The following is a 115,343-nucleotide window of genomic DNA, read 5'->3' as shown; positions in this document are numbered from 1 at the left end:
AGGTGCAACTTTACCTTTTGTAATAATTAAGCCATTTGCCAGCCCCATAACTGCACCTGCAAGCAGGCCAACGATAACGGCAAGAACCGGATCCATGCCGCTTGCCAGCATACCGGCAGTTAAAGCTGATGCTAAGGCCAGTATTGATCCCACAGAAAGGTCAATTCCTCCAGTTAAAATGACAAAGGTCATCCCAAATGCGATTAAAGCATTAATTGATACCTGCCTAAGGACATTAAATATATTATCGGCAGTCAAAAAATTGGGACTCATGATCGTTAAAATGATCGTTATTAAGATTAGGCCAAGTACGGGGCCAAGCTTTTGCAGAGACCCCAGGCTTTTTGTCAGTTGACTCATGATTTCACCCCTCCAGTTGCAGCTTCCATAATTTTTTCCTGGTTAGCATCTTTCTTATCGATAATGGCAGTGAGTTTCCCCTCATGAATCACCATTACCCTGTCAGACATCCCAAGGATTTCGGGTAGTTCTGATGAAACCATAATGATGGAAAACCCCTTTTCAGTCAGCTCGTTCATGATTGAATATATTTCTTTTTTTGCCCCTACATCTACGCCCCTGGTCGGTTCATCAAGAATTAGAAGTTTGGGTTCAGTACCAAGCCATTTGCCGAAGACCACTTTTTGCTGGTTTCCCCCGCTTAGAGATTTAACCTCTTGTTCAGGTCCTGACGTCTTAATACGCAGTTTCTGAATCATTTCTTCAGTCCACTGTTTTTCTTTTTGCTTTAGCATAACAGTTGATTTTGATAATTTTTTCAAATTCGGTATTGCCAGGTTTTCACGGACGGTTAAGCTAAGAACCAGCCCTTCATCTTTCCGGTCTTCAGTAATAAATCCGATTCCTGACTCTATGGCATGATGTGGTTTTCGGATATTTAATTCTTTGCCGTCCATATAAATCCGGCCGCTTGTCTTTTTCCGTGCTCCAAAGATCGTTTCCATGATTTCAGTTCTGCCTGCTCCCATTAAGCCGGCAACACCAAGGATTTCGCCTTTTCTAACATTGAATGAGATATTATTGAAATAGCCCTCAAGACTCAAATCTTTAACAACGAAACGATCTTCGCCTATTTCAGCAGTTCGCTCCGGAAACCGCTCCCCCAACTCCCGGCCAACCATCATTTTTACAATTTCCTCGAAATCAGTTTGAGATGTTACCTTCGTTCCGATTGACTGGCCATCTCTTAAAACAGTAATTCGATCGCACATTCTAAAAATCTCTTCCATACGGTGAGAGATATAGATGATGGCTACACCATCTTTTCTTAACTGGTTCATAACTGTGAATAAGGTTTCGATTTCCCGATCGGTCAGCGCAGCGGTTGGTTCATCCATAATGAGCACTTCCGTATCTGCAGCGATAGCCCTTGCAATCTCAATCATCTGCTGCTGCCCTACTGATAAATCTCCCGCTTCCTTCTGAGAGTCAATGTCTATCCCAAGACGGTTTAGGTACTCTCTCGTTTTCTCATTCATTTCTTTCGTTTTTAAAATTCCGAAGGGCTGCCTTCTCAGTTCCTTTCCAAGGAACATGTTCTCTGCAACAGTTAAGTAAGGAATTATATTGAGTTCCTGGTGAATAACAGCGATCCCGGCTTTTTCTGCTTCTTTAGGAGAATTGTATTCTACTAGTTTTCCTTTGTAATGAATTTCCCCAGAATTGCTTTTATGGATTCCGGTTAATATTTTCATTAAGGTTGATTTGCCGGCCCCGTTTTCACCCATCAAAGCATGAATCTCACCTGGAACCAAATCGAAATCAACACCCTTTAAAACTTGGACATTGAAAAAAGATTTATGGATACCGTTCATTTCAACAATTGGAGTTTTGTTCATTAGAAAATCACTCCTGAATGCAGGATTATATTCGCATAGGGAGTTGCCTCTCCTGTACGAATAACCGCTTTCGCTTTGCGGGTCAATTTCTTAAATCCTTCATGGGACACATATTCTTTTTCTGTGAACTTATTTTTAAGAACATCTTCCAATTCAGAATTAAAATCCTGTATTTCTTCTGCCAAGGTGACCTTCTCAATTTCCATATCTGCCTCTAAAGCTTCGAGAACCTCGAGAAATGATGGTGAACCTTGTTTTAAAGCCAGGTCAATCCGTTTTACATCTTCGGGGATTGGAAGGCCGCAATCTGCAATAACAATGGTATCTGTATGTCCCATTTCACTTAGTACCTTGGAGATTTCACTGTTCAATATTCCGTTCTTTTTCATTTTTGCTGCACCTCCATTCTATTATTTTAGAATCTATTAACTTCTTCCCGGCTAGGCATTCCTGATTGAGCTCCCAGCTTTGTGACAGATAATGCAGATGATTTCACTGCAAACTCACATGCACTCTTGAGGTCATTTCCTTCTGAAAGAGCGACAGCGAGTGCACCATTAAATGTATCGCCAGCGCCGGTTGTATCAACCGCTTCCACCTTTAATGCAGGGATTGAAACTTCCCTTTCTCTATCATATAGCAGAACCCCCTGGGCACCTTTGGTTATAACAAGCTTTTCTTTAAGAGAAATAAGCAAGTCAGAATCATCTTTATACAATGTAAATAACTGCTCTGCTTCGTATTGATTTGGAGTTAAGTACGTTATCATTTCAAACCAATGTTTTGGTATGTGTTCGAACGGAGCAGGATTCAAAATGACCTGGACTCCGCCTTTATGTGCGATTTCAAGAGCCTTTTCAACACTCTCTAACGGAATTTCAAATTGAAGCAAAAGCCAGTCGCTTTTTAAAATTTCATCTTTGTACTCCTCTACTACATCGGGAGTCACTTGAAGATTTGCTCCTGGAACCACGATAATTTTATTGTCGCCTTCATACACTGTAATGCTGGCAATACCTGTTTTCTGGTGTGTAACCGGTTTCACATTTTCCGTGCTGATCCCCAAGTTACGTAAATGGATTAAGTATTCTTTTCCAAACAGATCATCACCTACCCGCCCAATCATCTGGACATCAGCGCCAAGCTTGGCGGCTGCTACTGCTTGATTGGCTCCCTTGCCCCCAGGGATGGTAGAAAATTGTTTTCCTAACACAGTTTCTCCCAGTGAAGGATCTTTGCTGGTTACAGTGACAAGGTCCATATTAATACTTCCTAATACGGTAATCATTCTTATATCACCCTCTTTATAAAATGCTTATCTTAGTTTGGTCGATTCCCTAATAACCAACTCTGCATCATAAACGACGTGGACGTCATCAAGCCTCTTCCCATCAATAAGCTCCAGCAGCATGGTAGCTGCTCTTTTTCCCATTTCATAAATGGGCTGAGCCATTGTAGTGATTTCAGGTGATACTGTTTCAGTCCATTCAATTCCATCAAACCCTATGACAGAAAGATCCTCTGGCACCTTTAAATTAAGTCTTCTAGCAGCTTTAAGCGCCCCAACTGCCATTACATCATTGCCGGCAAAAACTCCATCAATATCCGGATTTTGTTTAAGCAGCTCCAAGAAGGCTCTCTCGGAATCTTTTAAATGGTATTCTCCCTCGCACATAATCAACGGCAAATTCTGCTCTTTCATTTCTTCTTCATAGGCTTTCTGCCTCAAAATGGAGTTCTTAATATATTTCGGCCCTTTAATATGGGCAATTCTTTTACAGCCATTTTCAAGCAAATAACGGACTGCCTTGCGTGCTTCGTTATAATTGTCGACTGTTACCGATGGAATGCTGTTATGGAAAAAACGGTCCAGTGCAATGATTGGCAAATTTAGCTGTTCAACATGCTCAAGCTCTAGCGTATTGGAAACAATGATGGCTCCATCAATATGATTTTCCTGCATTTTTTCAAGATACATTAATTCTTTTTTTAGATCCTCATCGCTATTGCAGAGAAAAGTAGTATATTCCGCTTTATTTGTTACGTCCTCCACCGCTCTTACCAGCTGCGGAAAATACGGGTTCGTAATATCCGGAACAATGAATCCGATCATTTTGGATTTCTTTTTAAACAGGCTTCTCGCTACGTTATTCGGGCGATATTGCAGTGTTTTAACCGCTTTCTCAACCTTCGCTCTTGTGTCCTCATGGACGTACCCCTGGTTGTTAATCACTCTTGAAACAGTAGCAACGGATACTTGCGCCTCTTTTGCTACATCTTTAATAGTTACCATATAGGTTCTCTCCAGTCTCACAGTCAAGTAACCATTGTTCTGAGTGTAACCGGTTACATATCTTGATAAAAACAAAACCAATTACTCATGTAACCGGTTACACATTGTTTTTAATTTAAAACCAGCTACGGTGTAACCGGTTACATATATATTAATATGAATATTTATATCTGTCAACTAGGCCTTCTATAAATTTATAAATGAATTAACGCTCATATATTGGTTATCCAAAAGAAAAAAGACCCCTATCTGGAGTCTCTCCCTTTAAAAATCAATCTTAATATTTTTGGCGTCTTCAATCTTTTTCCTTTCAGTATTGAAGACGTCACTCGTAGTAATTTCAATATTGTTCAAGTCAGATTTTTCTATGATAAAGCCAATGTTGCCGGCTTTGGTTTCGTTAGGTTGAATTTCTTCATTTAGTCCATCAAGGTAAATGTCATTTTCCCAGGTGATTTGCTCTCCTTCGCTTGTTTCCAGGATAGCAACTGGGGCAAAGTTTACTTCTTCATCTGATGTGTTTTTGATTTCTGCAAAGACTTTGACAAAATCGAATTCTTCGTCATGGGTCAGGGTATGAAAATAGTCCACTAAGCTGTAATCTGGTTTTAAATGCATCACTTTGGCTTCTGCAATTTTCATTTCAATTGGACCAATGTTATAGGTTCCATTTACATTTTTAACTTTTTTTAAAGTGATTTCGCCTTTTTCATCGGTATGGGATTGTCCAGTCTTCTCCAGTGGCCGGTCATCGGGAACCTGAGGGTTTGGTGCATAGTTTTTCATTGCTTCATTTTCTGCCGCAGCTTCAGCGCTGACATCTGCAGGCTGTTCCGGTGCGCTTGAGCAGCCCAATAGAACGATTGATATAAGAGCAATCATTGTTATTAGTTTTTTCATGATGATCCCCCTTCATAAGTTGTAAAATTCCCGCTGCTCTACGAAAGCAGCGGGAGAATAAAAATTATTTATCTTCGACCTTTACATCGGTCTTCAATAATTCAAAGATTAATTTGGCCTGGTCAGTATTTTCGATTTGTCCTGCAAAGCGGTCGCTAGAAGGGCCAAATGCGTAAACAGGTACGTCTTCACCAGTATGGCCGCCTGTTGTCCAGCCAGTATGGGAGCGCTTGTTAAAGATTTCTTCAATGGCATTATCAATATCCGTTGCTTTTTTCGTTTCGGCTGCTTTTTTAACAGATTGGATCTCTTCAGATGTTAATTCAAGATCGATATATTGCTTCAATGTATCCTCAACACTTGCACCATTTACAATTTCTTGTGCCATAAAGTCAGGTGTACGCTTAGCCGCTTTAATCGGCTCACCGAACCAATTGTAGATGCCGTCAGAACCGATGGAGTAGCCGCCGGTTGAGTGGTCAGCAGTTGCGACAACAAGGGTATGCTTGTCCTTTTTCGCAAAGTCGATTGCTGCTTTGAATGCTTTTTCAAAGTCTTCCATTTCGCTCATTGCTCCAACGATGTCATTATCGTGCCCAGCCCAGTCTACCTGGCTGCCTTCTACCATTAGGAAGAAACCGTCTTGATCCTTATTCAAACGCTTGATTGCAGATGCAGTCATTTCTTCAAGTGAAGGAATGTCTTCTGTGCGGTCAATCATTTTTGGCAGGCCGCGCTCCGCAAATAAACCAAGAACCTGTTCATTGTTATCCGCTAATAACTGCTCGCGGTCTGTTACATAGCTGAATCCATCTTTTTTAAACTCTTCTGTAAGGTTTCTGTCATTGCGGACAAATAAATCGGTTCCACCGCCAAGAAGAACGTCTACCTTATGGTCGCCATTGATTAGTTCATCATAGTAATCATCAGCAATGGCATTCATATTCTTGCGGCTTTCGTCATGTGCGCCGAATGAAGCTGGAGTCGCATGTGTAATTTCAGAAGTGGCAACAAGGCCTGTCGCTTTTCCTTGTTCTTTCGCCGCTTCCAAAACGGTTATCACTTCAGAGCCATCATTGTCTACTGCAATCGCATTGTTATAAGTTTTAATCCCTGCAGACATCGCTGTTGCCGCGGATGCTGAGTCAGTTACATTTTGTTCCGGGTCCTCCGGGTAAGTCATTTGCTGGCCGACCAGATACTTATCCAGCTCTGTACGCTCCACAAATTTGGTACTAGGGTCGTCTTTCAAATAACGGTATGCAGACGTATAAGATACGCCCATTCCATCACCGATAAGGAAAATAACATTCTTGATCTCTCTATGATCTGCCTTCCCTTGTGCTTCTGTTTGCTGAACTGTTCCGATCAGCCCGCCAAATGCTACGGCAGAAGCAGCCAGGACAGGAAGTGCTTTTTTTGTTAATTTCTTAAATGTCATTCTATTAACCTCCTGTTTTTAACTTACAAATTAGAGTATAGGGAGGGAGTGTTAATGGAATATTAATAGAATGTAAAAATCATATAACCCCTTTGTAAAGATCCGGATCTTTTTTTTTGCTTTCTTAAAACATATTGTGTAAAATCCATAAACAAACTTTAGTTTTAAGGAGAGAATTCTAAATGAAAGTATTGGCTCTGCTCGGCAGTACACGTGAAAACGGCAACTCGGAATATTTAGCAAAAAAGATTACAGAAAATACAGATCATACGCTTGTAAAACTGTCAGACATGCATATCGAACCCATCGTAGATAAGAGGCATGCCAAGGAAGGCTTTTCACCAGTTGAGGATGATTATGAGGAGTTAATACGGCACATGTTGACACATGATGTTTTTGTGTTTGCCACACCTTTATATTGGTATGGCATGAGCGGCCCGATGAAGGACTTCTTTGATCGCTGGTCCCAGTATTTAAGGGATGAGCGCTTTAATCTGAAAGAAGAGCTGGCAAAGAAGAAAGCATATGTCGTGATCACTGGAGGAAGCAGCGCCAAAGTGAAAGGATTGCCGCTTATTCAGCAATTTCAATACATATTCGAGTTTGTGGGGATGGAATTTGCGGACTATATCATAGGAAGCGGAGTAAAGCCGGGAGAGGTAAAGGAAGACACTCTCGCTTTAGCAAAAGCAGAACAATGGAATAAGTTATTTTTAACCTAAATCTAATCTCTTCCCTCCCTTCCCACTGATAGCAAAGCGGATTATCGGGCATCTTAATGTGGTAAAGGACTCAGTACAACGGACAAGGGAGGAGATAAAATGAAAGCCATTATTATTGAACAATATGGAACTGCAGAGGAGTTAAAAGAGCGTGAAGTACCATTGCCTGAAATGAAGGATCATCAGGTGCTGGTTGAAATGCATGCCACTTCAATCAACCCGATTGATTGGAAGCTTCGGGCTGGATATTTAAAAGACATGCTTCCATTCGAGTTCCCGATTATTTTGGGATGGGATGCCGCAGGGGTAATAGCCAAGGTCGGGGATAAGGTGACCTCTTTTAAAAAGGGTGACCGTGTTTTTGCCCGCCCTGATACGACAGCACATGGTACATACGCCGAATATGTTGCTGTGGATGAAAAACTTCTGGCGAAGATGCCTGAGAATGCAAGCTTTGAAGAAGCGGCTTCCATTCCCCTTGCTGGCCTGACAGCATGGCAATGCCTTGTTGATTTTTCCGAGATCCAATCGGGAGATAAAGTGCTTATCCATGCAGGTGCAGGAGGGGTTGGCAGCCTTGCCATTCAAATAGCCAAAAGCTTTGGCGCTCATGTTGCTTCAACTGCCAGCGGAAAAAATGAAGAATTCCTGAATTCGCTTGGCGTTGACCATTTTATTAATTATCGTGAGGAAGATTTTGAACTGGCACTGGATCATTATGATATTGTCGTTGATACAATGGGCGGAGAGATTCAAAAGAAAAGTATGAATGTGTTGAAAAAAGGCGGAAAGCTTGTTTCCATTGTCTCTCCTCCTGATGAAAATCTGGCTAAGGAAAAGGAGGTCAAAGCAGGCTTCCTCTGGCTTGAGCCAAACGGCAAACAGCTTTCCCAGCTGGGCGAAATGATCGAGCAGGGGAAATTAAAGCCGCTTGTCGGCCATACCTTTCCTTTTACCGAACAAGGATTAAAGGAAGCACATGAGCTAAGTGAATCGCATCATGCGAAAGGGAAAATCGCTATAAAAATTAAATAATGCCAAGGACCGTCTAGCCTGACGGTCCCTTTTTTATGAAAAACAACGTCAAAATCCAGCCATATAACAGATGCCCGATCAGCCAGAAGGAAAGGGCCGAAACAGAAGTTAATTCAGGGGTGCGATCTGACAAGGCTGTTGTTGGGAAAAGCAGGACGCCTATTAAGAAGGAGATCAATATCGTCCGGAACACCATTTGCTTTTGTGCCCATTGATATTTTTATGATAGAAAAAAGGGCGGCTGCTACGATGACAGAGATGATTAAATGGAGTAAAAACTCCACAAATTCCGGGAAGCTGTAGTTTTTTAGGATAGGGATATAATCCACGTTGAGGAGTAGTGTATATACTTTTACTCCCGACATAACTTCAATAACCTTTAAGAATAAACCGAGGAATATTCCCGAAACAAAGCCTGAAAGAATTCCTTTGGTGAAGAATTGAACCATATTGATCTCCTTACCTTTTTTATTAAAATAATAACTGAACAACATCCGTATAAATAATATTTTAATTTTAATTAAGATAAAGATTGAGAGTTTATTGAGGATAGATTAAAATTGACTAGAACATATGTTCCAATATTAGGAGTGAGAAAATGAATGACTGGGAGGCATCCTATATAGCAGGAATAATAGATGGTGAAGGAACGATTACTTTAAGCAGACTACATGCCAGTGAGCATCGCCGTCCATGTATAACAATAGCATCCACTGACATAGAACTTTTAATCTATATTCAATCGCTCACCGGCGGAACGCTCATTAATAAAAAGAACTACAAGCCAGGCTTGCACAAAAACTCCTTCTCCTTAAATATTAAGTAAAAAGAAAGTGTTTTTTCCTTACTAAATCGAATTTCCCCTTATTTAAGAGCTGATAAAAAAAGAAATCGAGCGTTGTGGATAATTGAAAACTACGAAAAAGTGACACCCAGAAACGGAAAGTATAATGCGGAGATGTTAAAACAAAAGCTTTTATTCGAGGAAACCTTTTTCAAACTATAAAAAAGACAAATAAAAAACCACCAAATATGTATTTGGTGGAGACGGTGGGACGTGCACTTCCATCCTTTCGCGATGGCACTGACTATATCTTGAACCTGCAGTCAAGCAGGCCCTTCGGCGTATTATGCGAAATATATATTTACCTGGGTTTCAGGCAGGATTCCGCATCCTAGTACTACCACTTTTCTGGCAGCCTATAAGTCGATACACGGCTGTTGGATTGCTCCACATACCGCTCGGCATTGCCTTATCGCTAGTTAGGCGACTTAGGTTTCACCGATAAAGCCGAATTTTCACTTATGTGTTGCCACACAAGGCGACTAATAATTAATCGAACCCACGTCCAGAAATATCGGCACTTAAGCTTCTACGAGTGTAGTCGATATATTCGCGTTTCGCTGGTCCTTATGCCTATCGACGGGCGTCCGGCCAGCTAGTCTGGTTGTTCTCTTCCTTCATCCTCAGACGGTGGAATCCGGCGTAGCCCACTAAGAGTGAGTCCGCTACCCTACCACATGGGCGATGGAGGGGCGAACCGCTAAAGGCCTATTAGGCAGCTAAAGCGAAGTTGTTTTGTTGTTTGCCAGTTATAGGCTTTGACGTTTTAACGAGGCCGATCCCCTCGACTCGCAACCTAAGCTCGAACTATCCCTGTCGAATCCGTAGCGTCCCCATATAATAGGTCTGCGCCGAATCTCATTCAGCACGCTGACGTTCGGAAAAGCTCGAAATAGATGAGCTAAAGATTGTGTCACTCGCTGTGACAATTACTATTATAACACATTGAGCTTGTTTTTCAATTGTAAGGTTCTGGATTTACATTTTCTGCCTTTCACGGAAAGCACGTTCCACTTCCCGCTTGGCTTCTTTCTTCTTCAGATCCTCACGTTTGTCATATTTCTTTTTACCCTTTGCAAGGCCTAATAAAACTTTTGCATAGCCGTTTTTCAGATACATTTTTAATGGTACAAGCGAATAGCCAATTTCTTTTGAATCCCCGATAAGCTTATTGATTTCTTTTCTGTGAAGAAGCAGCTTTCTTGTCCTGAGAGGATCATGGTTATAGCGATTCCCCTGCTCATATGGGCTGACATGCATGCCGAATAGATAGATTTCATTATTTTGAATCCTTGCATATGAATCCTTTAGGTTAACCTTGCCGGCGCGGATCGATTTAATCTCTGTTCCCTGAAGAACAATGCCCGCTTCGTAAGTTTCTTCTATTGAATAGTCATGATATGCTTTTTTATTTTGCGCAACCATTTTGCCAGTACCTTTTGGCATGATGAATCCCCCTTTGCTCCTCTTTCCTGTCTGAAAAAGTTATCTTTATATTAGGCTCTGTTTAAACTTGGGTGTTGATTTCCACTACAGGCATTCGCTTTCCGTTCCAATCAACACAGTGCTAAATCAATCATTAACACAGCCTTATATTAAAATTGACGGCAGGAAAAGTGCAGCATCCGCTCATTAACGGTCCTTCTATTATAGCAAATTTCACGGATCCTCTCAATGAAGAACCCTGCCGGGAAGGGAAAGGAGAGCCCTTTAAAAAGGCCCTCCATTTTCGCTTTACCGCTTCTTTTTCTTCCGCTTTGCTTTTGGTGCATTTTCGTAATGCTTTTTCTCTTTTTTCTTTCTAGGTGCGCCTGAACTGTTTCCTCTGCCTTGATCAGACTTTCCTTTGCGCGGCTTTTTCTCGGTGCTGCCTGTTTTGAAAACCTTCGGCGCATCTCTTGGTTCCCTTCTGCGGGTTCCCTTCATGCCGACGATTTCAAAATCAATGGAGCGTTCGTCTTTGTTAACATTGACCACACGGACGGTGATTTCGTCTCCAATCCGGAATACATTGCCTGTGCGCTCGCCAATCATGGCCATCTGCCGCTCGTCATAGCGGTAATAGTCATCTGTCATGTAGCTGACATGAATCAGGCCTTCAATTGTATTTGGAAGCTCGACAAACATTCCAAAGTTCGTTACGGAGCTGATAATGCCGTCGTATTCCTGGCCAATTTTATCAGCCATATACTCTGCTTTCTTCAGCTCATCCGTTTCACGCTCAGCTTCAACCGCACGCCGCTCCATATTGGATGAATGCTCAGCAATATCCGGAAGCGAAACGTTCCATTTCTCCCTGGTCGCCTGATCCAGCTTTCCTTCAATTAAATACGTGCGGATTAAACGATGGACAATTAAATCCGGATAACGGCGAATTGGCGATGTGAAGTGTGTGTAAAACTCTGTTGATAACCCGAAGTGTCCCAGGCTCTCTTCATAATATTTCGCCTGCTGCATGGAACGCAGCATAACCGTTGATATAACCATTTCTTCCGGCTTGCCCTGGACTTCTTCAATGATTTCCTGCAGGGCGCGCGGGTGAACAGAATTGGCTGTTCCCTTTACGATATAGCCGAAGTTTGTGATAAACTCGAAAAATCTTCTTAGCTTATCTTCTTTCGGATCTTCATGGATACGGTAAATGAACGGCACGTCCATCCAGTGAAAATGCTCAGCAACCGTTTCATTCGCCGCCAGCATGAACTCTTCAATCAGGCGTTCTGCGATCGAACGTTCCCGGGTGGCAACATCTGTCGGATTGCCTTCTTCATCTACAATCACTTTTGCTTCTTTGAAGTCAAAATCAATGGCTCCGCGATGCATTCTCTTTTTACGTAAAATAAGAGAAAGCTCCTTCATCAGCTGGAACATTGGTACAAGAGATTGGTACTTGTTAATAAGTTCTTCATCTTGGTCTTCCAGGATCTTATTCACATCTGAATAAGTCATTCGCTCAGTTGTTTTAATCACACTCTGGAAAATCTCATGATTCACAGCCTCCCCATCCGGTGTAATTTCCATCTCACAGGAGAGAGTGAGGCGGTCCACTTTCGGGTTCAGGGAGCAAATGCCGTTTGACAGGCGGTGCGGAATCATCGGGATAACCCGGTCTACTAAATACACACTTGTTGCCCGGTCTTCGGCTTCCCGGTCAATCGGCGAATCTTCACGGACATAATACGTAACATCGGCAATATGGACGCCTAGCTTGTAATTTCCGTTATCAAGCTTTTTAACCATAACGGCATCGTCAAGGTCCTTCGCATCGGCACCGTCAATGGTTACAATGACTTCATTTCTTAAGTCACGGCGGTTTTCAAGCTCACTTGGATCAATCGTATCCGGCGTCTCTTCAGCCTGCTTAAGTACTTCTTCCGGAAACTCCAGCGGCAGGCCATGTTTGTGGATAACAGACAGAATATCCACACCCGGATCATTTTTATGCCCAAGGATGTCGATAACTTCTCCTTCAGCACTTTTGCGACCTTCCGGATAAGTCGTCAATTTTACAACCACTTTATGCCCTTCCACAGCACCTTTTGATGCCGCTTTCGGGATAAAAATGTCGCTGGCAAACTTTTTATCATCCGGAATGACGAAGCCAAAATGTTTGCTTTCCGTATACGTTCCGACAATTTGTGTAACACCGCGCTCCAGGATGCGGACAATTGTACCTTCCCTCCGCTGCCCTGAGCTTTCTGATGTAACCCGAGCAAGGACTGTATCGCCGTTCAGGGCATTATTTGTTTCATTCGGCGGGATAAAAATATCGTCCATCCCCGGCTCTTCCGGGATCACAAAGGCGAATCCCTTTGCATGTCCAGAAAGTCTGCCGCGGATGAGATTCATTTTTTCCGGCAAGCCGTAGCGGTTGCTTCGGGTTCTGACCACAAGCCCTTTCTCTTCCATTACAACAAGCGCTTTGACGAAATCCTTGAATCCGGTTGAATCCTCGATTCCGAATGCAGCTTCAAGCTCCTGCACCGTCAAAGGCTTATAAGCCTCATCCTTCATATAATGAAGCAGCTTATCGATCAGCTGTTGAATATTATTTTCCATTTCATCATCCCTCCTTAAGGAGATTTTGTCTTTTCTTTTATTCTTCCCAATCCAGCTTTTCTAGAAACTGATAAACATCTTCTTCAAGCTGATTACGTTCTTTATCAAGCGTAATGACATGGCCGGACTCCTCATACCACTTCAGCTGTTTTAAATCATTTTCGACTTCATTAAAAATGATATTGGCGCTGTCCGTGTTGATCATATGGTCATGACGCGCCTGAACGACAAACGTCGGCGAATAGATCATATCCACATGACTGCGTACATCCGCGATCAGTTCCTGGAGGGCTTTTAACGTTTTCATTGGCGTTTTTTGGAACTCGGCCATTTCCTGCTCGATTTGATCTTCTAACTTTCCTTCCATTCTCTTATATTCTCTTGCATAGCTCAGAATCCCTTCATACATGACCTCTTCGCTCTTTATGTACATGGGTGCGCACATCGGAATGATACCCTTTATAGGTACAGTGTAACCCAATTTAAGGGAAAATACGCCACCAAGGGAAAGACCTGCAACGGCAATCTCTCTATGACCTCTGTTTTTTAAAAACTCATAGCCTTCCAAGACATCTTTCCACCAGTCTTCCGGTCCTGTGTGCACAAGCTCCTCCGGCGGAACGCCATGACCTTTATATAGCGGCGCATGGCAGGTGTAGCCCTTTGTTTCAAGGAACCTTCCCATCATTCTTACGTCAGCAGTATTACCTGTAAAACCGTGCAGCAGCAGGACTGCCCTTTTTCCATTTCCAAACGTAAACGGCTTTGGCGCTACAATCTTCATATAATAAAACTCCTTTTACCTATATAATTCCTATAATTTTCATAATCAAACGTTTGATTGAAACTGCATTCCTTATTTTTAGCAAACAAAGAAGCAACATGCCAATAAAAAGCTTTGTATGTAAAATAAAACTGGTTTTGCAAAGATAGCCGCGATAAGAGGGCATATAACAGCCTTGGTCTGAGCCAAAAAATAAAAAGCCTGACCTAATGACAGGCCAGGCGCTGTGTTCATCTATACTGCGAAAAAAGATACTAAAACCGTAAGGATAAAGAACAAAACAGATAGAATAATTGTAGCACGGTGTAGAATCAAATCAAGGCCGCGTGCTTTTTGTTTTCCAAAAAGCTGTTCAGCTCCCCCGGAAATTGCACCGGAAAGACCTGCACTTTTACCAGACTGAAGGAGTACAACTACGATAAGTGCAATCGATACAATCACTAAAAGAGTAATAAATAATGTATGCATGAAGCCACCTCCTGAAAACGTACAATCACATTATTCTTAATTTAACACATTTTGGTGGTATAAACAATAAGATTTTGGCGGGCCTGTTTTAATAGAAGGACTTTTATAGTAATGAAGAGAAATTAGAAAAGAATACACGAAAGGATTGATGCATTTGTTAGTAAAAAGGCGTAAATCTACTGATTTTATCCAAAGTATAGATGCACTGCTGAGAAGGCTGCCAGGCAACCATCCAAAAAGGGCATTAATTGAGAATGATTTGGCGAAACGAAAGGCTGGCTACCGTGGAGAAAAAGCGGTAGATTATTTTATAAACAGTTTAACTGAGTTCACTGTTATTCATGATATTCGGCTTTACAATGGAACGGAATTCTTTCAAATTGATACGCTTCTCCTCTCTCCCAGCTTCATCCTCATTCTCGAAATTAAAAATATTTCGGGCACCATCTTTTTTGATCCTACCTTTAATCAGCTTATCCAAACCAAGCAGGATATGGAAAAAGGATTCCTTGATCCACTTATGCAAGCCAGAAGGCAGCAAAAGGAACTTACTAAATGGCTCTTTGATATGAAGGTGAAAATACCAATTGAGTACCTGATCGTCATCAGTAATCCTTCTACCGTAATTAAAGCTTCTTCTTATCATAAAAATGCACTGGCTAGAGTACTGCATGCCAATCAATTACTAGAAAGGATAGATAAACTGAAAGTAAAATATCCCGAAGAGAAATTAACAGTTAAAGAAATTAGGAAAGTAAGCAAGATGATTATAAAAAAACATAGCCCGCCGAATTACAATATTTTAAAATACTATAATCTACAAGAGAAAGACATTATTACGGGCATTCAGTGTCACTCATGCAGCAAATTTTCTGTGGAAAGGGTACGCGGCACCTGGAAATGTTTCGCATGCAATATTGTTGATAAAGAAGCTCATATAAAAGCCCTCCAAGATTACTTCTATTTGATTGATTCTTCTATTACCAATCACCAATTCCGGAGTTTTACCTACTTATCTTCCTCCAATATTGCAAAAAAGCTGCTGACAGGGCTGAAACTTCCCCATTCAGGAGAGAAAAAGAGCAGAATGTATCATATCCCTTTGAACTTTTTTGAAAAGTACAGGTCTAAATAATTTTATCGGCCAAATTAATAATTTATCGGCCAAATTGGGATGTTTATCGGCCAAAATTACACTTTTAACGGCCAAGCTGACCCATTTAACGGCCAAGGACAGAATTGAAGCAGTCGCCTCCTACTCACCGATCAGGAATTTGAACATCTACCGGCCAAACTTACAAAAAAGCAGCCGCCCCATCCGGGACGGCTGCTCCAAGCAAGATTACTTGCTCAAGTTATAGAAAGATTTTAATCCATCGTATACAGCTAAATCGCCAAGCTCGTCTTCGATGCGAAGAAGCTGGTTGTATTTAGCGATACGGTCTGTACGGGACATGGAACCAGTTTTGATTTGGCCAGCATTTGTTGCAACTGCAATGTCAGCGATTGTAGCATCTTCAGTTTCACCAGAACGGTGAGATACAACAGCTGTGTAGCCAGCGCGCTTCGCCATTTCGATTGCTTCAAAGGTTTCAGTTAATGTACCGATTTGGTTTACTTTGATTAGAATTGAGTTGCCTACGCCCTGCTCGATTCCTTGAGCAAGCTTCTTCGTGTTTGTAACGAATAGGTCGTCACCAACTAGCTGAACTTTGCCGCCGATGCGCTCAGTTAATAGCTTGTGGCCTTCCCAGTCGTTTTCGTCAAGACCATCTTCAATTGAGATGATTGGGAACTCGTTAACAAGCTCTTCGTAGAAGTTAACCATATCTTCAGAAGTTAAGCCTGTACGGCCTTCACCTGCAAGATCGTACTTACCGGTTTCTTTGTTGTAGAACTCAGAAGAAGCAACGTCCATTGCAAGGTAGATGTCTTTACCAGCTTCGTAGCCAGCGTTTGAGATTGCTTCGATAATTACTTCTAGTGCTTCACGGTTTGAACCAAGGTTTGGAGCGAATCCGCCTTCGTCACCTACAGCTGTGTTCAAGCCTTTGCCAGATAAAACTTTTTTCAATGAATGGAATACTTCAGCACCCATGCGGATTGCTTCTTTGAAAGTAGGAGCTCCAACAGGCATGATCATGAATTCCTGGAAGTCTACGTTGTTGTCAGCATGAGATCCGCCGTTAATGATGTTCATCATTGGTGTTGGAAGCTGCTTCGCGTTGAAGCCTCCAAGGTAACGGTATAAAGGAAGTCCTACAGATTCAGCAGCTGCATGTGCACAAGCCATAGATACGCCAAGGATTGCGTTCGCACCTAGCTTTCCTTTGTTTTCAGTTCCGTCTAATTCGATCATCGTGCGGTCGATGCCAACCTGGTCTGTTACATCCAAGCCGATTACAGCATCAGCAATTAGGTTATTAACATTGTCTACTGCTTTTTGAACACCTTTTCCAAGGTAACGGGACTTGTCGCCGTCACGAAGTTCTACCGCTTCATATTCACCAGTAGATGCACCAGATGGAACCATTGCGCGGCCGAAAAAGCCTGATTCTGTTAAAACTTCAACCTCAACTGTTGGGTTACCGCGGGAATCTAATACTTCACGAGCATAAACATGTTGAATAAATGGCATATCAATTCTCTCCTTTTATATAAAAAAATGGTTTTCGACAAAATTCGGGTGGTACCTGGTACCGATTATTTTTTCAATAGAGTTGTTCCAGTCATTTCAACCGGCTTTTCTAGTCCAAGCAGGTCGAGCACGGTTGGGGCGAGGTCTCCTAAAATTCCGTCTGTGCGGAGTTCTGCGCCGTCTTGTGTGACGATGACCGGTACTGGGTTTGTAGTATGGGCGGTCATAGGGCTGCCTTCCAAAGTAACAACTTCATCGGCATTTCCGTGGTCGGCTGTAATAATAGCCTTTCCGCCTTTTTCAATAAGCAAGTCGACAATTTTGCCTAAGCACTCGTCAACTGTTTCTATCGCTTTGATAGTTGGCTCAAGCATACCTGAATGGCCGACCATGTCCGGGTTGGCAAAGTTAAGGATGATCGCATCGAATTTATCCGCTTCTATTTCCTTCAGCAACGCGTCCGTTACTTCATAAGCACTCATTTCAGGCTTAAGATCATAGGTAGCTACCTTCGGTGAATCGATCAGAATTCGCTCTTCGCCAGGGAATTTCTCTTCACGTCCGCCGCTCATAAAGAACGTAACATGAGGATACTTTTCTGTTTCCGCAATGCGGAGCTGAGTTTTATTATTTTGCGCTAAAATCTCACCTAAAGTGTTATCCAGGTTTGTCGGTTTAAACGCAACATATCCATCTACCGTTTCACTGAAGTGAGTCAAGCAAACGAAGAACAAGCTGTCAGGATGCCCTGGCCCTCTATCAAATGAACGGAAGTCTTTATTCGTAAAAGTGTTCGAAATCTGAATGGCCCGGTCCGGACGGAAGTTATAGAAAATAACTGCGTCATTGTTTTTGATCGTTGCAACCGGTGCGCCATCTTCTTTTGTAATAACAGATGGGATAACGAACTCATCGAAGATTCCATTTTTATAGTTATCTTCAACTAGATCCAAGGGATCGCTATATGCAGGTCCATCACCATATACCATGGAACGGTATGACTTCTCAACACGCTCCCAGCGCTTATCGCGGTCCATGGAATAATAGCGTCCGGAGATGGTCGCAAATTCGCCGACTCCGTATTCCTTCATTTTTTCCTGTGCTTCCTTTATGAAGCCTTCAGCCGTTTTCGGGCCAACATCACGTCCATCCAAAAAGCCATGGACATAGACATTCTTTACACCTTCTTCAGCTGCCATGCGAAGCAAAGCATATAAGTGATGAATATGGCTATGAACACCCCCATCTGATAGAAGTCCCATCAAATGAAGATCTGTACCATTCTTTTTCACATGGTCAATTGCGGAAAGGAAGGTTTCATTTTTCTCGAACTGCCCTTCGCGGATGGCCACGTTCACTCTTGTTAAGCTTTGATAAACGATCCGGCCTGCGCCGATGTTTAGGTGGCCTACTTCAGAGTTTCCCATTTGCCCTTCAGGAAGCCCTACCGCTTCGCCGCTCGCTGTTAAGGTTGCATTCGGGTAGGTGTTCCAATAACGTTCGAAGTTCGGCTTCTTTGCCTGGGCAACGGCATTACCCATCCGTTCGCCCCGCAATGCGAAACCGTCTAAGATGATTAATGCAACTGGAGATTTACTCATTCTTGCCTGCCTCCAATAATTGAAGGAAGTCTTTAGGCTCAAGGCTTGCTCCGCCTACAAGAGCGCCATCAATATCAGGCTGGCCCATATATTCTTTGATGTTTGCAGGCTTTACGCTGCCGCCGTACTGAATGCGGACTGCATCTGCAGCATCCTGTGAAAATTGTTTCGCAACAACAGAGCGGATATGAGAGCAGACTTCGTTCGCATCTTCAGATGTAGAAGATTTGCCTGTTCCGATCGCCCAAATTGGCTCATAAGCAATAACAGTTTGCTTCACCTGCTCTTCAGTTAAGCCGTTAAGTGCTTTTTCAACCTGAGAGCCAACAAGCTCCTTTGTTTCGCCATTTTCACGCTGTTCAAGCGATTCGCCGACACATACGATTGGAGTTAAGTTATATTTGAAAGCAGCCAAAGTCTTTTTGTTTACTGCCTCATCTGTTTCATTGAACATTTCGCGGCGCTCCGAATGGCCGAGAATAACATATTTAACACCAAGATCTTCAAGTGCAGCCGGGCTAATTTCACCTGTAAAAGCACCGCTTTCCTCGAAGTGCATGTTCTGCGCGCCAATTTCAACATTATAATTCTTCGCGCTTTCAACCAGGCGCTCTAAGAATAGTGCAGGCGCACATACGACAGTATCAACCTGCTCTTTCCCCGGTACTAAGCCATTGATTTCTTCAAGAAAGACTTTCGCTTCCGGAAGTGTTTTATGCATTTTCCAGTTTCCTGCGATAATTGGTTTACGCATGTTGCACATCCTTTCCTGCTCTTATTATTGTGAATTGCCAGGGCTGAAGACAACGCATCTTCGCCCCCAGCAATAAAAATTATTTATCATTTAAAGCTACAACACCAGGAAGAGCTTTCCCTTCCATAAACTCAAGGGAAGCGCCGCCGCCTGTAGAGATATGGCTCATCCGGTCAGCAAGGTGGAATTTTTCAACTGCTGCTGCAGAGTCGCCGCCGCCGATGACTGAATATGTATCGTTTGCTTCTGCTAAAGCTTCAGCCACAGCTCTTGTTCCGTTCGCGAATTTCTTCAATTCGAATACACCCATTGGCCCGTTCCAGATAACCAGCTTGGAATTCTGGATGACATCGCTGTAAATTTCAGCTGTTTTAGGTCCGATATCAAGTGCTTCCCAATCAGCCGGAATCTCTTCAATCGCAACTGTCTTAATATTGGCTTCCTCAGAAAAATCGTCTGCAACAATCGCATCTACAGGCATGTAGAAGTTCACGCCTTTTTCTTCTGCTTTTTGCATAAATGTTTTGGCTAAGTCGATTTTATCTTCTTCCAATAGTGATTTTCCTATTTCATGGCCTTTTGCTTTTACAAATGTATAAGCCAGTCCGCCGCCAATGATCAGGTTGTCGACCTTTTCAAGAAGGTTTTCGATTACGCCGATCTTATCTTTAACCTTTGCACCGCCGATAATGGCTGTAAATGGACGCTCCGGATTTGAAAGAGCTTTGCCAAGTACATCAAGTTCTTTTTCCATTAATAGTCCTGATACAGCAGGCAGATGGTGTGCAATTCCTTCAGTGGAAGCATGGGCACGGTGTGCAGCTCCGAATGCATCGTTCACATAAACGTCTGCCAATTCGGCAAAAGCCTTGGCTAGTTCAGAATCATTCTTCTCTTCACCAGGATAGAAACGTACGTTTTCAAGAAGAAGGACATCTCCTTCACCAAGCGTTTCTATCATTGCTTTTACAGAATCGCCGTAAGCTTCATCCGCTTTTTTCACTTCTTTGCCAAGAAGCTCGGACAAACGCTTGGCCACAGGTGTTAAACGCAGCTCTTCAACAACTGAACCTTTTGGACGTCCCAAATGGCTCGCTAAAATAACTTTAGCGCCTTGGTTAGTCAAATACTCAATCGTTGGAATAGCAGCTCGGATACGAGTTTCGTCTGTTACCTCGCCATCCTTCATCGGTACGTTGAAATCAACGCGGCAAAAAACTCGCTTACCTTTTAACTCCACATCTTTTACGCTTTTTTTGTTCATAGCAAAAGGACCTCCTTATCAGAAAAGCGCAGAGCGCCCGCTTATCGGCGACAAGCTTAAGACAAGCGCTGGCGAAGGCGTTCTTTGCCTTCAGAAGCGATTGGCTTAAGACCTCGAGCCGATGGCGCTCGGAGCTAGACATCTATCTAAGCAGAAATACATCACTTAATAGAACGCAGCGCCTTGACCATTGCGGAATCGCAAAGCAGTTTTCTAACTAATATTTTTACTTTTTGCTTTAAAACAAAAGGGAGAGGGAATGTTTCCCTGCTCCCCTTTTACCCTTATCCATTATAGACGTTCGCGATTTTAATATCCAACAAGATGAGCATTTTTATTGAGAAAAATTTATCTTGTGAACTCTTCGCAAAAAGAATCTTTTTGGTAAAGAAATTTTATTAATTAAAGTCCTTTTTGAGCGATATAGTCAACGAGGTCAACTACACGGTTTGAGTAACCAGTTTCGTTGTCATACCAAGAGATAACTTTTACCATGTTGCCTTCCATAACCATTGTAGAAAGAGCATCGATTGTTGAAGATGCAGGATTTCCGTTGTAGTCGCCAGAAACTAGTGGCTCTTCACTGTATGCAAGGATGCCTTTTAGGTCGCCTTCAGCAGCTGCTCTAAGAGCGCTGTTTACTTCTTCAGCAGTTACGTCTTTATCAAGCTCAGCAACAAGGTCAACAAGAGAAACGTTTGGAGTTGGGACACGCATAGCTCCACCGTTCAATTTGCCTTTTAGTTCAGGCAATACTAGAGATACTGCTTTTGCAGCTCCAGTAGTTGTTGGGATAATGTTTTCTGCTGCTGCACGTGCACGGCGGTAGTCTTTGTGCGGCAAGTCAAGGATTTGCTGATCATTTGTATATGAGTGAACAGTTGTCATCATACCGCGCTTGATTCCAAAGTTGTCGTTCAATACTTTGGCAAATGGAGCCAAACAGTTTGTCGTACAAGAAGCGTTAGAAATTACATGGTGGTTTGCAGCATCATATTTCTCATGGTTAACACCCATAACAACTGTGATATCTTCGTCAGATGCAGGAGCTGAGATGATAACTTTTTTCGCACCAGCTTCAAGGTGTTTCGCAGCGTCAGCACGCTTTGTGAAACGGCCAGTAGATTCTACTACTACTTCTACGCCAAGATCTCCCCAGCCTAATTGAGCAGGATCGCGCTCAGCAAGAACTTTTACTTTATGGCCGCCAACTACCAGGTAGTCGCCGTCTACTGTCACTTCTTCATTTAATGTTCCGTGTACGGAATCATATTTTAAAAGGTGTGCAAGCATGTTTGCATCTGTAAGGTCGTTTACTGCTACAACCTCTACATTAGGGTTTTTAAGAGCTGCACGGAAAACAACACGCCCGATTCTTCCAAATCCGTTAATACCAACTTTAACTGCCATTATTATTTCCTCCTTAAAAAGGTAGATTTTATATTTGAAAAGGGATTACCCTTTTAACAACTGTTTTGCTGCACCCTCGTCTGTAATTAATATTGTTGAAGATGGTGCACGGTTCATATAAGCTGCGATAGCTTTAGCCTTGGAGGCACCGCCCGCCACAGCAATAACATGCTCGATGTGGGATAGATCATCCAGCTGAAGGCCGATAGTTTGAACCTTATGTACAACCTCGCCGCCTTCATTAAAGTAATAGCCAAATGCTTCGCCTACCGCTTCGGCCTGTTTAATTTTTTCAAAGTCTTTATCACTGGTTTTACGGCGTTCCGCCATTGTTATAGCGTCTCCAATCCCATGTAAAACCATGCTTGCAGACTTGATTTGAGTTATTACTTCTTTAATATCCGGTTCTTTAACAATGCTTTCGTACATTTCCTTGCTTACTTGATCAGGCACATAAAGGACTCGGTGTCTGGAATCAGTATGATCTGCCATTTTTGCACAAATCGTGTTGGCCTGATTTTTGACATCCTCGCCAATTCCGCCTCTTGCCGGGACAAACAGCCAATCCCGATCAGCCATGTCTGGAGTAAGCATTTCCGCTACGGCAGCCATTGTGGATCCGCCAGTAACCGCGATGATATTTTTTCCTTCGAGGCTGGATTTCATACATGAAGCAGTCGCTCTTCCCAGCTCTTGCTTCACCCAAGGTGATTCATCGCTGTTGCCGGATACAATAATTGCTTGGCGAATGCCCAGTTTAGCTGATAATTTTTGTTCCATTAAGGCTATACCCGATATATCCCGCATTATTCCTTCGAGGCCTTCAAGTAAATCTTTGCCATCGGAAGTAAGGCTCATGCCTGTACTGGAGATGCGGATCAGATCCTGGTCTTTTAAAAACTCAACCTCGCTTCTCAGCACTCTTTCCGTCAAGCCAAGGCTTACAGCAAGGCTTCTTCTGCCGACAGGCTCCATCAGCCCTATGTAATGCAGGATTCCGTAACGCTTTTGCATAACCGCAAGCAGATCAGGCAATAATCTTTTTTGAATATCAATTAGTGAGTACATCGGATGGCTCCTTCATCATATGTGGTCATTTTTTGTCCCGCATAGACATATTATGTCCCACTTACCGTAAAAAAAATCACCCTTGCTTCAAAATCAATAATAGCAGGAGTGATTGGTGAATTCAACTGATAAAACTCAGTTTTTTTCTGTAAGCGCTTCACTTATGGTAATTGTGTCAATATGCCCAAATTGCACTTCTTCCCCATTCATTTCAACAACCGGAATCATCAAGCCGTACTTTTCTGTCAGTTCATCGCTCTCATCGATATCGCGTTCAATCAAAGTAAAATGGTATTCTTTCTTTAGTTCTACTAGTACATCCTTTGCTTTATCGCATAGCGGGCATCTGCTTCGCGTATATAGCACGATCTCTGGCTGGTTCACAGTGATAATCTCCTTTATCAATCATACCTTTTCCGTTTTGATGAAGATGGAATGCCAAGCTGGTCACGATATTTCGCGATCGTCCTTCTGCTGACAACCATTCCTTCCTTTTCTTTCAGCAGCTTTACCAGCTCCTGGTCGGATAAAGGCTTTTGCTTATTTTCCCCTTCAATCATTTTACTAATAATCGTCTTCACTTGCTGTGATGATGTATTTTCATCGGAAGTCGTTTTAATTGTGCTTGAGAAGAATGATCTGAGCTCATACGTTCCGTACGGTGTTTGCGCATATTTTTCCCGGACTGCACGGCTTACGGTCGATTCATGGATATCAAGCTCATCCGAAATCTCCTTCATCGTCATCGGTTTCAAATATGCCGGCCCTTTTATAAAAAAGTCCTGCTGTTTTTCAACGATTTTCAGGGTAACATTGGAGAGCGTCTCTTTTCTTTGTTCTATGCTCCTCACGATCCAATGATAATCCTGCTGCTTCTCTTGGAGGAAGCGGCTCACATTTCGATCTCCAGCAGCAGAAAAACGTTTGTAGTAATCGTTATTAAAACTGATCTTCGGAAGGACTTCATCAAAAACGCTGACTGAAAAAGATTTACCATCCCACTTTATAATTACATCAGGCGTTATATAAGCGGATTTTTCGCTTTGAAAGGATGATGCCGGCCTTGGGTTCAATGTCTGGACAAGATCGAAAACCTCCTGTATATCCTTCAGCTCCACACCGAGCTGCTTCGCGATTTCCTTCCACTTCTTTTCTGCAAAAAGGGTGAAATATTCATTCATAATAGCTTCTGCCAGCTCGTTTCTTTCAGGCATTCTTTTCAGCTGCAATGAGAGACATTCCTGCAGGTTTCTGGCCCCTACACCGGCAGGCTCCAGTTCCTGTATTATTTCGAGCATACGTTCCGCATCCTCTGCCGATATTCTGAACGATGAAGCAATGGCGTTAAGTTCCGCCCGGAAGTAACCGTTTTCATCGAGGCTCTCAATAAGGCGTTCGATTACCTTTTTTTCGATAGCGTTCAAATTGAAATGAAGCTGCGATTTCAAGTATTCGTCCAGAAGCATCGTTTTTCCGCTGCCAATTTGTTCAATCCAGTTTATTTTATCTTTTTCAACCTTTTTTCTCGTCGGCTTCACACGGTCATAACGGGGATCCATTGTCTGGACATGACCTGATTCTACTTTTAAAAGGGGATTTTCAAGTGCTTTATTTTCGAGGAAAGATGAGAGCTCCTGTGTGCTGTATTGCAAAAGGGCAATCGCCTGCGTTAGCTCCTGTGTCATTGCTAATTTCATTGTCTGCTGCTGCCATAACCCAGCTTTCAAATTCATCGTACATTCCCCCTGTCCCCATTTTACAATATTCGCGGTAAATATTGTATGGAAATATCTTTCCACTAAGGCAAAAAACGTGCTGGCACATGCTCCACTCAATCATTCTGAATACTTCACCATATGCATGCCGGAGGGAAAAATATTCTTTTTTTCGGATAAAATGCAGATTTTTAGCGGATTTTTTTATTTTCTTTATTGAAGATGGCTAATTTGCAAAGTTGACTGATGGATTTTCTTATCTTTTGGATGGAAAAAGGTCAAATCATTTTTTTGTGCGATCGTTTAAATGAGGTTGGAGCCGGTTTTTATGCGGAAAGCTTTTTTCGAGTGGGATGGTTCCAATTTATATACTGATAGAGTCAAATTTCAGGTAACGACATTTTCCGTAAAATAAAAACCCCCTGTCCATATCAGACAAGGAGTTTTGGCAGCGCCCTCGGCAGGAATCGAACCCACATCTCAAGAACCGGAATCTTACGTGCTATCCGTTGCACCACGAGGGCAGATATTTTAATAGCGGGCTGACCAAGCGCTCAGCCGCTACGATAATTAATTATATGATATGTTCCTTAACTTTGCAAGCATACTTTTTGTTACTATGTTAAGGATTGTGGCTATATTTACTGTTGATTGAAGCGGAAGGCGTGAGACTCCTCGAAAATGCTTCCGCATTTCCTTCGTGCGGTGTTTATTCAAGGTTGATTATTCAAAGTCCTGCGGGAAAAGCGAGTCAAAGGGAGACCCCACCGGCGCAAAGCGACGAGGAGGCTCCCTGACCGCCCGCGGAAAGCGAGTGCCTGGAGCGGAAATCAACAGGTAAGCTAAACTTGTTTTTTTGTTTAAAAACTGGAGCAATGGGTATCATGGAATGGGATAGGGCAACAAAGAAAATGATGTCGAACGAATAAGCCTGGCATTCTATGCGATTTGTTTGACCTTAATTGACCATCAGTGTATCATGATAGTACATACAGAAATGAAATGCGGAAGCGCCTTGAAAAAATGAACTTCAACTAAAGGCCGCCACGTCCTGTGGCGAACGTTGAAGCCAGCACATCCTGTGCAAGTCGACAAGCATAAGACGAATCACGCAGGAAATCCTGATTTCTGGAGTGATTTGGCTTATGACTCGAGGAGCTAGGCGCTGAAGCTAGACAGCTTAAAATTTTTCTTTACTTGGAAGAACATGCTTGTTCACATTGTATGTTGAACCCTTATTTTAAAGGAGGAATTGGAAAATGAACTTAATCCCTACAGTTATTGAACAAACAAACCGCGGGGAGCGCGCGTATGATATTTACTCCCGCCTTTTAAAAGACCGCATTATTATGCTGGGAAGCGCGATCGATGACAATGTGGCAAACTCCATCGTTGCCCAGTTGTTATTCCTTGAAGCTGAAAATCCAGAGAAAGACATTTCCATTTACATTAATAGCCCTGGCGGAAGCATCACAGCTGGTATGGCTATTTATGATACTATGCAATTCATCAAGCCAAAAGTACAGACAATCTGTATCGGTATGGCTGCATCTATGGGTGCTTTCTTGCTTGCAGCTGGTGAAAAAGGCAAGCGTTTCGCCCTTCCGAACAGTGAAGTCATGATTCACCAGCCACTTGGCGGGGCACAGGGTCAGGCGACAGAAATCGAAATCGCTGCAAAGCGTATTCTTTTCCTTCGCGAAAAGCTGAACACCATCCTTTCTGAGCGTACAGGACAGCCGCTTGAAGTCATCGCAAGAGACACTGACCGAGACAACTTCATGACAGCTGAAAGAGCGCTGGAATACGGTCTGGTTGACCAGATTATTACCCGCAACTCTTTAGAAGATAAAAAAGATAAGTAACAAGAAAAGCGGAGGCGCCCTTGCCCATCGACGGAGCGTGGTGGACTGAGGCCCACAGGATGTGGGTCACTCAGACGTTGCCACAGGACGTGGCGCTTTTAGTCTGAGGTCCTTTTTTGAGATAAAGGAAACACGAAGAGCGATAGCGATTCGATGTTGACTTATCGTAGACGAGGTGAGGGAAGCACGTCGAGTCGATAGGGTGCCGGAGCTAGACAGTTATCAAAGTTCAAAGTTATATTTTTTTATCTTTTAAAAAAACAACTCGCATCTTCCCGATGCGAGTTGTTTTAGTTTTCCTTCTGAATGTATTTTGCCAGCTCTTCGATCGCTTCGGTTTCGTCATTTCCTTCTGCTCTTAAAGTAACCACAGACCCGGAGCTGACAGCGAGGCTCATAAGCCCCATGATGCTTTTCGCATTTACCTTTTTGCCGTCCTTTTCAAGGAAGATATCGGATGAGAACCGATTTGCCTCCTGAACGAATAATGCTGCCGGACGTGCCTGCAATCCTGTTTTAAGCTTAACTTCAACCTGTTTTTCCGCCATGTTTATCTCCTCCCTGCTGACTCCTTGTTAATGATGTGAAATGGTTTCTCCTGCTCGGAGTTTATCAGCTATTTCATCTATTTTTCTTAATCGGTGATTGATGCCCGATTTGCTAATATTGCCGCCTGAGACCATTTCCCCAAGCTCTTTCAATGTGACATCCTGATACGCCACCCGCAATTCGGCGATCTCCCTTAGCTTGTCAGGCAGAATCTGCAGGCCGACTGTTTGGTCGATGAATCGGATGTTTTCAACCTGGCGCAGCGCTGCACCGATGGTTTTGTTTAAGTTCGCTGTTTCACAATTTACCAGACGGTTAACCGAATTTCGCATATCCCGGACAATCCGGATATCCTCAAAGCGAAGCAGTGCAGAGTGGGCACCGGCAATGTTCAGGAATTCAGTTATTTTTTCAGCTTCCTTCAGGTACGTGATAAATCCTTTTTTCCGCTCGAGCGTTTTGCTATTCAGCCCGAACGTATTCATTAATTCACAGAGAGCGTCATTATGCTCCTTATAAAGTGAAGCAATTTCAAGGTGATAGGATGAGGTCTCTGGATTGTTAACAGATCCCCCGGCAAGGAATGCGCCGCGCAGATAAGAACGCTTACAACATTTCTTTTTAATAAGCTCATTGGAAATATCGTGTGTAAAAACGAATCCCTCGCTTAAAATTTTCAGGTCATCAAGAATCATGCTTGCCTCTTCATTCAATCTGACAATATAAACATTGTTCTTTTTCAATCTCATTTTCTTACGGACAAGCAGTTCAACCTGAACTTGATAGTTCTTTTTAATCAGTGTGTAAATTCTTCTTGCAATTGCCGCATTTTCCGTCTGAATATCCACGATCAATTTCCTATTGGAAAAAGAGAGTGATCCATTCATCCTGATGAGCGCGGATAATTCCGCTTTTCCACAGCAATCTTTTATTTCCAGGTTCGTCAATTCCTTTTTCGTTTCCGAAGCGAAAGACATCCCTTCACCCCCTACCTGCAAAAACTAAAGCCAGGATAAAAAATGTTCTTTAGAAATAGTATTCTATCCTGGGCAAACGTATGCACAGTTTATATATCACTGGCATTAGCCTTTACACATATATATTACGCGTTAAAACGCTGATTGGTTTCATCCAAAAGCAAATTATAAAGCATTTGGGCAACTTCTTTTGTATCATGCCTGATGATTCCATTTTCATGGCTGACAATCTCGCCGTGCATAATTTCAAGACCCAATTCAGTAAGTGCAGCCGTGTCATAAACAACAGGCTTAGACATTTCTTCGCTGTACCGTTCCTGAATATCCGGTGGAATCTCCTCATTATTCACGAGAATCGTATTGATAAAAGCGCAGCTCATGTGGTCATATAACGCTTTAACATGGTCACTGGCTGTATAGTCAAGAGTTTCCCCTGCCTGTGTCATTAAATTACATATATATACCTTTTTCGCTTTCGAATGGCAAACCTCGGTGCCGAGCTTGGGCACAAGCAGGTTTGGAAGAATGCTTGTGTATAAGCTGCCAGGCCCGATAATAATCATATCAGCCTGTCTGATCGCCTGCAGCGTTTCAGGCAAGGCTTTAATATTTTTCGGGGTTAAAAACACCCGTTTAATTTTTTTGCCGTAGTATGGGATTTTCGATTCACCTGAAACGATTGTCCCGTCTTCCATTTCTGCATGCAGCACAACACTTTGATTGGCAGCCGGCAAAACCTTTCCCCGTACATTTAAAACCTTGCTCATTTCCTGAATGGCATGGACAAAGTTGCCTGTAATTGAAGTCATTGCTGCAAGGATCAGGTTACCGAGCGAATGACCGGATAATTCATTGGATGTCGCAAAGCGATGCTGAAACATTTCCTCGATCAGCGGCTCCACATCCGAAAGAGCCGCCAGCACATTGCGGATATCCCCTGGCGGCGGGATACAAAGGTCATTTCTTAATCTTCCTGAGCTGCCGCCATCATCGGCTACTGTTACAATCGCAGTAATATCAACAGGATGTTTTTTCAATCCCCGCAATAGAACGGGCAATCCTGTTCCGCCCCCGATGATGACAATTCTTGGCTGTCTGTTCATTTGGTGTTTTCCTTTCTCCTCTCGATGTCACGATGAGTGATTGCCGTATGGTAGTCCTTTTTGAAATAATTAGCAATGTATTCTGCAAGTGCGACCGAACGATGCTGGCCCCCGGTACAGCCAATAGCCACCACAAGCTGGGCCTTTCCTTCTCTTTTATAATGAGGGAGCATAAAGCTCAGCAGCTCCGTAACCTTCTCGAGGAATTTACTTGTTTCCGTCCATTTCAGCACATAGCTGGAAACCTCTTCGTCCAAACCGGTCTTCGGTCTCATATGGTCGATATAATGAGGGTTTGGCAAGAAACGCACATCGAATACAAGATCTGCGTCAATCGGTATTCCATGCTTAAATCCAAAGGACATCACATTGACAGTGAAGATCGTTTTTCTATTTAATGAAAATTCCGTAAGAATTTTTTCACGCAATTCTCTCGGCTTCATTTGGGAAGTATTATAAATAAGCTGGGCCCTTCCTTTTAGTTCCTCCAGCAGCTCCCGCTCAAGCTTAATGCCTTCAAGGGGCAATCCGGATGGAGCAAGGGGATGTGATCGTCTTGTTTCTTTATATCTTCTTACCAATGTTGAATCATCCGCGTCCAGGAAAAGAATTTGCGGCGTAACCCATGAGGTCTCCGATAACTCATCCAAAGCCTTAAACAAATGATCGAAAAATTCGCGCCCGCGCAAATCCATTACCAAGGCTACCTTATTCATCTTATTCCCTGATTCCTTCATCAGTTCAAGAAACTTCGGCAGCAGTGTCGGCGGCAAATTATCGACACAGAAAAAGCCAAGATCTTCGAAGCTTTGAATGGCTACCGTCTTGCCGGCCCCTGACATTCCCGTAATAATGACCATTTGAGTATCATTCACAGCACCCGTACTCATTCTATTTCCCCCTGTTTATGTCAAAATTCAGCTAGGATCCAGCCTGTAACTGATCAATTCAAAGTCTGGCGTATACGTAAACGTTCCATAAATCATGCCTTGGCCGTGAATCATATATTCCAATATATGAGAATCACCTGCAGCCATCGGCAGATTTTTCATCTCCGAAAACGAATGCCAGCGAAGCTTGCCTTCCTCAGATTCATCCACATTTAAACCATCGGAGGCTGTAGCCAGGAACGTAAACATCATCCACTCCTGTACGACCTTATCTCCATCCTTCATAATAAAGGTAAATATCCCTTTAATATTGGGATTACGCAGATAGATGCCCGTTTCTTCCCTGAACTCACGGATGCACGAGTCCCTTACTGATTCGCCTGGCTCCATTTTTCCGCCCGGCGCTACCCACCAGCCTCGTCTGGGCTTTTGCAAAAGCAATACTTGATCATCTTTTAATAACACACAGTTCGTGACTCGCTGCAACACTATTCACCTCTATTTAATCCGAATCGTTCCGTTAACTGCTTTTGCACGGAATCGCTTTATGTAAAAGCTGGCTAACGCTTTTCTTTATTCCTCTCATTATACTATTTTTGTCTTACAGCCACAATGAATACAGATTTCCAAAAAAAATTAGCCGCATAATTTTATAAAACGCTTTAAGCAGGACTTTAAAATAGGCTGTGTTAAAGCTCAATAGTGTTTTTATCACCCCGTTGATTGGAGCGGAAGCCGCATGCTCCCGGACCGCCCGCGTTCGCTGAGTGCCTGAAACAAAAATCAACAGGCCTAACTGAGCCTTTGAATAAAAAAAAGAGCACAGACCAAGTGCCTGTGCTTTACAAAGGATTATATCTTTAAAGGGGGTCAATTTCTATTCCTATATTACCCGATATTTATTTCACACAGGTTACAGGATAATTAAAACAACATGACTTTTTGTTAATCTTTGCCGACAGTGGCTATTTTTTCTAATAAAAAAAGCTGCACAGAGCCTTTGTGGCTATATGCAGCTTTTTATAGATTAACTTTTCGCTTTAAGGCTTTCTTTTAGTTCCTCAATGTAATGCTGGGCACTTTGCGCAGCGATACTTCCATCGCCAGTAGCCGTTACGATTTGGCGCAGGGATTTTTCACGAATGTCGCCGGCAGCAAAAATACCATCCACTTTCGTTTCCATACGCTCATTTGTTTCAATATAGCCATCGCCGTTTGTAATGCCAAGGCTTGCAAACGGCTTGGATAAAGGAACCATTCCGATATAAATGAAGATACCGTCTGCCTTGAATTCCCTTTCTTCGCCCGTTTCAGTAGACACTAGTGTTACGCTGCCCACTTTGCCATCCTTGTCGTTGACTTCTTTAACGGTTGTATTCCAGATGAAGTCAATTTTTTCATTATCAAACGCACGCTGCTGCAGGATAGCCTGTGCACGAAGCTCGTCACGTCTGTGAACGATTGTCACCTTTGATGCGAAACGCGTTAAGTATACGCCTTCCTCAACAGCAGAGTCCCCGCCGCCGACTACGACAAGCTCTTTGCCTTTAAAGAAAGCTCCATCACAGACCGCGCAATAAGACACACCGCGTCCGCCTAGCTCTTTTTCACCAGGAATGCCAAGCTTTTTGTACTCGGCACCAGTTGAAATAATCACCGAACGGGCTTTGTATTGCTTGGATCCGGCAACAACTGTTTTATACTCTTCGCCGTCAATCACTTCTTTAATATCGCCATAAGCGTATTCAGCGCCAAACTTTTTTGCATGGTCAAACATTTTTGTAGATAAATCCGGCCCTAAAATATGGTCAAAGCCAGGATAGTTTTCAACTTCTTCTGTGTTCGCCATTTGTCCGCCTGGAACACCGCGCTCAAGCATTAATGTAGAAAGATTTGCACGGGATGTATAGACAGCAGCTGTCATTCCGGCAGGGCCTGCCCCAGCGATAATGACATCATAAATTTTTTCTTCACTCACAACGGTTCACTCCTTCAGTAATCAGCTCTCCTGTAATATCCGCAAAGGTTTTTTTATAAAAAGTCTTTTATTACGCATATTATAGTATGACCTTCTTACTGCTATCCTATAAAATCCAAGAGCGTTTCGTCCAAAAATCTGCTCACTGAAGGCGGTCGTTCACAGATTTCACATATTTGCCCATCGTGGAAGCGGAAATACCATATCTGCCAGCAATTTTGGACTGTGAAACCTTTTCGTTTCGCAATTTATGCCAAACATATTCAATCGCTGCAGCCCATGCTTTTTTGTTCTTTATACTCTGCTGGCTGTTTGTCATTTCCGCAAAGATGGTAAACCACATTAAATATAAGCCAGCTTCCACTGTACCAATTGGATGATAGTTTTCGTATAGAAGCTCGGCTGTTTCATGTGCAGCCTGCACCCCGTTCGGTGTTTCCTGCTTTGCTTTAACAAATAAGAGATAATCCTTTTCCATTTGTGTAAACTTGTTATTTTGGACAATTGCGCCTGAGGCCAAAACGTCATTTTTTCTGCTGGAAACTGAAGTTAGGAAAAGTCCGAATAACCGCTCCTCGATATAATCGCTTTCCAGCTTTTTTAGAATGGAAGAATAGTGATCTTCAAAACCGCTATTCGTCACTTTTTCATCATTCCAAGGTTCAAAGCCAACCTTCTCCGGATTGATTTCGATTGCTTTCTTCCATGCAGTTTTCGCCAGTTCTTCCCTGCCGGTAAAATAAGCAGAGTAAGACAGCCAGTAATAGAATGGGCCGTCCCCTTCAAAGCCTTTCTTCTGAAGCTTGCGCAGCCATGAAAAAGCAGCTTCGTACTCGCCTGTTAAAGCAAAAGTCGCACCAAGCTTAAACTGATGTTCAATCGAAAGCGGCTTTATTTTTTTCAGTGCCTCTTTTAACAAACGCACCTGCCTGAAATCACGCTCGTAAAAGGCGAAAACAAGTTTATTGCAAAGGGCATGAAGATTCCCCGGGTTTTCCTCGAGAACCTTCTCGAGAATATCGGAGGCCTTTTGAACTTCTCCCAGGTAAAAATACGCCAATGCCAGATTGTTATATGCGGACCAATACTCAGGATATTCATTAATAACCAAATTGAGGATTTCAACCGCCTTTGGAAAATGCCCGGACTCAAGCAATTCCCGTGCGTGCTCCTGCTTCGTAATTAAATCATCCTGCTCGTACAAGTCCTCATCCAAATCCTCCGCCTCAAGCGTCAGCAAATCCAATAGATCCTCTGTATCTTCCGTAAACTCTCCGTCCCGATCCAAATCAAGATACGTATTCGCGTGCTGATAAGCATCCTTAAAAAGACCCAGATGAGCATAATTGTTTGCAAGGAAATAATGGCACTCCACCATATCCTCATCAAGCTCCTCCAGAATCATATGCAGCAAACGATTGGATTCCTGATGCTCACCCATCTCGGAATGGACAATCGCAAGCTGGCAAACAATCATCGGTTCACCCGGCTCAAGCTGCATTGCCCGCATTAAGTATTTCTTCGCTTTATGAAAATCCCTGCGATGGTACGCCTTAATTCCTTTGGAAAAATAGTACTCACCTGTCGGGATAAATGACAGTAACTTTCCTTTTTGGTGTCTAGCTTTAGAGTCTTTGCTCATGAAATCCTCCATTAATGTTAGTAACTAAAGTAGTATATCATATGAACGAGCCTGCAGAGAAGGGATGAAATTACAATAGTATTTCCAGCTGGACTTTTTTATTGGAAATCTTAGCGCTGTTATATTTGGGTTATAGCAGCAGTTTAATACAGCTGGATATCCAAATCGGCAATGTCCTGATAATTGGGCGGAGGAAGGTAGCGGCGGCCTTTGCCTGTACCGGTTTGTGGGAGGTTGAGGGATACTAATATTCTCCTGGATATGTGAGGAGACGAAAGATGAAGAAACTCGCGAAATTGTTTGTTGGAAATAGGAACACCGTTATTTAATAAAAAAAGGTCCGCAACAGTTTTAAAATGTGCATTAGAACTTAATAGTCTGCATGCTTTACATAGCCAGTTGCCATCCCGTCTTTCCATAGGCTTTGCAATACAAACCGGACATAGCACGCCTGTTAAAATTTCATCCATTGAAATTTTATAAAATTTTAAAATATCAAGTGATTCAGGGGTGTGTTCTTTTAAAATAATTTTGGAAACCTTCTTTAGCGCCTTGATATCAAGCTGTTTTTCTTTGTAGGACATACTTACTTTATCAATTTTGCTTATTAGATATTGGGAATGAATAATTTTTTGGTTAATTTGAGAATTTCTTGGAGGGGTTCGAAGGATAGTAGATGGTTTGCTTATAACAATGAAGAATTCAACCGGGAGATTAATTCCTCGTTTTGATAGCCACTTTTTAAGCTCTTCCGCTTGTAGATTAGCCTGCTCAATGGGATGAGGGTAACCTCTTTCTTCGCCATTTAATGTGGTTTGAATCATTTGATTAAACTGAGGATCAAAAAATAATGTACCTGAAAAGTTTTTCACTTCTAAAATAATGGCGAATTTCGCAGAAAGTATTAAAGTGTCAATTTGAAAGAAATACTTCCCGTTCGTGAGGCGAATCCCATGAAAAATCATATATTCATTTTCCGGGAGTTTGCTTAAATGAAAATCCAAAGCTGCTTCCCCTCGATAACCAGCCCACCGTCTTGCTAGATCTTCCTCAATTTTAGCTCGCACCTTATGATTTTTAGGCATCCTTCTTAAAAGTGCGCCATTCTTGAGAATCCTAATTGGAATTGTACGTTTTTTAATTATCAAAAGCACCACTCCCTAGTCATTTTAAGAAAATATTCGATTAAATCACACTATCCTCCTGCTTTTAATAAAGAGAATTTTACTTGCCTGGCACGTTTTGAGTTTTTCCTAGCATGTTTTTAATTTTATCTAATACCTTTAAAGATTTATCTAGCATGTTTCAGATTTTATCTAACATCTCACACAATTCAAGGCAACTCGACCATTGTATAAAAAAACCGTCCTCCCTTATTCGGAGGCCGGTTCGGATTTCTTATCGTGCCGCTTATTTAATACTCTCAAAACTTCATTAAAAGGCAGGTCCTGTTCGCGCAGGAGTACCATTAAGTGATAGATCAAGTCGGCTGATTCCCATTTTAGTTCTTCCTTATCGCGGTTTTTTGCTGCGATGATGACTTCCGCTGATTCTTCGCCGACTTTTTTCAGGATTTTATCGACGCCTTTTTCAAAGAGGTAAGTCGTATAAGCTCCTTCAGGGCGGGTCTTTTCGCGTTCTTGGATGACTTTTTCAAGTGTATAAAGGATTTCGTAAGCGGCCAAGTCTGCAGCAGATCTGCCGGCTTCTTCCCCGTATACTCTCTCCTCAAAGCAGCTTTCTGTTCCTTTATGGCAGGCAGGCCCTGCGGGTTCCACCAGGACCACAATGGCGTCCTGGTCGCAATCAAGCTTCATTTCAACGATTCTCTGCGTGTTTCCGCTTGTTGCCCCTTTGTGCCAAAGCTCATTGCGGGAACGGCTGAAGAACCAGGTTTCGCCTGTTTCCACTGATTTCAAAAGAGATTCCCGATTCATATAAGCCAATGTTAAAACTTCTTTTGTTTGCGCATTTTGCACCACAGCAGGGATTAGCCCCTTTTCATCAAACTTCACATTTTCGATATTCATCGGACAACCACCCCTTTATCCTTTATGTACGCTTTCACTTCTTCAACAGATGTTTCTTTATAGTGAAAAATCGATGCTGCCAGCGCGGCATCTGCTTTTCCGTCGATAAATGCTTCCGCAAAATGGTCGGCATTGCCTGCACCGCCGGATGCGATAACCGGAATCGAAACAGCTTCACTGACTGCTTTTGTCAGCTTAATATCGAAGCCTTTTTTCTCGCCGTCTGAATCCATGCTTGTCAGCAGTATTTCACCGGCTCCGCGTTCTGCAGCTTCCCGTGCCCAGGCAATGACTTCAAGTTCTGTTGGTGTCCGTCCGCCATGTGTGTAAACGCGCCACGAACCTAGCTCTTCATCATATTTCGCGTCAATGGCAACGACGATGCACTGGGATCCGAAGAAGTTCGCACCTTCCGTGATCAAATCGGGGTTGTTGACAGCTGCTGTATTTAACGAGACCTTGTCAGCCCCTGCACGCAAGATCCGCTTCATATCTTCAAGCGCATTGATCCCTCCCCCTACTGTGAAAGGAATCGCAAGTTCAGAAGCAACCGCCTTGACAACCTCAACCATTGTTTTCCGTCCTTCATGAGACGCAGAAATATCAAGGAATACAAGCTCGTCGGCACCCTGCTCATCGTAAAAACGGGCAAGTTCAACCGGATCGCCGGCATCGCGTAGCTGGACAAACTGAATTCCTTTTACAACACGGCCATCTTTAACATCCAGACAAGGAACAATTCTTTTTGTCAGCACTATTCCTTCACCTCTTTCAGGGCTTCCGTAACTGTAAAGCGGCCTTCGTAAATGGCCTTTCCAACAATTGCCCCCGCAACACCTTCAGAAGCGAACTGTCTTAATTGATTTAGATCGGCAAGCTGGCTGACACCGCCGGAAGCGATGACATTTTTGCCTGTTTCTTTTGCGAGGAGGCGAACCGCTTCAACGTTTGGTCCGGATAGCATCCCATCTGTTGCAATATCGGTAAAAATAAAAGTTTCAGCACCTGAATCGGCAAATTTTTTCCCCAGATCAACTGCCTTTACTTCAGAGGTTTCAAGCCAGCCATGTGTCGCAACATAGCCATTTTTTGCATCAAGCCCGACAGCAATGGCCCTTCCGTACTTCCTGATCATTTCGATTGCAAACTCGGGGCTGGAAACAGCGATGCTTCCGATAATCACACGGGTTACACCATTTTCAAGATAGTGCAGGATGTCCTGTTCCGTACGGATTCCGCCGCCGATTTGGACAGAAACGCCAAGCTCGCGAGCTGCCTGGATAACATACTCATCATTTACCCGTTTGCCGTCCTTTGCGCCGTCAAGGTCTACCATGTGAATCCAGTCCGCTCCTTCATCGGCAAACTTTTTTGCCATATCAAAAGGAGAGTCGCCGTAAACCGTTTCCTTGTCATAGTCCCCTTGCAGCAGCCGGACGCATTTGCCGCCTCTCATATCGATTGCAGGATAAATGGCAAAACTCATTTCACAGACATCCTTTCTTCAACCAGCTCGGTAAAATTGCGCAGCAGTGACATGCCGAGCGAACTGCTTTTTTCAGGGTGGAATTGCATTCCGAATACATTTCCTCTTCCTACAACCGCGGGCACTTCTACATCATACAAGCTTCTGCTGATGACAACTTCTTTATCATCTGTATTCACAAAATAGGAGTGAACGAAATATACATAATCTTCTTCAAGCCCTTTTAAAATTGGAGAGCTATGTAGGAATTTAAGGTGATTCCAGCCCATATGCGGAACCTTATACGTTTCGCCTTCTGCTGTAACTCCAGGAAATTTTCTTACATGTCCAGGCAAGAGCTGCAAACCTTCTGTCAGCCCATTTTCTTCGCTGCCCTCAAACAAAAGCTGCATCCCGAGGCAAATACCCAGGAGCGGCTTTCCTGTTTCTGCATACTCTTTTACCAGATCAGCAAGGCCTGTAGAATTTAAGATGGACATTGCATCTTTAAAGGAGCCGACTCCCGGCAAAATCAATCCATCTGCCTTCATCAGCTCATCTTTATTTTCAGTTAAAAAATAAGGCACTTCCAAGCGTTCGAGCGCTTTGCTGACGCTAAAAAGATTCCCCATTCCGTAATCAATGATGCCGATCATTTACAACATCCCTTTCGTTGATGGAACTCCCTTAATCCGCGGATCAATGGTTGTTGCTTCATCAAGAGCACGAGCAAGCGCTTTAAAAATCGCTTCAATAATATGGTGTGTATTTTGTCCGTAGTGGACGATCACATGCAGGTTCATTCTTGCTTCAAGTGCAAGCTTCCAGAGGAATTCATGCACAAGCTCCGTATCAAACGTGCCTACTTTTTGGCTTGGAAACTCGGCGCGCATTTCCAAATGAGGCCGGTTGCTGAGGTCAACCACCACTTGAGCCAATGCTTCGTCCATTGGAACAAAAGCGTTGCCATAGCGCTTGATGCCTTTCTTATCACCTAAAGCATCCTTCAGCACTTGTCCAAGACAGATGCCGATATCCTCTGTCGTATGGTGGTCATCAACGTCCGTATCGCCATTTGCAACGATGTTCAAGTCGAATTGTCCGTGCTTGGCGAACAGGTCAAGCATGTGGGTCATAAAAGGCACGCCTGTCTCCAGGTCACTTTTGCCCTCCCCATCTATGTTCAAGGACAGTGAGATATTTGTTTCATTTGTTTTACGGGAAATTTCTGCAGTTCTGGCCATAATTATTCCTCCAGCTTATTTTCTTAATCTAGTTTCAATGGACCGGGCATGGGCTTCAAGTCCTTCTAGACGCGCAAATGCCGCAATTTTTTCGCCATTGCTTCTTAAAGCTTTTTCACTATATAAAAGAATACTTGATTTCTTTTGAAAATCCTCCACGTTTAGCGGACTTGAAAAACGGGCGGTTCCGTTGGTTGGCAGGACGTGATTCGGGCCTGCAAAATAATCGCCGACCGGTTCAGGGCTGAATCTTCCGAGGAAAATCGCACCTGCGTGTCGGATCTGTCCAAGAAGCACCATGGGATTCTCTGTCAAAATTTCAAGGTGTTCCGGAGCGAGATTGTTAACCGTTTCAACTGCCTCATCCATGCTTTCAGTCACATAAATGGCGCCATAATTCTCAATCGACTGAGCAGCAATTTCCTGGCGCGGGAGCACAGCAAGCTGGCTTTCAACTTCTGCTGAAACCGCTTCTGCCAAAGCTGCCGATGGTGTAACGAGCACAGCGCTCGCCATCGGGTCATGCTCGGCCTGTGATAAAAGATCGGCCGCCACCTCATTTGGCTGTGCCGTTTCATCTGCAAGAATTGCAATTTCGCTTGGACCTGCGATCATATCAATATCCACATCGCCAAAAACTTCACGCTTGGCGAGGGCTACAAAAATGTTTCCCGGACCAGTGATTTTATCGACAGGAAGGATCGTTTCTGTTCCATATGCAAGAGCCGCAATGGCCTGTGCGCCGCCAACTTTATAAATTTCTTCCGCTCCTGCGATGTGCGCTGCTGCCAGAACCGCCGGAGGGAGCTTGCCGGTCTTTTTATCAGGAGGTGAAGTAATCACAATCCGTTTGACGCCCGCCACCTTTGCCGGAATTACATTCATAAGTACGGATGACGGATATGCCGCAGTTCCGCCTGGTACATACAACCCTACCGAATCAAGCGGTGTAATCTTTTGCCCTAAGACAGTGCCATTTTCCTCAGTTGTCATCCAGGACGGGCGAAGCTGCTTTTCATGGAATGACTTAATGTTATCGGATGCTTCCCTAATTATTTCAAGGATTTCTTCATCCACCTGGCTATAGGCTTCTTCAATCTCAGCCTGTGTCACCGCGAAATCATCAAGGGAGATGCCATCAAATTTTTCCGTATATCCTTTTAACGCCTGGTCTCCATTTTTGCGAACAGTTTCAATGATATCTTTTACAATCGCCCGCTGTTCTTCCGTTCCACTATCAACCGAACGCTTAATTGAAATCTGGTCGTTTACTTTCAAAATTTTCATAGGGCTCTACATCCTTTAAGAACGAATTTCTTCTCCTGAAATAACTTCTGACAGACGGCCGACAAGCTCGCTGATTCGTTCATCCTTCATGCGGTAGCTGACAGGATTGACAATCAGCCTTGAAGTGATGCCGACAATTGTTTCATATTCTATGAGTCCATTTTCTTTTAGCGTACGGCCAGTTGAAACAATATCCACGATCCGGTCTGCAAGCCCGATCATCGGCGCCAGCTCAATGGAGCCGTTCAGCTTGATGATTTCAACCTGCTCTCCCTGCTCGCGGAAATAGGCTGCTGCAATATGCGGATATTTCGTCGCGATTTTAGGAGCAACATCATTAAGCTTTGTGTTTGGCAAACCGGCAACCGCAAGATAGCAGGCACTGATTTTTAAATCAAGCAGTTCATAAACATCACGTTCTTCTTCAAGCATTACGTCCTTCCCGGCGATTCCGAGGTCGGCAACGCCGTGCTCCACATAAGTTGGAACATCCATCGGTTTTGCAAGTATGAACCTGAATTTTTCTTCCGGTACATCTATAATCAGCTTGCGCGAATCATCAAATTCAGGAGGCAATTGAAAGCCCGCCTGCCGCAGCAATTCCGCAGCTTCTTCAAAAATACGGCCCTTCGGCATCGCAATTGTTAAAACATCACTCATTTTACGCTCTCCTTTCCAGCTTTTCCGACTAAAAAGGTAATATCCTCATACTGGTTCGTGCAGGCATCCAAATCCTTTACACCGCTGATATCCTGGAGGACGACATTCTTTCCGGAGGAGCGCTGTTCCTTCGCAAGCTGGAACGCTTCTTTGCGACGCTCCGGGCTATATAAAATGCAATACACAGGTTCAGCTGCTTTATTGTCTTCAAGCGCTTCAAGAAGACGGTCCAGCCTGATCGCAAATCCGGTAGCTCCTGTGTCTTTCCCGAATTTTTGCAGCAGAAGATCATATCGTCCGCCGTTTCCAATTGGGAAACCGACGTTTCCGGCATAGACTTCAAAAAGAATTCCCGTGTAATAGCTCATATGGCTGACAAGCGTTAAATCAAATTTGACTGTATCCTCCTGGCCGTAATCAAGCATGATTCCCCATAGCTGCTGCAGCTCGGCAAGCGCCTTTTTGCCTGTACCGTTTTCGAGGAGGCCGTAAGCCAGCTCAATAACTTCTTCTCCGCCTCTTAATTTGAGGAAGTCAAGAAGCCTTTGTTTATCAATTGATGAAAGGGCCAGGCTCTTTACATGTTCCCTATACCCTACATAATTCTTTTCATATAAAAATCTAGTTAAGTTTTCGACTCTTTCTTCTGTTCCTAGAATCTGCTGGAAGAATTCGCGCACAAAACCGATATGGCCGGCAGACAGCTGGAAGTTCTGGAGCCCTGCTTCTTTTAAGGAAGAAATCATCAGTGCCATTCCTTCTCCATCTGCACTAATTGTACCGTCGCCAATACATTCAACGCCGATCTGCTCAAACTCGGCCGGGCGGCCTCCCTCCCGCTGCTGGGCGCGGTAAACATTCGCTGAATAAGCCAGCCTGATTGGCAGCTCATCTTTTAACAAACGTGAAGCCGCAACCCGTGCGATTGGTGCCGTCATGTCCGGGCGGAGGACAAGTGTGTGGCCCTGCTGGTCAAGGAGCTTGAACAGCTGCTGATCAAGAATTGCAGACGCCGCTCCCACCGTTTCGTAATATTCAAGCGCAGGCGTTTCAATGAACTGGTAGCCCCAGCGCTTCATTTCTTCCTGAATGGATGACCTGACTGCAGCTTTTCTTTCATACAAATCAGGTAATGTATCTCTCATGCCCAATGGCTTTTCAAACATAAATAATCGGCTCAAAATGATTCACCTCTATGATAAAAAATTCCGAATCCTTTAGTTCGCTAATATGGTAGCAAATTGAAGTTATATGTAGTGTAACGCGCTTCGGGTTTGCCGTCAACTGATAGATTACAGAAAAATAGGGTCCGGCATAAAAAAAGGCTCCTTTTTGATTTGAAAAAGGAGCTTTCTTTTAGTTTGTACTTTTATATGGGAGGTTATTTGAGCCGATTGAGTTTTTTTGCGCTTAGAATATACAGCTTGATGCTGGGATCGTATCTGCTGATTGGTCCTTCTAGTTTATTAAGTATGTTTGGCGGCATATCCAGCAAGTTTTCGGGTTTTACCAAACTTTATCTAATTTAGCTGGCAATTTGAGGCTTCTGAAGACCGATAAAATATATGAAGCACTTTCCGTGTTTTTGCGTCACTTTTTGAATTTATGCGCCACTCCTTCATCTGATGCGGTTGTGGTCCTATCCACCAGCCTCCTGATCACAGCTTTCCCGCATAAAAAAAACCCCGCCAGTTTATGCCAGCGGAGCCTTCTTCTCATTAACGCCATAAATCGGATCGTCGGCCCAGCGTCCGGCGAGTTCTTCTTTTGTGTAGATAATCCGCATCGGGTTACCGCCAACGAAAGCTCCGGCGGGCACATCCTTGTGGACGAGCGTTCCCGCGGATATGATGGCTCCGTCACCGATCGTGACACCCGGCAAAATCGTCGAATTGGCGCCGATCATGACTTCGCTGCCAATTTCGACTCGGCCGAGACGATACTCTTTGATCAGGTACTCATGTGCCAGAATCGTTGTGTTATAGCCGATAACCGTGTTGCGGCCGACGCTGATTTTTTCCGGAAACATGACATCCAGCATGACCATGAGCGCGAATGATGTTTGATCCCCGACCTTCATACGCAGAAACGTCCGGTAAAGCCAATTCTTCAAGCCCAGGAATGGCGTATAGCGTGCCAACTGGATTACGACAAAGTTTTTGACGACCTTCCAGAACGGAACGGTTTTATACACATGCCAGAGAGAATTGCCGCCCTCGACGGGGTAACGTTCCGTTTTTCTCATTGCTTTTCTGCCTCAAGGATATCAAGCAGGTCAGCCATGTTGTCGAGCATATAGTCCGGTTCAAAGCGGGCCAGAAACTCGTGGCCCTTGGCTGTCCAAGCGACGCCTGCCGTTTTCGTGCCAGCGTTTTTTCCGCCTTCAATGTCATGGGAGTTATCCCCGACCATGATTGCTTCTTCCGGCTTTGCATCCAATAAATTCAATGCTTTTAAAATAGGCTCCGGATCCGGCTTCGGCTTTTCAACATGATCAAGCGTCACAACCACATCAAAAAATTGATCAAGATTTGTCAGCTTTAAGCCCTTTTCAACTACATTGGAAACCTTGGTAGTTACGATGCCCAGTTTGTAGCCGGATTCTTTTAAAGTCCGTACTGTTTCGAATACGCCTTCAAACTCCTTCACAAGGATATCGTGATTTTTAATATTGTACTCCCGGTAAACTGCGATCATTTCCTCGACTTTCTCCGGGTTGATCGATTCAAATGTCTCATGAAGCGTGGGCCCCATAAACGGGAGGACATCCTCACGCTGATAGCGGTCCGGGTAATACTGCCCCAGCGTATGCAAAAATGAAGAAATAATTAATTCATTTGTATCGATTAATGTTCCGTCTAAATCAAATAAAATAGTGTTAATATTCATATGTTGCTTCCTTTCTTTTTGCCAGATCAGCACGGTTCCAAATCATTGCGACCACCAGTGTCAGCACAATTGCCACACCCAATCGGATGAGCAGGAGCGGCAGGATTGGAATGCCAAGAGGAATAAAAATCAGCGTATCCTCCACAACAGCGTGGCAGGCTACGAGGAACACAAATGCGATCGTTACATCTTTTTTGCTGACACCATCCTCCTGAACAGCCTGTATCATAACACCCGCCCCGTAGGCGAGACCAATCAGCAATCCAGCCGCCAAAGTGGTTGACGTATTTTCTTTCATACCCAGCGCCCTTGTGACAGGCGCCATCCATTTTGAAAAAACAGCGAGCCATTGTTTGTCTTTTAAAATTTGAATAGTCACCATAAGCGGTATAACAATTATGGCAAGCTGGAAAATCCCAAGCAGTGCTGTTTGCAGTGCATCCATCATGATGGGAATGAATCCGGATACCTGTTCTTCTTTTGCAGGGATAAATCCGTACTTAGCCGTTTCCGAACCGCCCTGCCATACAAGATTGATGACAATAGCACTTAGGAACGCAAGGCCAAATCTTACGGCGAGAATAACCCACAGCTTTACGCCGACTTTAAGGGCCACACCTGACTCAATCAGCATATTATGCGAAAAAGACAGCATTACTGCGATAATAAAAACTTCTTTTACCGTGAGATCAAGCGTTAAAATCGCCCCGATCCCGGCATACAAATTCAAAAAGTTTCCCAAAACAAGCGGTATGGCTGCATCTCCTGACAGCCCAATCAGATTCATTAGAGGCGTGATCAGCTTTATAACCCAAGGAAGCACTGGCGTATGCTGCAGCATCGCCACGATCAGCGTAACCGGGAAAATGACTTTTCCAAGCGTCCATGTTGTCTTTAAGCCGACCATCAGCCCCCGTTTCGATGATTCAACCAGCATCTCTTTTCTCCTTGTTCGTTAAATTTTCTATGCTTTATCTAAATAGCGGGCGTCTGCCAAACCTGTTTTTCTTCTATAGAAAATGAGGGCAAGCGCTCCAATAATAAGAGCAATTGAAATCGTCTGCGCGATTCTTAATGTGTCGGTTAGCATCAAGCTGTCTGTTCTCAATCCTTCTACGAAGAAACGGCCGATAGAATACCAGATCACATACGTTAAGAAAAGCTCCCCGCGGCGCAAATTGGCTCTTCTTAATAATATAAGGATGATAAAACCAATTATATTCCAAATCGATTCATATAAAAACGTCGGATGGTAATAAGCACCGTTAATGTACATTTGGTTAATAATGAATTCAGGCAGGTACATATTTTCCAAAAAGGCACGGCTGACTTCCCCGCCGTGTGCTTCCTGATTCATAAAATTGCCCCAGCGTCCGATTGCCTGCCCTAAAATAATGCTTGGTGCCGCAACATCAGCAAGCTGCCAGAAGGAAATCTTCTTTTTCCTGGCAAAAATATACGCGGTGATGACCGCTCCAATCAAGGCGCCGTGTATAGCAATTCCGCCATTCCATAATTTTATAATTTCACCAGGGTTCTGTGAGTAAAAGTCCCATTGAAATATAACATAATAAATCCGTGCTGAAATAATGGCAATCGGAATGGCCCAAAGCATTAAATCCGCAAAAATATCCTTGGGAAGTCCCCTTCTCTCCCCTTCCCTCATTGCAATAATGAGAGCCAACGCAATGCCGACACCGATAATAAGGCCATACCAATGGACTTGGATCGGTCCAAGGGAAATGGCGATCGGGTCAAGCGGCTGTATATTGTTTTCCATGATCACTTCTCCTTCTCATTGAAAAGCGCAAGCGCCTTGGTCACCCCCGACACCTCGAGGGGGTAGGCGCTGGAGCTAGACAGTTATCTAAGTTTTGGTTCCTCTATTTATAAAGCCGAAGCCCCTGTCAGAATGCCGTTTATCAGACTCCAATCAAACGTTTGATTGAAATAAAAGCAAACTTAACGATCCTCATGGTCACCGTCTTCAATGACATCAGATAAGCGGCTGGTAAACTGTTCGGCTGCATTCATGCCCATTCGTTTTAAACGGAAGTTCATGGCGGCAACCTCAATGATAACAGCAAGGTTACGCCCTGGCCGGACCGGAATCGTCAGCTTCGTGATTTCCGTATCTATGATTTTCATTTTTTCCTCATCAAGCCCAAGACGGTCGTACTGTTTTTTCGGATCCCATAGCTCCAGATTCATAACGATGGAGATTTTCTTATAACTGCGGACTGCACCTGCTCCAAATAACGTCATGACATTGATGATGCCAAGCCCGCGGATTTCAAGCAAATGCTCAATTAGTTCAGGCGAGTTTCCGACAAGATAATCTTCATCCTCCTGCCTGATTTCCACGCAGTCATCCGCAACCAGACGATGTCCCCGCTTCACGAGTTCAAGCGCGGTTTCACTTTTACCAACTCCGCTTTTACCGGTAATCAGCACACCTACTCCATATATATCCACAAGAACGCCATGGACTGCAGTCGTTGGCGCAAGCTTGCTTTCAAGAAAATTGGTCAGCAAACTGGAAAAACGGGTTGTTTTTTGCTTGGAGCGAAGAAGAGGGACAGATTCGCGCTCAGCCGCTTCAATTAATTCTTCTGGAATATCAAGGCCCCTTGTAATAATAATGCCCGGCGTAATATCGGTACATAAACGTTCCAGGCGGCTTTCCCGGTCTGTATCGTTTAATTTTTCCGCAAAGGTTAGCTCCGTTTTCCCCAGCAGCTGAACCCTTTCTCCCGGATAGTAATCAAAATAGCCCGCCATCTCAAGGCCCGGCCGTGAAATATCACTCGTCGTAATCGGCCGGTTAATGCCTTCCTCCCCGGCAATCAGCTCAAGACCAAATTTTTCTATAATATCTTTTGTGCGTACTTTTACCAATATAAGCTCCTCCTTTATGCTGGCAATTCTGGGATGATTTCTTTATATGTGAAAATATTCCTGTAACAAATTCCCGCAGATTAACGGACAGTAAAATTCTCTTTTTTTAATAGCGGAGAAAATAACATATTCTATTCCGTGAAATTAACTGTCCGTAAAGGCCCGAAATAGAACTCAGGCTAAAACCGCGACGTCCTGTCGCAACGCCTGAGTGACCAGCATCATGCGGGCCTCAACTAACCGCCAGCCAAAAAACAGGCTGACGGAAGTTTCACTTTATCGCAGATTAACGGACAGTAAAATTCTCTTTTTTAAATAGCAGAGAAAATAACATATTCTATTCCGTGAAATTAACTGTCCGTAAAGGCCCGATTGGTTCAACTAACCGTCAGCCAAAAACAGGCTGACGGAAGTTTCACTTTATTTTAGCACTTTTTAAGTCAGAACCAAATTTCTGAAAACGATTTTTACAAAAGTTTAAGTATTTTTATAGGACCTTTTGCGCAATCCACATGGCAATGGACAATTTTTCAGTAAATAAAGCGTATAGTTATGATAAGACAGGCACGAAATCTGTAACAATATAAAAATATGAATAAATGGTATAGACAACTATACTGTCAGTTGGTAATATAAGTATGTAAGCGGATTCATTGGCTTTTTATCTGTTTCTTGCACTTGTATTCTATTTTTTTAGAGGGGGAAAAGCTCATGCGTAAAGAAGAACGCTTGGCGAAAGAGATTACGGATCAGTTGGGCGGCACCGGCAATATCGCGGAACTGGCTTCCTGCATGACACGCCTTCGTGTAAAACCGGTTGATGCAAGCAAGGTCAGCCTCGAAGGCATCAAGGATATTGACGGAGTTATGGGCGTTGTTGAAGCAGAAACACTGCAAATCATTCTTGGTCCAGGAATTGTCACTAAGGTAGCTGACGAGGTTTCAAAAATGACAGGGATGAATGTTGCTTCTGTGGATGATGACGAAGAAATTGACACTTCACTGGAAGGACTGGCTGCACGTACAAAAGCTGGACTCAATGAGAAAAATGCCACTCCATTCAAATTATTTTTAAGAAAAATTGCAAGTATCTTCATTCCGCTGATTCCTGCGATTGTTGCATCCGGTTTGGTCGCGGGGATTACAAACGTAGTAATCCGCTCCGGCGCTGATCCGGAATCAACTCTAGTTCAGATGCTTAGCTTAATTGGCTGGGGATTATTCAGTTACCTGGGTGTGTTTGTTGGTATTAACACAGCGAAGGAATTTGGCGGATCGCCTGCTCTTGGTGGTGCGGCCGGTATCCTGTTAATCAACCCGGGTCTTGCTAATATTACTCTTTTCGGTGAAGCACTTGTTCCTGGGCGAGGCGGATTAATTGGCGTCATGCTGGCAGCTGCTCTAATCGCCTTTTTAGAAAAACGAATTCGAAAAGTGGTTCCATCAGCTGTCGATATTATTGTAACACCTACTCTTGCTTTGTTAGCCACAGGCTTTGCAACATTCTTTATCCTGCAGCCTGTTGGCGGATTCCTGTCTGATATCATTACAAAAGGATTGCTTGGCATTCTTGATATTGGCGGCGTCCTTGCCGGATTAGTACTTGCCGGAACATTCCTTCCGCTTGTTGTAACCGGCTTGCACCAGGGTTTAACACCGGTTCATATGGAATTAATCAATACAATCGGCGACGACCCGCTTCTCCCTATCCTTGCAATGGGCGGCGCAGGCCAGGTCGGTGCAGCATTTGCCATCTATTTCAAAACAAAGAATGCCCGTCTGAAAAAAGTCATTAAAGGCGGCCTTCCAGTTGGTATCCTCGGCATCGGCGAACCGCTGATCTTCGGGGTTACCCTTCCATTGGGACGCCCGTTCTTAACAGCATGCCTAGGAGCTGCTGTTGGCGGAGCCTTCCAGGCGTTCTTTAAAATTGCTACGATTGCAATCGGGGTTTCCGGCATACCGCTTGCCTTCCTCGTTCACACACATCAAATAGTACTGTACCTAATCGGTTTATTAATTGCCTATGCATTTGGCTTCCTCTTCACATGGATGTTCGGATTCAAAGAAGAAATGGCTAAGAATATCTAAGAAAAGCGGAGGCGCCCTTCGGAACAAGCAAAAAGCGGCTTGTTCCTGCGTAGCTTATTCGAAGTAGCTTTCCTTAGTGCCCATCGACGGAGCGTGGTGGACTGAGGCCCACAGGATGTGGGTCACTCAGACTTTGCCACAGGACGTGGCGCTTTTAGTCTGAGTTCCTTTTTGAGATAAAGGAAACACGAAGAGCGATAGCGATTCGATGTTGACTTATAACGCTCGGAAACGCGCACGTCCTGCGCGTCGTCGTAGATGAGGTGAGGGAAGCACGTCTAGTCGATAAGGGGCCTAAGCTAGACAGTTATCTATTTCAAAGGTACTTAAACTAAAGAAGGAGGAGCGATTCCTCCTTCTTTACTTATGAGGGCGTATTTTTTAAAAATTCAGACCTAAATTGAGGTGAGCATAATGCTTGGAATATCAGTCTATTTATCAGAAGAACGGCAGGAACAAAATGCGGAATGGATTGGGAAAGCAGCTTCTTTTGGGTTAAAATCCATCTTTACCTCCCTCCATATTCCTGAAGACGACCCCAGTACATATAAGGATTTGCTGCAGGAGCTCGGTGCTCTGGCCAAAAAGCACGATATGGAACTGCTGGCGGATGTCTCTCCGCAATCATTGGGCCACTTGGGTTTGAAGTGGGAATTGATCGATACCCTTCTTGACTGGGGCCTTGCTGGCATTCGGGCTGATTACGGCTTTTCTTCTGCTCAAATTATTGAACTCTCGAAAAAAATGAAACTCGGAATAAATGCGAGCACTATTTCGGCAGAGGAGCTGCAAGAGTGGCTAGACCTCGGCTTAAACGCCAGCAATGTAGAGGCTTGGCATAACTTTTACCCGCGCCCTGAAACGGGTTTGGATAAAGACTTTTTAATCAAAAGAAACCAATTCCTAAAAGGAATGGGTATTACGACGATGGCATTTGTTCCCGGTGATGGCGAACTCCGCGGACCTATTTTCTCAGGATTACCGACTTTGGAAAAACATCGGGGCTTCTCCCCGGCTGCTGCAGCTGCTGAATTAATGAACAGCTGTTATACGGATAAAGTATTAATCGGTGACCATTCGGTAAATGATGAGACATTGATGCAATTAACCAAAATTGCCGGGGGTGTGATTCCGCTTCGCATCGAGACTCTTGGCGGACAGCACCATGAGGACCTTTTTAAACAAATCCATACAAACCGCATGGATCCTGCCCGGGATGTGGTCCGATCAGTAGAATCAAGATCATATGCCCAGCAGGGACAAAATAAATTGGAACCTTCTAACCAGGTGGGACGTAATAAAGGCATGGTGACGGTTGATAATGTGTTATACGGACGCTATGCAGGCGAAATGCAAATCACTCTGGCAAACCTTCCGCAGGATGCGCGCGTCAATGTGATTGCCAGAGTCAAAGAGGAAGACCTTCCTCTTTTGGATGAAATCAAAGCGGGAACAAAATTTCAATTAATGGTGAGGGATCAATGATGAATATTACGAAGCTGAACACTGAGCAGCGAAATCCAAAAACAATGGAAATCGATTTAATGACAACTGAAGAAATTATTACGATCATTAACCAGGAGGATACAATTGTTCCCAACGCAATCGCCAGGGAAATTCCCCATATTGTAAAAGTAGTGGATGAGATTGTGGACAGCTTTAAAAAAGGCGGCCGCCTCATTTATGTGGGTGCCGGCACTTCCGGAAGGCTTGGCATTATTGATGCTTCCGAATGTCCCCCAACCTATGGAACCGATCCTGAAATGGTTCTCGGCATTATCGCCGGCGGAAAAGAAGCGATGACCGAAGCGATTGAAGGGGCTGAAGATGACAGCTCGCAAGGCCGCCACGATGTCATGAATATCAATCTGACGGAAAATGATGTACTTGTCGGAATCGCAGCAAGCGGACGTACTCCATACACAATCGGAGCGCTTCAATACGGAAACGAAGTCGGGGCTGTTACTGTTTCGGTTGCCTGCACAAAAGATTCCGAGATGGAGAAAATCTCAAGATATACGATTGCGCCAATCACGGGTCCGGAAGTGGTTACAGGCTCAACAAGAATGAAAGCTGGAACTGCGCAAAAGCTGGTATTGAACATGCTTACGACAGCATCTATGGTCAAGCTCGGAAAAGTGTACGGCAATCTGATGGTAGACGTGCAAATGACCAATGAAAAGCTGTTCAAACGTGCGGAAAATATCGTCAAAATGGCAACAGGTGCATCCGATGAGGAAGCCAAAGCCGCTCTTCTGGAGCAAAAGCATAATACGAAGGCTGCCATCCTGCAAATTTTAACCGGGTTAAAAGGCGAAGCAGCCGCGGAGCTTTTGGAAAAACATAACGGCTATTTGCGTGAAGCGATTACGGAATTTCATTCGAAATAGGAGAGAATCATGATTTTTAGCTGTGTCTCCGCAGAAAAGGATAGCTATGGCAGGGCCAATTGGAATCGATATTTTCGAGTTTTCCGCAAAAATCATGATTTATCCGCGAAACAAATAAAAAGGCTAGAAAGCCACATTAATATGGTGCTCTCTAGCCTTTTTTGTTTTAGTTGTATAGACCAAACCCAAACAAGTGCACATATATATCAACTGGTATAGACATCTATATGCAAACCTTTTATAATAAAGGTATACTGATAACCCTATACTAAGACTTGAACGGAGATGAAGCAAAATGAGCCGTCTTCTTATAAAAAATGCAAAAATTATTCTAGAAAACGACCTTCTAAATAACGGTTTTATTTTAATAGAAAATGAAAAGATCATAAAAGTGGGAAGCTTGGATGAACTCCCTGCTATTAATCAGGATACAAAAATCATGGAACTTCCTGCGGAACATACTATCAGCCCGGGATTTATTGATGTCCATATTCACGGGGCAGGCGGATCGGATACGATGGACGCAACACAGGAAGCTCTCACGACAATGGCCAGCGTACTTCCGGCAGAAGGAACAACCAGCTTTCTGGCTACCACTATCACCCAGGAAAAAGAAAAGATAGAGGCAGCGCTGTCCAATGCAGCCCTCTATCAAAAAGAGCAAAATACGCCAGGCAAAGCGGAAATCATCGGTATCCATCTTGAAGGCCCGTTTATTAATGAAAAAAGAGGCGGAGCCCAGCCGAGGAACCATATTCTCGAACCTGATATCGAGCTTTTCAAACGCTGGCAGGAAGCTGCAAACCATACAATCAAACTTATAACGCTGGCGCCTGAAAAAGCGAACGGCTACGAGTTTATCCGCTATTTAAGTGAAAATGGCGTCGTTGCCTCAATCGGCCATAGCGATGCTATTTTTACCGAAATGGAGGAAGCCGTTAAAGCAGGCGCCACGCATGTGACACACCTTTTTAACGGCATGAGAGGCATGCATCACCGGGAGCCAGGCGTTGCAGGGGCTGCCCTTTTATTCAAAGAGCTGATCGTAGAAATGATCGCAGACGGCATTCACGTCCGACCGGAAATGATCAAGCTCGCTCTCAACGCCAAAGGTCACGATGGGATGATCTTAATTACTGATTCGATGAGAGCCAAATGCCTGAAAAATGGCCATTATGATCTTGGCGGACAGGATGTCACCGTTGAAAATGGCCAGGCCTTGCTCGCAGACGGCACACTGGCTGGCAGCATTTTAAAAATGAAAGATTCTATTAAGAATATGATTGAGTTTACGGATATCACCTTATTGGAAGCTGTCCGCCTTGCCAGCAGAAATCCGGCCAAACAGTTAAACATCTACGACCGGAAAGGCAGCATCTCGGAAGGAAAGGATGCTGACCTGGTAATCCTCGACGAAAATCTCGAGGTGGCTATGACCTTTTGCAGAGGAATAAAGGCTTTTGAACGTGGGGTGAAGTCTTCTTGAAGATTATTCGAGCAGCCCATTATGAGGATTTGAGCCATAAAGCGGCACAGCTGATGATCGAAAAAATACGTTCCAATCCAGAAATGACTTTAGGACTGGCAACCGGCAGTACGCCAAAAGGAGTTTACGCTGAGCTGATTAAAGATCACATTGAAAACGGCACCTCTTATGAAAAAATCACAACAATTAATTTGGATGAATATATCGGCCTGCCTTCTTCCGACCCTAACAGCTACCGATATTTTATGAACAGCGAGCTTTTTAATCATCTTAATATTCCGCTTGAAAACACGAACCTGCCCAATGGAACGGCGGATGATATTAACCAGGAATGCCTGCGTTATGAACAGCTGATTAAAGATCTTGTAGATATTGATCTGCAGCTGCTGGGCATCGGCCAAAACGGGCATATCGGTTTCAACGAGCCAGGCACTTCTTTTAAAAGCCGAACGCACGTTGTTAAGCTTGCGGAAAGTACACGAAAAGCAAACGCACGATTTTTCGAATCGATCGATGAGGTTCCTGCCCATGCGATTACAATGGGAATCGCCTCCATCCTTGATAGCAGAGAAATCGTTTTGCTCGCATCAGGCTCAGCTAAGGCAGAAGCGATCAGACGCTTAGTAAATGGAGAACCGGATGAGCAGTTTCCCGCCTCTGCTCTGAAGCTTCATCCTAATGTGACAATCATTGCCGATGAAGAAGCGCTCAGACTGGTACAGGATTCTTAAGAACTAGTGATAGGAGAATTTCCCATGATCGATAAACAATCACCCATTCCGATTTATCATCAATTAGAGGAGTATATTAAACACTTAATTGAGAACGGAATTTTAAAGCCTGATGAAGCGATTCCGTCTGAACGGGAGTATGCCGAGCAGTACCAAATCAGCCGCATGACTGTCAGGCAGGCCTTGAACAATCTGGTGAACGATGGTTTTTTGTACAGGCAAAAAGGCCGAGGAACCTTCGTCAATAAGCAGAAGGTTGAACAGAAGCTGCAGGGTTTAACCAGTTTTACAGAGGATATGAAGGAACGGGGCATGGTGCCAAGCAGCCGCCTGATCTCCTTTGAAATTATCCCGGCTGAACCGCAGCTTGCACGTAAGCTTGGCATTAAAGAAAATACGCCTGTTTATGAAATTAAGCGGGTGCGCCTGGCTGATAACCTGCCAATGGCTTTCGAAACCACCTACCTCCCTGCCAATCTGGTAAAAGGGCTGACTGAAGAAATCATCAACAAGTCATTGTATCAATATATTGAGGAAAAATTGGCGCTGACAATCAGTGAAGCGACCCAGCAAATTGAAGCTTCCATTGCAAAAGAAACAGAGGTTAAGCATCTGCAAGTCGACACAGGCTCCCCTGTTCTTCTAATTGTCAGAACTTCATTTTTACAGGATGGTACGCCTTTTGAGCTTGTAAAATCAGCATACCGTGCCGATCGGTATAAATTTGTCCATACGATGCAGCGCGCATCTAAATAGGAGAAGGCCCATGGGGGTTTTCTCCTTTTTTTATTTAGCCATGTCCTTTCAGAGGGTTTGTCCATATTATATAAGTGAAGACATTTATAAAAAAATTGGTTTAGAAAGGAGCGGTAAAAATGAAAATTATGCTGGACGCCGGGCATGGATACTGCACTCCCGAAAAAAGAAGCCCCGATGGCATGCGTGAATATGAGTTTAACCGATCTGCAGCAAGCCTTGCTAAGGAGCTGCTGGAAAACTATCAAAATGTGACTGTTTATCTTGCCCATTCGGATGAGCGGGATGTGCCTTTGACCGAAAGGACCGATCTAGCAAACCGGCTAAATGTAGACTGCTATGTGTCTATCCATGCCAATGCCTATGGAACCGGCGCCTGGAACAGTGCCGGTGGTATCGAGACTTACATTCACCCTTCCAGACCGCAGGAAGCTCTGAAATTGGCACAAAAAATACAACGGAATTTAATTCACTTAACCGGTTTGCGCGACCGCGGAATAAAAACGGCAGACTTTCATGTCCTCCGGGAAACGAAAATGACCGCCGTCCTTGTGGAATGCGGGTTTATGACAAACAAAGAAGAAGCTGCGCTTCTTCGTACACCTGTCTATCGAAAACGATGCGCCCAAGCCATTGCAAAAGCAATTGCTGAACAATATGGCTTAAAAAGAAAATCGGACGGGCCCAAACAATATAAAGTGCAGGTTACTTTTGAGGAAAGGCAAGAAGCTGAAAAACTCGAAGGGAATTTGCGGAATGATGGATATAAGGCGGTTATCATTGAATAAGGAGAAAGCCAGCACGCGAAGGTGTGCTGGCTTTTTTTAGGATGGGAACATCTTGTTCCGGTAATGCTTCGGTTTTTATCTGGAATGTTTTGCAATTAGCTAACATACTTTTGGTTTTATCTAACATGTTTCGATATTTAAATAGCAGGTATTATATTTTATCTAACATGTTCCGAAATTAATCTAACATCTTACACAATTCACCCGCTTTTCAGCGGTTTACAGATGTATTTTCAAGTCATTTTTAAATGATATACGGCACTTCACTGATTTTTGCGTGCAGCTTTTGAAATTCATGAACCACATTTTCAGTTTTGCGTGCAGCTTTTTAATTTTATGTGCAACTTCCCATTCTGAGGGAGTTTTTATTTTTCCTTCGCTGGTTCTAATACTGCTTTTTGGATAACCAGGTTGACGATCGACATTATGACTGATACCAGGATTGCAGTTCCAAACCCGGCAATTTCAAAGGAATCGCCCATGAAACCATCTGTGATCATTAATGTGACGGCATTGATGACGAACAGAAACAGGCCGAGCGTCAATACTGTGACTGGCAATGTTAATATGATCAGGATTGGCTTCACAAGGATATTCAAAATTGAAAGCATGAAGCTGGCCCCGATGGCAGCGCCCAACCCGGACAAGTAAAATGAATCCTCAAAAAAGCCCGCAATGGCAACAAAGAGGATGGCGTTAATTAAAATGCCTATAATCCATCTCATCGCTTACACCTCTTCGTTCGGCAGCACAAATACCAATAGTGCATAAATCAAAGCCATAGGAAATACTCCTGTCGTAAATAGCAGGACAATGAATATGACCCTCGTTATGGTGGGGTCTATGCCGATCGATTTAGAGAGACCGCCTAATACACCAGCCACTTTTCTGTTGTTTCGTGAACGTACAAGCTTATTCATAAAGCTTCCCTCCTATCCTTAAAGCGCAAGCATTCAGACGGCTGAAAAATTACCAGGATGATGATCTTTTTAACGTAATCGCCCCTGTTTTCGAATCAGCCAATAGCTTAAGTCCGCTATCCGTTTCTTTTACAGACTTAAAGCGCATCATTTTTTGAATCACTTCGCTCTTTTCTTCTATTACTTCAATACCCTCAATATCTACATGAAAACTGCCCAGATTGGTTCTCAGCTCTCCGCTGACAGCCGCAAAATCGGGTAAAAACAGATCAATGCTGCCGGTTGCCGCTTTTACTTCAATCCGTTCGCATCGTTCATTTTCAGCCTTACAGGTCACATTGCCATTAAAAGATTGCAGCTCAGCCTTTTGAAAGTCCCCCTCCGCTAAAATCGCACCATTTAGCGTTTCTGCTTCAAGACGATCGATCCGGCTTCTTTGAATGGAAATCTGCCCGTTTGCTGTTTCTGCTTCAACGTATTTACTGTTCAAATCACCGACGGTAATTTTTCCGTTTGCGGTTTTAGCTTTAAAGTTCTCCACTGATAAGTTTTGACCTTCAATCGGTCCATTAAACATGCGAATTTTCACATTTTCATATTCTGCTTTCGGAATATAAATCACAGCATTTAGTTTCATCCACTTTTGCTGGGTGGAGAAACGGAGCTTTTGCCCTTCAATGGCAAAAATAACATCCTTCAGGAAGTTTTTGCGTGCTTCGTCCTGGGTGTCTACCCGATATACCTTCGCATGGCATTCTACACGGACATCGCTTTGCTCCCACGGAATAACCTTTACCGTTCCGTTCGCGACATCAATATCCAGATCCTTCAAGTATGTGTCTGCATGCTGAAAAATATGCGAGATCTCAACGCTTTTGCCAAAATTGAAATCAAGGTCAAGATCCTTCACTTTCTTTAAGGCAGAATCTACGAAATCCATAATCTTTTCTTTGGCACTTTGCTGCTTCGCACTATACGGATCTTCTTTCTTTGCTTCTTCAAACTTCACATCTGCCGAAAGCTCCTTAATAAGATCTTCCTGCTTCTGTTCCATCGTCTGGTGTGATTTTTCAAGCTGCTCCAAAAGTGTCAAAGCCTCGTCAACTGTCAGCTTGCCTTCCTCTACCATTTTCAGTATGCGTTTCCGTTCCTCTTTCATTTCGGCTCCTCCTCATTTATATTTGCTACTCTTCTATAAGGGCTTTTACCCCTTTAATAATATTCCAGATTAGTACAATTAAACTTAAAATGATTGTAATTGCGACAGCCGCCATAAAAAATACCGGGATATCCTGGCCATTAACTGTAAACTGGGTCACTGCCGCAAAAATAATAAACGGAACAGGAACCAGCGGAATCAGATGTGATAAGAAAGCACTCTTCGCATGCCGCTTTACTTCCGGATCTCCTGTTGCAAAAAACACAATTAGCGGAAATATAAATCCGGCGAACATAATACTGAAATAGCTTAACGCTGATAGGACCTTTCTCGTTTCCATTGTCTTCAGCTCCTTTTTACTCTAATACGAATGTGGAGCAGGTAAAGTTTCGTTTTTATGAACCCAAATGGAGTTTCCTCTTCTCACTTTCATTATAGGAAACCACAGAAATATTTACCTCTGTTTTTGAAAAAATACATCTGCAGGCTTAGGCTTCTATGGCCAAAAGGCGCAGAGTTTTTTGTCAACGACAAAAACCGCCTTTCTGCAAAGACGGTTTCATCCATTGAAGCTTATTTGTAGGCTGCCGCCAGGTCGGTTCTCGGCGCTTCCTTTCGTTTTACTTCATCAATCTTGTTCACAAACATTTGGAACACTTTTCTTTTTTCATCCAAATCACGTATGTACTCTTTCAGTTCATTATACTTTTCTTCGAAAGGCTTATGATACATTTCACGGATATTATCAATAATCTCTTCGTTTACTGTTGATTGAATAACCTGCTTCGTAATTCCGTATTTATAGGAATAAACCTTCAGCTCTTTTTTTACATCTTCATACTCATTATTGATCTGATCCAAGACCTCTGAAATATCTTCTTTCCACTCATCTAATGATTTCGCTAAATAGTCCTCCATAATGACCTCCCCGTTCTATTCCCGGCTTTATCTAAAAATTCCCTTAGTTACAATTATAACGCAGCTTGTTTACATGCTTTTTGCTGGAACATTACATTGTCTTATCAAAAGAGAGAATGAGAAGGCCTTTTTTGAAGGAGGTCACTTAAATGAGTATTCGTTCAGGATCTTGTCAGCGATTAATTCACAGCCTTTTCCGTTCGGATGGAGAGAATCAGAGAAATACTGCTTCTTGTTTTTTCCTTTGAATAACTCATTGGTAGAAATATAGGTGATGCTTTCATCTTGCTCTGCTGTTTTCTGAATTGACTCGTTCCAATGATCAATGTATTTTTCTATTTTATCGCCATCCGGATATGGATTGTAAAGCCCCAGCAAAATAATAGGCGCGTCATTATTGGCCGTTTCCAGCGTTTCAAGAATTCCATTAAGTTTATCCTCGTACACATCCTTGGCTTCAACGAGCTTTTCATGGTGGAGTGGATACAAATCTCCGCCATTGCTCTTCAGCAGATCATTCGTTCCGATATAAACGATGAACATATCCGCTTCTTTAAGATCCTGCGCCACTTTTGGCTTGAGCACCTGCTTTAATACATCCGATGATTTATAGCCGTATACACCATAATTCTTTATTTCGTAAGTCTTATCTGGATAAGCCCTGCTTAGCTTACTTTGAAGCCTGCCGATATAGCCCTCTTTCGTTTCATCTCCAAAACCGTAGGTAAGAGAATCGCCAAAAGCCACAATCATCTTGCCGCTATCCGCTTTTTTCTCCTCCCCGAAAAAGGTAACTGAAAGATAGACGGCTAACCCCAGTATGAGAACTCCTGCTAATAGATAGATTGCTTTTCTCATATATGTGTATTCCTTTCTTGGTTGTGTCTTGCTGAAGTAAGTGTTGGTATTCTATGATATTCGTTTACCCGTCTGTTTTCCTTATTTTCATATTGGAATTATTGAAATATTGAAAGGACCCGAAGTGACCGATATATTGAAATTCTGACCGATATATTGTGTAAAGTGACCGATAAAACTGGATTCTGACCGATAAATTGAAAATGTGACCGGTTCTAATTTAAAATTGACCGATAAACTACGAAACAGTAACCTTGTATCCGGTTTTTACATAGTAGAATGGCTCCCGATAAACATTTCTCCTTCAGCAGAACTTTTTCTATTTATAAATCTAACTTATTCGCTAATTCCATAAATTTGTTCGTGAGTTTTCTGGATTTGTTTGCTAAATCCACAGCTTAATTCCCATGTTTTGATCGTTTCTTCCCTAAAAATCATGATTTATTTGCTAAGTTCACAATTCAAGACTAATGATTGCTGCAGACTTGGTTTTGCTCATTTTCTTTACCCCTGTTTTTGTAAAAGTAATCTTTCCTCCATAAAAAAGAAGCAGCACCCTATCGGTACTGCTTCCCCCATATTAGGCGTTTGTCACGCCTTCTTTTTCTTCAATTTGCTGTTTCATTCTGAGGCGGTCTCTCTCCAATATTGGTTTGAGGTATTTGCCTGTATAGGATTCCGGAACTTCAGCAATTTTTTCAGGGGTTCCGGCTGCTAAAATGGTTCCGCCTTTGTCTCCGCCTTCAGGTCCAAGGTCGACAATATAGTCGGCAGCCTTGATGACATCCAAATTATGTTCGATGACCAGCACGGTGTCTCCATTTTCTACGAGACGCTGCAGGACGACAAGCAACCTTGAGATATCATCCACATGGAGGCCGGTTGTCGGCTCATCGAGGATATAAAGTGAACGGCCGGTTGAGCGGCGATGCAGCTCAGATGCAAGCTTAACACGCTGCGCTTCCCCTCCGGACAAGGTTGTTGCCGGCTGCCCCAATGTGATATAGCCAAGGCCGACATCAAAAATGGTTTGCAGCTTGCGGCGGATTTTAGGGATATTCTCGAAGAATTCCAATGCATCCTCGACAGTCATTGCAAGAATATCCGATATGTTTTTCCCTTTGTATTTCACTTCAAGAGTCTCCCTGTTATAACGCTTGCCATGGCAGACTTCACATGGCACATACACGTCAGGCAGGAAGTGCATTTCAATTTTGATGATACCGTCTCCGCGGCAGGCTTCACAGCGTCCGCCTTTTACGTTAAAGCTGAAACGGCCTTTCTTATAACCGCGAACCTTTGCTTCGTTCGTTGATGCGAAAACATCTCTGATATCGTCAAATACTCCCGTGTAAGTGGCCGGATTGGAACGCGGTGTCCGCCCGATCGGCGACTGATCTATATCTATTACCTTTTCGAGATGCTCGACACCTTTAATTTCTTTATGCTCACCAGGCTTCGTTTTTGCTTTATGAAGCTTTTGTGCAAGGCTCTTGTGAAGAATTTCATTGATTAATGTACTCTTCCCGGAACCTGACACGCCTGTTACAGAAATAAAAGAACCTAGAGGAAACTTGACGTTCACATTCTTTAGGTTGTTCTCTTTGGCTCCTTTAATTTCGATAAAGCGGCCGTCGTTCTTCCGGCGCTCAATTGGCAGCGGAATGAATTTTTTCCCGGACAGATATTGACCTGTCAGGGAGTTAGGGTCATCCATTACCTCCTGAGGCGTTCCCGCTGAGACGATTTCGCCTCCATGAACGCCGGCCCCAGGGCCAACATCGATCAAATAATCTGCAGCAATCATGGTATCTTCATCATGTTCAACAACAATCAGGGTATTGCCGATGTCCCGCATATTTTTCAGCGTATCAATCAAACGGTCATTATCACGCTGGTGCAAGCCAATAGATGGCTCGTCCAGTATATAAAGAACACCAGTCAACCGTGAGCCAATCTGAGTGGCCAAGCGGATCCGCTGTGCCTCTCCCCCGGATAAAGTTCCGGCTGCACGGCTTAATGTCAGGTAATCAAGGCCGACATTAATAAGGAAGCCAAGACGTTCTTTAATCTCACGAAAAATAAGATTGGCAATCTTCATTTCTTTTTCAGAAAGAGCCAGGTCTTCGAAAAAGCTGAATGCTTCTTCAATTGAAAAAGCCGTTACATGGCCGATATGCTTTCCGGACACCAGCACTGCAAGGCTTTCCGTCTTTAAGCGGTAACCTTTACATGAAGGGCACGGATGCTGCGCCATATATTTTTCCATTTGCTCCCGGATATAGTCCGAGCTCGTTTCCTTATAGCGGCGCTCTACATTGCGGATTACGCCTTCAAAGCGGATATAGTTTTCCCTCACCTGGCCAAAATCGTTTTCATAACGGAAATAGATATTGTCCTTGCCAGATCCGTATAAAACCTTCTCAAGTAAGTGTTCAGGGATATCCTTAACAGGAATATCCATATCAATTCCATAGTGATTGCAGACAGCCTCCAATAGCTGAGGATAGTATTGGGAGCTTGTCGGTTCCCAAGGTGCAATCGCATTTTGCTTCAAAGATAGCTCCTTATTTGGGATAACAAGGTCTACATCGACTTCAAGCTTTGAACCGAGCCCATCACATTCTGGACATGCGCCGAACGGGCTGTTAAATGAGAACATTCTTGGCTCCAGTTCCCCGATTGAAAAGCCGCAATGCGGGCAGGCATGGTTTGCGCTGAATAATAGCTCTTCCTCGCCGATCACATCGACAAGCACCTTGCCATTGCCAAGGTTTAGGGCTGTTTCCATTGAATCAGCGAGACGCGGAGCTACACCTTCTTTTACCACAATTCGGTCTATTACTACTTCAATAGAGTGTTTTTTATTTTTCTCCAGCTCTATCTCGTCACCGAGATCCATCATTTCTCCATCAACACGGACACGGACAAAGCCCTGCTTTTTAATATCCTCAAGCACCTTCACATGGGTGCCTTTTCTGCCGGATACCAGCGGAGCCATAACCTGAAGCTTTGTTCTTTCCGGGTATTCCATAATTCTGTCCACCATTTGTTCAATGGTCTGCGAGGAGATTTCGATATCATGGATCGGGCATGTCGGACGCCCTACCCGTGCGAATAATAATCGCAGATAATCATAGATTTCCGTCACCGTTCCCACTGTGGAACGCGGATTTCGGCTTGTTGTTTTTTGGTCAATTGAAATCGCAGGAGACAGCCCCTCAATGGCATCAACGTCAGGCTTATCCATTTGCCCCAGGAATTGGCGTGCATATGCTGATAATGATTCAACATAGCGGCGCTGCCCTTCTGCATAAATCGTGTCAAAAGCCAGTGAAGACTTCCCGGAACCGGAAAGTCCTGTCAGTACTACAAGCTTATCTCTCGGAATGGTGACATCGATATTTTTTAAATTATGGGCTCTGGCACCCTTTACAATCAGCTTATCCATCGCCATTTCTACGTCATCCTTCCGCTTTTAACTCTAATAGTAAGTCACGAAGCTCGGCAGCCCTTTCGAAATTGAGGGCTTTTGCCGCTTCCTTCATTTCCTTTTCCATATCGCCGATCAATTTTTCGCGCTCTTTCTTGTTCAGTTTGCCGAGCTTGGCTGACGGCTGGTATTCTTCCTGCTCTTCCGCCGCATGGGTTGCACGGATTGAGTCGCGGATATCCTTTTGTATAGTCATTGGCGTTATGCCGTGCTTTTCATTGTATTCTTCCTGAATGGAACGCCGGCGCTTTGTTTCACTGATAGCTTTTTCCATGCTATCAGTGATCCGGTCGGCATACATAATGACATGGCCATTTGAATTACGCGCAGCCCGCCCAATCGTCTGAATGAGAGACCGTTCGGAACGAAGGAAACCTTCTTTATCAGCATCCAAAATGGTAACAAGCGATACTTCCGGGATATCCAGCCCTTCTCTTAAAAGGTTGATTCCGACTAGGACATCGTATTTTCCAAGCCGCAGCTCACGAATAATCTCAATCCGCTCAAGCGTTTTAACTTCTGAATGCAGATATTGGACCTTAATGCCGATTTCCTTCAAATAATCAGTTAAGTCCTCTGACATCTTCTTCGTCAAGGTTGTAACCAGTACGCGTTCATTTTTCTGGATGCGCTCCTGGATTTCGCCAATAAGATCATCGATTTGCCCTTCAATCGGGCGGACATCAATGGTTGGATCAAGCAGTCCGGTTGGGCGGATAATCTGCTCGATCATTTCCGGGGTGTGCTCAAGCTCATACGGACCTGGTGTCGCAGAAACAAAGACAGCCTGGCTTACATGCTTTTCAAACTCGGTGAAAGTTAGCGGGCGGTTATCCATGGCAGACGGCAAACGGAAGCCATGGTCCACCAGCACAGACTTTCTTGCCTGGTCACCATTATACATGCCTCGGATTTGCGGAAGTGTTACGTGTGACTCATCAATCACAATCAGGAAATCTTCCGGAAAATAATCCAGCAGCGTATATGGAGTTGAACCAGGCGGCCTTAACGTCAGGTGCCTCGAGTAATTTTCAATGCCGGAACAAAAGCCCATTTCCCTCATCATTTCAAGGTCATAGCGGGTCCGCTGCTCCAGACGCTTTGCTTCAAGCAGCTTATCATTCTCTCTTAATTCAACAAGGCGTTCTTCCAATTCCTTTTCAATGTTTTGAATCGCAATCCGCATTTTTTCTTCACGTGTTACGAAGTGGGAGGCAGGGAAAATGGCGACATGATCGCGTTCTCCGATTATCTCGCCTGTCAGGGCATCCACTTCACGGATCCGATCAATTTCATCTCCGAAAAACTCTACACGAATACAGTGCTCATCCCGTGATGCAGGGAATATTTCAACTACATCCCCTCGCACCCGGAAGGTTCCGCGCTGGAAATCAATATCGTTGCGCTCATATTGGATATCTACAAGCCTGTGAAGAAGGTGATTCCTCTCGATCTCCATGCCCGTTCTGAGAGATAGTACCATCTCACGGTATTCCTCAGGTGAACCCAAGCCATAAATACAGGAAACACTGGCAATGATGATGACATCGTTCCTCTCAAATAAGGAAGAAGTAGCCGAGTGGCGAAGCTTATCAATTTCATCATTTATACTCGCGTCTTTTTCTATAAAGGTATCGGTTTGCGGCACATACGCCTCCGGCTGATAATAGTCATAGTAGCTGACAAAATATTCTACAGCATTGTTTGGGAAAAAGTCTTTAAACTCGCTGTACAGCTGGCCAGCCAGCGTCTTGTTGTGTGCAATCACAAGCGTTGGCTTGTTTACTTCTTTGATCACATTTGAAATCGTGAAGGTTTTCCCTGTACCTGTTGCTCCCAGAAGTGTCTGGTGCTTCTTGCCGGAATTTATTCCTTCAACGATTTTTTTAATGGCCCCCGGCTGGTCACCCTGCGGGGAATACTTCGAGACTAATTCGAATTGATCCTTCACCTAAAAGCCTCCCGTTCAAAAAATATCTATATCTATTTATAAACACAAATCAGCAATAAAATGAATGAAGGCCGGGATGCACTGCTGATTTGTCAGTTTTTTACTCAAAACTCATATCATCATTCTACCACAAAGAGCCTAAAACAAACCAATAATATGCGAACGGATATTCGTTTTTTTCATTTTTATTAAGCTCTGTTAACCCGGCCTGCTGATTTCCGCTCCAGAAGCTCGATTTCCGCGGGCGTCCCGGGAGCTTCCTCAAGCATTAAGCCTGCAGAGTATCTCCATTTGATCCGCGCTCCCGCAGGACATTTGAAGAGCATACTCCCAATTAAACCGCCCGAAGGAAATGCGAATGCAAATCGAGGGTCTCGCCCTTTACGTCCAATTAACAAAGTGCAATAAAAATTAAAACAAGCCTTTAATAAAGAAGTATTGCTCGGGAAATATGGCGAAAAAGGCTGGGGAGTGTCGAAGAATAGTTAATCAAACGTTTGATTAAAAGCGGGTACTTCAATCAAACGTTTGATTGAACTGGTTTGGAGGCTGAGATAAAAAGGCCAGGAAAACTGCCTAAGTCAAACCAAATAAAAAACCTGTCGACTGAATCGGCCGACAGGTTTCTCATTATTATTGTGCACTTGGCTTGATTTTTGGTCCCATTTTTTGGGCGTACCAGAAGCCGGCAGTCAGTGAAAACGCATCTGCCACAATAAGTCCCAGTGTATCTGTATATCCTTTATAAACGGAAGCTGCAATGAGTCCCACTGTCAACACAAGGCCTACTACACGATTGTAGCTCACTCTTGTAAAAAGCAATACAAGCAGACCAGGAAGCAACAGGGCTAACAGGTATTTTAATGCCAATTGATTACACCTTCTTTTCAGATTTGTTCACAAAACGTTCAAGGTCATTGTCTTAACAATAGAATAGCTTTTCAAAACGTTATGTACAAGTTTTTTCTTATTTAATATGCGTTTTCATCTAAGGGGTAAATCCGTCAAATCCGCACATAATAAGGAAAAAGAAATATCCAGAAGGAGGAATGCACCATGGCAAGAAGAAAGCGCCGGCCCCTTGTGCCGGAATCCAGGGCAGCACTGGACCAGCTGAAAAATCAAGTAATGGAAAACCAGGGATACCAGGTTGACCGGGAAAATCCCGATGGTGTGAAATATGAAGTAGCAGAGGAAGTTGGCGTGCCTTTGCAGCATGGATATAATGGCCGTTTGACTTCCAAAGAGGCTGGAACTGTTGGCGGAAAAATTGGCGGTAACATGGTGAAGGAGCTTGTACGTATGGCACAGGAGCGGATGAAGGAAAAATAAGACTTAATCCTCCAGCCAAAAACTCCTGAGAGCAGAAAGCTATCCTGTTCCAAACAGGATAGCTTTTAACAATTACTTCTTCTCTTCCGCTGCTTTCCGCTCACGAAATTCTTCCTTTATGGAATCAAGCAGAGTGGAATTGGTCACCAGCTGCAAGGCGGTTAAAGCAAGGCCCTTGGCACCTGTAATTAAAGCTTCATCGCCTTTAGCAGAAGCTGCCGCTTCCCGGAAAGGAACCGTGTGGGCGACAAGATCATCGGCACCTATTTTAATATATGGATGGATGGTCGGTACTACCTGACTGATATTCCCCGCATCAGTTGAACCGATCCCATCTCTGTCTCCAGCCACGACAGCCTCACCCAGCTCTTCTATGACTTCTTTAAATACATGATCATATCGCTTATTTAATAGAAGGTTGTCGACTTCATTCTGAAAAGCGATAACATTCAGTTTGGCGCCGGTTGCCAGAGCAGCACCTTCAGCAACTGCTTTAACCTTTTTTGTTACCTCATTCAACCCAGTTCTAGTTGAAGCCCGGATAAAAAATCTCGCTTTTGCATATTCAGGGATAATGTTTGGCGCATCCCCGCCATGTGTGATGATTCCGTGAATGCGAACATCATCCTTCAGCTGCTGGCGAAGAGCGTTAATTCCATTGAAAAGCTGAATAACGGCATCCAGGGCATTAATCCCTTCTTCCGGGGAAGCAGCCGCATGGGCTGGCTTGCCGATAAACTCAAAATCAAGCGGATCGACAGCCAGGGAAGAACTGGTCAGCCTCGTATGATTGGATGGATGTACCATCAGAGCAGCATCAATACCTTCGAGGAAACCTTGTTTGACAAAGCTTCCCTTCGCACTTCCATTTGGTCCCCCTTCTTCAGCAGGTGTTCCCAGAACAACCGCTTCTCCCCCGGTTTCATCTATTACCTTGCTTAAAGCAATGGCGGCTGCCACACTTGTGGTTCCAATAATATTATGACCGCATCCGTGCCCAAGGCCTGGAAGGGCATCGTACTCTGCAAGGAAAGCGATGGACGGACCAGGCTTGTCTGATTTTTTCCGGGCAAGAAATGCTGTTTCATGTCCAGCCACTGAACGCTCAACTTCAAAACCTTCTTTTTCAAGGATGCCGGAAAGCAATCCTGAGGCAAAAAACTCCTCATTCCCTATTTCGGGATTTTCATGAATTTGGCGGCTTGCTGAAAGATACCGTTCTTTATTAGACTCTACATTTTGTTTGATTGCTTCCTTTAACTTTGATAATGCTTTTACAGGTGCCGTCATCGTAATTCCTCCTTCAGATTTTTTAAATAGAAAGCTGATAATGGTTTACCAGCCGATATCACTTAAAGGAATAAAGGTAGGAATCATGCTTCCTTTATATTCTTCATTGATAAAATCAGCTACATCATCTTCCTGGTAAAGTTCTGCAATTCTCTTAAGCGTTTCATTATCTTTGTCTTCTGTTCTTACTGCAATAATATTTACATAAGGAGTAGCGGTTTCACTTTCAAGGTAAATGGAATCTTTAGTTGGATTAAAGCCTGCATCTACGGCAATTCCGTTATTGATGATAGAAGCTGCTACATCCGGAAGGGCACGCGGAGTCTGTGCTGATACCATTTCTACAAGTTCAATGTTCTTCGGATTTTCAATGATTTTATTCAAATCCAGATTTCCATCATAGTCTTCTGATAGCTTGATAAGTCCTGCTTCCTCCAATAAAAGAAGAGCTCTTCCGCCGTTTGAAGCGTCATTTGGAATGGCGATTTTGCCTCCTTCAGGAATTTCATCCGGTGATGTAACTTTTTCTGAATAAAGGCCCATTGGCGCTAATACAGTTGTCGCGATTGGTGAAAGGTCCATATTGTGTTCTTCGATGAATGTGTCAAAATAAGCGACTGTCTGAAATGCATTTGCATCAAGATCTCCTTCTGCAAGAGCTACGTTTGGCTGAACATAGTCAGAGAACGTAACTACTTCAATTTCAATACCTTCTTTTTCAGCCTTTTCTGCAATATAATCCCAGATTCGTGTATCGGATCCGCTGACACCGAGCTTAATTTTCTTTGTTTCTTCCTCTCCGCCAGATGCGCTTGAGCATGCAGCAGTGAATACCGCCAGTGTTAAAATAATGAGTGATAGTAATAGTTTTTTCATGATTTGTTTCCTCCCAGGTTATCTTCTTCTGATTTTTTTGGATAAAATATTTCCGAATGACTGCAATCCCTGAACCATTACAACTAAAATGGCAACTGTAATTAGCATGACTGTTGTATCAAACCGCTGATAGCCGTATGTAATGGCGAGGTCACCAAGACCCCCGCCTCCGACTGCTCCAGCCATAGCTGATGCTCCAACAAGCCCGATTGTCGCAATCGTAAAACCTAATATAAGCGAACTGAGTGCTTCCGGAATCAGAAATTTAAAAATAATTTGCCCCGGAGTTGCTCCCATTGCTTCAGCCGCTTCAATGACTCCTGGATCTACTTCCAGCAATGAATTTTCTATTAATCTTGCAATATATGGCCCTGCATAAAAGACAAGGGGAACGACGGCAGCTGCTGTTCCAATTGATGTTCCTACAATCATCCTTGTGATTGGGATGATAGCTACCATTAAGATAATGAACGGAACGGATCGAAAGATATTAATGATGCCATTTATGACATTGAAAACGGCGAGGTTCTCCAGCAGATGCCCTTTTCTGGTTACGACAAGCAAGATCCCAAGCGGCAGCCCGATTACAGCTGAAAACAATAGCGAGAAGGCTACCATTTGTATGGTTTCGATTAATGCCTCTATAATTTTCTCCTGATTAACTAGCACGTGATTTCACTTCCTTTATTGAAACTTTTTCCTGGCTGATATACTGGATCACCCGGCTGATTTCACTGTCTGTACCCTGGAACTCCACAATAAGATTTCCAAACGGCGTTCCCTGCAGTTCGGTAATATTCCCAAACAGGACATTGAAATCGACATCGAATTTTTTCGCAACCTGAGAGAGAAGCGGCTGTCCTGCAGATCGGCCGATAAAGTTGATTTTGAATACTTTTTGAAGACCTTTCTGATTCTCAATAACCTCTTTGATCGAGTCTGGTATCTGATCATTCATGACTGTGCTGACGAAATTTTTAGCCGTCTGTGTTCTTGGTGTCGAGAAAACATTAAACACCGTTCCTTCTTCGATAATTTTTCCTGCCTCAATCACAGCAACACGGTCGCAAATTTCTCTGATGACGGCCATTTCATGAGTAATAATGAGAATCGTTATATTGTATTCTTTGTTGATTTTCTTAAGGAGCTGCAGAATCGAGCTAGTTGTCTGCGGATCCAGCGCTGAAGTGGCTTCATCACATAGAAGGATGGATGGCTGAGTAGCCAGTGCCCTCGCTATACCGATCCGCTGTTTTTGCCCCCCTGAAAGCTGATCAGGATAATTATTAGCTTTATCTGCAAGGCCCACAAAATCCAATAATTCATGTACCCGCTTCTTAATTTCTTCCTTAGGAACCTTTGCCAATAGCAGCGGCATCGCGACATTGGCAAATACCGTTTTGGAATTTAAGAGATTAAAATGCTGGAAAACCATTCCGATATTTCTCTTCACTTCACGGATTTCCTTCACAGACAAGGAAGTCAAATCATGTCCACCCACAATGACTTTCCCTGAAGTCGGCTTCTCAAGCCAGTTCACACAGCGGATCAAAGAACTTTTGCCTGCACCGCTGAAACCGATTACGCCATAAATCTCACCCTTATTAATCTTTAAATCTATCCCATTTAAAGCGGCAACTTGCTGCCCACCGCTCTCATAAACCTTTTTCAAGTTCTGAAACTCAATCATCTTGCCTCTCTCCTTCGCCCGTACCTGGTACGTTTTAATTTAAGTAATCCGATATGGAAACTAAGAATTATACCCTAAAATTACCCTCTTCTCTCCAGAAGAGGTTTTTTTGTTCCTCTCCTTATCTTTCAAGCTTTCGCTTGCTGGAGTTGGCACAGTGCATACTTGCCTGCTGCCGAAGCTTCATTGGGCCAGATCCCTCAGCTTCTCTTGATAAGAATTATTCATATGTAAATGAATACTATCTCAAACCTTTATATTAATTATTTACCCCGGGTAAAATAAAAACCCTCTTCTTAAGAAAGAAGAGGGCAGCATTGGTCAATGGTCCTCTTCTTATCTTTCAAGCCGCGCTTGCTGGATTTGGCACGGTACACAATGTCCGCTGCCGAGGTGTCATAGGGCCAGTCCCTCAACCTCTCTTGATAAGAAGAAATTTTTATATCCGGTTTTTAATATGTTACTACTCTAGCATGATAAATAAAGGGTGTCAATTATTATTTAAAAATAATTTTAAGAAATTAAACTTCTCTATTACTTTCTAATTCTCGATTTATTATCTTCACTTTTTCTTTTTTGTGAATGATAAGCACCCCGATAAGTGCAATTAGCCGCCAACAATCGAAAGAAAGGCCGGGATTTCCCCAAGCCAGAGCCAGGCAATGATAAACGCCAGAGCTGGTGTGAGATACAATGAGCTTGTTGCTTCGGAAGCCCCTCCCTTTGAAGCGAGAAATGCCAGCGCTATATAAGGAATGACCGTTGGAAAAACCCCCAGATAGATGACACTCAGAGTAGGATTTCTTATGCGTATGCTCCTTTGGATGCACTGAAAGAAGGTATTCGTATCCTGGGAGAGCAGATTAGAAGTTTTCTATGAAAAAGGTACCTAATCCGGTATCTTTTTTTATTTTGACGAGCCTCATAAGGTGAAATTTATCCTATATGTCAAACAGAATAAGTCATGTATAATAATGGAAAAGTGCCAACTTAAAAGGAGGGATGAAAAAATGATCATGACAGAAAACCACGCAGATCTGTTCGCAGATAAAGTTGAAGCGAGGAATTTGCAGCTGGCCATTCAGCACTCAAGCGATATTATTACGCGAGTTACAAATGAGGGAATTGCTTTATATGTCTCTCCTTCCTGTTTGCCGATGCTTGGCTACACGCAGCAGGAGTTTTATAAAAGCAGCCTTTATACATATTGTCACCCTAATGACCGGGATCTTCTTCGAGAGGCTTTTGCAGAGCTTGATTTTCTTCCCCATAAACGGGTGACCTTTCGCTTCAGGCATCATGAGGGCCATTATTTATGGCTGGAAGCGAATTTTTCCGTTATTAATGAAGATAAGGAAATGATGGGCATAATCAGAGACATGACCCAAAGAATTATCATGGAAGAGGAGATTCTTGAAACACAGGAAAAGTACCGTTTTCTTGTTGAGTATTCTAAAGATACGATCGGAATGGTGACGCAAAAAGGCATTTGGACTTATATCAATAATGAAGGCAAGAAACTCTTTGGATTCACCAGCAGCAAAGAAATAATCGGCACATCCCTCCACGACTATGCTCCCTCTTCCGAACATTCCACCCTGGATGACTTTTTACAAACAAAACAAAGTGTGAATTTTGAGCTGAACTTGATCCGGACAGATAGCCAAACGAGAAAAGCCGAAGTCCAGCTGATTCCGACCACTTTTAAAAATAGAAAGGTTTATCAGATTATTATTAAGGACGTGACAGGCCAGAAGAAGACCGAAGAAAAGCTGCAAAATGCAGAAAAACTTTCGGTTGTAGGCCAGCTGGCAGCCGGAATCGCCCATGAAATCCGCAATCCGCTAACAGCCATAAAAGGCTTTACACAGCTTTTAAATGAAGAAAGGCAGGGCGATTTTGCAGATGTCATCCTTACTGAACTGGAACGAATTGAAGATATCGTAAACGATTTGCTTGTTCTTGCCAAACCGCAAATTACCGAAATGGAAGAAACCAACCTGATTACGGTCGTTAAAAGTGTCATTACGCTTCTAAATAGCCAGGCGGTTATGGGAAATATTATGATAGAATTAACCCAAGCACAATGCAGTTTCAATGTGAAATGCGAGAGGGACAAAATTAAGCAGGTATTAATTAATATTATTAAGAACTCCATTGAAGCGATGCCTATGGGCGGAAAAATAAACGTTGATATCCGGCAGGACAATAATTTTGTCATTATCAGCGTTGAAGATGAAGGAATTGGCATTCCTGAAGAGCGCCTTGCCAAATTGGGGGAACCCTTTTACAGCACGAAGGAAAAAGGGACAGGCCTGGGCATTATGATTTGTAAAAAGATTATTAAAAACCATGGCGGAAACCTTTATATTCACAGCAAGGAAAATGAAGGCACAACGGTGAGGGTAACGCTGCCGCTTGTTTGATAATCACGGCAAATAGGAACCAGTGCCGAGCTGGCTTTCTTGAAGGACAATATCCTGTAATTGGTCTGGAGAAAAGTCCTTCATATGCGCTTAAAGGACTATCCTGTAAATGAACTGGACTTTGTCCTTCATATCCGGCTTGAAGGACAAAGTCCAGTTTAGTATTTAAACGTAAATTCCTGCTCTTCCTGGAGGTCGCCAGCATGCACCCGTTCCTTATAAAAAATTTCGTCCTCAGACATCAGCATAACCGTTGAGCTTCTTGTTCCATAGCCTTCACTTTTAATAAACATCGGCGACAGAATTCGTTCCCACTCAAGGGAAACCCCTGTTTTGGGGAGAAGGTCGTCAGGTGCAGGATCAGCATTTTGCAGAAGGGCGAACAGCTCTTGAGTTAAACTGTCATCGGAGTCTGCTATTAGTTTAGCCAGACCCTCCTTTCCTCTTTTCACCTTTGGCCATTCTGTGTTCAGCACATGATTGCTGACTCCGTATATCCCCGGCTCCAGCTTCTCCATTTTATCTTCAACATTTGAGTAATAGTAAAGCTCATCCGCATAGCCGGCAAGCAGATTATAGCCGGGATACTGCTGGCGGTTACCTGCTGCTTTTTTCATAAATTCCGAAGGCTGGCCATTGCCTTTTAAAAAGTCGGCTACAAGCTCTCCTCTTGACAGCTTCCCTTCTGTTGCTTCTTTTGGATCACGGTAATTAGTCAGGGCAGCGAATCTTCCATCCTTCGTTACACCCATCCAGGTGCCCATTTTGCTTAAGTCCCGTCCGGCCAGGATATTCGGATGATCTTCCCAGAAATGTGCCGGTACCGTTGGCCGCTCATAAAACTCATCCCGATTGGCTGCAACTGCAAGCTTGTATTTTGAATGCATCTTGTATGCAAATAGAATTAAACACATGAACCGATCACTGCTTTCGTTTGATTTGTTGCTTTTATTGTACCTTTTGGGAAAGGAAGAGTAAAAAGGCGGGATTAGATAGGGACAACTTTTTATAAAAGCAAGAGGAATTGTATTAGATGTTAGATAAATTTAGCAATATGCTAGATAAAATTGAAAACATGTTAGATAAATTCTGGTTTATGCTAGATAAATTCAGAATCATGTTAAATAAATAGTTAATCGTGCCAAATAAATACTAAAACAGAATCACCCTGGATAAAAATACTCCCCTTCATGAAAAAAAGCTCCTTTTAATCAAAAAGGAGCTTCCAAATTATACTTAAGTAACAGCCTCTTCCTTCGCGGTCTTCCTCGCCCTTAAGAATCGGACTGTATTTAAGACAATCGTTTTTGTAACAGCATAGGTGGGGATCGCTAAGATCATGCCGAGAATTCCAGCTAGATTGCCCGCTACCAGCAACAGGATAATGATCGTGGCTGGATGTGTGTTCAAGGTTTTTCCAAGAATAAGCGGGGAAAGTACATTTCCTTCAATTTGCTGTGCAATCACGATGACCACCACAACGAGCAATGCCTTCGTCGGCGAATCGAAAAGCGCAACAATGACCGCAGGTGCTCCGCCAAGAAACGGCCCGACATACGGGATGATATTGGTGATCGCCACAATGAGCGCCATGACGAGCGCATACGGCAGGTCAATGATTAAGTATCCGATGAAAGACAAAGTTCCGACAAACAATGCGACCGTAATCTGGCCCTGGATGTAGGAAGAAAGCGTCTCCGCTGTTTCCTTTAAAGTCTTAACACCCTCTGCCCTGTAAGAAGCAGGGATAAACTTTGAAACGGCAGCCGGAAACTTATCGCCGTCTTTAAACATATAAAACAGCAGGAACGGCACGGTTACAATGGTGATCGCAATATTTGTGACCAAGCTGACAATCCCCGCGACCCCTTCCGTCACACGGCTTGGCAGCGTATTGGCATAATCCATAATCCGTGCTTCGATTTCTTCAATCGATATGTAATCCTGTGCCATAAACCATCTGAATTGCTCGGTATTTGCCATCGAGTTAATAAACTCTCTCGTTGTACGGGCATATCCAGGCAGATCATTGAATAATTCTGTTACCTGCCTGCTGATAAGCGGAGCCAGGTTTCCAACGACCAGAACCACAAGCCCAATGACCGCTGCATATATGATCAAAATGGCAGCCGTCCTTGGAACCTTGTACCGCTGCAGCAATTTCACAAGCGGATTTAATAAAAAATACAAAAATCCTGAAATAATGATCGGAAAAAACAATGTTGATACAAAAATGCCGACCGGTTCAAACAGGAACGAAATTTTTGTTGATACATAGATGATCGTTAAAATAATTAGCACTTGCAAAGTCCAGTACTGCAGTTTTTTCTTTGCCACAATGTCACCTTTTTTCCATGTTTGGTTAAGTAAAGAATACCATATTGAAGTTAAATTCTTCTATTATGAGGTTAGTTTCTATTTACACTATACGATCAGCTTTTCTAAAAGGTTTCAGAAATAGACTAAAAAAGGCATTCCTTATTTGAAAAGGAATGCCCTTACTCGCTTTTTTATCGAGCAGTATACATATGAGTGTTTAAGGAACGGTTATCCGTAAAGGTTGTCTGCACTCGTTCACGCTGTTCTTCGTCAACCTCAACCAGTAAGAGGATATGTCCTTCTTTCACAAACCTTTCATACTCTTTCGCGTCATTTTCCGGTATGCCCGCTCCAGTCAGTGCACCGACAATGCCGCCGCCCGTAGCTCCGATAGCAGCTCCGCTTAATGTTGTCGCAAGCGGGCCAGCTGCAGCCAGAACACCAATTCCAGGGATACTAAGTAATCCAATCTCTGCAATCAGGCCGGCAATTCCGCCTAAAACGCCGCCTGTGCCAGCTCCTATACCGGCACCTTTTCCAGCGTTTGCTCCGCGATGGGACCCTTCGTCCATCACATCAACATCTGTGCGGTCCTCAATTTCATCCAATTCATCGTCATTTTTAGCTAATACCGAAATATCATGAGGGTTAAACCCGCTCTCTTTTAATCTCTCAATCGCCCGTACTGCTTCTTCTGAATCTCTGAATACTCCGCCAACAATTGTTTTTTCCATTGTTAATTCCTCCTTTGCTTAGTTCAATAGGAGTACGATTTTTTCTACATATAATCCATACCCGTCAAATATTGAGGTAAACATCCGGGTTCGGGTACAGAAAAGGGAGCTGCAACAGCAGCCCCCCTTATATAGCTTTTAAAATCGAATCTTAATTTTCATAAACTTCCGGAATAAGAAGTATTTAAGAACAAATTTTTTCATCAATTAACGGAATAATGTCTTTTTTAATTAAAATCGCCTATATTATTCATAATTAAGGGGAAAAATGTTCAGCCTATTCCATAATAAACGCGCCCTTTAATGGAGTAACAATTATTTTTTGATAGGGGTAAGTAAAACCAAGTTTTCTATTAAAACTTTTCGAGTAAATATATAGTATTTTATTTCTTTACCAACCTAATCGATCACGAAGAGAAGTAATATGTGCAACATGATGCAGCCCATGCCAAGCATAGATCCCAATATTAATGCTTAGCTTAACAACACCTGAATCCGGGTGTTGGAAAGTCTTCTCCAGTTCATCCTGTTTCAAAGAACGTAACAGAAAAACCCATCTACTATGTAAAGCCTCTATTAGTTTTAATGAAACGTCTACTGGTAACTTCGAATCAGGGAGCTTAGCCCACTTTCCTTCTTCATACAGTTTAATGGTAGGAGTGTTTTCTGTGAGAGTCAACTTAAAACGAGTATAACTATTTAAATGGCTGTCGGCAATGTGGTGGACCACTTGGCGGATGGTCCATCCTTCAGAGCGATAAGCTGTATCTAACTGCTCATCATTTAAACCCTTCACAGCTTCTTTTAATTCAAGTGGAAGTTCTTCAATCTCTTTTATCCACCTCTCTAATAATTCTGCTGTAGGCTCTCCTTCATAATTAAACTTTCCAATAGGATAACGCAAATCCATTCAAACAACTCCTTTCTATACCTTCTTTAAAGACATATTTACTGCTTCAAGAGCATGTATATTAGTTGTGTCAAACAGAGGAACATTGGAATCCTCTTGTTTTATCAAAAATCCAATTTCTGTACAGCCTAATATAATTCCTTCAGCTCCAGCTTCGATCAAACTTTGGATAACCTTCATATTAAATCCTCCAAACCATAGCCATTTTTGTTTTCTTCTTTAGCATCAAGTACAAACCTTCTTATTTAAAAACGTCCCTATGAAACAAAATATACCTTCTAAGATAAACTTCCATTTAATAACGGATAATCCCTTCTCTTATTCCAGAAAATGGCCCTTTACATGCAAAATCGGGCGCAGATCCTTATTCCGGAAATGCGCCCTTTAACAGAAAACCCGATTTCAAGATAATCTTAAAGGACATTAATAACGCCCTTTCACTATTGCCCCCATTATATGAACAAGTTAATAGTTCTAAACTCAATTACTCTCAACTCTATGTCCCCTTATCCTGTATAGAATTCCTGTGATTAAAGACGTTAACATCAAAATGAAGGGGAATAGCATAGTTTTTTCTAAGCCTTCAAATATAAAAGCAGGTATAATTCCAATTAGTAGAAATCCCGAAATAATAAAATAGATTACAGACATAGCTCTAAATTCTTTGGCTGTATATCTTTTTCTCTTAAACACTAGTTACTCTCCTTTTACTAAAATAATACACGTGCTTGTTCAACTAAAAGTACCTTTTAGCCCCATTAACGTAACAAATGGAATGTTATTTTAGAGCCCATCGTTATTCAATTCTTGCACCCTTTAAAACCAAATAACACCTGAGCTTAACTATTATCTGTTTTTGCTGAAGATTGACATAGAACTAATTAGCTTTAATACTTTAAGACTCATATTCCAAACTTCCTCTTTTAATAGCAATCTCTTTGTTATATCTTTCCCCCCAGTCTCTCATGAGCATAATAATTGGTTCTATTGTATGGCCGAACTCAGTTAACGAATATTCTACCTTTGGCGGAACTTCTCTATAGACCTCTCTGTGCACTATTCCATCCTTTTCCAATTCACGAAGCTGAAGGGTCAACATTCGCTGAGTGATGTCAGGCATTAACCTACGGAATTCATTAAAACGCTTTGTTCCTGACGTTAAATGAAATAAAATAATTCCTTTCCATTTTCCACCGATTACTTCTAACGTTGATTCCACAGGACACCCGTATGGATCAGGACAACCTGAGTATTGATTATGCTGATTTTTCATTTGTATACCTCCATTAACCTTTAGTATAAAAAATGATACTATACAACAAAAATGTGCATACTTACAAAAATATATCACTTGATCTATTATAACAATTATAAAAGCATTAAATAAAACAGACTCACTTTTTAATGCTATTTATAAAATTTAAATAACTTTGTGAAAGGATGAATTGAACCATGGCAACTATGAAGGCTGTAGGTTTGCATCGTTATCTACCTATTGATAATCCAGAAAGCTTGTTAGATCTGCAAATCGAAAAACCGAGTGCTTCAGGTCGGGATCTACTTGTTCGCGTAAAAGCTGTTGCAGTTAATCCCGTTGATTATAAGGTCCGATCACCCAAAGAAAAGGTTGAGGAAAACCCTAAAATTTTAGGGTGGGACGTGGCAGGGATTGTGGAGGAAGTTGGCCCAGATTGCAAATTGTTTAAGCCAGGCGATGAGGTCTATTACGCTGGGGACATCACTCGACAAGGAGGTAATAGTGAATTCCATCTTGTTGATGAAAGGATTGTAGGGGAAAAACCAAAATCCTTAAGCTTTGCACAAGCTGCTGCTCTACCATTAACAACGATTACTGCTTACGAGGCACTTTTTGATCGTATGAACATTAGGCGGAAACCAAGCGAAAATCAGAATAAAACACTTCTTATTATCGGCGCAGCAGGTGGGGTCGGATCTATAGCCATCCAATTAGCTAAATGGGCTGGGTTAACAGTAATTGGTACTGCCTCCAGACCTGAGTCTATAGATTGGTCAAAAAAACAAGGGGCTGACCATACCATAAATCACTTTAAAGAGTTCGTTCCACAACTAAAGCAGTTGGGGTTTGAAACGGTTCATTATATTCTTTGTCTAAATACAACAGATAAACACTGGATAAACATGACAAATGCTATTGCCCCTCAGGGGAAAATTTGTTCAATAGTTGAGACAAAAGGACCACTTGATCTAACATTGCTAAAAAACAAAAGTGCAACGTTTGTTTGGGAACTAATGTTTACAAGATCCATGTTCCAAACTGAAGATATGATTGAACAACATAAGCTCTTGAACGAAGTAGCCGATTTAGTTGATAGTAAGATAATAAAAACTACGCTAACCGAACAATTCTCACCTATTAATGCAGAGAATTTGCGAAAAGCTCATACAATTCTAGAGACTGGAAAATCTATTGGAAAAACTGTCGTTGAAAATTTTTAATATAATCAAGTTAACACATTAGTAAAATAAATGGCTGCCAAGAGTATATGGGCAGCCATTTTTAAAGTTTCCAGTTAGCCAAACCAATCTTGATGAATGTCGACCTATTGCTTACATGGCAGCTAAATAATCCTTATTCAATTTATGGCCCTATTCAGGAAGGACGCCTTCTTCAAGAAGTGCGCCCTTTAGCAGAAGACTCGATTTCGAGATAATCTTAAAAGACATTAATAATTAACTTTTGCTATTGCCCCCTTTTTTTAATAAGAATCTTCTCTATAAGTTACTATCTCAAAGAATTAAGATAAGAGAACCTTTCAAAAGCGGTTTCCCAATTCACATCGAGATTTTCTTTCACTGCAAAAATCAAATTATGAAATATTGGTTGTAAACCATAAAAAGATTGTACTCTCTTGAAAATCGATTCTTTATCTTCAGCTTTATAATATGACAATACATCTTTAGTAAAATCTGGACCAAAAGACCAGTATAAACCAGCAAAATCAAAAGCAGGATCGCCTATTTGTGCATCAGTAAAATCAATAATACCATTAACAAGTCCTTTTTCTTGATTAAATAAAATATTTGCAGTAGTTAAATCCCCATGAATTATGACCTTTTTGTTAATTGAATAAATTGAGTTATAAAAGAAGTCCCGAAAGAATTTTTCAATTTCTGTTTTTAACAGACTATATGAAAGATAGAATGAATCCTACATCCAGAGGCAATTTTTGTACAATCAGTTCATTCTCCTGATAGTACCCTGATTTTGGTTCCGTAAAGACTTATTCAAGTTTACAAAATGCCCTTGTTGATATAAAAAAATTTGGGTAATCGGAAAATAGTGTGGAAAGAGGGGTAAAAAGAACCCTCCTCCATCAACCTAGTCAGTGTGGAAAAATCAGCACCATAGATTTTTTCATACACCCATTCATAGCCAGTTTGTTCCGAATTCGGGAATTGACTTGGTAACATTTTTTCGAAAAGATAATTCAACTTCTTCTTTGAACTTCTTTTTCTATTTAACTAATAGGGGTACTGTCAAGAAAATGCGGATGTACAACGCTGAGTCCGTTTTCCTGACGGTTCCCCATGTTAAAAGTCTCTTAATCATTCGTACCACAAGACTTTACTATTAACTCCCTGGATAAACAAATTCATTCAAGAAATAGGGCACAATGCTGCCATGATAGGCTTTTCTTTCCTCTACAAAATGTCTTATCTCTGTGAAAAATGCCTCATCTAGCAAGGGATATCGAACTGTTCGTACTTGGTCAAGAATCGAGTTATGTTTAATAACTGCGTCAACACTTGCAATTAATTGATTGACGACTTTTTTGCTTGGTATGATCCCCATAATATCCTTATAAATCTGCGCATCTTCTTTTATATCCAGTACATGGTATGGTAGCTTCATATCAATATGGATGCCATCGACGAGGTTTTCCTCATATAAGGTTTGGACTTTTTGGTGATAGTTTCCGCTTGTTGTTACAATTATTTTTCCGTCAAAAAGTGTTCTCACTTTTTGCAGCAGGGCATGTACCTCGTCTAATGGGTTAATCAGAAATTCGCCACCGCTGAACATAACGGCATCCAATAAAAAGCCACTCTTCTTTAGATAATCATATAAATCATCTGTCGTCTTGTATTCTTTTGGTGTGTTAGCAACGATTTCATCATAATTATGACAGCCGAAACATTTCAGCGGACAGCCCGATAATGAATGGAGCAGCAATGTCGTATGATTGGGCAGGTCGGTAAATGTGCGAATAAAGTTATTGTATAGTTTCATTGTGTTTGTGTTCTCCTGCTAATTAACGGTGAACAGCCTCCTTCAACACATCTTCTTTCAACCTTTTTCTAATGGTCCAGTCATGTCTTCTTGCTTTCGACCAGAAGTTATATTTCCCTTCATAATATCCTTTGTCATCTACATGTATGTTATTTCTGGAGATCATTTTCAAATAACCAATAACCCTGCTAAATGTTGCAATATCTGTTGACTCACAGACAGGACAATGATGAATATTCTTGGCGTCTTCCGCAATAATCTTCTGACCGCATGTCATACAGGAAGTAATCGTTGGTGTCAGGGTAATATAATTAATGGGTTTAGCAAAAATTTTATCCAGGTATTTTGCTAGGCTTTCTGGTTTTACTTTTGATTCAAGAAAATGGTGCAACACACTACCAGATGTAGCATAGCCTTGAAATTCAGCACTATTTTCCAATTGTTCTAGGAAATCCTCTTCAGAAAATGGAGTCATACAGCCACTTGTTAAGTATGGATTTTCTCCTTCACCCTGTACGAAGATCTCTCTATCATTTGCCTTTGCCCATTTAAGGTCATGGCGAGCAAGTTTGATGGCAGCATTTTCGGCAGGTGCATATTCAATACCGCACGCCACTTTATCTCTCACGATAAATTCGTTCACAATTTCTGTCATATATTGCATAAGTTCATGAGCAATCATTTTACCACTATGTCCCTTAATTCCGTCTTTAAAGCCCATATTTATAAGTCCTTCATTCATACCAGTAAGAGCGAATACGTTGAAGTAGTTTTTCAAGTCTTTATTATAGGCAAAGAAAGTCGGATATAATTCTTTGTTTTGTTCAATCCATTTTCTCTTTTCCATATGGGCTTCCTGCATGACTTCCATGTATTCGCGTATCTTAACTTTGAGAAGATCCAGATCATGTCCGAATTCCAAGAGTACTCTATTCAAATTTAAATTAAGCACCTGTACTGCACCTGTGGAACCTGCTGATGATCCAAATACACCCCCGCCTGCTTTGGAAAGTGTCTCTAAATTAATTTGTAGACGACAGCAAAGGCTTCTGCTCACTTCTGGATCCTTTGCCTGAATGAAGGGGTTTAATGCTTTGTAATAAGGGTCTTCAAATGGCTTTGTTTTAAAGTTTTCAAAATAAACACCTCCCCAATGATACATTTTATCCAATAGCTCGATAAATAATGGGTTTTGGTAATTAAAATGATCATCGATTTGCACCGTTAATAATGGAAAGGTAAAAGGAATCCCATCACTGCCTGTCCCATTTTTCATAACAGCAATAATTGCTTGATTTATGCGGTCAAAGTAAGTTTCTGGGATGTCCTTATACTGGATATTTCGTCCCTCTCCACCAATAACGACGTAATTATCCTTAATTTCTTCGGATGGTTTTCCGAACTCTAATGTAATATTGGAGAAGCTGCTCTGTGCCCCAGATCTAAGTGGCATATTTAGTTCCCAGATCAGACTTTGAAAAAGTTCTACAAGTTCTTCATCTGTATAGGCCATACCTCGGTTTTCCTCATCAAATAAATAAGAAGATGCAATGGTTGATAGTTGTGCCAGCATAACTGCACCTGAGACCTGCTGTGATATTAATGTAACGACATTACTGAAATGCCTTAATAATGTTGATATCCGCTTAGCCGGTTTAGAAGAGATCATATTTTTTGCCAGTGACGGAATCCCCTTTGTTGCAATGACCATACAGCTGATGGATACACAATATGGTGCAAGCTGCTTATCGTGCACATAGACAATCCCCTCATGGTACAATTCTTTTATTTTTGGCGGGAGTATGTGATTAAAAAGAAATTCCTCTTCCGCATGATTTGTTAAATTATGCCTTAAAAGCGGCAGGGAATAAACATAATTGCTATTCTCGTGCCTGAGGTAATCTGTTTGCTTGTTTTCTTGCTGCGATATGAATTTGTCGATAATGTCAGTAGTATTTTGGAACATGTACAAACCTCTCCTTTAGACTTTTTAACAATGTATTCTTGTTAATTCTCGAACATCGTAACACAATATATAGTATTTATTAGTGATATTAATCACCATATATTGATTCCATCTAAAAAAAAGGTTTATGCGGTACCCTGGAGGAGTCTTACAGGACGAAATATACCCTTACCTGAGGAAAAACACAACTATTATTACCTTTTTGCTAAAGGCGCAAAACATCGCATCGTTTCAATTCTTCTAACATACTAATAAGATTGGGAATAGGAACGCAGTTTTCCTTAAATCCATAAAGATAATCTTGAAGCAGTTCTTCCCAGGTTATATCTGTAATCATAAATTCATCAACTAATTATCGATATACTTTGTTTTTTCCAAACATATCCACGACTATCTAAATAAATAAAACGTTCCATAGATCTTTCTTTAGGTATATGACCAACAATGTTTTTCAACCTGTCATATTGTCTATCAATAAACATTTTTATAGATTCATCTCTATTTAAGAAAATTCCATCTAAATCGAAAATAACAGCTTTAATCATTTTTGAACCCTCTTCCTAGTTTAGGCTCCTATATTCTTCTACCTAAGAGCAAAGTCCTTCTTCACTAAATGCCTCGTTAGCTAAAGTGCAAACCTTTACAATCTTTTATAAACTTTAACATACATATCCAATTTTTCTTTAGGGTGTTTGTTCAACAATCTGGCCCTTTAATTGAAGAATACTTCATAAATAGAAGATGATTTAAACAACATAAAAGTTATTATTATCTCTTTACGCAAATAAAAGAGGGTGTCCCAAAAGTATTACTTTCGGGCACCCTCTTTTTTCCTCTATAAAATTGGCCTGTTGATTTCCGCTCCAGGGACTCGCTTTCCGCGGGCGGTCCGGGAGCCTCCTCGGTGCATTCGCACCTGCGGGGTCTCCCGCTGACTCGCTTCTCCCGCAGGAGTCTCGCCCCTTCCGCTCCAATCAACAGGGTGCAAGAATCAATATTAGCATTAGTACTAAGGTAAAAAAAGAAGAAAATCGTCCTTTTTGGTATAATGAAGTCACCACAACCCACCATACGAGAAAGGAACGATTTTCTTATGTATAAAGAGTATAACACGAATCAATTAGCACTTCCAATGGATATTCAGGTACTAATCCCCCAACAACATCTTGCCCGTTTGATCGACTTCGCAGTCGATCAGATGAATCCAAGTATCTTTACATCTCTTTACCCTGGAGGCGGAAGACCTCCTTACCATCCTAAGATGATGTTAAAAGTCATTCTTTACGCTTACTCCAATCGCATTTATTCCTCACGTCAAATTGCCAAACAGCTGGCAGAAAATATTATTTTCATGTGGCTCTCTGGAGAACAGCAGCCAGACTTCCGAACTATTAATCGCTTCCGATCCGAACGCATGAAAGATGTAATTTATGAAACGTTCTTTTCTATTGTAGACCTATTGCGGGAAGAGGGTTATATAAAACTTGAGGATTACTTTCTAGATGGCACCAAAATTGAAGCGAACGCGAACAAGTATACCTTTGTTTGGCGAAAATCTACTGAAAAATATGATCAGAAACTAAATGAAAAATTCAAGCAGCTTGTCTTTCAGATTGAGCAGGTTACTAAGGAAGACGAAGATGCAGAACAGGAATTAGATCTAATGGAGAAGTTAGAAAAAGCTCCAATTTCTTCAGAGAAAATAGCCAAAACAGTAAAGAAATTAGAGAAGCGCCTGGAAAAGGACCCTAAGAATAAGACCATTAAAAAAGCAAAGCGCCAGTTGGAAAAAGACCTTTTGCCAAGAAAACAAAAGTATGAACAGCAGAAATCTACATTTGAAAGGAGAAACAGCTACTCTAAAACGATACGGACGCGACTTTCATGCGGATGAAAGATGATCACATGAAAAACGGCCAGCTGAAGCCTGGCTATAATGTGCAAATCGGGACAGAAAATCAATTCGTTGTTGGTTTTAGTCTGCATCAGCGTGCTGGAGACCCAGGTTGCTTGATTCCTCATTTAAGTGTATTAGAAAAATATGATATTAGTTGTCTATTAAAATGTAAAAAGCCGGTCTTCAAATTTGAAAATCGACTCTAAATAATTAACCTAAACACCCGATTGTTGAACAAGAAACTAAAAACATTTACCCCATCAGTTTCCTTCACTTTATGTTTTATAAGCACGTTTCAAATTCAAGCAGTTAACTCAATCATTAATTTCATAAAAAAAAGCTTATCTTGTTCCTGATAAGCCCCCGTTTGCGGAATAAAAAAACAAAAAAAGCTCACCAAACCGGTAAGCTTTTTTTACTTAATACTTTTCTATTCCGCTTAATTATGAACAGATTCCGGCCGGAAGATTTTGAACGAATTCCAGTTAATTATGAAAAAATGACAAAATCAAACCGCTTCGCTATCCCACTTCTTCTCATCCTGCACAAACAGCAGGCCGAGCTCGTGGTGGTCACCTTCGTAAAGAGCCCGCTGGACGAAGCGAATTTGGCCGTTTACGTCGATGACTTCAAGCTTGCAATGCGCCCCGTTCTTTTGCAGCGCTTCATAGAATCCTTTTTCATCGTGAATTTTTACGCCGTTAACTTTCGTGACGATTTCACCAACCTGAAGGGCCATTTTATCCGCGGGCGAGTCGGGCACGACTCCAAGAACCATGATACCCTGATTGCGTTTGGAAAAATAAAACGGTGCATGGTCCTCTGACATACGCTGGCGAAGGGATATAAACTCCCGTCCGATAATCGCCAGTGCTACAACCCCGACGGCTGCAAGCGGATACCAGTAACCAGCCGCTGACAGCAGTAAAAGCAGCATGCCAAACACAATAATCCTTTGGCCAAGCAGCTTGACCGCTTCCTTAGGAAGGGTTCCCTGGATTCGCTGATAAAAGCCGATAGCGAACGGCACCAGGATCAGCGAATAGGAATTTCCGCCAATCTCAAACACCGGCCACCATACCAAGTGCACCTGCAAAGCCTGTCCTGGAATGAGCAGAAAAACAGGCACCATCCATATTCTTTTTGCCTCATGGATGCCAATCGTTTGCCCGCGCTTGCTTTTTACCAGTTTGGGAGATGTTCCTTTCCGGCCAATTTTTAAGATTAGGAAACCCTCAACTATTACGAGCAAGGCAAGGAGAATCGCAATGGCTGGAAAGATCGACTCTTCTGTATTTGTCACCGATTTTACGAATGATGGCAAAGGCCATTGCTGTTCAATGGCAAACATCGTCGCAAAAAAGGCAAACCCCAGTGTATAAACCGGTGCCATCCATCTCACTTTTGTCGTGAAGCACCATAGGAAGGTGAGGGCTGCTGTAAAGACAATCGTTTCCATTGGGATGACCAATCCCGCCCCGACCACAATGATGGAAAGCACCATACCGGCCAGCAGCCCAATCGGGAGGAGCTGCCTCAGTTCAAAATAGGCATTCTCCGCCCTGACCGAAAAGTTTTTCCGTTCATGCTTCACACGGGATACACCCAGATATGCCGCCACAAAAAAAAGAAAATAAAACACCGGATTTAATATCAGCTTCCCCGTTCCTTTTAAAAACTCAAAAACCCACTCCTCAACCAAACTTGCCACCAGCCTCTATAATAGAATTTCACAAGAAATTATGTAACAAACAGACAAATCTATTACTCTATATTCTACCAAACCCCCCACCCAAAACCTATCACAAACTCACCCAAAAACAAAAATAGCAGAAGGAAAAATCCTCCTGCTTAAAATCGGGTACCAGGTACCTATACCAGTACCAGACCAGTAATGAAGATTCGACAAAATTCGGGTGGTGCCTGGTACCATAACTATTTCGCGATATACCTCAGTGCGGTTTGCAGCTGGAGGTCGTTTTGTTCTTTTTTCATTTCTTCGATGGCGGTTTGTTCAAGGGCAGATGCTGTTTTCTTGTCGATTTTGCCGGTTGGCTCCAGTCCTTTTTGCTGTTGAAAGGCTTTGACGGCAATGGCTGTGGATTCACTGAAATAGCCATCTTTGCGGCCTGGTCCGTATCCCAGCCCCTCCAGGATTTCCTGTGCATTTTTCACTATTTCATTATTCATATCCATCGTTAAAGGCTTCTCCACCTGAATCGGGTGTGTGTGATAGATGTCAGGCTGTTTGACCTCCAAGGTCGGCTTAATGCCTTCTTTATGGATCCAATTTCCATCCGGTGTCAGCCATTTAAATAATGTAAGCTTAATATTACTGCCGTCGCCCATCGCTACAGGCTGCTGGACGGTTCCTTTTCCAAAGGTATTTTCCCCGATTAATGTATATCCTTGAGCTTCCTTCAAAGCACCGGCAAGAATTTCCGATGCTGATGCACTGCCTTTGTCGACTAATACAGCGATTGGATAGTCTTTTTCCTTCTCCAATGTAGAGAAATATCTCATCTTCTCCCCGTCTCGCTTCTCAATTTGAAGATAAGGTTTTTCGGATGTCACAAGTTCTTTGAGGATTTCCTGCACAGATGAGAGCAGGCCGCCCGGATTTCCGCGCACATCAATGACGAGCCCCTCAATTTCATCCTTCTCCATCTCCTTCAGCTGCTTCGCAAACTCCTTGGAGGTATCTTCTGAAAAAGAGGTAATCTCCGTATAGCCAATCTTTTTGCCGCCTTGGTTTTTGATTTCAGAGTATACCGTGATTTGCGGAATCTCGTCCCTTTTGACCTCGACAGTTAATGGCTCCTTTAACCCTTGCCGGGCGATTTCGAGCTTCACTTTCGTTCCTTTTTCCCCTCTTATTTTCATCGTAGCTTTATATAAGTCCAATCCCTCTACACTTTCGCCATCCACTTTCAAAATTTCATCCTTGGGCTTTATCCCCGCTTTTTCAGCAGGCGAGTCTTTGAAAGGAGAAACAATGATGATTTTGCCATCCACCATGCTCACTTCCGCCCCAATGCCTTCAAAAGAGGATTCCAGTGTATCGCTAAATTGCTTCGCCGTTTCTTCATCCATGTAAACCGAATAAGGATCATCAAGTGTTGCGAGCATTCCCTGAATGGCCCCCTCAACGAGCTGCTTCTCTTCAACCTTTTCTACATAGCTTTTTAAAATAAGATGGTAAGCTGTCTCAACTTTCTCTATTTTCTCTTCATCTATAGGTATATTATTTTCGGCCGAATCTATTAACTGGTTTTCGGCTCCTTCATTAGGGTTTTCCTTTGCCAGCCACTGCATGCCCGCATATGTACTGCCAGCTCCTGTTAGCAATGAACCTGTCATTAGCAGGGCTATCCATTTTCTGCTCATCCCCATCTTCCTTTCCGGCTGCATTTTGTATATTTTCAGAGCCTTAGAGCGTCAATTCTGCTATTACTTCTGTCTTCCTGTGAAATTTTTAAATAATGAAGCCAAAGTCAGCTCTTTCAGTCTCTCTTTTCAAGGTTTTTAAGCCAGTATTTCATTTTATGCGTCACTTTTGCACTTTTCTGCTTCACTTTTTGTTTTTATGCATCAACTTCCATCGTTTATGTGCTACTTGTCACTCCTTGATCTAAAGGCATTCTGTCGTCCTTAGAAAACTACCATCTTATAAACAAAAAACACCCCGCAAAGGAACGCGGGATGTCTTTGCTCATTCCATCCTATGTTGGGAATGGACGAGTTATGATTTCTTTTAGCAGTTTAGTAAAGGCACTTAATTTCTAGAAACAAATACATTGGGTTGAACTAATAATAAAAAGAGGGATGTGTGCCAATGTTATACCAAGTGAAGGAATTGCAATACAACGCTAAAACCGGAATCCGGATTGGGTTTATGCTAACTGATTGGCGGCAAGGGGACATTCCAGTACCTGCAGAAGTTTCGCTCTTTGCTCCTGCACCAAAATGAAACCTGCCCCGCTTTATATTCATGATACGTCGCCAAATTGAAAAGAAAACCTCCGGAAATAACACAGGATTTTTTAAATAGGATTAAAGACCCTCTATACGGGTAAAAGAAAAGTGGAAGAAGCTAAGCTCCTTCCACTCAATACTTTTTATAGAGGCACGATGCCAACTGGGTTAATCGCATTTGTTTTGCCTGCATTCCAAGATCCTTTATGAAGCTCAAAGTGTAAATGCTGGCCATAAGATTGTCCAGTGTTACCCATAATGCCGATTTGCTGGCCTTTGGATACCGTTGCACCAGAACCAACAGAGCGGCTTCTCATATGTGCATAAACAGTCGTGTAAGTTTGTCCGCCAACAGAGTGGGCAATGAAAATAGCATTTCCGTAACTGCTGGAGTAGTATGAACGGATAACAACACCGTCAGCAGCTGCTACGATCGGAACAGTTCCGCCTGCAGCAATATCCACGCCATAGTGCTCACCTAGTGAACGGCTTCCAAATCCGGAAGAAAGTCGTCCGGCAGCTGGTCTTGTCCATGCTCCGCCAGATACTGCTGGGGCTGGAGAGGAAACCTGTGCAGTGCTTTTAATTGAAGAGCTGCTGCTTGAAGAAGAACTCTTCTTTTTAGCTGCTTCCTGGGCTGCACGCTGTCTTGCAAGTTCTGCTTGTCTTGCTGCTTCAGCCTGTCTTGCTTGCTCAAGCTGAATTGCTTTTTGAAGCGCTGCTTCCTGGGCTGCAAGGATTTCTTTTTCTTCTGCAAGCTCCATTTTTGCAGCGTGCATATGCTCTTCCTCTTTCTTTAAGGAAGCCAATAATTTATCTTTTTCAGCTTTTTGTGCGTTTAAGCTCTTTTTCATATTTTCAAGCTCGGCGCGCATTGTCTCTAAAGAAGCAAGTTCTTCTTTTACCTGAGCCTGTTTTTTCTCCAGCTCATCTTTATCAGCCTGATGCTGCTGAAGGATGTCCTGGTCTGCTTCCACAATAGTAGCAACTGCACCTACGCGCTCAATGAAATCCCCGAAGCTCTGCGCTCCCATCAATACATCAACATAGCTGACCATTCCGCCAGTTTCCTGATAGTTGCGGGCCCGGTCTTTCAATAGTTCATTGCGCTTCTTAATACGTTCTTTTAAGACTTTGATTTCGCCTTCAAGTTTTTTAATTTCCTCTTTTGTGGCTGAGATTTCTTTATTCTTTTCTTCAATTTTAGCTAACGCATCGCTGATAGCCTTATCCAGACGCTCAATTTCGCTTTCTACTGATTTTTGCTCGCCTTGGATTTCATTAATTTTCTTATCTGTACTATTAATCTCTGATTCTATGCCAGAGCGTTGTTGGTTAATCTTATTTTTTTGGCTGTTTAATTCATTTAATTTATCCGCCGCAACCGCCGTTTCAGCAGGCAGCCCGACAGTAATGCTGCCAAACCCCAAAATGGCAGCTAATGATAATGTGATAATGGATTTCTTCAATTTTCCGATTTCTCCTTTCAATGAACACCATATGTACAGGTCAATCGTTCAATTTCGCCGTTATTTATGAAACATTTCCCTCTAGTAAATCGTCTATTATGATAAGGCTTGAAGGCGCCTGAAAAGGTTCCCCCCCGCAGGCCCTTCAAAGCTGGTTACACTTTAAGGAATTTCCGCACTGACATTAAGCTTCCCCATACACCAATTAGCGCACCCATTAGGATAAGCAGGCCGGAAACCTGGTAAACAAACGGGTTGAATTCCAGCAGCCTGACAAAATGCCCCTCAAGCTTGGGCGCCAGGTAGTCATAGGCATAATAATAGGCTGTCGCAACAAGCCCGATCGGAATAATGGATCCAAGCAGTCCAAGCCATAATCCTTCAAGAAAGAATGGCCATCTGATAAAGGCGTTGGTTGCTCCTACTAATCTCATAATCTCGATTTCTCTTCTTCGCGACATAATCGTAATTTTAATCGTGTTTGAAATCAGGAACATCGCTGTGAATAGCAGGCCGACAATCAGTACCAGACCGACGTTTCGGCTGGCATTAATAAAGTTGAAGAGTTTCTCAACTTGTCCCTGTCCGTATTTGACTTTTGCAGTATACTCCATTTTTTCAATTTGTTTTGCTGCTGTCATTGTGTCTGTCGGGTTTTTCGTCTTTACGATAAATACATCGTTCAACGGATTATCCTGTTCGAACAGTTTGAAGGCTTCCCCTTCTTCACCAAGGCTGTCTATCAGATTATCTAGCTCTTTTTCCTTAGTTGAGTATTCGACTGTTTTGACTTCGGGTATTCCTTCGATTTTTTGCCGTAAAACTTGCTGATCCTGCTCATTTGCAGCAACATCGATGTGAACGCGGATTTCCACGTCCTCTTCAATGGTCGTCGCCACCTTGTTGAGATTCATCATAATGACGAAAAATACACCAACCAAAATCAGTGTTACTGTTACCGCACTTGCCGAAGCGAATGTCATCCATCCATTACGGCCAAGGCTTTTAAAACTTTCACGAAAGTGCCGGCGCAAGGTTCTAGCTTTCATAGCCATAATCACCTCTTTGCTCGTCACGTACGATACGGCCGCCTTCAATGGCAATAACGCGGTGTTTAATCGTATTAACAATTTCTTTATTATGAGTTGCCATGACCACAGTCGTTCCTCTCGTGTTGATTTCCTCGAAGATGTTCATGATTTCCCATGAAGTATCCGGGTCAAGGTTACCTGTAGGCTCGTCCGCTATCACGACCTTTGGAGCATTAACAATTGATCTCGCAATGGATACACGCTGCTGCTCACCGCCTGATAATTCGGTCGGAAGCATCCGTGCTTTATGCTTTAAATTTACAAGCTCCAGTGTTTCCATAACTTGCTTTTTTATCGTTTTGGGCTGTTCTTCTATTACTTCAAGAGCAAAAGCTACATTTTCATATACAGTTAATGTAGGCAAAAGTTTAAAGTCCTGGAAGACTACACCGATTTTCCTTCGTAAAAGTGGAACCTTTGTACTTCTCAAAGTAGCAAGGTTCACTCCATCTATCGTTATCGTCCCGCTCGAGGGCTTTTCTTCCCGGTACATCATCTTAATAAAAGTCGATTTACCCGCTCCGCTTGGGCCTACAACGTATACAAACTCACCCTGCTTGATATGGACGTCAATGCCGCTTGCAGCGGTAACGCCATTCGGGTACCTTTTATATACGTCTTTCATTTCTATCATATATATCACCTAGTATCTAGTGTGTATTAAGAATTAAAGAGATTCCTCTTTTCGCTAAAAAACGACATCCTTTCGACATGGAGGATGACACAGTATTTGTAAATACTCCCTTTTTAGCCATCTAAAATTCTCACACAACCCATTATAACATCATAGTTTCTCAAAATAACGGAAAAAATTATTACAGTTTCTTTTCAAGCCTGTAATTTTTTGTTACTTTTTACCTGAATTTCATTTATATACTAGTCAGTTATTCTCCCATTCGACGATTTTTTCCTTCTTTCTTCTTATATAAAGTTGGTTCATGGAGCTGTGCGTCGTATTTTGCAGATTTTTTTTGCTTGAATTTTAAAACAAGTGTAAAAATAGGGCAAATAAAAAACGTCCTGCTGGTTACAGAACGTTTTCATTCCGGACTTGCTGTCCTTTATTCTAATTATTTCTTTCCTGCCAGCCAAGCAGCTACTTGGGAAGCTTCCTCACCTTGAAGCAAGCCTGCAGGCATAGCACCTTTACCGTTGGCAATCGTATTTTCAATGTCCTCTTGGGAAAGGTTTGCACCAATTTTATCAAGGGCAGGTCCTACACCGCCTTCAAGGTTGGCACCATGGCAGCTTGAACATTTTTGGTCATAAAGCTTTTGTGCGTCACCGGCGTCAGCAGTTGTTGTTTCTCCGCCGCCATTTGTTGCTGTATCTTGTTCTTCAGTTGCTTCGTCTCCACCGCCGCCGCATGCAGCCAGAACAAGTGAAGTACCCATTAGTAATGCTAGTAGCTTCTTTTTCACCATTTATTCCCCCTCAGGAAAAAATACTAAGTACAGCTATATTATACCAAGCCTATGCCCTTTTGAAACCCTCGCCCAATACCTCGGAAGCATCCGCAACAATGATAAATGCTGTAGGATCAATGGTTTGAACCAGTTGTTTCAATTTTGTGAACTCTGTCTGATCCACTACACACATAAGGACAGGACGTTCATGGTCGGTATATCCGCCGTATGCTGATAGTTTTGTCACACCTCGGTCAATTTTATTCAAAATCCCTTCACGAACTTCCGTTTGTTTTTCCGTAATGATCAATGCCATCTTCGTCCGGCTGAATCCAAGCTGCACTAAATCAATGGTTTTGCTGGTGACATACAAGGCAATCAAGGCATATAATCCTTGTTCAATGTCAAAAATAATCGCTGCCGATAGAACAATCAGTCCATCAATTAGCGCTACACAGGTTCCGAGTGACAGGCCAGTGTATTTATTAATAATCTGAGCAGCAAGGTCTGTCCCGCCTGTTGATGCTTTACCCCTGAAAACGATTCCTAAACCAAGGCCTACACCGATCCCGCCAAAAAGGGAAGCAAGTAATGGATCCAGTGTCCATGCTGCAAAATCCTTTGTTAAAAAGACGACAAACGGCAGAAAAATGGTTCCGGCAAGCGTTTTGGCCCCAAATTGCTTTCCCAGTAATAGGACTCCCGCTATAAAGAGCGGTATATTAAACGCCCACTGCACATAAGCCGGCTCCCAGCCAGCAACCGCATCAAGAATTGTACTGATTCCGCTTACTCCCCCTGACGCAATCCGGTTTGGCAGCAAGAATACATTGAAAGCTATCGCTACAATTCCTGATCCTATTAAAACAAATAAATACTCCAGCGCCCTTTCCGCTTTTGTACTATATGTATAAGCTCTTCTTTTCTTTCCCATCCTCTTCTCCCTCCGGTGACTTAATCTTTGCGGGTAATTTTAAGGGGGCAAGCCGAGTCCATATGCGCTCGTCCCATATTTACGTTTCATGCGATACCTTCTAAAGGTAAATCTTCCATTTTTACTGTCAGTGAGTATAGCACGGAGATTTTGCTGTGTAAATGCCAGTGAACTGCCGTATTAAAGGACTAGTGCAAGCAGTTTCTCTTGATTATTTTTAGGATGTGAAGGGATTTATATTTTTATCAAATATTAGTCCTTTTTGAGTTAGTTGGTTAATTTATAAACACCTTCATGACAGATCACCTAAATACCAATACTAGTATTTGTATTGATCATTTTACAAATAGACAAAATCGTATAAGGTTATTGGTCTGGACTCAATTTATTTCATCTGTATTCGATTATACATATAGTCAAAATGCTCGCTCGATAAGCGGTCAGCTTTGTATTAGCAGCTATTTGAAAACAGCATGATTTCCCACAACGTGTGGTATAATGTCGAAAAAGGAGGTGAAAAAAATGGAGAAAATTCTTAATGAAATTTTAAGTACTTTAAAAGAACATTCAAGAAGATTTGATTCAATCGATGACAGATTTGATTCAGTCGATAAAAGATTTGTTTCAATCGACGAAAGATTTATTTCAATCGATAAAAGGTTTGCTTCGATCGATGAAAGGTTTAATTCTATTGGCGGAGATCTATCTGATGTAAAAATAAGGCTTGGTCATGTTGAGGACAAATTAGTCAGTGTAGATGACAGAGTAAGGATGCTTTCTGAACAAATCGACAGCAATGCAACCGAATTTAGAAGCCATTTTAAGCACATCGAAGCAAAGTAAGAACAGCATGAAGAAACCTTTCATGTTATCTCTGATACTTTAATAGGTACGAAAATTGATATTGACCACCTCAGCAAAAAGAGCGGGCTGCATGATACTGAAATTAATCAGCTCAAGAAGCGAATCCACTCCTAGCCACATTCCACTCAGGCAAATAGCTTAATTCCATATAAATAAAAAAGCATTTGCCGACTCTAGCGTCAGTAAATGCTTTTTTTAACGAAAGGCTCTGTTAAATAGGCCTGTTGATTTCCGCTCCAGGCACTCAGCGAACCGCGGGTGGTCTGGAAGCCTCCTCCCGCTGGAGTCTCCCGCCTTACACTCCAATCAACAGGGTGCCAAATACAACAATAAGCTTTAACACAGCCAAACGAAAAAAGACAGTTTTCTTTTGAAAATTCCATTTTTCTTATTAAAAAAGCTTCATTTTCATCAATAATCTATCTTCCTGGTCAAACAGGCTAGCATGAACCCTCTGCCTCTATTTTCATAGCTAATTTCTTAATGATCATCAATTTCCTTAATATATCGTCATCTTTTCGATCCTATCGTCAACCAGGTTCACGCGAGGGATATAGAAAAAAGAGACTTTACTTCGCCGCCGATGATTGGAGCATTTGATTCATACTGCCGCTTTTATAGCCCGTTAAGTCCATCGCCACATATTTAAAGCCGATGCGTTTCAGCGCATCTGAAACTTGTTCATGATATTTGAGGAGGTTTGCCATATCCTGCGGATCCACTTCTATTCTTGCAATTTCATTATGAACCCGGACTCTTACCTGCTTAATTCCAAAGCCTTTAATAAATTGCTCAGCCTGATCTACTTTCTTTAATTTTTCAATGGTGATTTTTTCACCATAGGCAATTCTGGAGGATAGGCAGGCCAGCGAAGGTTTATCCCAGGTATCAAGCCCAAGTTCCTTGGACCGGATGCGAATATCTTCCTTTGTTATATCCGCTTCCGCCAGCGGTCCCCTTACGTTTTTCTCCATAGCAGCTTTCACACCTGGCCGATGTTCACCTAAATCATCTTTAATAAGTCCAAATGTCAAATTCTTGTATCCTTGCTCGATCATAATAGGATAAAGCTCATCAAACAGCCCTTTTTTGCAGTAGTAGCATCTGTTTGAATCATTTTCGGCATAGCCAGGTATGGATAACTCCGACATTTGTATAACTTGGTGCGGTGCATTTAATGACTTGGCAATTCGAATCGTCTCCTCCAGTTCAGAGCGAGGGAAAGACTCGGAATCGGCAGTAATAGCCAAAACATTCTCTTCTCCTAACGTATCCAATGCCACTTTTAATAAATAGGTACTGTCCACACCTCCGGAAAAGGCAATGATGATGCTTTCCATATCTGATAAAATCTTTTTCAGCTGCTGCTCTTTTTCTAAACTGAGGTGTATGTCCACGATCGTATCCTCCTTTATCGTAAGGCCATGAGCCATTTTCTCAGGCTCAATGTCCCGCCAAAGCAGAAAATTGCTTGGCCTTTTCAGTAAGATTCAAATAATCTTCTTCAGAATTCAGCTTTTTTGCATTTACTAATGAACCGCCTACACCGGCAGCAACAGCCCCTGCTTTCAAATAGTCCTGGATATTTTCTGCGCTTATGCCGCCTGTAGGCATTAATGGGATATGGGGAAGTGGTCCTTGCAGATTTTTAAAGTAAGGAACGCCCATTACATCGGCTGGAAACACTTTGATAATATCCCCGCCATGTTCATATGCAGTCAGAATTTCTGTTGGTGTGAGGGCGCCAGGAATGCTGAGGACACCGTAGCGTTTTGCCATTTTAATTGTCTCGGCATTAACGGTTGGCGAAAAGATAAACTCTGCTCCGGACATAATTACTGCGCGTGCTGTTTCAGGGTCCAGCACCGTACCTGCCCCAACAATGACCTCATTTCCAAACTCTTCTTTCACTTTTTCGATTAGCGTGCACACCTTTGGCGTTTCAACCGTAATTTCAAATGTGCTAACACCCCCTGCCTGCAGCGCGTGTGCAATTGGCAAAATTTGATCAGGATGCGCACCGCGGATGACCGCAACAATTTTGCGCTTCTTTAATTCTTCTAACCTGTTCACTGATTCTCCTCCTTTTTATCTTGTAACATCGTCCAAGCCGCCGTTCATAAAGGACACAAGATCAGATCGATTCGGCAAACCTTCTGCATCGCCATTCACCATGGTTACCATTGCTCCCATCGCGTTGCCTCTTAGTACCGCTTCCTCCAGCGGCAATCCGTCCAGCAGACCTGAAAGCACACCAGCCGCAAATGCATCGCCAGCCCCGACTGGATCGACTACCCGCTCAACAGTAAAGCCCGGAATTTTCGTTAATGGGACGGACTGGGAAGAAACCAGTGCTCCTTCTTTCCCCAGTTTCATAATGACTGTTTCAATTCCGAGAGCATGAAATTTTTCAACATATTCCTCCGGTGAACAAGCGCCAAATAAAAATTCCGCTTCGGAAATGCCGGGAAGGACAATATCGCTTTCCGAGGCATATTTTTTTAAAAAATGGCGGGCCTCTTCTTCATCTTTCCAAATTTTCAACCGGAGATTTGGATCAAAAACAATTTTCGTTCCTTTTCCTTTGGCAATGCCGATGGCTTTTTCAAGCATTTCCCGGCAGGATTCACTAAGTCCTGGGGTTATTCCTGTAATATGAAGATATTCAGCATCTGAAACGGAGTCTTCCTGCAGCCATTCAGCGCTCATTTTGCTGGCGGCAGAGTCTTTTCTATAGTAATAGACACGCGTATCATTCAAGCGCCTGAACTCTTTAAAAAACACACCGGTCGGAACACTTTGATCGCGTGTTACATAGGAAACATCCACTCCTTCACCGCGGATGAATGATTGCATCGCATCCCCAAACTCATCCTCCCCAAGACGGCTGATCCATCTTGAGCGGTGGCCGAGGCGGCTTAATCCGATGGCGACATTGGATTCTGCACCGCCAAACTTCATCGAAAAGGAATGGGCATGGCGGAGCATGCCCTCTTCATTCGGCGTAAATAGAGCCATCGTTTCTCCGATTGTTACAACATCCATGCCTATCAGCCTCTTTCTTCCGGTAGTCAGCCTTTCACATAATTGGAAAGCGTTCCGATTTTCTCAATGGTAATACTCATTCTGTCCCCATCCTTCAGCCACACCTTCGGGCTTCGGCCCATTCCGACTCCTGGAGGGGTCCCAGTTGCAATTAAATCGCCTGGTCTAAGCGTCATCGACTGTGATAAGAATGAAATGATCTGCGGAATGGTAAATATTAAATTATTTGTATTCGAATCCTGCATGATCTCCCCATTGAGCTCAAGCGAGATTGAGAGGTTGTGAGGATCCCCTGCTTCGTCCTTTGTTACAATCACTGGCCCTGTCGGGGCAAATGTATCTGCTGTTTTGCCGCGGGACCACTGTCCGTCTTTAAATTGCAAATCGCGGGCGCTAATGTCATTCATGATCGTATAGCCAAAAACATAATCGTTTGCGTCTTCTTCGGATACATGCTTTGCTTCTTTGCCTATTACAATAGCAAGCTCCGCTTCAAAATCGACCTCATTGGAATTGCTGGGAATTTCCACAGCGTCATGATGGCCGACAATGGCATTTGCATACTTTGAAAAGATTACCGGTGAAGCAGGCGGCTCCATTCCGGTTTCCCTGCAATGGTCAATATAATTCAAGCCGACACAAATAATTTTTTCCGGTGATGGAATCGGCGGAAGAATCTTCACATCAGAGATTGGGAAAACAGCATCATCACTGTCACACTGCTCAATCAGGTTTTTAGCAAGCGGCAGCAGCTCTTCGCTTTTTTCTATAAAGGTTTTCACACAGAGCGGAAATCGATCTCCGCTCAGTAAGGTTAAACTGATTGCGCGCTCTTCCTGCAAAACGCCAATATGCGGTTGTGAATGGACGGAAAAAGCAGCTATTTTCATAATCACCCACACCCTTTCCTAAGTTAATGCATAAGGTGTTTTTTCACCTTTTAAAACCTGAACGATATTTTTCGCAGCTTTTTGGCGAAGCTCGACCATTGCTTCCTCAGAATACCAGGCACTGTGCGGAGTTATGATGACATTGTCCATGTGGAGTAGCGGGCTATCTATGCTAATCGGCTCTTCCTCTGTTACATCGAGAGCTGCACCGGCAATGATTCCTTCTTCCAGTGCTGCGATAAGTGCCTTTTCATCTATAATCGGACCGCGGGCAGTGTTAATGATCACGGCATTTTTCTTCATTTGCCTGAAACGTTCTTCATTTAACATATGGAAGGTATCTTTAATAAGCGGGACATGAACCGACAAATAATCTGCTTCCCGTATGATTTCATCAAGCTCCATTTTTTGTACCCCGGCAGCAGCCATATCTTCTGCCGAAACAAATGGGTCATACGCTGCCGTTTTAAAGCCAAGAGGCTTCACTTTTTCAATAAACCGCCGTGGAATGCGGCCGAATCCGAGAACCCCTACCGTCTGTTCGTTAAAGCGGTGAATCGGTACACATGCTTTGAAGTCCCATTTGCCTTTTTTCACTTCATTATTTAATAGAGTTACTTTGCGGGCCCATGATAATAAAAGGGCCAATGCATGGTTTGAAACCTCTTCCATCCCATAATCAGGTACATTGGCAACCGTAATGCCTTTTGCATTCGCGGCATCCAGATCAATCGTGTTGACACCCACACCGTAGCGGGAAATAACCTTGGTATTTTCAAGGGATTCAATAACACGGCGTGATATAGGTGCATATTGATTTAAAATGGCATCTGCATGTTTAGCTTGTTCTAAAACCTCTTCTTCTGTTTTGCATTGCGCTTTGATAAATTCGATGTCAAGGCCGCTTTCCGCAAACACGGCTTCTTCATATTTCAGATTCTCAAATTCATAGTCTGTTAATAGCACTTTAAAAGCCATCCGATTTCACTCCTAAAATAATAGTAAGAAATCCCTGGAACGGCATGGGGCCGCTTCAGGGATCTTTTGTTATTTAGCTAACGTTTTTTCGACTTTCGGAATTCCGAGCCCTTTCGCACCAAGCTCAGAGGTTTTTGCTTCCGGATAGTAGCGCTCAATCATTTGAATGCCAATGGAAGCACGGCGGACACGTTCTTTCACAAGGGAGATATTTGTGCTTTCCCATTGTTTTCCTGAAGGATAAACATCCGGATGATTGCGAAGCCCGAATTTAATATAAACTGGAGCAAGCACCCGAATGATTTCCGGGATTTCGTAGTAGCGCAGAAATCCGCCGAAATTATCAGGAACCTCTACGTACAAATCGATCGGAATATCAATGGCCTGCCGGATGGCTGCAAGTTTAGCCAGCGGCAATGCGGAAGGAACATTGTAGGTATCTGCGCCAATATCCTGCATTAATTTTACTGATACTGGATTGGCCGAGCCCATTTGAACGGATACCTTCACAACGAAGTCCTCCGGAAGTTGTCCCTTCTTTTTCATTTCTTTTGTTAAAAGAAGAAGTCCCTCATCCGCCACAAGCGCACCCCTTAAGCCGAGTGCAGCACCGCGCTTTAAATCTTCCATTGCATAAACCAGCTGATCGGCTCCTTCGTGGCGAAGAGCCTGGGATTTGCCGCCCGATGTAAACGGAGCTGCACTGATATCCCAAGTGCCTCGCGGACCTACGAACAAGCTTAGCTCCATGCCTCGTTCGGCTGTCAGATCACACATTTCTTTAATTTCTTCATCTGTTTGAAGCATAATGCCGCTTCCCTGGGAGACGCGGTGAATCGTCAAGCCCAGGCGGTCAATTTCTTCAAGCGTAGCTTTTAACGCTTCAGGTCCTTCAACACTGGGAATTTCAACACGGTACTGTGCACCGTCCGGAAATCTTTTTGCAGATGTCGGCAATTCTTGAAAATCACTGGATGGGTAGCCTAATTGTTCAAGCAATTCGCGGGATTCTTTCATGGTTGGATACCTTCTTTCGTTTCGATAGTTTTTAATAGATTACGAACATTTTCACGTAAATCGGCGGGGTATACATCGAATGGAACACGGTGCCCCGCTGCTGTATCAAACCAGCGCAGATGAACGGCTTCTTTCATGGCTGTAAAAAACGTCGGGCAATAGGTGTAAACATCCATAAGCCTGGAGATCAGCTGGTGGTTTCTCTCCGCTTCAGCCAAATCTCCTCTTTGATAAGATTCATATAAATCCACAGATATTTCCGGAGCAAAAACGGCGCTTCCGTTAATGCTGCCATCTGCGCCAATCATTTGGGCAGGCAGCATATGCTCATCAAATGCTGAGAAAACAAGGAAGTCAGGACGGACTTTCTTCACCTCTGTGATCACCTGGCGAATGTGGCCAAAATCACCGACTGTTTCCTTAATGCCAGAAATATTGGGGCAATCTTTGGCCAATGTTACAATTAGCTCAACCGGCAAATTTTGTCCGGTTAATTGCGGGATATTATAAATAAACACTGGCAGCTCAGTATGGCTGGCAACAGTTGAATAAAAACGGTAAAGCTGCTCATCTGAGAGCTTCCAATAGTAAGGGCTGACAACCAGTACACCATCTGCTCCCAATTCTTCTGCATAAGAAGTCAGTTCAAGGACTTCCTTTAGCGCTGTATGACCCACGCCAACCATTACTTTTACGCGCCCACGGATATGTTTAATCATTTCCCTTACATAAAGCTTCCGCTCTTCGATGGAAAGAGAAGAAAACTCGCCTGAACTGCCCATCAGCAAAATACCATGAATATTCTGTGAAATCAGCTTATCAATATAGCGTCTATTTAGCTCCAAATCCAGATTTCCGGCTTCGTCAAATAAGGTGACAACCGGAGGGATGATTCCATGAAAGCTCATTATGCTCTCCTCCTTCTCCTTACCATTCGGCAATGCTGCCATCTTCATGGCGCCAAATAGGGTTTTTCCAGTCATGCCCGACTTCCGCTGCCTGCTTTACTTTTTCTTCATTTATGTCGATTCCAAGGCCAGGCTGATCCGGAATATTTACATAGCCATCTTTATAGGCAAATATCTCAGGATTATTTATATAATCCAGAATGTCCATTCCCTGGTTATAGTGAATGCCAAGGCTTTGCTCCTGGATGATGAAATTTGGAGTAGAGGCATCCAGATGAACCGATGAAGCAAGTGTCATTGGGCCCAATGGACAATGCGGCGCAATGGACACATCATAGGCTTCAGCCATCGCGGCTATTTTCTTTCCTTCCAAAATACCGCCTGTGTGGGAAAGATCAGGCTGGATAATATCCACATATCCGTCTTGAAGAAGCTGCTTAAATCCCCAGCGCGTATACATTCTTTCTCCGGTTGCAATCGGGCAGGTCGTATGAAGCGCTATTTCACGAAGAGCTTCATTATTTTCCGGCAGCACCGGTTCTTCAATGAACATAGGCCGGTACGGCTCAAGCTCTTTCACAAGCGTTTTGGCCATTGTTTTATGAATCCGGCCGTGAAAATCAACGCCGATTCCAAAATCTTTTCCCAGCGCCTCGCGAATCGATGCTACGCGCTCAATGACTGCATCCACTTTTGAAAAGCTGTCTATGTAGTTCATTTCTTCCGAGGCATTCATTTTAACGGCTTGAAAACCCTGTTCTTGTTTTTCTTTTGCTGCCGCAGCAACATCGGCCGGCCGGTCGCCTCCGATCCATGAATACACTTTAATTTTCTGGCGCGCTTTACCGCCAAGCATTTCATAGACTGGTATGTTGTAATACTTGCCTTTAATATCCCAGAGAGCCTGCTCAATGCCGGAGATGGCACTCATTAAAATCGGGCCGCCCCGGTAAAAGCCGCCCCGGTACAGTGTTTGCCATATGTCTTCGATGTCATTGGGGTTTCGTCCAATGATATAATCGGAAAGCTCAGTAACTGCCGCCTTCACTGTTTCAGCACGTCCTTCAACAACTGGCTCTCCCCACCCGGAAATGCCTTCGTCCGTATCAATCTTTAAAAACAGCCAGCGCGGCGGAACTTTGTATAATGAAAGTTTCGTAATTTTCATATGGGCACCTCGCAACATTTTTATAAAAAGGAGATTTCTATTCCGGAAATCTCCTTTTTATGGTTGAATAGATCTCTATGCATTACTTGATTAATAGAGATGAAAATATGAACATGTTTTTTTCTCCGGTTTATTAAGAACCTTTGATGAAAACGGTTTTAATGGCTGTATAGAATTCTTTCGCGGCTTCCCCCTGTTCGCGTGAGCCTGTGCTTGAGGCTTTCATGCCGCCGAATGGCGCCTGCAGCTCTACTCCTGCGCTTTCCGCATTAATACGGACAAGCCCCGCTTCGATTTCATCAATGAATTCCAAAATGGAGCTGATATCTGATGTAAAAATGGATGCGCTCAATCCATATTTCGTATTGTTCGCCAAATCGATTGCCTCTTCCAGGTCAACGGCTCTAATAAGAGCGACTACCGGCCCGAAAATCTCTTCCTGGGCAATCGTCATATCTGGTGTCACTTCTTCAAAAATTGCCGGTTTAACGAAGAAGCCGTTATCATATTCTCCGCCTGTCAGCACTTCGCCGCCATGGACCAGTCTTGCACCTTCGTTTTTCCCGATCTCAATGTACTTATTGAACGTGTTGAATTGGCTTTCACTTGCACAAGGCCCCATCCAGATGCCCTCTTCAAGCCCATTGCCGACTGTGATTTTTTTAGTTGCTTCTATTAGTTTTTGCTTAAATTCGTTATAGACTTCGGATTCTACGATGACACGGCTTGATGCTGTACATTTTTGGCCGGAAGAGCGGAATCCTCCGCTGATGACTGCTTCAACAGCCAGGTCAAGATTGGCATTTTTCGAAACGATAACAGGGTTCTTGCCGCCCATTTCAAGCTGGAATTTGATGCCGCGCGCAGCAGCTGCTTTCGCTACACTCTGTCCGACACTTTCTGATCCTGTAAACGTAATGGCGTTCAATTTAGGGTGATCGATCAATCCCTGGCCTATAACAGAGCCTGAACCCGTTACGAAGTTTAAGACACCTTCAGGGAAGCCTGCTTCTGCAAAGCACTCAACCACCATTGCAGCAGTAACAGCCGCTTCACTTGCAGGCTTGAATACAACTGTATTTCCATATACAAGGGCAGGAGCGATTTTCCAGATTGGAATGGCAACAGGGAAATTCCAAGGAGTAATGACACCCACAACGCCAAGCGGAGTACGCTTTGTGAACATAAGGGCATCTTTATCTGTGGATGGAATCACATCTCCATCTTTGCGCATTCCTTCCCCTGCATAGTAACGAAGAATCGCAATCCCTCTTGCTGTCTCTCCTTTTGCTTCTGGCAGGGTTTTGCCCATTTCCCTTGTCATGGATTCGGCAATTTCATCCAGTCTTGCTTCCAGAAGGTTTGCTGTTTGGAACAATAGCTGGCCTCTTGCTGCCTGGCCCAGCTTGCGCCACGCCTTTTTCGCGTTGTGTGCTGCCTCTACCGCCTGGTTTAATTCTTCTTCAGTAGAATTTTGAACGTAGCCGACTGCTTCCTTATTGGCAGGATTAATGCTTGTAATGACTTTCCCGGATGCTGATTCTTTCCATTCATTATTAATAAAGTTGCTATACGTTTTTGTTTCGATTGTCGTTTTCATGTTTAAACCCTCTCCTTTTTAATAGGCATTGTTAAGTCTGGTAAACTTGCCTGTTGATTCCCCCTTAAGGGGCTCAGCCAACTGCCGGCGGTCCGGTTTGCGGGGTCTCCCCGCTGGATGCTGAATAATCCTGCTAAACAAACATTTGGCCGTTAAATCTAGCAGTTTAGCCGTTAAACCTTTGGATTTGGCCGATAACTGGCCGTTTTTGGCCGATAAAATCATGAATTTGGCCGTTAAACCAAATTTGAGTTGCTGCAGAATACCGTTTGGCCGGTAAATCCGGTAGTTTGGCCGGTATTTTTCTAATTTCGGCCGGTAAATGCTCTAGTTTGACCGGAATTTTTCTGAAAATGGCCGGTAAATGTTATTCGACCCGCTAATTCGAGTCTGAAAATCTGCTAATTTCAGTAATTTAGCCGGTTTTTTCTAATTCCAGTTGGTAAATGCAGAGCCTTTTATTAAAATGTCGGACCAATTCGCCAGATTCCGAAGTCATGCTGTTTCAAAATCTCCGCTTTTGTCAATTTGCCATTTGCTACAGCTTGAATTTCATTCATGATACGCCCGCCTACATCGGCGACCGTTTCTTTGCCGTCTACGATGGTGCCGGCATCAAGATCCATGTTTTCATTCATGCGTTCGAACATTGGTGTGTTTGTTGAGATTTTAATAACCGGAGCGATTGGTGATCCGGTGGGTGTTCCACGCCCGCTGGTAAACAGGACAATTTGCGCGCCGCCAGCAACCATACCCGTTAGCTGTTCAATGTCATGGCCGGGCGTATCCATCCAGACCAGTCCTTTTTTTGTAGGTTTTTGTGCATAGTCAATGACTTCTTCCAATCGTGTTGTACCCGATTTTGTCGCAGCTCCCAGCGACTTTTCCTCCAGTGAACTTAAGCCGCCCTCAATGTTGCCCGGGCTTGGATTGCCCGTGCGGATGTCCACACCCATTTGGATCGAACGATTTTCCATCATTTTAATGACGGCATAAGCTTTTTTCGCAACTGAGTCATTAGCTGCACGGTTGGCAAGCAAATGCTCTGCACCAATTAATTCGGTTGTTTCGGCTAAAATAGCTGTCCCGCCCTGTTCAACAATCAAATCGCTCGTGCGTCCAACAGCAGGGTTTGCCGAAAGGCCGGAGCATGCATCAGATCCCCCGCATTCTGTGCCGACGATCAATTCGCTGAAATCGCATAGCTCCCGCTGTACCATCGAAGCATCCTGAACCATTTTCACCGCTATCTTTGCCACCTCGGCAATGGTTTGAAGCGTACCGCCATGATCCTGGATGGAGACGGTTTCCACCGGCTTGCCGCATTTAGCGATCTCATCGCCAATACGGTGTGCCTGGTGGGTTTCGCATCCAAGGCCGAGAACGATAACACCATATACATTTGGGTTCATTCCCATTCCGGCGTAGGTTCTTGCCGTCTGGTCATAATCCGTTCCAACCTGGGCACAGCCATGCTGGTGAATGAATGTTACGGTTCCGCTGACAAGCTCCGTCACCCGCTGGGCAGTTTGCGTCGCGCAAGTAATAGTTGGCAGGATCAGCACATGATTTCTTACGCCAACACGGCCATCAGGACGGCGGTAACCCCAAAACTGAAGTTTCTCATTAAACAACTTTGTCACCTCTTCCTCTTTTGCCTTCAAGGTTATGGACATGGACGTGTTCCCCGGCATCGATCGGGAATAGTGCTGCCCCGATCACCTCTCCATATTTAATAATGTCATCCCCCTGGGGAATCGCTCTGACTGCGAACTTATGGCCAAAGCGGATGGGTTCAAGAATCCTAACCGTTTTTTCGCTGCCCTCCGTTTTGACAATCACTTCAGCATCTGCAGGTATATCTGAAAGAGCGACAGCTACACTATCTTTCTCGTTTAAATAAAGTGTTTTATACTCACTCATTTCCTCACCCCTTAGCTGCTTGCCTCGCTTTTTCACTTTGGACAACCGGGTTATTCAGGACGCCGATTCCAGGAATTTCAATTTCAATCCGGTCATTTTCGGCTAATGTAAATTCATTTGGCGGGACAACACACGTTCCTGTCAGGAGTACCGTTCCGTCAAAAATTTCATTATCAAGCACTAAGTAATGGACAAGCTCATCCAGCGTACGTTTCAGCTGATTAACTTGTGCATCCCCGTAAAAAACAAGCTCTTCATCGCGGTAAATGCGGCAAATAATTTGGAACTCATAAGGGTCTGATACAGCATCTGCCAGTACAATAGCCGGCCCGATGGAGCAAGAGTTTTTCCAAACCTTTGCCTGCGGCAGGTAAAGCGGGTTTTCTCCTTCAATGTCCCGGCAGCTCATGTCGTTGCCAGCTGTGTAGCCAAGGACATTGCCCTCTTTATCAATAACCAGCCCCAGCTCAGGCTCAGGAATTTGCCAGCTGGAATCAGAACGGAGGTAAACAGCATCATTCGGACCTACTGTTCTTGCAGCAGTTGATTTAAAGAAAATTTCCGGGCGTACGGCATCATAGACTTTGTCATAAAACGTCTCACGATCAAGCTTTCCTTGTGTGGCTTCATAGTTTCGCGCTTCTCTGCTTTTTTTGTATGTCACGCCTGATGCCCACACTTCTGGAGCATCGATTGGGGTTGTTAACTGAAGACCATCCAATGGCTGCTTTTCTGTTTCAGCCGCAATTTGTTTTACAATGTCAAATGCCGTTCTATTATTTTCACGTGCCTTGTCAATCAACGACATAAAATCGTTGAATGGAAGGTCTGCTACTTCATTTTCACTTGTCACAGCTGCAAGCTGTTTTTCATTTTCTTTTAGGTAGCGAATAATTCTCATTGTTTATTCCTCCTGAATGACCAGATTGTCATTTTTTAAATTTTTTGATACTCATAACCGAGATCCTGCGAAATGCTGTTGCTGCAATCTTTTAAAATGCCAACGTAATGTTCGCGGATTTCATCTGTTACTTTTGTAGCCGGCATAGACATGCTTATGCCTGCTATAACTTTGCCCGAATAATCTTTAATCGGAACTGCGAAACAGACAATGCCTGGTTCGTTTTCTTCATTATCCACTGAATATCCGGCCGTCCGGACATGGTTGATTTCCTCTAATAATTCTTCTTTTGAGCTGATTGATTTCGGTGTTTGTTTTGTGTATTGATAGTTTTTAAGGAACTGATCCAGTTCGGCGTCTGTTTTCGTTGAAATAAGTGATTTGCCTACCGCGCTTGTATGAACCGGGACACGCCGGCCAATGCGGGAATATAAGACGGTAACACCGCTTCCTTCCACTTTATCGATATAAACACCTTCCTGTCCGTCCAGGATCACAAGGTGCACGGTTAAGTTCGTCGTAGCGGATAGTCTTTCAAGATGCTTTCTGGCTACTTTCCGCAAATCAAAGTTGCTCAGGACCATATTGCCCCGTTCAAAGAGCTTAAGCCCAAGCCGATATTTCCCATTCTCCTCATTTTGTGAGATATACCGTTGTTCCTGTAAGGTTTTTAAGAGCGAATGAACTGTACTTTTATGAAGGTTCATTCGTTTGCTGATTTCAGTAATGGATAATTCTCTCTCCCGCTCGTCAAATAAATCCATTATTTTTAATGCGCGTTCCACTGATTGGATAATAGGCATTATTGCTCACTCCTCTAGTTCTATTTAGCCTAATTTTACAGGATATTTGACGAGCTTGCCTTATTTTGAAATCGTGCTTTTTTCATGAATTAAAATATCATTTTCATAATCCAGCACCGCATCTTCCACGACAGCCAATGGAACAACACCATTCGCTGCATCTGTATGACCATACATGCGGTTGCTTGCCGCGACCATCTTCTGGCGTGCTTTCATTCGCTGTTTTCTTTCCTCTGCAAGTGGTCGTCTATCTTCTTTTAGGCTGTCTGAGAATAAATGGATAACGTTTCCTGCAAATAGCTGGGCTCTGTCTACAAAATCAATGCGGCGGCCTCGAAGCTGAAGATGAACAATGTCGCCCGTCTGAAGGAAACCGATGCCTCCATCTTCATAGGCTTCAGGTGTCATATGTCCGATTGCTGCACCATATGTGACGCCAGAATAGCGCCCATCACTAATGATGGTTGCCAGCTTTTTCATCACGCGGTTGGCATTAATATGCTGCATTGGGGTAAACATCTCTGGCATTCCGAATGCCACAGGGCCCTGGCCAGCAATCACAACTGAAATTTTTAAAATGCCTTTTTCAGCCATCTCGTCAAACAATTTTTCATAAGTTTCTTCTTTTAGGAGTTCCCATTCTTCCTTATTGTTATATTTAAGTGTTTCAAGAAGCAGGTTATGATCAAATAATTTTTTCCCCTTTATATTGTTCAAGAGATTTGAGTCGAGCAGACTTTTATTCGCATCATCTTCATTCTCGAAATAAAGGACGAAAGCAAGCTTGTCATCGAACTGGTCAAGCTGAGGCGTTGGCATGCCGCTTATTTTAACAACAGCGCTTTCAAAGAAGTTTCCTTGCAGCACATCTACCCCGCTGAATGTCCTGCGCGGCGTTGATAGGATAACCGGGTTTTCTTTAACACTCACAGCTTTCAAGCTTTGTGTAATGGCCAAACGCTCTCTCCATGTTCTGGCTGCAACGGTTGGGGCATCCTGATCCATTGGTACGCCATTTTCAAGGAGTTCATAAAAGAGTGTTTCCATCCCTCTGCTCGTGCCGCTGCAGCATTGCATAGCCAGCGAATAAATATCGCGTCCTTCTGTCAGGCTGTAATCAAACAGATCCGGAATCGGGTGCTCATGATGAATGCGGTCCAGATCCCATAAGCTGAATTTATACCCTGCATAGAGCATGCCTGCCACGATATGCATCATCAGGTTAGTTGAACCGCCGGATGCACTGTGAATGCGAATGGCGTTTTTAATGTTTGCAGCAACAATATTGGAAACGCCATATTTTTCTTCATTGATCATGGTGGCAAAACTGTCAAGAACCGCATTGATCTGCCTTTGTGTTGGCGGATCTGTCAGAAGTTCAACCGCTGGATGAACAAGGCCCATTCCGGCTACTAAATGGCGGGAACTATTGCCCGTTCCATTAAAAGCGCACACACCGCCCTGGCCATCACATGTTGCAACTGCCAGCCTCATCTCAAAATATTTATGCTGTTCTTTTGTTATAATGCCCCGTTCATAGGCACGCTCGAAAACTCCCTGGAAGGCTGTATTGGATGAGCACTGCAATATATAGGCCATTGTGTCACGTAAATCAATCGCCACATCTGAAGCACCCTCCAATTCTGCTTTTTTCGCCAGCTCTTCCAGCTCGGTGATGACATCATCCGGAATTGAACCGCCTTCCAGAACATGCGCTGGTGCAAATGTTGCAAAGAACGGAGCTTCGCCGCGGCTGCGCCTTACACGGTCTACATGTGCCAATGCGCTTACAACGCCCAGAGGCTGTTTATCGCAGCCTTGAATGACGAACGCACCATGATAGCTATGTGCTTCAAGCTGGTTGACAACCATTTGGGCAACAGCGTTTCGGCTTTGCAGGGAATAGCTCATCCCCTGATTGCTTTGAGCTGTACCGTCGCACATAACCGGAGTAGAAAAATAAAAGGGCACTCCTCCGTTTTGCCAAATGCGGATTGCCGCCCGTGAGGACGTCTGATAGTCCATTATGTGAGCCGGGTGGTCGGATGAACCTCCGATAATGGCAATGCGCGGGGCATTCATTTCCAGGCGGTTATAGATTTCTTCGAGTGTCCAATCCGGCTTTCCGCCTTCGTAGGAGGAACCGAGTGTCAGCTTTGCACGGTCAAGCAGACCCGCTACAGTAATTGGTTCATTGGCTTTCCCCTGCACGTTATCACGGTAAGGGTTTACAGGATTATCAATAAGCGGATATAAATGTGTCATGTTAACACTCCTTATCTATCAATCTGCAAAAACAGCAAATCATTTTGCAGCTATATTTCGAATTAATCGAGCACCAATTCTTCCAGCTCTGAAATGATTTCCAGATTGCTATTTTGTTTTGCTTCTTCAATCATACTTTCCGAGATCCAAATCTCCCCGATATCTAATGTATTCTTGATTCTAACAGCTTTCACCTTGTTTAAATCGAATGCGTTGCATGTTTTTATGGCAGCCTTAACTGCCAGCTCCTTTGTTTCAAGGACCATCGGAAGTTTAATGACTTCGATAACGGTACTTGTCAATGCGTTAGCATAGCCTTTTTCCCAGATAATCTCATCCACAACCGCTTTGGTTGTCATGTCCGCAATGCCGATGCCATTTGCATTTCCATGCGTTTTTTCTGTCAGGCCAAGCACAACTGTTCTTTTAATATCGGGTCCGCCAGTGGCGTAAGGTGTAGCGAAATTCCCTGTTATATTTGGATCCATCCCATCGCCTGAAATATCCTTTCCAAGCTCATCCACGATCAGAACATCAAACTCATCAAAATGAATTTTGGGCATCAAAGACTTCGCTTCTTCTAATAATTCCGGCTCTGTTTTTTCCAGATCTTCTGCAGGTACTGCAATGACTTTTGCCACCTTGTCATATGCATTTTCAAGAGAAGCAAGGCCGAAAATGATCGGGGCCTTCGATAAAGAAATTTTGGCCATTTCAGGCACATGCTCTGCCATATATTTAAAGCTATAGGCGTGGGCGGCCTCTGCCCCTTTTTGCTTCCCAAGCCCGATGGTAATCATCTTCATTAGCCCGCTTTCAACGGGACCTCGGAAGGCTGTATGGGGCTTAATCCGGTTAATGACGACAATTTTATCGGCTTCATAGGCGTTTTGATCAATATAGACCGGGAGCCCATTTGGAAGTTCGCCAATTTTGACCACTTCCATTGAAGATTTAATCGGTGCTCCGACAGCCTCTTCCGTCACACCCAATTGTTGAAGGACATCAATCTGGCCTTCATCTGTGGCCCCGCCATGGCTTCCCATTGCCGGGACGATAAACGGCTGCCCGCCAGCACGTTTGATTTCCCTTACGGTCTCGCGCACAAGAACAGGCAACTCAGCCAGGCCTCTGCTTCCAACCGCAATCGCAACAGAATCGCCTTCACTTATTTTCGTAAGCACATTGGTTTCATTCAGTGTTTTCCGCACCTCAGCTCCTACATCTTCCAGCTGGGGTGCGGAAAATTTCTGCTTTACTTTAACCATTTTGGGAATGGGAATATCTTTTAAAATTTCTTTAATGATGTCCATATTTCCTTATCTCCTTCATCATTCTCACTCTGGCAGCCCGGTTAATTTAGCCATGCAAGCGGCACCGTAATGATTTCCGGGAATAATATCAAGAGCGCCAGCACGATTGCGTGAACGACCAGGAATGGCCAGATGCCTTTCGTCAAGTCCGCCAGGCTGATTTTACTTATTCCGCAGCCAACATATAGAACCGTGCCAACCGGTGGAGTAATCAATCCAATACACAGGTTGATAACCATGACAATTCCGAAATAGACAGGATCGATACCAGCCATTTTAACTAGAGGCAGCAAGACTGGCGTGAAAATCAGAATAGCTGGTGTCAGGTCCATCACAAGGCCAATCAATAATAGAAAAATCATAATCACAACCATTAAAAGCAGCGGGCTGTCAACAAGTGAACCCATATAGCCTGCAATTTCCGCCGGAACGTTTGCTACGGTAATCAGCCAGGCTGATACCATTGCAGCAGCAGCCACAAACATAACCACACTCGTGGTTTTTGCCGAAGCAATTAAAACTTGATACAACTCATCAAGCTTCAGCTCCCGGTAAATAAATAAGCCAACAAACAAGGCATAAAACGCAGCTACAACAGCAGCTTCTGTTGGTGTAAAAACGCCGCCGCGCAGTCCGCCAATGATGATGACCGGAAGCATTAAGGCAAAACTGGCCTGCTGAATCGCCTTCCAAATTTCTTTGGCCGATTTTCTCGGGGGCAGTTCACTGGTATCTTTTCGTGACATAAAGAACCAGCCAATCATTAGCCCGACTCCCATCATCACTCCAGGAATGATGCCGCCCATGAATAAATCTGTAATCGATACACCCGCGGTTACCCCGAATAGAATCATCGGAATGCTTGGCGGAATAACGGGAGCAATGATACCGGATGCACAGATGATGCCTGTAGATGTGTTAACGTTATAACCCTTGGCAATCATCATTGGAATTAAGATCGCTCCAAGTGCGGCTGTATCCGCAACAGCTGATCCCGATAATCCCGCAAATAAAATACTGGCAATAATGGCTACAAATCCAAGGCCGCCTCTAATATGGCCCACAAGCGCCATGGAAAAATCAACGATACGCTTGGAAATCCCGCCTGCATTCATCAATTCACCTGCTAAAACAAAGAACGGGATGGCCATCAATGAAAAGTTATTGGCCCCATTAATCAAGTTTTGAGCAACGATTTGGCTATCAAAAGTTCCCATTACAAACATCAGCATGACACCGCTGGCCAGCAGCGCAAATGCAATCGGCACCCCTAATGCCAGGGATCCAAATAGTGATCCTAAAAATACTCCTATCATGGCGAGTATTGCCCTCCTTTCTTGCCAGCCTTATTTTGCTATAATCTTATCTTCCTGATTAGGATTAACCTCTGATAAAACGTCTTCTGAAGATTGGATGATCGTAAACCGCTCGGACTTACCTTTGAGTGCTTTAAATAGACTGGCAATAATAAGGGCCATCATCCAAATGCTAGATACGATCCCAATGCCATATAAATAGGAAAGCGGCATTCCCGTTGCCGGGCCCGTACTGTTCATATTGAGAATGGTCATTTTCCAGCTTCCTTCCAAAACAAGCCAAAGCAGATAAAGTACAATGGCATTGCTGATCATGAAGGCCACTTTTTGAAGTCCCTTTGGCAATGCATTGACGACAATGTCCACTCCGAGGTGCATCTTGTCTTTTAATGCGGCAATCGCCCCCAGAAATACAAGCCAGACGAAAAAGTAGCGGGACATTTCTTCTGACCAAGTTAGACCGGAATTGAATACATATCTCAGTACAACGTTTCCAAAGACGGAGAGGGACATGGCTGCCAGTGAAAAGGCAATCGCAATGTTTAAAAGTTTAGTAGAAAAAGAGCTGATTTTGCTAAACACGGCTTTTTCCTCCCTGCTAAATTAGCTTGGAGAAATAAAAGGTTTTATCCCTCCAAGATGTTTTTTGCAGAATTACTTTGCTTCTGCGCGAATGCGGTCTGCTAAATCCTTCGCCCAATCAAATTCACTGTAAATTTTTTCGTATAGAGGCTGTGCTGCTTCCTCCATTTCAGCTGAGAATTCTTCTGACGGTGCTGTAAATTTTAGGCCATTGTCCTCGAGAAACTTCTTGTCTTCTTCATAACTCTTTTCAAGCAGTTCAAATTCATAATTTGCGGCTTCCTTTGAAGCCTTTTCAATAATTTTCTGCTGTTCTTCTGTTAAACCATTCCAAAAGTTGCTGTTGATAATATACAAGTTCGGGCTAAACATATGCTTCGATTCCAAAATATCGCTTTGCACTTCATACCAGCCTGATGCCCGAACAGTAGCAATCGGGTTATCCTGCCCATCCACAACGTTTTGCTCCATCGCTGTGAATACTTCGGAAATTGGCAGTGGTGTTACATTGGCGCCAAGCAATTTTCCAAGCTCGATATAGTTAGGGATATTTGGCATTCTTAGTCGAAGGCCGTTAAAATCTTCTAAACTTTCAATCGTCTGGTTGGAAGAAAACATCCGGAAGCCATTCGCACTCCAGGCAAGCGGCTTTACGCCATGCTCTGATTCAAGATCCTCAGTCAGTTCTTCGCCAATCGGTCCATTCAATACGGTTTTGGCATGTTCAAAATCTTTAAATAAGAACGGCCATTCAGGTGCTGCCATTTTTGGAATATCCGCCTGCATGATCAAGCCCGGAATTCCCATCTCAATGGTCCCGTTGCGGACACCGTCATAGAACTCTTTTTCTGCACCAAGCGTACTGTTCGGGAAAATTTGCACTTCAAGCTCCCCGTTGCTTTCTTCTTCAACCATCGTTTTAAACTTTTCTTTTAAGGCAACATTCTGGGGGTGGTCCTCAGCAAAGTAGTGAGCTACTTTGATAACCTTCTTCTTTCCTCCCCCGCCTTCGCCTCCTGTCTCTTCCCCGCCGCAGCCAGCCAGGAGTAAAAAGCTTGCCAGGACTGTTGTAGCCAAACCAAATAACTTTTTCTTTTTCATTGTCATCTCCCTTTCATATCATTTGCTGTTTGATCTAAAGTTGACTTTTGTACTACATTATAAAACTCTGTTTTGTAATATTCACAAAAAGTGAACAGCATTTTTTCTAAATATTAATGATTAAAATGCTGTTTAATAGAAATAGATTTGAATTTTCCCTATAAGAAAACGAATCTAGGCAACTTTATAAGAACAGCAGTGAAAGCTGAGGTGCAACGATAATAATCAGCAATGTAATTAACATTGCAAAGAAAAACGGCACAATCGCTTTTGATAACTGCTCCAGTGACAAACCGGATATCCCCGCACCTACGAACAAGTTCACTCCAAGCGGCGGAGTTATAAATCCAATGGATAGGTTGACGATCATAATGATCCCGAAGTGAATGGGATCGTAGCCAATTTGAAGTGCTACAGGGAGCAGGATTGGCGTTAAGATAATAATCGCCGCAATTGTATCCATAAAACAGCCTACTATGAGCAGCAATAATGTAATGAGCAGCATAATAATGAGCGGTTCGCTTGAAATGGACATCATCGCTTCGGCTATCTGGTTTGGTATTTGTTCGATTGTTAATAGGCGCCCAAATGCTGTTGCAGCTCCAACGATTACTAGCACGGTGGCTGTCGTTAAAGCAGAATCAACAAAAATCTGCGGCAAATCCTTGAACTTCAATTCTTTGTAAACAAAAACACTGACAATTAAACCGAACACAACAGCGACAACCGCTGCTTCTGTCGGAGTGAAAATTCCGCCGTAAATCCCGCCTAATATAACAACAGGAATGAGAAGTGCCCATTTGGCCTCCCAAAGTGCAGTTAACACACCTTTAATCGTTGTAGCCTGATCAGTTCCTGTATAGCCCATTTTCCTCGAATGGATGTAAGAATAAATCATCAAACCAATACCAACCATAATTCCTGGTATGATCCCGGCAATAAACATGTCCCCGATTGAAACACTGCCTGAAACGCCGTAGATAACCATCGGAATACTTGGAGGAATAATGACTCCAATTGAACCTGCCGCAGCCACTACGGCTGTCGCAAAACGTTTATCATACCCTTTTTGGACCATGGCCGGAATCATGATACCGCCGATGGCCGCAACGGTTGCCGGCCCTGAACCGGAAATAGCCGCGAAAAACATACAGGTGATGATGGTTGCCATGGCAATTCCGCCTGTTTTATTTCCGACCATTGAATCTGCTACATTAAATAGGCGCTTGGATATGCCGCCTTTCCCCATAATTTCGCCGGCGATAATAAAATAAGGAACAGCTAATAGAGGAAATGAGTCAACAGAGTTTGTTAATTCCTTCATCAGGAATTCAACTGGCATTCCTCCGGTATATAAAATAGTGAATAATACCGCTAACCCGATTGCGATCCCTATAGGAACGGTTAAAAATAGGAAAACTGCAAATGAACCGAATAATACCCCTGCCATTCAGAACGTACCTCCTTCAAAAAATCTTCTAGATCGCGTTAATGTTCTGCTCCACATCTTTCGGAAGTTCCTGGATTTTGTCGAAGTTTTTAATCGCTATAAAATTGCCGATAATGTTTTGAATTAATCGGATTCCCGCAAGCCCCATGCCAACGGGTGGAGCAAGATACACGATGCCTGTCGGAATTTGAAGTGCCGGCGTTGTTTGCCCAAATAATAGCAGCTGGGATGCAATGCCATAACCATAGATCACAACATACACACAGAAAACCAGAAAGAGGATATTAGAAATGAGTGAGAAATAGATTTTTGTTTTATCTTTAAACAGCAATAGGGCCGCGTCCACTTTAATATGGCGGTGATGCTTGACCGCATAGCTAATCCCGATATAAATGAGCCAGATAAAGCAGTACCGTGCAAGCTCTTCTGACCAGGAAAGAGAATTTGACATCACATAACGCATAAACACCTGTACAAATATAACGGAAACCATGATAGCCGATAAAAGGAATAATATGTACTTTTCGAGGTTTTCATCAAGCCATTTCAATGATTTAAGCAACTGGATCGCCTCTTTTCTTTAAAAAGAGACCGGCCATCAGGCGACAACCGGCTGCTCTTTTCAAAATTATTTTGCCTTATCAATCTCAGCAAGGAATTCGTCTACAATTTCAGCGCCGATTTTATCTTTATACTTATCGATAACTGGCTTAACCGCTTCCTGGAACTTTTCAAATTCCCCATCTTTTATTTCTGTA

At 43.1% G+C, this 115,343-nt stretch carries 108 protein-coding genes, 1 tRNA gene, 1 other RNA gene, 3 pseudogenes and 2 riboswitches (2 of these 115 cut by a window edge); of the genes and pseudogenes, 18 read left to right on the top strand and 95 right to left on the bottom strand.

Going from position 1 to position 115,343, the window contains the following annotated elements; all coding sequences use genetic code 11:
* The 7 genes from DFO73_RS10010 to DFO73_RS09980 form a co-directional block, all read right to left on the bottom strand.
* Positions 1–360, bottom strand: the 5' end (the start) of a protein-coding gene (locus tag DFO73_RS10010; RefSeq protein ID WP_110064644.1) for an ABC transporter permease subunit. 585 nt of this gene lie to the left of the window's left edge; the window shows 360 of its 945 coding nt (coding positions 1–360); its start codon is at positions 358–360; its stop codon lies off the left edge, out of view.
* Positions 357–1,859: a sugar ABC transporter ATP-binding protein gene (locus DFO73_RS10005; protein ID WP_110064643.1), complete on the bottom strand. Its 1,503-nt coding sequence runs from the start codon at positions 1,857–1,859 to the stop codon at positions 357–359. Before DFO73_RS10005 ends, DFO73_RS10010 begins: the two co-directional genes overlap by 4 nt.
* Positions 1,859–2,248, bottom strand: coding sequence for a D-ribose pyranase (gene rbsD, locus DFO73_RS10000; protein WP_110064642.1), 390 nt, complete (start codon positions 2,246–2,248; stop codon positions 1,859–1,861). The genes DFO73_RS10005 and rbsD overlap by 1 nt, the downstream gene beginning before the upstream one ends.
* 26 nt (positions 2,249–2,274) lie before the next feature.
* A complete protein-coding gene (rbsK, locus tag DFO73_RS09995) occupies positions 2,275–3,147 on the bottom strand; it encodes a ribokinase (RefSeq protein ID WP_110064641.1) in 873 nt (290 codons plus the stop codon).
* Positions 3,148–3,174: 27 nt separating this feature from the next.
* A complete protein-coding gene (locus tag DFO73_RS09990) occupies positions 3,175–4,152 on the bottom strand; it encodes a LacI family DNA-binding transcriptional regulator (RefSeq protein WP_110064640.1) in 978 nt (325 codons plus the stop codon).
* Positions 4,153–4,416: 264 nt separating this feature from the next.
* Entirely contained in the window at positions 4,417–5,052 is a 636-nt protein-coding gene (locus tag DFO73_RS09985; RefSeq protein WP_110064639.1) for a DUF4352 domain-containing protein, read from the bottom strand.
* A gap of 64 nt (positions 5,053–5,116) precedes the next feature.
* The gene (locus DFO73_RS09980) at positions 5,117–6,493 is read right to left on the bottom strand and encodes an alkaline phosphatase (RefSeq protein ID WP_110064638.1); all 1,377 of its coding nucleotides are present in this window, start codon (positions 6,491–6,493) and stop codon (positions 5,117–5,119) included.
* 182 nt (positions 6,494–6,675) lie between these two features.
* Between DFO73_RS09980 and DFO73_RS09975 the strand changes: the two genes are divergently transcribed.
* Both DFO73_RS09975 and DFO73_RS09970 read left to right on the top strand, forming a co-directional pair.
* On the top strand, positions 6,676–7,215 hold the full coding sequence (locus DFO73_RS09975; RefSeq protein ID WP_110064637.1) for a flavodoxin family protein: 540 nt from the start codon (positions 6,676–6,678) through the stop codon (positions 7,213–7,215).
* Between the two features lie 99 nt (positions 7,216–7,314).
* The gene (locus DFO73_RS09970) at positions 7,315–8,250 is read left to right on the top strand and encodes an NADP-dependent oxidoreductase (RefSeq protein ID WP_110064636.1); all 936 of its coding nucleotides are present in this window, start codon (positions 7,315–7,317) and stop codon (positions 8,248–8,250) included.
* Between the two features lie 113 nt (positions 8,251–8,363).
* Here the strand turns inward: DFO73_RS09970 and DFO73_RS09965 are convergent, their stop codons facing one another.
* Positions 8,364–8,699, bottom strand: coding sequence for a hypothetical protein (locus DFO73_RS09965; RefSeq protein WP_258309365.1), 336 nt, complete (start codon positions 8,697–8,699; stop codon positions 8,364–8,366).
* A 149-nt stretch (positions 8,700–8,848) separates the two neighbouring features.
* Here DFO73_RS09965 and DFO73_RS29255 point away from each other — a divergent pair, with 149 nt between their 5' ends.
* The gene (locus tag DFO73_RS29255) at positions 8,849–9,076 is read left to right on the top strand and encodes an LAGLIDADG family homing endonuclease (protein ID WP_258309364.1); all 228 of its coding nucleotides are present in this window, start codon (positions 8,849–8,851) and stop codon (positions 9,074–9,076) included.
* A 508-nt stretch (positions 9,077–9,584) separates the two neighbouring features.
* Here the strand turns inward: DFO73_RS29255 and ssrA are convergent.
* From ssrA to secG, 5 genes are all read right to left on the bottom strand, one after another.
* Positions 9,585–9,921: a transfer-messenger RNA gene (gene ssrA, locus DFO73_RS09955) on the bottom strand.
* Positions 9,922–10,072: 151 nt separating this feature from the next.
* Positions 10,073–10,540 carry an SsrA-binding protein SmpB gene (gene smpB, locus DFO73_RS09950; protein ID WP_110064635.1) on the bottom strand — a complete coding sequence of 156 codons (468 nt, stop codon included), beginning with the start codon at positions 10,538–10,540 and terminating at the stop codon, positions 10,073–10,075.
* A gap of 288 nt (positions 10,541–10,828) precedes the next feature.
* A complete protein-coding gene (gene rnr / locus DFO73_RS09945) occupies positions 10,829–13,153 on the bottom strand; it encodes a ribonuclease R (RefSeq protein ID WP_110064634.1) in 2,325 nt (774 codons plus the stop codon).
* Positions 13,154–13,190: 37 nt separating this feature from the next.
* Positions 13,191–13,937 carry an alpha/beta hydrolase gene (locus DFO73_RS09940; RefSeq protein ID WP_110064633.1) on the bottom strand — a complete coding sequence of 249 codons (747 nt, stop codon included), beginning with the start codon at positions 13,935–13,937 and terminating at the stop codon, positions 13,191–13,193.
* A gap of 234 nt (positions 13,938–14,171) precedes the next feature.
* Positions 14,172–14,405 (bottom strand): preprotein translocase subunit SecG, encoded by a 234-nt coding sequence (secG, locus tag DFO73_RS09935; protein WP_110064632.1) that lies wholly within the window; start codon positions 14,403–14,405, stop codon positions 14,172–14,174.
* Between the two features lie 154 nt (positions 14,406–14,559).
* On the opposite strand from secG, the gene DFO73_RS09930 reads away from it, so the two are divergent.
* The gene (locus tag DFO73_RS09930; RefSeq protein ID WP_110064631.1) at positions 14,560–15,540 is read left to right on the top strand and encodes a nuclease-related domain-containing protein; all 981 of its coding nucleotides are present in this window, start codon (positions 14,560–14,562) and stop codon (positions 15,538–15,540) included.
* 207 nt (positions 15,541–15,747) lie between these two features.
* Here the strand turns inward: DFO73_RS09930 and eno are convergent, their stop codons facing one another.
* The 9 genes from eno to DFO73_RS09885 form a co-directional block, all read right to left on the bottom strand.
* A complete protein-coding gene (eno, locus tag DFO73_RS09925) occupies positions 15,748–17,043 on the bottom strand; it encodes a phosphopyruvate hydratase (RefSeq protein WP_110064630.1) in 1,296 nt (431 codons plus the stop codon).
* Between the two features lie 65 nt (positions 17,044–17,108).
* Positions 17,109–18,644 carry a 2,3-bisphosphoglycerate-independent phosphoglycerate mutase gene (gene gpmI, locus DFO73_RS09920; protein ID WP_110064629.1) on the bottom strand — a complete coding sequence of 512 codons (1,536 nt, stop codon included), beginning with the start codon at positions 18,642–18,644 and terminating at the stop codon, positions 17,109–17,111.
* Entirely contained in the window at positions 18,637–19,398 is a 762-nt protein-coding gene (gene tpiA / locus DFO73_RS09915) for a triose-phosphate isomerase (RefSeq protein WP_110064628.1), read from the bottom strand. Before tpiA ends, gpmI begins: the two co-directional genes overlap by 8 nt.
* Before the next feature lie 79 nt (positions 19,399–19,477).
* Positions 19,478–20,662 (bottom strand): phosphoglycerate kinase, encoded by a 1,185-nt coding sequence (locus DFO73_RS09910; protein WP_110064627.1) that lies wholly within the window; start codon positions 20,660–20,662, stop codon positions 19,478–19,480.
* A 402-nt stretch (positions 20,663–21,064) separates the two neighbouring features.
* A complete protein-coding gene (gap, locus tag DFO73_RS09905; protein ID WP_110064626.1) occupies positions 21,065–22,072 on the bottom strand; it encodes a type I glyceraldehyde-3-phosphate dehydrogenase in 1,008 nt (335 codons plus the stop codon).
* A 45-nt stretch (positions 22,073–22,117) separates the two neighbouring features.
* Positions 22,118–23,140: a sugar-binding transcriptional regulator gene (locus DFO73_RS09900; RefSeq protein WP_110064625.1), complete on the bottom strand. Its 1,023-nt coding sequence runs from the start codon at positions 23,138–23,140 to the stop codon at positions 22,118–22,120.
* A gap of 135 nt (positions 23,141–23,275) precedes the next feature.
* Positions 23,276–23,524, bottom strand: coding sequence for a glutaredoxin family protein (locus tag DFO73_RS09895; protein WP_110064624.1), 249 nt, complete (start codon positions 23,522–23,524; stop codon positions 23,276–23,278).
* A 17-nt stretch (positions 23,525–23,541) separates the two neighbouring features.
* On the bottom strand, positions 23,542–24,873 hold the full coding sequence (gene rpoN, locus DFO73_RS09890; protein WP_110064623.1) for an RNA polymerase factor sigma-54: 1,332 nt from the start codon (positions 24,871–24,873) through the stop codon (positions 23,542–23,544).
* 434 nt (positions 24,874–25,307) lie between these two features.
* Positions 25,308–25,379 (bottom strand) — tRNA-Arg (locus DFO73_RS09885).
* A 735-nt stretch (positions 25,380–26,114) separates the two neighbouring features.
* Between DFO73_RS09885 and clpP the strand changes: the two genes are divergently transcribed.
* Entirely contained in the window at positions 26,115–26,720 is a 606-nt protein-coding gene (clpP, locus tag DFO73_RS09880) for an ATP-dependent Clp endopeptidase proteolytic subunit ClpP (protein ID WP_110064622.1), read from the top strand.
* Between the two features lie 290 nt (positions 26,721–27,010).
* On the opposite strand, the gene DFO73_RS09875 is transcribed toward clpP, so the two are convergent.
* From DFO73_RS09875 to hprK, 21 genes are all read right to left on the bottom strand, one after another.
* Positions 27,011–27,268: an HPr family phosphocarrier protein gene (locus tag DFO73_RS09875; protein ID WP_110064621.1), complete on the bottom strand. Its 258-nt coding sequence runs from the start codon at positions 27,266–27,268 to the stop codon at positions 27,011–27,013.
* A gap of 27 nt (positions 27,269–27,295) precedes the next feature.
* Positions 27,296–28,246 carry a DNA-binding protein WhiA gene (whiA, locus tag DFO73_RS09870; protein ID WP_110064620.1) on the bottom strand — a complete coding sequence of 317 codons (951 nt, stop codon included), beginning with the start codon at positions 28,244–28,246 and terminating at the stop codon, positions 27,296–27,298.
* A 125-nt stretch (positions 28,247–28,371) separates the two neighbouring features.
* Entirely contained in the window at positions 28,372–29,349 is a 978-nt protein-coding gene (locus tag DFO73_RS09865) for a gluconeogenesis factor YvcK family protein (protein WP_110064619.1), read from the bottom strand.
* Positions 29,346–30,239 (bottom strand): RNase adapter RapZ, encoded by an 894-nt coding sequence (rapZ, locus tag DFO73_RS09860; protein WP_110064618.1) that lies wholly within the window; start codon positions 30,237–30,239, stop codon positions 29,346–29,348. The genes DFO73_RS09865 and rapZ overlap by 4 nt, the downstream gene beginning before the upstream one ends.
* Before the next feature lie 27 nt (positions 30,240–30,266).
* Complete coding sequence (locus tag DFO73_RS09855) at positions 30,267–30,725, bottom strand: 8-oxo-dGTP diphosphatase (protein WP_110064617.1); 459 nt, start codon at positions 30,723–30,725, stop codon at positions 30,267–30,269.
* 541 nt (positions 30,726–31,266) lie between these two features.
* Positions 31,267–32,217, bottom strand: a complete 951-nt coding sequence (trxB, locus tag DFO73_RS09845) for a thioredoxin-disulfide reductase (protein WP_110064615.1) — start codon at positions 32,215–32,217, stop codon at positions 31,267–31,269.
* A gap of 142 nt (positions 32,218–32,359) precedes the next feature.
* The gene (locus tag DFO73_RS09840) at positions 32,360–33,859 is read right to left on the bottom strand and encodes a tetratricopeptide repeat protein (RefSeq protein ID WP_110064614.1); all 1,500 of its coding nucleotides are present in this window, start codon (positions 33,857–33,859) and stop codon (positions 32,360–32,362) included.
* Positions 33,860–34,002: 143 nt separating this feature from the next.
* Entirely contained in the window at positions 34,003–35,007 is a 1,005-nt protein-coding gene (locus tag DFO73_RS09835; RefSeq protein ID WP_110064613.1) for a nuclease-related domain-containing protein, read from the bottom strand.
* 225 nt (positions 35,008–35,232) lie between these two features.
* Positions 35,233–35,889, bottom strand: coding sequence for a bifunctional phosphoribosyl-AMP cyclohydrolase/phosphoribosyl-ATP diphosphatase HisIE (gene hisIE / locus DFO73_RS09830; protein WP_110064612.1), 657 nt, complete (start codon positions 35,887–35,889; stop codon positions 35,233–35,235).
* Positions 35,886–36,644 carry an imidazole glycerol phosphate synthase subunit HisF gene (gene hisF, locus DFO73_RS09825; protein ID WP_110064611.1) on the bottom strand — a complete coding sequence of 253 codons (759 nt, stop codon included), beginning with the start codon at positions 36,642–36,644 and terminating at the stop codon, positions 35,886–35,888. The genes hisIE and hisF overlap by 4 nt, the downstream gene beginning before the upstream one ends.
* Positions 36,644–37,375 carry a 1-(5-phosphoribosyl)-5-[(5-phosphoribosylamino)methylideneamino]imidazole-4-carboxamide isomerase gene (gene hisA / locus DFO73_RS09820; protein ID WP_110064610.1) on the bottom strand — a complete coding sequence of 244 codons (732 nt, stop codon included), beginning with the start codon at positions 37,373–37,375 and terminating at the stop codon, positions 36,644–36,646. Before hisA ends, hisF begins: the two co-directional genes overlap by 1 nt.
* The gene (gene hisH / locus DFO73_RS09815) at positions 37,372–38,010 is read right to left on the bottom strand and encodes an imidazole glycerol phosphate synthase subunit HisH (protein WP_110064609.1); all 639 of its coding nucleotides are present in this window, start codon (positions 38,008–38,010) and stop codon (positions 37,372–37,374) included. The genes hisA and hisH overlap by 4 nt, the downstream gene beginning before the upstream one ends.
* The gene (hisB, locus tag DFO73_RS09810) at positions 38,011–38,598 is read right to left on the bottom strand and encodes an imidazoleglycerol-phosphate dehydratase HisB (RefSeq protein WP_110064608.1); all 588 of its coding nucleotides are present in this window, start codon (positions 38,596–38,598) and stop codon (positions 38,011–38,013) included.
* A gap of 15 nt (positions 38,599–38,613) precedes the next feature.
* On the bottom strand, positions 38,614–39,885 hold the full coding sequence (gene hisD, locus DFO73_RS09805; protein WP_110064607.1) for a histidinol dehydrogenase: 1,272 nt from the start codon (positions 39,883–39,885) through the stop codon (positions 38,614–38,616).
* A gap of 15 nt (positions 39,886–39,900) precedes the next feature.
* Positions 39,901–40,545 (bottom strand): ATP phosphoribosyltransferase, encoded by a 645-nt coding sequence (gene hisG, locus DFO73_RS09800; protein ID WP_110064606.1) that lies wholly within the window; start codon positions 40,543–40,545, stop codon positions 39,901–39,903.
* Complete coding sequence (locus DFO73_RS09795) at positions 40,542–41,726, bottom strand: ATP phosphoribosyltransferase regulatory subunit (protein WP_110064605.1); 1,185 nt, start codon at positions 41,724–41,726, stop codon at positions 40,542–40,544. Before DFO73_RS09795 ends, hisG begins: the two co-directional genes overlap by 4 nt.
* A gap of 512 nt (positions 41,727–42,238) precedes the next feature.
* Positions 42,239–42,790 carry an acyltransferase gene (locus DFO73_RS09790; RefSeq protein ID WP_110064604.1) on the bottom strand — a complete coding sequence of 184 codons (552 nt, stop codon included), beginning with the start codon at positions 42,788–42,790 and terminating at the stop codon, positions 42,239–42,241.
* Positions 42,787–43,434 (bottom strand): pyrophosphatase PpaX, encoded by a 648-nt coding sequence (ppaX, locus tag DFO73_RS09785; RefSeq protein WP_110064603.1) that lies wholly within the window; start codon positions 43,432–43,434, stop codon positions 42,787–42,789. The genes DFO73_RS09790 and ppaX overlap by 4 nt, the downstream gene beginning before the upstream one ends.
* Positions 43,424–44,371: a nucleoside recognition domain-containing protein gene (locus DFO73_RS09780; protein ID WP_110064602.1), complete on the bottom strand. Its 948-nt coding sequence runs from the start codon at positions 44,369–44,371 to the stop codon at positions 43,424–43,426. The genes ppaX and DFO73_RS09780 overlap by 11 nt, the downstream gene beginning before the upstream one ends.
* A 27-nt stretch (positions 44,372–44,398) precedes the next feature.
* Positions 44,399–45,214: a prolipoprotein diacylglyceryl transferase gene (gene lgt / locus DFO73_RS09775; protein WP_110064601.1), complete on the bottom strand. Its 816-nt coding sequence runs from the start codon at positions 45,212–45,214 to the stop codon at positions 44,399–44,401.
* A 182-nt stretch (positions 45,215–45,396) separates the two neighbouring features.
* Entirely contained in the window at positions 45,397–46,332 is a 936-nt protein-coding gene (gene hprK / locus DFO73_RS09770; RefSeq protein ID WP_110064600.1) for an HPr(Ser) kinase/phosphatase, read from the bottom strand.
* 711 nt (positions 46,333–47,043) lie between these two features.
* Between hprK and DFO73_RS09765 the strand changes: the two genes are divergently transcribed.
* The 7 genes from DFO73_RS09765 to DFO73_RS09735 all read left to right on the top strand — a co-directional run bounded on the left by DFO73_RS09765 (position 47,044) and on the right by DFO73_RS09735 (position 54,574).
* Complete coding sequence (locus DFO73_RS09765) at positions 47,044–48,423, top strand: PTS transporter subunit EIIC (protein WP_110064599.1); 1,380 nt, start codon at positions 47,044–47,046, stop codon at positions 48,421–48,423.
* A 414-nt stretch (positions 48,424–48,837) separates the two neighbouring features.
* Positions 48,838–49,908: a DUF871 domain-containing protein gene (locus DFO73_RS09760; protein WP_110064598.1), complete on the top strand. Its 1,071-nt coding sequence runs from the start codon at positions 48,838–48,840 to the stop codon at positions 49,906–49,908.
* The gene (murQ, locus tag DFO73_RS09755; protein ID WP_110064805.1) at positions 49,908–50,813 is read left to right on the top strand and encodes an N-acetylmuramic acid 6-phosphate etherase; all 906 of its coding nucleotides are present in this window, start codon (positions 49,908–49,910) and stop codon (positions 50,811–50,813) included. The genes DFO73_RS09760 and murQ overlap by 1 nt, the downstream gene beginning before the upstream one ends.
* 295 nt (positions 50,814–51,108) lie before the next feature.
* The gene (gene nagA, locus DFO73_RS09750) at positions 51,109–52,299 is read left to right on the top strand and encodes an N-acetylglucosamine-6-phosphate deacetylase (RefSeq protein ID WP_110064597.1); all 1,191 of its coding nucleotides are present in this window, start codon (positions 51,109–51,111) and stop codon (positions 52,297–52,299) included.
* Positions 52,296–53,030, top strand: a complete 735-nt coding sequence (gene nagB, locus DFO73_RS09745) for a glucosamine-6-phosphate deaminase (protein WP_110064596.1) — start codon at positions 52,296–52,298, stop codon at positions 53,028–53,030. Before nagA ends, nagB begins: the two co-directional genes overlap by 4 nt.
* A 24-nt stretch (positions 53,031–53,054) precedes the next feature.
* Entirely contained in the window at positions 53,055–53,786 is a 732-nt protein-coding gene (locus tag DFO73_RS09740; RefSeq protein WP_110064595.1) for a GntR family transcriptional regulator, read from the top strand.
* Positions 53,787–53,905: 119 nt separating this feature from the next.
* Positions 53,906–54,574 (top strand): N-acetylmuramoyl-L-alanine amidase, encoded by a 669-nt coding sequence (locus DFO73_RS09735; protein ID WP_110064594.1) that lies wholly within the window; start codon positions 53,906–53,908, stop codon positions 54,572–54,574.
* 365 nt (positions 54,575–54,939) lie between these two features.
* Here DFO73_RS09735 and DFO73_RS09730 read toward each other — a convergent pair whose 3' ends face one another.
* The 9 genes from DFO73_RS09730 to DFO73_RS09690 form a co-directional block, all read right to left on the bottom strand.
* Complete coding sequence (locus DFO73_RS09730; protein ID WP_110064593.1) at positions 54,940–55,299, bottom strand: phage holin family protein; 360 nt, start codon at positions 55,297–55,299, stop codon at positions 54,940–54,942.
* A 3-nt stretch (positions 55,300–55,302) separates the two neighbouring features.
* Complete coding sequence (locus DFO73_RS09725; protein ID WP_110064592.1) at positions 55,303–55,494, bottom strand: PspC domain-containing protein; 192 nt, start codon at positions 55,492–55,494, stop codon at positions 55,303–55,305.
* Between the two features lie 49 nt (positions 55,495–55,543).
* On the bottom strand, positions 55,544–56,653 hold the full coding sequence (locus DFO73_RS09720) for a DUF4097 family beta strand repeat-containing protein (RefSeq protein ID WP_110064591.1): 1,110 nt from the start codon (positions 56,651–56,653) through the stop codon (positions 55,544–55,546).
* A 25-nt stretch (positions 56,654–56,678) separates the two neighbouring features.
* Positions 56,679–56,993: a DUF4870 domain-containing protein gene (locus tag DFO73_RS09715; protein WP_110064590.1), complete on the bottom strand. Its 315-nt coding sequence runs from the start codon at positions 56,991–56,993 to the stop codon at positions 56,679–56,681.
* 233 nt (positions 56,994–57,226) lie between these two features.
* Positions 57,227–57,571 (bottom strand): hypothetical protein, encoded by a 345-nt coding sequence (locus DFO73_RS09710; protein WP_110064589.1) that lies wholly within the window; start codon positions 57,569–57,571, stop codon positions 57,227–57,229.
* 141 nt (positions 57,572–57,712) lie between these two features.
* The gene (locus tag DFO73_RS09705) at positions 57,713–58,429 is read right to left on the bottom strand and encodes a DUF459 domain-containing protein (RefSeq protein WP_110064588.1); all 717 of its coding nucleotides are present in this window, start codon (positions 58,427–58,429) and stop codon (positions 57,713–57,715) included.
* 580 nt (positions 58,430–59,009) lie between these two features.
* Positions 59,010–61,886, bottom strand: a complete 2,877-nt coding sequence (uvrA, locus tag DFO73_RS09700; protein ID WP_110064587.1) for an excinuclease ABC subunit UvrA — start codon at positions 61,884–61,886, stop codon at positions 59,010–59,012.
* 7 nt (positions 61,887–61,893) lie between these two features.
* Positions 61,894–63,873: an excinuclease ABC subunit UvrB gene (gene uvrB, locus DFO73_RS09695; protein ID WP_110064586.1), complete on the bottom strand. Its 1,980-nt coding sequence runs from the start codon at positions 63,871–63,873 to the stop codon at positions 61,894–61,896.
* 633 nt (positions 63,874–64,506) lie between these two features.
* On the bottom strand, positions 64,507–64,743 hold the full coding sequence (locus tag DFO73_RS09690) for a CsbA family protein (protein ID WP_110064585.1): 237 nt from the start codon (positions 64,741–64,743) through the stop codon (positions 64,507–64,509).
* A 186-nt stretch (positions 64,744–64,929) separates the two neighbouring features.
* On the opposite strand from DFO73_RS09690, the gene DFO73_RS09685 reads away from it, so the two are divergent.
* A complete protein-coding gene (locus tag DFO73_RS09685; RefSeq protein ID WP_110064584.1) occupies positions 64,930–65,205 on the top strand; it encodes an alpha/beta-type small acid-soluble spore protein in 276 nt (91 codons plus the stop codon).
* A 72-nt stretch (positions 65,206–65,277) separates the two neighbouring features.
* On the opposite strand, the gene DFO73_RS09680 is transcribed toward DFO73_RS09685, so the two are convergent.
* The 5 genes and pseudogenes from DFO73_RS09680 to DFO73_RS09660 all read right to left on the bottom strand — a co-directional run.
* Entirely contained in the window at positions 65,278–66,495 is a 1,218-nt protein-coding gene (locus tag DFO73_RS09680) for a M20 family metallopeptidase (RefSeq protein ID WP_110064583.1), read from the bottom strand.
* A 45-nt stretch (positions 66,496–66,540) separates the two neighbouring features.
* Entirely contained in the window at positions 66,541–67,371 is an 831-nt protein-coding gene (locus DFO73_RS09675; RefSeq protein WP_110064582.1) for a MetQ/NlpA family ABC transporter substrate-binding protein, read from the bottom strand.
* Positions 67,372–67,389: 18 nt separating this feature from the next.
* Positions 67,390–68,040, bottom strand: a complete 651-nt coding sequence (locus tag DFO73_RS09670; RefSeq protein ID WP_110064581.1) for a methionine ABC transporter permease — start codon at positions 68,038–68,040, stop codon at positions 67,390–67,392.
* Entirely contained in the window at positions 68,030–69,061 is a 1,032-nt protein-coding gene (locus tag DFO73_RS09665) for a methionine ABC transporter ATP-binding protein (RefSeq protein ID WP_110064580.1), read from the bottom strand. The genes DFO73_RS09670 and DFO73_RS09665 overlap by 11 nt, the downstream gene beginning before the upstream one ends.
* Positions 69,062–69,179: 118 nt before the next feature.
* A riboswitch (SAM riboswitch) is annotated at positions 69,180–69,281 on the bottom strand.
* Positions 69,282–69,394: 113 nt separating this feature from the next.
* Positions 69,395–69,493, bottom strand: a riboswitch (SAM riboswitch).
* An 89-nt stretch (positions 69,494–69,582) separates the two neighbouring features.
* Positions 69,583–69,857, bottom strand: a pseudogene (locus DFO73_RS09660) (EamA family transporter); the annotation flags it as partial.
* A gap of 214 nt (positions 69,858–70,071) precedes the next feature.
* On the opposite strand from DFO73_RS09660, the gene DFO73_RS09655 reads away from it, so the two are divergent.
* Positions 70,072–71,487, top strand: coding sequence for a PAS domain S-box protein (locus tag DFO73_RS09655; protein WP_110064578.1), 1,416 nt, complete (start codon positions 70,072–70,074; stop codon positions 71,485–71,487).
* Between the two features lie 158 nt (positions 71,488–71,645).
* Here DFO73_RS09655 and DFO73_RS09650 read toward each other — a convergent pair whose 3' ends face one another.
* The 6 genes and pseudogenes from DFO73_RS09650 to DFO73_RS09620 form a co-directional block, all read right to left on the bottom strand.
* Positions 71,646–72,401 (bottom strand): NRDE family protein, encoded by a 756-nt coding sequence (locus DFO73_RS09650; protein WP_110064577.1) that lies wholly within the window; start codon positions 72,399–72,401, stop codon positions 71,646–71,648.
* 322 nt (positions 72,402–72,723) lie between these two features.
* Positions 72,724–73,824, bottom strand: a complete 1,101-nt coding sequence (locus tag DFO73_RS09645; protein WP_110064576.1) for an AI-2E family transporter — start codon at positions 73,822–73,824, stop codon at positions 72,724–72,726.
* A gap of 173 nt (positions 73,825–73,997) precedes the next feature.
* Positions 73,998–74,540, bottom strand: a complete 543-nt coding sequence (locus DFO73_RS09640; RefSeq protein WP_110064575.1) for a general stress protein — start codon at positions 74,538–74,540, stop codon at positions 73,998–74,000.
* A 391-nt stretch (positions 74,541–74,931) separates the two neighbouring features.
* Positions 74,932–75,450 carry a YfiT family bacillithiol transferase gene (locus DFO73_RS09635; protein WP_110064574.1) on the bottom strand — a complete coding sequence of 173 codons (519 nt, stop codon included), beginning with the start codon at positions 75,448–75,450 and terminating at the stop codon, positions 74,932–74,934.
* A gap of 15 nt (positions 75,451–75,465) precedes the next feature.
* Positions 75,466–75,627: pseudogene (locus DFO73_RS09630) on the bottom strand (aspartate/glutamate racemase family protein); the annotation flags it as partial.
* A gap of 718 nt (positions 75,628–76,345) precedes the next feature.
* The gene (locus tag DFO73_RS09620) at positions 76,346–76,723 is read right to left on the bottom strand and encodes a winged helix-turn-helix transcriptional regulator (protein WP_110064572.1); all 378 of its coding nucleotides are present in this window, start codon (positions 76,721–76,723) and stop codon (positions 76,346–76,348) included.
* 179 nt (positions 76,724–76,902) lie between these two features.
* Here DFO73_RS09620 and DFO73_RS09615 point away from each other — a divergent pair, with 179 nt between their 5' ends.
* Entirely contained in the window at positions 76,903–77,928 is a 1,026-nt protein-coding gene (locus DFO73_RS09615; RefSeq protein ID WP_110064571.1) for a zinc-binding alcohol dehydrogenase family protein, read from the top strand.
* 286 nt (positions 77,929–78,214) lie between these two features.
* On the opposite strand, the gene DFO73_RS29805 is transcribed toward DFO73_RS09615, so the two are convergent.
* The 4 genes from DFO73_RS29805 to DFO73_RS29600 all read right to left on the bottom strand — a co-directional run bounded on the left by DFO73_RS29805 (position 78,215) and on the right by DFO73_RS29600 (position 82,234).
* Complete coding sequence (locus tag DFO73_RS29805; RefSeq protein WP_375137316.1) at positions 78,215–78,565, bottom strand: phosphotransferase; 351 nt, start codon at positions 78,563–78,565, stop codon at positions 78,215–78,217.
* Between the two features lie 498 nt (positions 78,566–79,063).
* On the bottom strand, positions 79,064–79,723 hold the full coding sequence (locus DFO73_RS09605; protein ID WP_110064569.1) for a 4Fe-4S cluster-binding domain-containing protein: 660 nt from the start codon (positions 79,721–79,723) through the stop codon (positions 79,064–79,066).
* A gap of 22 nt (positions 79,724–79,745) precedes the next feature.
* Positions 79,746–81,689 (bottom strand): anaerobic ribonucleoside-triphosphate reductase, encoded by a 1,944-nt coding sequence (gene nrdD / locus DFO73_RS09600; RefSeq protein WP_110064568.1) that lies wholly within the window; start codon positions 81,687–81,689, stop codon positions 79,746–79,748.
* Positions 81,690–82,033: 344 nt separating this feature from the next.
* The gene (locus DFO73_RS29600) at positions 82,034–82,234 is read right to left on the bottom strand and encodes a hypothetical protein (RefSeq protein ID WP_181395974.1); all 201 of its coding nucleotides are present in this window, start codon (positions 82,232–82,234) and stop codon (positions 82,034–82,036) included.
* 548 nt (positions 82,235–82,782) lie between these two features.
* Here DFO73_RS29600 and DFO73_RS09585 point away from each other — a divergent pair.
* Positions 82,783–83,735 (top strand): annotated as a pseudogene (locus tag DFO73_RS09585) (transposase); the annotation flags it as partial.
* Positions 83,736–84,094: 359 nt separating this feature from the next.
* On the opposite strand, the gene DFO73_RS09580 reads toward DFO73_RS09585, so the two are convergent.
* Together DFO73_RS09580 and DFO73_RS09575 are read right to left on the bottom strand one after the other, a co-directional pair.
* A complete protein-coding gene (locus tag DFO73_RS09580) occupies positions 84,095–85,288 on the bottom strand; it encodes a PDZ domain-containing protein (protein WP_110064566.1) in 1,194 nt (397 codons plus the stop codon).
* A 233-nt stretch (positions 85,289–85,521) separates the two neighbouring features.
* The gene (locus DFO73_RS09575) at positions 85,522–86,973 is read right to left on the bottom strand and encodes a S41 family peptidase (protein ID WP_110064565.1); all 1,452 of its coding nucleotides are present in this window, start codon (positions 86,971–86,973) and stop codon (positions 85,522–85,524) included.
* 448 nt (positions 86,974–87,421) lie between these two features.
* Between DFO73_RS09575 and DFO73_RS29245 the strand changes: the two genes are divergently transcribed.
* The gene (locus tag DFO73_RS29245) at positions 87,422–87,556 is read left to right on the top strand and encodes a hypothetical protein (RefSeq protein WP_258309362.1); all 135 of its coding nucleotides are present in this window, start codon (positions 87,422–87,424) and stop codon (positions 87,554–87,556) included.
* Positions 87,557–87,704: 148 nt separating this feature from the next.
* Here DFO73_RS29245 and DFO73_RS09570 read toward each other — a convergent pair whose 3' ends face one another.
* The 5 genes from DFO73_RS09570 to DFO73_RS09550 all read right to left on the bottom strand — a co-directional run bounded on the left by DFO73_RS09570 (position 87,705) and on the right by DFO73_RS09550 (position 92,461).
* Positions 87,705–89,030 (bottom strand): murein hydrolase activator EnvC family protein, encoded by a 1,326-nt coding sequence (locus DFO73_RS09570; protein WP_110064564.1) that lies wholly within the window; start codon positions 89,028–89,030, stop codon positions 87,705–87,707.
* A 155-nt stretch (positions 89,031–89,185) separates the two neighbouring features.
* On the bottom strand, positions 89,186–90,079 hold the full coding sequence (ftsX, locus tag DFO73_RS09565; protein WP_110064563.1) for a permease-like cell division protein FtsX: 894 nt from the start codon (positions 90,077–90,079) through the stop codon (positions 89,186–89,188).
* Complete coding sequence (gene ftsE / locus DFO73_RS09560) at positions 90,069–90,755, bottom strand: cell division ATP-binding protein FtsE (RefSeq protein WP_110064562.1); 687 nt, start codon at positions 90,753–90,755, stop codon at positions 90,069–90,071. The genes ftsX and ftsE overlap by 11 nt, the downstream gene beginning before the upstream one ends.
* A 436-nt stretch (positions 90,756–91,191) precedes the next feature.
* Entirely contained in the window at positions 91,192–91,542 is a 351-nt protein-coding gene (gene cccB / locus DFO73_RS09555; RefSeq protein ID WP_110064804.1) for a cytochrome c551, read from the bottom strand.
* Between the two features lie 52 nt (positions 91,543–91,594).
* Entirely contained in the window at positions 91,595–92,461 is an 867-nt protein-coding gene (locus tag DFO73_RS09550) for a YitT family protein (RefSeq protein WP_110064561.1), read from the bottom strand.
* 522 nt (positions 92,462–92,983) lie between these two features.
* Between DFO73_RS09550 and DFO73_RS09545 the strand changes: the two genes are divergently transcribed.
* Positions 92,984–93,304, top strand: coding sequence for a hypothetical protein (locus tag DFO73_RS09545; RefSeq protein WP_110064560.1), 321 nt, complete (start codon positions 92,984–92,986; stop codon positions 93,302–93,304).
* A gap of 590 nt (positions 93,305–93,894) precedes the next feature.
* Here DFO73_RS09545 and larE read toward each other — a convergent pair.
* The 21 genes from larE to DFO73_RS09440 all read right to left on the bottom strand — a co-directional run.
* A complete protein-coding gene (larE, locus tag DFO73_RS09540; RefSeq protein WP_110064559.1) occupies positions 93,895–94,722 on the bottom strand; it encodes an ATP-dependent sacrificial sulfur transferase LarE in 828 nt (275 codons plus the stop codon).
* Positions 94,723–94,768: 46 nt separating this feature from the next.
* Positions 94,769–95,398 (bottom strand): bifunctional 4-hydroxy-2-oxoglutarate aldolase/2-dehydro-3-deoxy-phosphogluconate aldolase, encoded by a 630-nt coding sequence (locus tag DFO73_RS09535; protein WP_110064558.1) that lies wholly within the window; start codon positions 95,396–95,398, stop codon positions 94,769–94,771.
* 15 nt (positions 95,399–95,413) lie between these two features.
* A complete protein-coding gene (locus tag DFO73_RS09530; protein WP_110064557.1) occupies positions 95,414–96,370 on the bottom strand; it encodes a sugar kinase in 957 nt (318 codons plus the stop codon).
* A 26-nt stretch (positions 96,371–96,396) separates the two neighbouring features.
* Entirely contained in the window at positions 96,397–97,260 is an 864-nt protein-coding gene (locus DFO73_RS09525; RefSeq protein WP_110064556.1) for a fumarylacetoacetate hydrolase family protein, read from the bottom strand.
* A gap of 18 nt (positions 97,261–97,278) precedes the next feature.
* Entirely contained in the window at positions 97,279–98,238 is a 960-nt protein-coding gene (locus DFO73_RS09520) for a C-terminal binding protein (protein WP_110064555.1), read from the bottom strand.
* A gap of 69 nt (positions 98,239–98,307) precedes the next feature.
* Positions 98,308–99,255, bottom strand: coding sequence for a U32 family peptidase (locus DFO73_RS09515; protein ID WP_110064554.1), 948 nt, complete (start codon positions 99,253–99,255; stop codon positions 98,308–98,310).
* Positions 99,252–100,163 (bottom strand): dihydrodipicolinate synthase family protein, encoded by a 912-nt coding sequence (locus DFO73_RS09510; RefSeq protein ID WP_110064553.1) that lies wholly within the window; start codon positions 100,161–100,163, stop codon positions 99,252–99,254. Before DFO73_RS09510 ends, DFO73_RS09515 begins: the two co-directional genes overlap by 4 nt.
* A 19-nt stretch (positions 100,164–100,182) precedes the next feature.
* Positions 100,183–101,331, bottom strand: a complete 1,149-nt coding sequence (gene dgoD, locus DFO73_RS09505; RefSeq protein ID WP_110064803.1) for a galactonate dehydratase — start codon at positions 101,329–101,331, stop codon at positions 100,183–100,185.
* A gap of 133 nt (positions 101,332–101,464) precedes the next feature.
* Positions 101,465–102,931, bottom strand: a complete 1,467-nt coding sequence (gucD, locus tag DFO73_RS09500) for an alpha-ketoglutaric semialdehyde dehydrogenase GucD (protein WP_110064552.1) — start codon at positions 102,929–102,931, stop codon at positions 101,465–101,467.
* 461 nt (positions 102,932–103,392) lie between these two features.
* Entirely contained in the window at positions 103,393–104,607 is a 1,215-nt protein-coding gene (locus tag DFO73_RS09495) for a UxaA family hydrolase (RefSeq protein ID WP_258309361.1), read from the bottom strand.
* Positions 104,558–104,854 (bottom strand): UxaA family hydrolase, encoded by a 297-nt coding sequence (locus DFO73_RS09490; RefSeq protein ID WP_110064550.1) that lies wholly within the window; start codon positions 104,852–104,854, stop codon positions 104,558–104,560. Before DFO73_RS09490 ends, DFO73_RS09495 begins: the two co-directional genes overlap by 50 nt.
* Positions 104,855–104,858: 4 nt before the next feature.
* Positions 104,859–105,755 (bottom strand): fumarylacetoacetate hydrolase family protein, encoded by an 897-nt coding sequence (locus tag DFO73_RS09485; protein ID WP_110064549.1) that lies wholly within the window; start codon positions 105,753–105,755, stop codon positions 104,859–104,861.
* Positions 105,756–105,790: 35 nt separating this feature from the next.
* A complete protein-coding gene (locus DFO73_RS09480; protein WP_110064548.1) occupies positions 105,791–106,558 on the bottom strand; it encodes an IclR family transcriptional regulator in 768 nt (255 codons plus the stop codon).
* A gap of 60 nt (positions 106,559–106,618) precedes the next feature.
* Complete coding sequence (locus DFO73_RS09475; protein WP_110064547.1) at positions 106,619–108,823, bottom strand: dihydroxy-acid dehydratase domain-containing protein; 2,205 nt, start codon at positions 108,821–108,823, stop codon at positions 106,619–106,621.
* A 62-nt stretch (positions 108,824–108,885) separates the two neighbouring features.
* On the bottom strand, positions 108,886–110,136 hold the full coding sequence (locus DFO73_RS09470) for a lactate racemase domain-containing protein (RefSeq protein WP_110064546.1): 1,251 nt from the start codon (positions 110,134–110,136) through the stop codon (positions 108,886–108,888).
* Positions 110,137–110,177: 41 nt separating this feature from the next.
* A complete protein-coding gene (locus DFO73_RS09465) occupies positions 110,178–111,452 on the bottom strand; it encodes a TRAP transporter large permease (protein ID WP_110064545.1) in 1,275 nt (424 codons plus the stop codon).
* Positions 111,453–111,482: 30 nt separating this feature from the next.
* Positions 111,483–112,034 carry a TRAP transporter small permease gene (locus tag DFO73_RS09460; RefSeq protein ID WP_110064544.1) on the bottom strand — a complete coding sequence of 184 codons (552 nt, stop codon included), beginning with the start codon at positions 112,032–112,034 and terminating at the stop codon, positions 111,483–111,485.
* 72 nt (positions 112,035–112,106) lie between these two features.
* Positions 112,107–113,135 carry a TRAP transporter substrate-binding protein gene (locus DFO73_RS09455; RefSeq protein ID WP_110064543.1) on the bottom strand — a complete coding sequence of 343 codons (1,029 nt, stop codon included), beginning with the start codon at positions 113,133–113,135 and terminating at the stop codon, positions 112,107–112,109.
* Positions 113,136–113,319: 184 nt separating this feature from the next.
* Complete coding sequence (locus DFO73_RS09450; protein WP_110064542.1) at positions 113,320–114,585, bottom strand: TRAP transporter large permease; 1,266 nt, start codon at positions 114,583–114,585, stop codon at positions 113,320–113,322.
* Between the two features lie 28 nt (positions 114,586–114,613).
* Positions 114,614–115,147, bottom strand: coding sequence for a TRAP transporter small permease (locus DFO73_RS09445; protein WP_110064541.1), 534 nt, complete (start codon positions 115,145–115,147; stop codon positions 114,614–114,616).
* Between the two features lie 66 nt (positions 115,148–115,213).
* Positions 115,214–115,343: the final stretch of a TRAP transporter substrate-binding protein gene (locus DFO73_RS09440; protein ID WP_110064540.1), read on the bottom strand. Its footprint extends 923 nt past the window's final position; only the last 130 of its 1,053 coding nucleotides appear in the window; the start codon falls outside the window, past its right edge; its stop codon occupies positions 115,214–115,216.

The sequence above is a fragment of the Cytobacillus oceanisediminis genome (assembly GCF_003182355.1).
Classification (GTDB): Bacteria; Bacillota; Bacilli; order Bacillales; family Cytobacillaceae; genus Cytobacillus; species Cytobacillus oceanisediminis_A.
Note: the sequence above shows the minus strand (reverse complement) of the source record. Positions and strands in the feature narration are given on the sequence as shown.

What these genes read in the sequence shown, in the direction of transcription:
- DFO73_RS09480 (WP_110064548.1), bottom strand. Translation starts at nt 106,558, where the DNA reads ATGCCTATTATCCAATCAGTGGAACGCGCATTAAAAATAATGGATTTA.
- DFO73_RS09705 (WP_110064588.1), bottom strand. Translation starts at nt 58,429, where the DNA reads ATGAGAAAAGCAATCTATCTATTAGCAGGAGTTCTCATACTGGGGTTA.
- nrdD (WP_110064568.1), bottom strand. Translation starts at nt 81,689, where the DNA reads ATGTTCCAAAATACTACTGACATTATCGACAAATTCATATCGCAGCAA.
- rbsK (WP_110064641.1), bottom strand. Translation starts at nt 3,147, where the DNA reads ATGATTACCGTATTAGGAAGTATTAATATGGACCTTGTCACTGTAACC.
- rnr (WP_110064634.1), bottom strand. Translation starts at nt 13,153, where the DNA reads ATGGAAAATAATATTCAACAGCTGATCGATAAGCTGCTTCATTATATG.
- DFO73_RS09900 (WP_110064625.1), bottom strand. Translation starts at nt 23,140, where the DNA reads ATGTACTCACTAATTGATATTCAAAAAAGATTATTGCCTGATCTGCTT.
- DFO73_RS09790 (WP_110064604.1), bottom strand. Translation starts at nt 42,790, where the DNA reads ATGAGAAAAACGGAACGTTACCCCGTCGAGGGCGGCAATTCTCTCTGG.
- gucD (WP_110064552.1), bottom strand. Translation starts at nt 102,931, where the DNA reads ATGAAAACGACAATCGAAACAAAAACGTATAGCAACTTTATTAATAAT.
- DFO73_RS09725 (WP_110064592.1), bottom strand. Translation starts at nt 55,494, where the DNA reads ATGAATAAGCTTGTACGTTCACGAAACAACAGAAAAGTGGCTGGTGTA.
- DFO73_RS09715 (WP_110064590.1), bottom strand. Translation starts at nt 56,993, where the DNA reads ATGGAAACGAGAAAGGTCCTATCAGCGTTAAGCTATTTCAGTATTATG.
- DFO73_RS09980 (WP_110064638.1), bottom strand. Translation starts at nt 6,493, where the DNA reads ATGACATTTAAGAAATTAACAAAAAAAGCACTTCCTGTCCTGGCTGCT.
- DFO73_RS09640 (WP_110064575.1), bottom strand. Translation starts at nt 74,540, where the DNA reads ATGGAAAAAACAATTGTTGGCGGAGTATTCAGAGATTCAGAAGAAGCA.
- DFO73_RS09615 (WP_110064571.1), top strand. Translation starts at nt 76,903, where the DNA reads ATGGCAACTATGAAGGCTGTAGGTTTGCATCGTTATCTACCTATTGAT.
- hisH (WP_110064609.1), bottom strand. Translation starts at nt 38,010, where the DNA reads ATGATCGGCATCATTGATTACGGAATGGGGAATCTTTTTAGCGTCAGC.
- DFO73_RS09965 (WP_258309365.1), bottom strand. Translation starts at nt 8,699, where the DNA reads ATGGTTCAATTCTTCACCAAAGGAATTCTTTCAGGCTTTGTTTCGGGA.
- DFO73_RS09530 (WP_110064557.1), bottom strand. Translation starts at nt 96,370, where the DNA reads ATGGATGTTGTAACAATCGGAGAAACGATGGCTCTATTTACGCCGAAT.
- DFO73_RS09985 (WP_110064639.1), bottom strand. Translation starts at nt 5,052, where the DNA reads ATGAAAAAACTAATAACAATGATTGCTCTTATATCAATCGTTCTATTG.
- DFO73_RS29255 (WP_258309364.1), top strand. Translation starts at nt 8,849, where the DNA reads ATGAATGACTGGGAGGCATCCTATATAGCAGGAATAATAGATGGTGAA.
- tpiA (WP_110064628.1), bottom strand. Translation starts at nt 19,398, where the DNA reads ATGCGTAAACCAATTATCGCAGGAAACTGGAAAATGCATAAAACACTT.
- DFO73_RS09510 (WP_110064553.1), bottom strand. Translation starts at nt 100,163, where the DNA reads ATGAGCTTTCATGGAATCATCCCTCCGGTTGTCACCTTATTTGACGAA.
- DFO73_RS09470 (WP_110064546.1), bottom strand. Translation starts at nt 110,136, where the DNA reads ATGGACATCATTAAAGAAATTTTAAAAGATATTCCCATTCCCAAAATG.
- gap (WP_110064626.1), bottom strand. Translation starts at nt 22,072, where the DNA reads ATGGCAGTTAAAGTTGGTATTAACGGATTTGGAAGAATCGGGCGTGTT.
- DFO73_RS09840 (WP_110064614.1), bottom strand. Translation starts at nt 33,859, where the DNA reads ATGAGCAAAGACTCTAAAGCTAGACACCAAAAAGGAAAGTTACTGTCA.
- DFO73_RS09990 (WP_110064640.1), bottom strand. Translation starts at nt 4,152, where the DNA reads ATGGTAACTATTAAAGATGTAGCAAAAGAGGCGCAAGTATCCGTTGCT.
- DFO73_RS09975 (WP_110064637.1), top strand. Translation starts at nt 6,676, where the DNA reads ATGAAAGTATTGGCTCTGCTCGGCAGTACACGTGAAAACGGCAACTCG.
- hisD (WP_110064607.1), bottom strand. Translation starts at nt 39,885, where the DNA reads ATGAAAATTTTGAAAGTAAACGACCAGATTTCAATTAAGCGTTCGGTT.
- DFO73_RS09620 (WP_110064572.1), bottom strand. Translation starts at nt 76,723, where the DNA reads ATGAAAAATCAGCATAATCAATACTCAGGTTGTCCTGATCCATACGGG.
- DFO73_RS29245 (WP_258309362.1), top strand. Translation starts at nt 87,422, where the DNA reads ATGTTATACCAAGTGAAGGAATTGCAATACAACGCTAAAACCGGAATC.
- DFO73_RS09650 (WP_110064577.1), bottom strand. Translation starts at nt 72,401, where the DNA reads ATGTGTTTAATTCTATTTGCATACAAGATGCATTCAAAATACAAGCTT.
- DFO73_RS10005 (WP_110064643.1), bottom strand. Translation starts at nt 1,859, where the DNA reads ATGAACAAAACTCCAATTGTTGAAATGAACGGTATCCATAAATCTTTT.
- DFO73_RS29600 (WP_181395974.1), bottom strand. Translation starts at nt 82,234, where the DNA reads ATGATTAAAGCTGTTATTTTCGATTTAGATGGAATTTTCTTAAATAGA.
- DFO73_RS09940 (WP_110064633.1), bottom strand. Translation starts at nt 13,937, where the DNA reads ATGAAGATTGTAGCGCCAAAGCCGTTTACGTTTGGAAATGGAAAAAGG.
- DFO73_RS09710 (WP_110064589.1), bottom strand. Translation starts at nt 57,571, where the DNA reads ATGGAGGACTATTTAGCGAAATCATTAGATGAGTGGAAAGAAGATATT.
- hisIE (WP_110064612.1), bottom strand. Translation starts at nt 35,889, where the DNA reads ATGAATATCGAAAATGTGAAGTTTGATGAAAAGGGGCTAATCCCTGCT.
- DFO73_RS09735 (WP_110064594.1), top strand. Translation starts at nt 53,906, where the DNA reads ATGAAAATTATGCTGGACGCCGGGCATGGATACTGCACTCCCGAAAAA.
- DFO73_RS09575 (WP_110064565.1), bottom strand. Translation starts at nt 86,973, where the DNA reads ATGAGCAGAAAATGGATAGCCCTGCTAATGACAGGTTCATTGCTAACA.
- DFO73_RS09675 (WP_110064582.1), bottom strand. Translation starts at nt 67,371, where the DNA reads ATGAAAAAACTATTACTATCACTCATTATTTTAACACTGGCGGTATTC.
- smpB (WP_110064635.1), bottom strand. Translation starts at nt 10,540, where the DNA reads ATGCCAAAAGGTACTGGCAAAATGGTTGCGCAAAATAAAAAAGCATAT.
- rapZ (WP_110064618.1), bottom strand. Translation starts at nt 30,239, where the DNA reads ATGAGTACGGGTGCTGTGAATGATACTCAAATGGTCATTATTACGGGA.
- DFO73_RS09720 (WP_110064591.1), bottom strand. Translation starts at nt 56,653, where the DNA reads ATGAAAGAGGAACGGAAACGCATACTGAAAATGGTAGAGGAAGGCAAG.
- DFO73_RS09490 (WP_110064550.1), bottom strand. Translation starts at nt 104,854, where the DNA reads ATGAGTGAGTATAAAACACTTTATTTAAACGAGAAAGATAGTGTAGCT.
- DFO73_RS09485 (WP_110064549.1), bottom strand. Translation starts at nt 105,755, where the DNA reads ATGAGAATTATTCGCTACCTAAAAGAAAATGAAAAACAGCTTGCAGCT.
- lgt (WP_110064601.1), bottom strand. Translation starts at nt 45,214, where the DNA reads ATGGAAAACAATATACAGCCGCTTGACCCGATCGCCATTTCCCTTGGA.
- DFO73_RS09520 (WP_110064555.1), bottom strand. Translation starts at nt 98,238, where the DNA reads ATGGCTTTTAAAGTGCTATTAACAGACTATGAATTTGAGAATCTGAAA.
- DFO73_RS09545 (WP_110064560.1), top strand. Translation starts at nt 92,984, where the DNA reads ATGGAGAAAATTCTTAATGAAATTTTAAGTACTTTAAAAGAACATTCA.
- hisA (WP_110064610.1), bottom strand. Translation starts at nt 37,375, where the DNA reads ATGAGTTTTGCCATTTATCCTGCAATCGATATGAGAGGCGGCAAATGC.
- DFO73_RS09605 (WP_110064569.1), bottom strand. Translation starts at nt 79,723, where the DNA reads ATGAAACTATACAATAACTTTATTCGCACATTTACCGACCTGCCCAAT.
- murQ (WP_110064805.1), top strand. Translation starts at nt 49,908, where the DNA reads ATGAATATTACGAAGCTGAACACTGAGCAGCGAAATCCAAAAACAATG.
- DFO73_RS09495 (WP_258309361.1), bottom strand. Translation starts at nt 104,607, where the DNA reads ATGTCCATAACCTTGAAGGCAAAAGAGGAAGAGGTGACAAAGTTGTTT.
- hisB (WP_110064608.1), bottom strand. Translation starts at nt 38,598, where the DNA reads ATGGCCAGAACTGCAGAAATTTCCCGTAAAACAAATGAAACAAATATC.
- DFO73_RS09550 (WP_110064561.1), bottom strand. Translation starts at nt 92,461, where the DNA reads ATGGGAAAGAAAAGAAGAGCTTATACATATAGTACAAAAGCGGAAAGG.
- secG (WP_110064632.1), bottom strand. Translation starts at nt 14,405, where the DNA reads ATGCATACATTATTTATTACTCTTTTAGTGATTGTATCGATTGCACTT.
- rpoN (WP_110064623.1), bottom strand. Translation starts at nt 24,873, where the DNA reads ATGAATTTGAAAGCTGGGTTATGGCAGCAGCAGACAATGAAATTAGCA.
- rbsD (WP_110064642.1), bottom strand. Translation starts at nt 2,248, where the DNA reads ATGAAAAAGAACGGAATATTGAACAGTGAAATCTCCAAGGTACTAAGT.
- DFO73_RS09450 (WP_110064542.1), bottom strand. Translation starts at nt 114,585, where the DNA reads ATGGCAGGGGTATTATTCGGTTCATTTGCAGTTTTCCTATTTTTAACC.
- DFO73_RS09865 (WP_110064619.1), bottom strand. Translation starts at nt 29,349, where the DNA reads ATGAACAGACAGCCAAGAATTGTCATCATCGGGGGCGGAACAGGATTG.
- DFO73_RS09740 (WP_110064595.1), top strand. Translation starts at nt 53,055, where the DNA reads ATGATCGATAAACAATCACCCATTCCGATTTATCATCAATTAGAGGAG.
- dgoD (WP_110064803.1), bottom strand. Translation starts at nt 101,331, where the DNA reads ATGAAAATTACGAAACTTTCATTATACAAAGTTCCGCCGCGCTGGCTG.
- hisG (WP_110064606.1), bottom strand. Translation starts at nt 40,545, where the DNA reads ATGAGTGATGTTTTAACAATTGCGATGCCGAAGGGCCGTATTTTTGAA.
- DFO73_RS09525 (WP_110064556.1), bottom strand. Translation starts at nt 97,260, where the DNA reads ATGAAAATAGCTGCTTTTTCCGTCCATTCACAACCGCATATTGGCGTT.
- ftsE (WP_110064562.1), bottom strand. Translation starts at nt 90,755, where the DNA reads ATGATAGAAATGAAAGACGTATATAAAAGGTACCCGAATGGCGTTACC.
- nagA (WP_110064597.1), top strand. Translation starts at nt 51,109, where the DNA reads ATGAGCCGTCTTCTTATAAAAAATGCAAAAATTATTCTAGAAAACGAC.
- DFO73_RS09635 (WP_110064574.1), bottom strand. Translation starts at nt 75,450, where the DNA reads ATGGATTTGCGTTATCCTATTGGAAAGTTTAATTATGAAGGAGAGCCT.
- DFO73_RS09515 (WP_110064554.1), bottom strand. Translation starts at nt 99,255, where the DNA reads ATGAAAGAATCCCGCGAATTGCTTGAACAATTAGGCTACCCATCCAGT.
- DFO73_RS09730 (WP_110064593.1), bottom strand. Translation starts at nt 55,299, where the DNA reads ATGAGATGGATTATAGGCATTTTAATTAACGCCATCCTCTTTGTTGCC.
- ftsX (WP_110064563.1), bottom strand. Translation starts at nt 90,079, where the DNA reads ATGAAAGCTAGAACCTTGCGCCGGCACTTTCGTGAAAGTTTTAAAAGC.
- DFO73_RS09655 (WP_110064578.1), top strand. Translation starts at nt 70,072, where the DNA reads ATGATCATGACAGAAAACCACGCAGATCTGTTCGCAGATAAAGTTGAA.
- DFO73_RS09465 (WP_110064545.1), bottom strand. Translation starts at nt 111,452, where the DNA reads ATGATAGGAGTATTTTTAGGATCACTATTTGGATCCCTGGCATTAGGG.
- whiA (WP_110064620.1), bottom strand. Translation starts at nt 28,246, where the DNA reads ATGTCTTTCGCTTCGGAAACGAAAAAGGAATTGACGAACCTGGAAATA.
- DFO73_RS09780 (WP_110064602.1), bottom strand. Translation starts at nt 44,371, where the DNA reads ATGCTGGTTGAATCATCGAAACGGGGGCTGATGGTCGGCTTAAAGACA.
- DFO73_RS09910 (WP_110064627.1), bottom strand. Translation starts at nt 20,662, where the DNA reads ATGAACAAAAAAAGCGTAAAAGATGTGGAGTTAAAAGGTAAGCGAGTT.
- DFO73_RS09760 (WP_110064598.1), top strand. Translation starts at nt 48,838, where the DNA reads ATGCTTGGAATATCAGTCTATTTATCAGAAGAACGGCAGGAACAAAAT.
- DFO73_RS09475 (WP_110064547.1), bottom strand. Translation starts at nt 108,823, where the DNA reads ATGACACATTTATATCCGCTTATTGATAATCCTGTAAACCCTTACCGT.
- DFO73_RS09680 (WP_110064583.1), bottom strand. Translation starts at nt 66,495, where the DNA reads ATGACGGCACCTGTAAAAGCATTATCAAAGTTAAAGGAAGCAATCAAA.
- clpP (WP_110064622.1), top strand. Translation starts at nt 26,115, where the DNA reads ATGAACTTAATCCCTACAGTTATTGAACAAACAAACCGCGGGGAGCGC.
- DFO73_RS09455 (WP_110064543.1), bottom strand. Translation starts at nt 113,135, where the DNA reads ATGAAAAAGAAAAAGTTATTTGGTTTGGCTACAACAGTCCTGGCAAGC.
- eno (WP_110064630.1), bottom strand. Translation starts at nt 17,043, where the DNA reads ATGCCATTTATTCAACATGTTTATGCTCGTGAAGTATTAGATTCCCGC.
- DFO73_RS09665 (WP_110064580.1), bottom strand. Translation starts at nt 69,061, where the DNA reads ATGATTGAGTTTCAGAACTTGAAAAAGGTTTATGAGAGCGGTGGGCAG.
- DFO73_RS09970 (WP_110064636.1), top strand. Translation starts at nt 7,315, where the DNA reads ATGAAAGCCATTATTATTGAACAATATGGAACTGCAGAGGAGTTAAAA.
- DFO73_RS09765 (WP_110064599.1), top strand. Translation starts at nt 47,044, where the DNA reads ATGCGTAAAGAAGAACGCTTGGCGAAAGAGATTACGGATCAGTTGGGC.
- gpmI (WP_110064629.1), bottom strand. Translation starts at nt 18,644, where the DNA reads ATGAGTAAATCTCCAGTTGCATTAATCATCTTAGACGGTTTCGCATTG.
- ppaX (WP_110064603.1), bottom strand. Translation starts at nt 43,434, where the DNA reads ATGAATATTAACACTATTTTATTTGATTTAGACGGAACATTAATCGAT.
- DFO73_RS09685 (WP_110064584.1), top strand. Translation starts at nt 64,930, where the DNA reads ATGGCAAGAAGAAAGCGCCGGCCCCTTGTGCCGGAATCCAGGGCAGCA.
- DFO73_RS09875 (WP_110064621.1), bottom strand. Translation starts at nt 27,268, where the DNA reads ATGGCGGAAAAACAGGTTGAAGTTAAGCTTAAAACAGGATTGCAGGCA.
- uvrA (WP_110064587.1), bottom strand. Translation starts at nt 61,886, where the DNA reads ATGGCGATGGATAAGCTGATTGTAAAGGGTGCCAGAGCCCATAATTTA.